We start from the raw sequence: 111,140 nt of genomic DNA, 5'->3' as shown, positions 1-111,140 counted from the left end.
TCGCCGGGCTATTCGTCCTGTTTCTCCTGCCAGCGTTCCCGGACGACGCGCTCTGTGCGCTCGCCGGGCTCTCACCGCTTCGACTGCGGACGCTCGTCGTCCTCGTCGCCGTCGGTCGTCTGCCCACGTTCGCCCTCGCGGCGGCCGCCGGACAGAGCGCGGGCGCGGCGAACTACGAGGCGGTCGCGCTCCTCGTCGCCGTCGGCGTCGTCGCTTCGGCGGTCGTCTACCGCTACCGCGACGAGTTGGCGGCGAGAATCGGGTGAGAACGGAGTCGGGTGAGAACGGTGTCAGGTAAAAACGAGTCGGCGACGGTTATCGGAGCAGTCGGTGAATGCCGTAGATTCCGACCGCGCACGCGACCGGCGGGACGAGTCCGTAGATTGCGGGGAGGTCGTAGAGGAGTTGGACGACGGGGACGAGCGCCGAGACGGTCACGGGACCCACAGTAAACGGCTCCGCCGGCGTCTGAAGCTCCGCCGGCACCGACGCGACGAGCCCGACGTACACCGACGCCATGAACACGAATCCAGCGAGCGCGAGGCTCAGGTCGTACCGCGGCTCCGAGCCGGTTCGGCGGTGTCGCCGGGCGACGAACAGCACCGGGGCGACGAGCGGCGCGACGACGAACAGCCCCACGAGGACGTAGAACGACCGCGAGAGGGTGAGCGAGCCGCCGGGGACGCCGGCGGTCGCGCCGATGAGGACCACGAGTCCGAAGGCGACGAACAACGAGACGATACCCGTCGCGAGGGCACCGACGAGCACGTAGCACTTGAACAGCCACGACTCGCTGTGCCGGAAGGCGTACGGGAACGCGCCGACGACGCCGCCGTAGTCGTCTGCCATCGGTCGCCCTTGGGAGCGGCCGCGATTAAAGCGACCGGTGTCGTTTTGACGCCGGGCGACGCGGCATCCTGTATGCAGGTAGATCTCGGGAACGTCCTCGACACGGCGTCGGCCCACGGCGTCTCGCGCGAGGCGCTCGAACGACTCGACGGCCGCGTCGCGGCCGCCCACGACCGCATCGAACGAGGCCGAGCAGCCGGCGAGCACGGCTACGAATCGCTGAACCTCCCGAACAGCACCGACCCCGCGGCGATTCGCGACGCCGTGAGCCGGTTCGACGACCCCTCGGCGGTCGTCACCGTCGGCATCGGCGGCAGCGCCCTCGGCGCGGCCACCCTCACCGACGCCCTCGAAAGCGACGTTGACGCCTACTACCTCGACAACGTCGACCCCGAGGCCGTCGAGCGCCTCCTCGACTCGCTGGACCTCTCGTCGACCGTCGTCAACGTCGTCTCGCGGTCCGGCACGACCGCCGAGACGCTGGCGAACTTCCTCGTCGTGCAGGAAGCCATGGCCGACGCGGGCGTCGACTGGGCCGACCGGACGTTCGTCACGACCGGCGAGGAGGGCAACCTCCGCGACCTCGCCGACCAGCACGACCTCCCGTCGCTCCCCGTCCCGGACGGCGTCCCCGGCCGTTTTTCGGTGCTCTCGACGGTCGGCCTCGCCGCCGCCGCCCTCTGCGGCCACGACATCGAGGCGGTGCTAGAGGGCGCGGCCGCACAGGAAGCGCGCCTGTCGGACTCGCTTTTCGACTCGCCCGCGTACGCCTACGGCGCGGTCTCCTACGCCCTCGCCGAGCGCGGCATGCACCAGAACGCGATGATGCCTTACGCCGAGTCGCTCGAAACGTTCTCCGAGTGGTTCGCCCAGCTGTGGGCCGAGTCGCTCGGGAAGGACGGCCTCGGCCAGACGCCCCTGCGGGCGCTCGGCGCGACCGACCAGCACTCCCAGCTTCAACTGTACCGCGCCGGCCCGCGCGACAAGCTCGTGACGCTCGTCCGCGCGACCGAGCGCGAGGACGTTGCCATCCCCGAGACCGACCTCGACGGCCTCGCGTACCTCGGCGGCTCGTCGCTCGGCGAACTGCTCGACGCCGAGTTCGAGGCGACCGAGGCGAGCCTCGTCGCCGCCGACCGCCCGAACGTCCGCATCGAACTCGACCGCGTGGACGAGCACGGACTGGGCGAACTGCTCTACGCGATGGAGGCCGCCTGCGTTCTCTACGGCGAACTCGCCAGCGTGGACGCGTTCGTCCAGCCGGCGGTCGAGTGGGGCAAACGCGCCGCTCGCGGCCTGCTCGGCGGCGGCGACTTCGAGGAGGCCGACGCGGTCGAAGAGAAGTCGCGGCTGGTCGTCGAGTAGTCGGAGCGAGAGGCTCACGGCGACCACGGCTGAGAACCAGCTTTTGCGACGACCACAGAACAACCAACCAGCGACGGCCACCGAACAGTCCACGGGGCGGGACTGAAAGGGGCCGCCGCGAGGGCGAACCCCGGGGCGGTGAGGACCGCAGGCCGGAGGCTGAGGACCGCGGCGGCCCGCGGGAGCCGTCGCGGCGGGGGCTTTCGAGAGGTTCCCGCAGTCCGGTTCTCCTCTCGAGACGGCGCAAACGACGCAGACTCACGTGACTTCACAGCATCACGAGAATCGACCCGAATCGGTTATCCGACCCCGTTCCGAAGGGGAGGGCAATGGCACACGACACCGCCCGCGCGTCTGCGAGCCCCGCAGACCACCTCCAAGCGTACGGTGGCATCATCATCGTCGTCGCCCTCTCGCTCATCGTCGGCGCGACGTTCGGCTCGCTCGCCGGCGGCCTCGCTCGCGGCGTGTTCCCGGGTGACTCCGCACTCATCGGCGCGATACAGAGCGCCGGACAGTTCGTCGGCTTCGGCGTCGTCGGCGCGGGCTACCTCGCCGCCCGCGACGACTGGGACCTGATTCGATTCGAGCGACCGACCGCGCGCGACGCCCTGTGGATTGCGGGCGGGTTCGTCGCCGTGATGGGCGTCTACCTCGGCGCGTCGGCGCTGATGTCCGCGCTCGGCATCCAGAGCGGCGACAGCGTCATCGCCCAGCAGGGCCGCGAGAACCCGGTGTACTTCCTGTATCTCACCGTCGTCACTATCGTCCTCGTCGGCCCGGCGGAGGAGCTCATCTTCCGGGGCATCGCCTTCGGCGAACTCCGCCGACTCTGGGGTCCCGCGCCCGCGGTCGTCCTGTCGAGTCTGGTGTTCGCGTCGATTCACGTCTGGTCGTTCTCCGGCGAGGGAGCCTTCGTCTCGCTGGGGATGGTGTTCCTCCTCGGGAGCGTCCTCGCGCTCGTCTACGAGAAAAGCGGGAACCTGCTCGTCGCCGCGCTGGTCCACGGGCTGTACAACGCGGTCCAGTTCCTCGTGAGCTACGCCCAGGCGACCGGCATGGTCTGAAAAAGAACGACGAAAAGTCGAGTCGAGCGGTCGACCGGCTTATGCCGGGTTCTTCCGCGACAGCTCCATCCCGCAGATGGGACAGCGCTCTTTGTTCTCGTCGAACTCGCGGCCGCAGCCCTGACATTGGAACTTCCAGCTCCGCTGTTCTGCGATGCCGTCTTGGGCGATGACTTCGACGCCGACGTTGAGCCGCTCGGCGACGTTCTGCATCGCGTAGTCGTCGGTGACGAGCGTCGCGTCGAGTTCGAACGCGGCGGCGATGAGGCGCGTGTCGGTCTCCGAGAGCACGTCGCGGTCGCCGGTCTCGCCCGCGGCGCGGAGCACCTTGTCCACGGTTCCCTGTCCGGGGATGTGGACGTGCATGCCCGCGCCTTCGAGCGCGTCGAACCGGAAGGCGTGCTCGCCGGTGAGTTCTTCCTTGACGAGGGGAATCGAGGCCGTCTCGTCGTCGGTGTGGTACTCGTTGATGAACGCAGAAGCGTCGAGAATCCGCATTGAGAATCTATCCTGAAACTACCGTTGGACGACGATGTAATCCTTGACCGCCTGCACGCGATTCACCGGGATTCGGAACCGACCGCGGTCGTCCTGGTCGAACGCCACGCGGCTCGGGGCGACCTGCTCGTTCGGCTGGACGAGGAGGTCGTGAAGCTCGCCCGATTTCAGATCCATCGTGATGTTGTACAGCATCCCGAGTTCCGTCCCGTCGGACCCCATGACGGCCTTTCCGGAGAGGTTCTCGGCGAGTATGTCGGCCATACACACCCCTTCCTCGCCGGTTCACATAAACGACACGGGCACGTCTGACGGGCGGCCGACGAGCGAGTCCGGACCCGAACATGAGCCGCGAGAACAGTCGACACGGCGAATCGCGGGGTCGTGCGCCCGTGACGATGGACTTAACTTGAGTCACCGACTCGATTCCGGTAAGAGCTTTCTCCGGGGCGATTCTCCATGTCCGACACTGATTCGACGTCACAATCCGATACGCTTCGCACACCCATCGTGGCCGTCCTCGGCCACGTGGACCACGGGAAGACGAGTCTTCTCGACAAGATTCGCGGCTCCGCCGTCAGCGAGGGTGAGGCAGGTGCCATCACTCAGCACATCGGCGCGACCGCGGTCCCCTTAGACACCGTCTCGCAGATGGCCGGCAGCCTGGTCAAACCCGAGGACTTCGACCTCCCGGGGCTGTTGTTCATCGACACGCCGGGCCACCACTCCTTCAGCACCCTCCGCTCTCGCGGCGGGGCGCTCGCCGACATCGCCATCCTCGTGGTCGACGTGAACGACAGTTTCCAGCCGCAGACCGAGGAGGCCATCGACATCCTCAAACGAACGGGGACGCCGTTCATCGTAGCCGCGAACAAGATAGACACGACGCCGGGCTGGAACCCCCAAGAGGGGGCCCCCATCCAGAAGACCTACGAGGAACAGTCACAGCGCGCCCGCTCGAAACTCGACGAGAAGCTGTACGAGATTATCGGCGAACTCTCCGACCGGGGCTTTTCCTCTGACTTCTACTGGCGCGTCCAGAACTTCCAGTCCAACATCGGCGTCGTCCCCGTCTCGGCGCTCACCGGCGAGGGCATTCCGGACCTGCTGGGCGTCCTGATGGGTCTCTCCCAGCGCTACATGAAAGACGAGATGGCCATCGACGTGGCCGGCCCCGGCTCCGGGACGGTCCTCGAAGTCAAGGAGGAACGCGGCTTCGGCGCGACCCTCGACGTGGTTCTCTACGACGGGACGATTCGCGCGGGCGACACCATCGTCGTCGGCGGCGCGAACGACCCTATCGTCACCGAGGTCCGCGCGCTCCTCCAGCCCCGCCCGAACGCCGAGATTCGCACCGAAAAGCGGTTCGACAAGGTCGACGAGGTCGGTGCCGCGGCCGGTGTGAAAATCGCCGCCCCCGACCTCGAAGACGCGATGGCCGGCGCGCCGGTCCGCGTCGTCGGCGACCGCGACCTCGACGAGGTCATCCGCGAGGTCGAAGCCGAACTCGCCGACATCGAGGTCACCACCGAGGAGGAGGGCGTCGTCGTCAAGGCCGACACGCTCGGGAGCCTCGAAGCGATGGCGAACGCCCTCCAAGAGGCCGAGGTCCCCATCCTTCGCGCCGAGGTCGGCGACATCGCCCCGCGCGACGTGGCCGTCGCTTCGACCGCCCGCGAGCCCGAACACAAGGTCATCCTCGGCTTCAACGTGGACGTGCTCTCGAACGCCGAGGCCGAACTCGACAAGAACGACGTGAAGCTGTTCGAAGACGACGTCATCTATCAGCTCGTCGAGGAGTACGAGGAGTACGTCGACGAGATGAAACGCGCCCAGCAGGAGACGATTCTCGACAAAATCGTCCGCCCGTGTCGCTTCCGTATCCTCCAGGACCACGTCTTCCGGCAGAACAACCCCGCCGTCGTCGGCGTCGAAATCATGTCCGGGACCATCAAGAACAACATGAACGTCGTGAAGTGGGAAGACGGCGAGCCCAACCGCGTCGGCCAGCTATCGGGCATCCAAGAGAACGGCGAGGACGTGTCGAGCGCCCGCGCCGGGTCGCGCGTCAGCGTCGCCATCGACGGTCCGACGGTCGGCCGGCAGATAGACGAGGGCGACGAACTCTGGATCGAACTCCCCGAGAAGCACGCGAAGATTCTCGAACAGGAACTCCGCGACGACATCCCCACCGACGAACTGGAGGCGCTGTCCGGCTACCTCGAAAAGCACCGCCGCCGCGACCCCTTCTGGGGGAAGTAGGCGACCCGCGGGACCGTGCCGTCAAGCGAAATAACTACTATTCACACGTTCGTACTCGTCGCCGAGTGGTATCATGCGCACACGAACACCCCATAGCGACAGCATCGTCTCGGAAGCGACGCGGTACGACGCCATCCTCGCGACACTGCCGCTCCCACTTCTCGTCGGGACGGCGGTCGGCACGCTCTCGCCGCTCCCGTTCTCACTCCTCGTCGGCGCGAGCGGCCTCGTCTCGGCGGCCGTGCTCGCCTACGGGTTGTTCGTTGCGACGCCGCGGTCGGTGACCGGTCCGGCCGGCGGGTCGGGTACGACCGCCGAGACCGTCGTCACACTGGACAGCGTTACGTCTCGCGTCCGTGACGACGACGGTCGAAACCGCCGTCGCGGGAGCGTCTGAGCGGGGTCACTCGCACGCTCGTCTCGCGCTCAGGGTCGGTTCCACGCCCAGAACCAGTACGCCACGCCGAACAGCATCAGTCCCGCGCCGAGGGCCGACGTCGCCGGTTCCGGGAAGACAAACAGCAGGAAGCCGACGATGATGAGCGTCGTCGGGCCAATCTCGTCCGCGTAGCCGAAAAGCGAAACCATACTTCCCTTTCGACCGCCTCCGTGAAGTGTATTGTTCTCGTTGTGAACTGACGAGAGAACTCGGAGACGAGACTGCACGCGAAGCGGAGCGAGAGAACGAGTGCGGCGAGTGCCAGTCGGCAGTGACGAAAAATTGGCCCTGTTGAACCCCTCAGCCGCTGATAGTTTGTTGAAAGCGTGCTGAATACAGAGCGCAAGTCTTGCAAGGTTGAATTGTAATTCAGATTATCGAATAAGCAACCGCGTGTGAAATTTCTCAACCCAATGTGTGAACAGAATGTTTTTGAAGACTTTGTTAGTGTTCTGAAATGATGCAAGGTGTCCCTCGGCGAAAAGTCCTCCAGCTGGGTGGTGCAGCTCTCACTACGAGTCTTGCCGGGTGCACTTCTTTCTTCGAACAATCAAGTACCAGCCTCAGTCAGGTGGAAATTTTCAATCAACGACCGGAACAACATACAGCTCACTTACTTATTGAGCGTAATGACGAGATCGTGTACTGGTCTTCATTTGAATTGAAACAAGCGGCAAATCAGCAGACAGATATCACGAAGGTTGACAGCAGAGTCATCAAGGACGAGTGGCCAGACGGTTCTGCAAAGTTCGCAATTCACGTAAGACTTGACGCTCAAACATCGTGGAATTCTCTCACACTTGATGAACAAGACGAAGGGTGTCATGAGGTTTTGGCAGTTGTTGATCGTACTGACGAACCTCATGTTTCGTTTTTCTCCTCGAATGATTGTTGAAGCAATTGTAAGTAATCTCGCGGGAACGCTTCTGGACTAAATTCATCGAAGATGAGATCATTCAATCCGATGAGCCAGTTCTGACAGATTGACAGTAGAATGTTGAGGGCGTGATGAACTCACCCGCTGTCTGTGTCACGCCACACGTATCAAGCTCTGAGGGTTTCAACAGAGCCAAAAAATTGGGCCGCGGTCGGTGCCGACGAGCGTCAGCGGAGCGCTCGCGTCAGTGGCCACTCGGGCCCCGACGGCGACGGGGGTCGTTCGGGGTTACCGCGCGGCGGGCGTGAGGTCGTCGCCGACGGCGCTCATCACCTGGAACGCCGCGGTCGCGGCGAGTCCGCGGGCGACCTCGTTTCGGTCCTCGTCGGTGAGTCCGGCATCGAGTTCGTCGGCGTCCGGCGAGAAGCCGGCGCTGACGGGGTGGCCGACGGGCGGGTGGACGGCCACGGTCGCCAGCGGTCCGTTCGACCCCGTCGAGAGCTCCGAGCCGACGGCGAACCCCTCGGGGAGGTACGACTCGGTGCGCGAGACGATGCCGGCGACGGCCCGCCGGAGTGCGTCCATCTGCTCGACGGTCAGTTCTCGGTTGGCCGACGGCTGGCCGGCCCCAGCCACGCCGGGAGCGCCCGCATATGGGTTGTTCCCGTTCATCAGTCGTCTGCGATACGGGAAGGACGTGTAAAAAGCCGTCGTCGGCGGTGATGTGGCGAGCGAATCGAAACCGGGAGATAACGCGGTTGCGACGCGGACGAGACCGTCGCGACGCGGACGAGACCGTCTCGGCTCGGTCGCGGCGCGGTCACGACGCCGTCCGCGGGAGCGATACGGTGACGACGGTTCCGTGGGCCTTCGGCTTCGAGATGTCGAGCGACCCGCCGGAGGCGTCGACGATGGCGCGGACGAGCCAGAGGCCGACGCCGCTGGTGTGCGAAAGCGGCGTCTCCGAGCCGGAAAGGAGGGCGTCGCGCTCGGCATCGGGGATACCGGGGCCGTTGTCGGTGACGGTAACCCCGGCGACTTCGCCGAGTTTCCAGACGCCGACGTGCACCTCCGGTTCGTCGCAGTCGGCGTGGACGACGGCGTTGTCGAGTAACTCCGCGAGACTGCGCGGGAGCGCCGGGTGCGCCCGCACGACGAGCGTCTCCGGCGAGGCGACCGATACCTGCACCTCCGGGTACTCCATTTCGAGATCCTCGACGGCGTCCGCGACCGCACAGGAGAGGTCGACGTCGACCTCGTTCCCCTCAGCGAGTTCGACGGTGCGGAGGAGCGCGACCTCGTCGCTCACTTCGACCAGCCGGTTCGCGCGCTCCTGAATCGCCTGGACCGGGTCGATGTTCGAACCCGCGTCGCCTTTCGACTCGACGAGTTCGGCGTAGCCGAGGATGGCGGTGCAGGCGTTTCTGATGTCGTGTCTGAGGATTCGATGGAGGACGCTCGTGTGTGCGAGCGTCGACTCCAGTTGCTCGGAGGTCCGGTTTAGTTTGGACTGACTCCGGTTGACGAGGGCGTACACCAACAGCGCCGAGAGGCCGACGAACAGCCATCCCTTCGCCGTCTGGATGAGTTCGTGGTTCGGGAGTCCCTCTACGAGACTGTCGCTCGTCGCGACCCAGAGGAAGCCGAAGGCGGCGTAGATAAGCGCCACTCGCCCGGGAGACAGGTCGAACGGCGCGTCACCACTCATGCTGGAGGGATTCTCACAAAAGCTGATGAGTCCGTCGGTCACCGCACGGGCGGTTTAGAAGACAGATTCGCTCTGCCCGTAGGCCGCGACCGTGACGGCGGTGGTGTAGCCGTCGCCCTCGTGGGTCCCGGTCGTGAGCGCGACGTCCTCGTCGTCGAACGACCACTCGCGGAGGTTCCGGCCCGATTCGAGCCCGTCGATGACGGCCGCGCGAACGCTCGCTTCGTCGGTGCCGGACGCCTCGTAGAACAGGCCGGGTCCGGAGCCGGTCGCCCAGCCGAGGCCGGCGACGACCGTCTCGCCGGGCGTCGAGGTGGTCTCGCGGGCCTGCACCACGGTCAGTCGGTTGCCCGCCGGGCCGAGGTCGGGGGCCACGTCGACCGCCTCGACGGTCGCGTCGGCGGGGACGACCGAGGAGACGGCGACGAGGTTGTAGTTGTGGACGTTGGCGGCGGCGAGGGCGGCGTCGTACGACGCCATCTCGGTGGGGGCGGTGCCGACCCCGCGGACGACGCGAATCGTGTTCATGTCCGAACTCTCGCGGCGGCGGAAAAGGGGGTTACGAATAGTGGCGCTCGAAAGCCGGGGTGAGGCGGAGGCGTCGACGACCGCCGCGACGCCGGTTCCCGACCGGTTCAGTACTGGTAGTCCGTGAAGCCCGAGATGGGGCCGGTGCCGGACTCCTCGACGTTCGAGAGCTTCTCGTGCGCGGCGTCGAAGTCCGCTCCCGTCACCTCCGTCCGGCCGTCGCGGATGGCGAACATCCCGGCCTCGGTCGTGAGCGACGCGATGTCCGCGCCGGAGTAGTCGTCGAGTTCCTCGGCGAGCGCGTCGAGGTCCACGTCGTCGGCGACGTTCATGTCGCGGGTGTGGATGTCGAGGATACGGCGGCGGCCCTCGACGGCGGGCTTGGGAACCTCGATGAGGCGGTCGAACCGGCCCGGCCGGAGAATGGCCTCGTCGAGCATGTCGAAGCGGTTCGTCGCCGCGATGATGCGGATGTCACCGCGGTCGTCGAAGCCGTCCATCTCCGAGAGGAGCTGCATCATCGTGCGCTGAACCTCGGCGTCGCCGGAGGTCTTCGAGTCCGTGCGCTTCGAGGCGACGGCGTCGATTTCGTCGATGAAGATGACCACCGGTTCGCGCTCGGCGGCGAGCTTGAACAGGTCGCGGACGAGCCGCGCGCCCTCGCCGATGAACTTCTGGACGAGTTCGGAGCCGGCCATCTTGATGAACGAGGCGTTGGTCTCGTTGGCGACGGCCTTGGCGAGCATCGTCTTGCCGGTCCCCGGCGGGCCGTACAGGAGCACGCCCGCGGGCGGGTCGATGCCGACTTCCTCGAACATCTCGGGGTTCTCGAGGGGCTGTTCGACCGCCTCGCGGACCTCGCGGACCTGCTCGTCGATGCCGCCGATGTCGTCGTAGGTGACCGTCGGCGACTCGACGACCTCCATCGCCTGCGCCCGCGCGTCCGTCTCGTCGTCGAGGATAGTCTGGACGGCGAACGAATCGTTGATGGCGACGCGGTCGCCGGGTTCGATGTCGTCGATGTTCAGGCTCGGTGCGAATTCGGTCAGGACCTCCTGGTTGTTCCCGTGCTGCTTGATGATGACGCCGTCGTCGGTCAGTTCTTCGACCGTGGCGATGTAGTACGAGGCCGTCTTCAGGGCCTCGTTTCGCGCCTTCATCTGGTCGACCTCGTCGACCAGTTCGGCGTGACGGTCGTCGGCGTTCTGGAGCCGCTGGTCGAGTTCGCGGTTGACGTCGACCATGCGTTCGAAGTGCTGGCGGAGTGCAGAGAGGCGCTCTGCATCCGACATCTCGGGGTCCAGATCGAGATGAGGACGTTCCGGGAGAGATGGACTCCGTGACATCAGTGATTGGCCACACTTAGGCATGCGCGTAAATGTGCCTTTGGGTCAGAGAACACGAGTGCGCCGCTCGAAGCGGTTTTAGGTGACAGCGCCACCGTGGCCGCTCGCCTGCCGGGCGAATCGAAGGCCCGCGGGCGGTGTCTACGACTCGCGCGAAGCGAACACAGGTCCAGCAGGAACACGGGCGCACTCAAGAAGATGTGGAAGGAGGAAGTTGCGGAGGTTCGGTGTGTACAGGTCGCCCCTCGTTTCGGCCCGACATGCCCTCCGCGAAGACAGATACGACGCCCATCGACTTGAAAGGAATTCGTCATCGCCGAGAACGTCCCGTAAATCGAGATGTCGGTATTCATTCGGTACTATCCGCCGAGCGATGCCTCCGGAGAGCCATCGACCGGAACCATCAGCGGGTCCGCTCGCCCTGATAGCTACCGTCGTAGGTCCCGTCGTGGTTCGCGTCCGCGAGGACGATTTGAGCCACGCGCGCGCCGCGTTCGAGTTCGACCGGGTGGTGGACCTGCAAGAGCCCCTCTCCTTTCCCCTCGTAGCCGGCGTCCCAGACGGCCGTGTTCAGCATACAGGAGTTCCGCATGAGCGACGACCGCGGGTAGATGAAGCCGACGTGGTCCTCCGGGATGTGGACCGTCTCGGCGTACTGGAGGACGTAGCCGCCGGGGTCGAGTCGGTACGTCTCGGCGTCCGGGTCGGCGAACTCGAGGGGCCGACGCTCGCCGATGGTCTTCCCTTCGCGGCCGAGGCGGCCCGGTTCGACCTGTTCGAGGACCGCTTCGAGCGTCAGGTCGACGCCGTTCGGTTGGACCTGTTCGGCCGTGACCGGCGAGATGTGCTGTGCGACGAACGAGCCAGCGCGGTGCATATCCGAACCCCGTTCAGGGGGCGCAAAACTGTGCCGAACCTCGGGCGGCCGGCGGCCCGGGGATGGTGTCGGTACCGGGGTCGTGACGCGGTCTAAACCACCCCGTTTTCGAGCTGATAGAGGGACCGAATCACCCTCCATTTGGGGCGGTGACGGCCCCCGCGGTGACAAGTCACATGGGAGAACCAACAAGGAGTTTAATGGCCCTTAGACGCTAGAAACCCCGAGACGGCGCTATCGTTCACGTTCGAAGATAGGGAAGTACGCGGGATTTATATCCGAGGACCATCGACGTTCGGGTGTTATGGGACAGACGCTCACGGAAAAGATTCTCTCGGACCACCTCGTCGAGGGTGACCTCACCCCCGGAGAGGAGATCGGAATCGAAATCGACCAAGTCCTGATGCAGGACACGACTGGGACGATGGTTTGGCTCCAGTTCGAGGCGCTCGACCTCGACGAGGCCCAGACCGAACTCGCCGCCCAGTACTGCGACCACCAGACCTACCAGTTCGACTTCAAGAACACGGACGACCACCGCTTCCTCCGTTCCGCGGCCGGGACATATGGTGCCCACTTCTCCCGCCCCGGTAACGGTATCTGCCACAACGTCCACAAGGAGAACTTCGCCGCGCCCGGCAAGACGCTCCTCGGCTCGGACTCCCACACGCCGACGCCCGGCGGCCTCGGCCAGCTCGCCATCGGTGCCGGTGGCCTCGACATCGCTGTCGCCATGGGTGGCGGCGCGTACTACGTCGAGATGCCGGAAGTCGTGAACGTCCGCCTCGAAGGCGAACTCCCCGAGTGGTCCTCCGCGAAGGACGTCATCCTCGAGATGCTCCGCCGCGAGACCGTCAAGGGCGGCGTCGGCAAGGTGTTCGAGTACACCGGCCCCGGTGCTGAATCGCTCACCGTGCCCGAGCGAACCACCATCACCAACATGGGGACCGAACTCGGTGCCACCTCGTCGCTCTTCGAGACCGACGAGAAGACCAAGGACTACCTCGAGCGCCAGGGTCGCGGCGACGAGTACATCGAGCTGACGGCCGACGACGACGCCGAATACGCCGACGAAATCGTCATCGACCTCGGCGACCTCGAACCGCTCATCGCCTGCCCGTCGATGCCCGACAACGTGGTTCCGGTCCGCGAAGTCGCCGGCGAGAAGGTCGAGCAGGTCCTCGTCGGTTCCTGTACCAACGGCGGCTACGAGGACGTCCTCCCGGCCGCGAAGATGGTCAAGGACCAGGAAGTCGCAAAGCACCTCGAGATGATCGTCGCGCCCGGTTCGAAGCAGGCCGGCGAGATGCTCGCCCGCGAGGGCTGGACGGCAGAGATGATGGCGGCCGGCGTCAACGTCTCCGAGGCGACCTGTGGTCCGTGTATCGGTATCGGCCACGTCCCCGCCTCCGACTCCGTCTCGCTGCGCACCTTCAACCGCAACTTCGAGGGGCGCTCGGGCATCGAAGAGGACAACGTCTACCTCTGCTCGCCGCAGGTCGCCGCCGCCGCGGCGCTCAAGGGCGAAATCGTCGACCCGCGCGACCTCGCCGACGAACTCGGTCTCGACGCCCCCGGCGTCGAGCTCCCCGACAAGTACAACGGCTCGAAGACGGACCTCATCTACGCCGAAGACGCCATCGACGACGAGCTCATCAAGGGCCCGAACATCGGCGAAGTCCCGCTGCAGGACCCCCTCGGCTCCCACATCTCGGGTGAGACCCTCCTGAAGATGGAGGACAACATCACGACCGACCACATCATCCCGGCGACGTCCGACATCCTCAAGTTCCGCTCGAACATCGAGCGCCTCTCGGACTTCACGCTCTCGCGCGTCGACGAGACGTTCGCCCAGCGCGCCAAGGATGCCGGCACCGGCGTCCTCGTCGCGGGCGAGAACTACGGTCAGGGTTCCTCCCGCGAACACGCCGCGATGTGTCCGATGTACCTCGGCATCGAGGCCGTCCTCGCGCAGTCGTTCGCCCGCATCCACAAGGCGAACCTGTTCAACTTCGGTATCGTCCCCCTCGCCATCGACGAGGAGACCTACGCGAAGATCGAACAGGGCGACGACGTCGAGATCGTCGACGACGTTGCCGAAGCCGTCGAATCCGGCCAGGAAGAGTTCACCATCCGCGTGAACGACGACTGGGAAGCGACGGCGAACCTGCACGCCTCCGAGCGCGAGCGTCGTATCCTCACCGCCGGCGGCAAGCTCCCCCTCACGAAGCAGCAGGCCGAGGGCGGCGCTGCCCCCGCGGACGACTGAACGCGACCAACACACCTTCTCACTTTTTCGCCCGGCGAGCGGCGGCCACCGCGCGGCCGGAAGTAGTGCACTGCCCGCTCCCGTGCGCGTCTGTCTCGGCGTCGGTTCCGCGTCCGTCCGCACCCGTGCCGTCGGGCTTTTGCGTGCCAACCACGTAGCGCCGGGCGTGACGGCGTTCGACGACGCGCTCGCCGGCGACTTGGTCGTCAGGCGGGTCGACCGGGCGGACCTCCTCGACGTGCTCCGCATCGAGCGGACGTGTTTCTCCGAGCCGTGGCCGTACTCCGCGTTCGAGATGTTCGTCGACGAGCCGGCGTTCCTCGTCGCCGCCCGCGGGGACGAGGTGCTCGGCTACGTCGTCGCCGACGTGATGCCGAACCACGGCAACGACATCGGCCACGTGAAGGACCTCGCGGTCCGCCCGGAGGCCCGCGGGAACGGCCTCGGCCGGCAGCTGCTCGTTCAGTCGCTGACGGCGATGGCCATCGCTGGCGCGACGGTCGTGAAGCTCGAAGTCCGCGTCTCGAACGAGCCGGCCATCGGCCTCTACCGGAGCCTCGGCTTCGAGCCCGCCCGCCGGGTGCCGGGCTACTACGGCGACGGCGAGGACGCGTACATCATGGTCCTCGACGTGGCGGAGTGGCAGCGCGCCTGACAGGACCGCTCGCGGCCGAAGGAGCGCTTATCACGACGAGCCGCGTACACGGGTTGTGTTACCGTCCCCCACCGTGCTCTGTCTGAGTGACGACGGCGAGTTCGCGGCGTCCCTCGACTCGTCGCTGTCGTCGCTCGACGGAGCGACGACCGTCCGGCACGTCCGCACCCCCGCCGCGGCGCGCGCGGAACTCGTTTCCGCCCCGGCGGCCATCTCCTGTATCGTCCTGGCCGCCCCCACGGCGGCCGGCGACGAGGGGGCGTTCGTCCGCGACATCTACACCCAGGGCATCGACGTTCCGGTCGTCGTCGCGGCCGCCGACCAGGAGACCGCGACCCGCGCGGTCGAAGCCGGCGCGACGGACTACGTCGTCCGCGACGACGACCCCGAGACGATGTCGTGGCTCGCCTTCCGCGTCGAGCGGGCGCTCGGCGAGTGCACCCTCGCGCGGAGCCACCGGGACCGAATCGAACAGCAGCGCGTCGTCTCCGAAATCGGAACGCGGGCGCTGACCGCCGTCGACCTCGACTCGACGCTCGACCACGCCGCGAGTCGCGTCCGCGACGTGCTCGACGCCAGTTCGGTCACGATTTTCGAGGGCCTCGACGACGGCGCGTTCCGCGTCGCCGCCGCCGCGGGCTGGTCGGCGAATCGGGGCCACGGACTCGCCGCGGCCGGGGGGACGCAGGCGGTCGAGACATACCGGTCCGGGCGTTCGACGCTCGTCGACGACTTCGACGACGACGAGCGCTTCGAGCACGCGACCGGCGCGGGCCCGTCGGGACCGAAAAGCGGAATGAGCGCGGCTATCGGCGGCGACGACACCCGGTGGGGAGTCATCGCCGTCCACGGCGTCGCCCGCGGGCAGTTCTCCGACGACGACGTGCTCTTCTTGGAGAACATCGCCGCCGTCGTCGGCGCGGCGACCGAACGGAACGAGCTGAAAAGCGCCCTCTCGGAGGTCTTAGAGCGGATGGACGAGGCGGTGATGGGGTTCGACGCGGACTGGCGCGTCACCTACGTCAACTCGACGGCCGAACACGGCCTCGGGATGTCAGCCGCGGCGGTGTTGGGGACACGCATCTGGGACTCGGTGCCCGAGTCGGCCGTCTTCCGCGAGGAGTTCGAGCGAGCGATGGAGCGACAGGAGCCGGCGACCTTCGAGCAGTACTACGACCGCCTCGAAACGTGGTACGCGGTTCGGGCGTACCCCTCAGAGACGGGGCTGTCCGTCTACTTCACAGACATCACGGAACAGTTGGAACACGAGGTCGAAGCCGAGCAGTACGGGCGGATGCTAGCGGCCGTCGCCGACGCGGTGTACGCGCTGGACGACGAGGGGCGGTTCGCGGCGGTCAACCCCGCGTTCGAGCGCCTCACCGGACTCGAGCGCGACCGCGTCATCGGGTCGTCCACGGCGTTGCTCACCGAGAACGCGAGCGCGACCGACGGCAGCGACGAGGCGTTCGCGTCGACCTCGCAGGGAATCGTGGAGTTGGACCTGCGGACGCCCGACGAGGGGGTCGTCAGAGTCGAAGACCACCGGACGCCGCTGGTCGTCGGCGGCGAGGAAGTCGGCTCGGTCGGCGTCCTCCGCGACGTGACGAAGCGACACCGCTACGAGCGCCTGCTCGCGACGCTCCACGACCGGACCCGAGAGATGATGGGCGCGACCGACCGACAGGCGGTCCTCCGGGCCGCCGTCGATGCCTGCGACGAGGTGCTTGGCGACGCCCGGACGGAGCTGTTCGTCTTCGACGAGGCGGACACGAGCCTCGTCCGCGTCGGCGCGGCCGGAACCGGCCTCGGCGACAAGCCGGTCGGGGGCGGCCTCGACCGCGGCGGGGTCTGGGACGCGTTCGTCTCCGGCGAGGTCCGCGTGATCGAAATCGCGCCCGACGGGGGCGTCGTCGACGGCGTCGAGCGCGTCATCGCCGCGCCGCTCGGTCGTCACGGCGTCCTCGTCACCGGCCACCCCGGCACCGTCGCGCCAGACGAGGTCGACGTGGAGCTCGTGAACCTGCTTTCTGCGACCGTCGAGGAACTGCTCGACCGAATCGACGCCGAGGCGGAGCTACGCGAGCGCGACCGGCGGCTCGAGGCCCAGAACGAGGCGCTCACCCGACTCGACCGAATCAACGCGACCATCCGGAACATCAACCAGTCGCTCATCCGCGCGCCGACCCGCGGCGAGGCGCTTTCGGCCGTGGCCAAGCACCTCGTCGACGCCGACGACTACGCCATCGTCTGGCACGCAGAGGCCAGGGACGTGGACGAGACGTACCGGCCGACGAGCGACGCGGTCCACGGCGCTGACACCGCCTACGCCGACCGACTCGGAGAGGTTGCGTCCGCGGAACCGCTGTTTCCCCTGCTCGAAGCTGCCGTGGAGACCCGGGAGATACAGGTGATAGCGGACGTGCTCGACGACCCCGCGTGGGCCGACCACCGCGGCGACGCCCTCAGCTACGGGTTCCGCGCTATCGCGGTCATCCCCGCGGTCGCCGACGACCGGGTGGAGGCGCTGTTCGTCGTCCACGCCACCGACCCGGACGCCTTCGCCGACGACGACGGCCTGCTCACCGACCTGGGCGAGACGGTCGGCTACGCCCTCGCGGCCACCGGGCGCGCCGACGCCATGCTGACCGAGCGCCGGACGGACGTGCAGGTACAACTCGGCGGCGACCGGTTGTCGCTGTCGCGGCTCGCCCGGCGCGTCGGTCGCGCGGTGAGCCTCGGCGGCGTCATCCCGAACTCCGACGGCTCCGTCATCGCGTTCGTCGCCAGCGACGCGGAACCCGAAGAGGTCGTCGCCGCCGGGCGGGACATCGCGACGCGCGTGCGCCACGTCTCGACCGACGACTCGGGGTCCCTGTTCGAACTCCGCCTCCCGCGGGAGTCGCTGTTCGAGACGCTGTACGCCTCGGAGGCGACCCTGCGCGCGCTCGACGCGACGCCGACCCAGACCACGCTCACCGCCGAGGTGCCGGAGCGAATCCGGGTCCGCTCGTTCGTCGACGCGCTCGACTCGAACTACCCGGGGACGAGTCTGCTGTCGCGGCGGACCACGGACGACGGCACCGAGTCGCCGCAGACGTTCGCTGCCGAGATGCGCGAGGCGTGGACGAGCCGACAGTACGAGTCGATTCGGGCGGCCCACCTCGCCGGATTCTACGAGTGGCCGCGCCGCAGCACCGCCGAGACGCTCGCCGAGACGTTCGACATCAGCGCGCCGACCTACCAGTACCACCTGCGCGCGGCCGAGCGAAAACTGGTCGAGCGCGTCTTCGAATGATACCATACCACATGGGACCCAGCGATACCAGCTGATTTTCAGTTACGGTTCTAGGTACCTAGAGGTGGCGCGCGCGCCACCACTAGTTGGATAGCAGCGACCGATATATCCACGAGCGTCGTCGGCACGGGTGTCGGCGAGGCGCCGACGCGAACCGAACCATGGACGAAACTCGCGTGTTACCGGGCAACGATGTGGGATGGAATACGGGGGCGACCGACGAGGTCGTCGCCCGACACGACTGGGGCGGACGAGACACCCTCGCGGTGACCGTCGTCACCGCGGCCGCCCAGTTGAAAGACGTGGACGCCGTCAACCTCCCGCCGCTGTCCGAGACTATCGACCCCGACGCGCTCTGCCAACTGTTCGCTCCGCTGGCGCGGACACCGGCGACGGACGGCGGCACCCGCGGGTCGGTCGTCCCATCGCGCGGTCGAATCGGGTTCCGGTACGCTGCCTGCGACGTGACCGTCTGGGCCGACGGAACGGTCATCGTCAAGTCCGCCTGACGCATCGACACACGAACGAATCGGTATCACCACCCACCACCACACGACGCGGCACCGAACGAGGTGCCGCGAGAGCCACCTGTCGCCTGCGACCCACCCACCACCGCGCGGGCGACGCGGCCACATTTCCTTTGACGACCGACGACGCCGACGCGGCGCGATGCGATGCAACGCGACAGAGCACGACGCGACAGAGCACGACGCGAGAGTGCGACGGGTTTTGGTACACAGAGCCGCTACCGGAGGGCATGGGATACGCCTGTCCGGTCTGCGACGCGCCGCAGCGCGACGAGACGCACCTCGCGAACCACCTCGCGTTGCAGGCCATCGTCCACGGCGACGACCACGAGACGTGGCTGGACGAACACGCTCCCGAGTGGGCCGACCTGAACGCCGACTCGCTCGGCCCGCTCGTCTCCGACCTGGCCGAGGAACGGGAGTTCGACGAGGTGTTCGAGGACACGGTCGACCGCACGGGAGGCCGAGGTCACGGTCACGACCACAATCATGGCCACGACATCCCCGACCGACAGCCGCAGCAGTTCGGCGGCTCCGGCGGGTCGCAGTCGCTGTCTGGCGACGCGGCGCGCATCTTCGAGGAGGCGCAGTCGCTCACCCGCGAGATGTACGAGGAGGGAGAAGACGGCGAGGAAACCGGCGACGACGAGCACGCGGGGCGTGACGACGCCGGCGACGCCGACAGTGCCGACGACGACGCGGACAGGAAAGAGTCGTAAGTCCGGGCCCCGAATCGACTGGCGATGGAAACCCACGGGACGATTGCTCCGGCGTCGCTCGACGAGGCCGAGGCCGCCTTCGACCGCGTCGGACCGACCGCACAGGTGGTCGTCCGCGAGACGGCCAAGGCGATGGACTTCGACCGCGAGGAGTACCGAGCGCGCGTGACCGGCGACGTAATCGAGACCGTCCGCAACGCGCTGTTCGCCGAGTCGCTTTCGGTCTCCGTCGGCACGCGCGACGAGTTCGACGACTGGCGCGCGGCCCACGAGCGCTACGAGGTCGTCGAACTCGGCAACCCCGACGTGGACCGCGTCGCGTGGCACGCGGTTCCGTTCGCCGAGACGGTGCTGGCGACGACGTTCCAAAACGAGCGAGACGCCGCCGTCAGTACGCTCCGACGCAACGCCTTCGGCCGCGTCTACCGCGACGCGCTCCTCGGGGAGGAAGCCGAGAGCGACGAGGCGGCCGCGGCCGACGACGACGACGCCGAGACCGACGACGACGCGACCGGAGCAGACCGATGACCGACGACGGCCGCCGTCACGAGCGCCTGCCCGACCCCGAGTGGCGCGTGCTGGAATCCGAAACCGAGTACGAGACCGGCTGGTTCACCGGCGGCTACGACCTCGTCGAACAGCCCAACGGGACCACGAAGCGCTACTACTGGGCCGAACTGGCGACCGCGGTGGTCGTCGTCGCCGTCGCGGACGACCACGTCGTCTTCGTCGAGCAGTACCGGCCGAACATCCGCCAGACCCAGTTCGAACTCCCCGCGGGCGTCGTCGAGAAGGGCGAGTCGTTCACCGACGCCGGACTGCGCGAACTCCGCGAGGAGACCGGCTTCGCCGCCGACTCCGCGTCGGTCATCGGCGACGTGTGGTGTTCGACCGGCGTCCTCCGCCACCGCCGCGGCTTCGTCTTCGCCGAGGGGCTCACGCCGGTCGAACGCGACCTCGACGACAACGAGTTCCTCTCGGTCCGCGCCGTGCCGGTCGAGGAGGCCATCGGGCGAGCGACCGAACCGCCGACGAACGACGCGACCGTCGAGGGCGTCCTCCTCGCCCGCGACGAGGGCCTGCTGTAGATGGTCGACGAAATCTCCCCCGCGGCGGTCGAAGAACTCCTCGACGGAGAGGACCCGCCGCTCGTCGTCGACGTGAGCACCGAGGCCGAGTTCGCGCTCGGGCACGTGCCGGGGAGCATCAACGTCCCGCTTTCCGACCTCGTCTCGCACCTCGACCGCATCGCGGGCGCAGAGCGCATCGTCACCGTCTGTCCGCGGGGCGAGGCGAGCGTGCAGGCCGTCCGCCTGCTTTCGGCCTACGAGGGGACCGAAAACGCCCGTATCGAGAGCATGGCCGGCGGACTCGACGCGTGGGCCGGCCCGCTCGAAGAGGGCATCGACGAGGGCGGGCGCGGCGATGGACGCCGCTGAGCGGCGGCGTCGCTGACGCGTGACGCGGCCGCGGACACGAGCGGTCGGGCGACTGGCGGACTAACGGCTCGTGTGCGCTGATTTGCTTCGAAAAATCTCGACGGCGGGCTAATTCAGAGGTCGGTCACGCGACGTTGAACCCCTTTTCGCGGAGGAAGTCCTCCACGCGGCCGCGGTGGTTGCCTTGGAGTTCGATGGAATCGTCTTCCACGGTTCCACCGCAAGCGAATTTCGACTTCAGGTCCGACGACAAACTGTCCATGTCGACGTCCTTCGGGTCGAATCCCTCGATGACTGTAACCTCTTTTCCGTAGCGGCGCTCGTCGATGCGGATGACTATCTCCTGAGACTCTTTCGCCACGTCCTCGCAGACGCAGAGCTCTTCAGGGAGCCCGCACGTCGAGCAGACTTCCGACATTACAGTGTGGACCTACAGGATGGGGATATTAAACAGTATCGGGAGGCGGGGTCGCCGTCCCCGGCTTCAAGCGCCCGAGTCGTCCGTGGACGACGTTTCCGATTCGTCGTCCGTCGTCGCGTCGTCGGTCGTGGTCGTGCCGTCGTCGTCGGACTGCTCGTCGTCGGTGGTCACCGCGGGGGCGCTCCCGTCGGCGTCCTTCGCCCGCTTGTCGTTTCCGGGCGGCGTCTCCGGGGCGTTGCCGTGGTCACCATCGCCGGACGAGCCCTCGGACGCGTCGTCGGTCACGCCGGTCGCGTCGGTCGCGTTTCCGGCGTCTTCACGAACGTCATCGGCGCGGCCGCTCGCCTCAGAACGCGAGTTTCCCGGGGCATCGCTCCGTCCCGCTTCGTCCGGCCGCCCGTTGCGGTCGGTCTCCGACTCGTTTTCGGCGCGGTCGCGGCCGATTCCCTTTCCGGGGTTCCCCGCGATTTCGCGGGCGATTTCGGCGACTTCGGGGCCGGTGAGTTCGCTCGCGTTCGTGCGGAGCCTATCGAGCTCGGCCGTCTCGACGCCGCGCGCCGAGAGCTCCTCGGCGGGGACCGTCGAGGCGGCGTCAGCCGTCTGGTTCAGCATGCTCCGGGTGCGCTCGATGTCGGCGACCGTCTGGGTCAACCGCGCGCGGTACTGGCCCTCCGAGAGGGTGCCGTTTTCGCGCTGGGCTTCGAGGCGGTCCCTGCGCTGTTCGAGTTCGGTGAGGCGCTCGCGCACCGTCACGACCTGCGTGGCGACGACCGCGGCCTTCGAGGCGTTCGAGTTCGCGTTCGCGAAGCGCGCTTCGAAGGTACGTCGTTCGAGCTCCCCGTCGGTCTCGGAGCCCTGCACGCCGATGACGGCGGACAGGCGCTGACCGGGGAGCGTCACCGACGACGCGGCGCTATCGTTGGCCGCCGTGTCGTTGGTCGCGCTGTCGTTCGCGGTCGTCTGTGCGACGGGAGCGGCGGCCGAGCCATCGGTGGCCGTCAGTCCCATCGGTCCGGCCGGGGCGGCAAGAGCGAGCGGTGCGCCAACCGTCGCCAGCAACACGGCGGCGGCGACGGCGAGCGCAGCGGTTCGTCGACTCATCACTCTCGTTTTGGAACCCCGTTCCGATATAAACGTGCGGTCGTGCCCGCGAATCAACCCCAGTCAACGGCAGTTCGAGCGTCGCATTCGGGTCGCCGCTGTCTTCCGATTAGGGACCGACCACCGACCTAAACGGTCGTAAGATATTTATTCACCGTTCGCGTCGCCGCCGTCCTCGTCCGCGTCGTCTTCTGGCAGACGGAGGACGTTCTCGCGGCCGAGGCGGAAGCCCTCGATGGTTCCCTCGTCGCGCATTCCGCGGACGACCTTGCTCGTCTTCGCGTCGGTCCAGTCGAGCGCGCCGGCGACCTCCTGTTGCTTGATGCGGCCGCCGCGGGAGGGACTCGATGAGCCGGAGGACGCGCTCTTCGTTGCTGAGGAGTTCCGGCGGCGGACTCGGCTCGCCGTCCTCGTCGCCCGCGTTGGAGTCGTCGTCGGGTTCGTCTGCACCGGCTCCGGCGCTCGCCGCGGCGGTCGCTGCGTCGTCGGCCGCCGCCGAGTCGGCTTCGCCCGCGCTCGCGGCGGCCGAGTCGGTGGACGCGCCGGCGTCCGTACTGCCAGCCGCGCCGGCCACGTTTGCGCCGCCGTTGCCGCCGTCGCCGCCGCCAAGCGCGCCGCGCGAGCGGAGATAGAGCGCGCCGGCACCGACGAGGACGACGAGGACGAGCGCGATGAGCGCGGTCGTCGTCGGGAACGGGTCGTCGTCCGCGACGGGCGTCTCGGAGTCTGTCGGGGTCGCCGTCGCCGTCACCGTCGTTCCGGAGCCGCCAGCGCCGCGTTCGAGGACGACGTTCGGCTCGCCCGAGACGAACTCGGTCTGGGAGCCGCGCCAGATGACCGTGTTTTCTCGCGTCTCGTCGCCCGCTGGTTCGACGGTCGCCGCGCCGTACTCGTCGGGCCACGAGAGGATGAGCCGGGAGCTACTGTCGAGGAAGAAGCCCTCGATGGCGTCGCCGACGACGAGGCGGTCGCCGTCGACCGCCGCGAAGTTGGACCACTCGAAGGAGTAGGAGACGACGCCGAAGCTATCGGGGAGCGACCGCGTCTCCGCCGAGACCGAGACGTTCGTGGCAGCCATCTCCCGGCCGGTGGCGTTCTCGGCGGCCCCGACGGTCGAGGCGATGCGCTCCGCGAACGCCGAGGTGTAGTCGTCCGGGTTGGCCCGCACGTCGTCTCGGAGCGACTGGAAGGCCTCGGTCGTGTTCTCGTCGTCGAGCCGGGTCCAGTACTGAATCTCCCAGCGGGCGTCGCCGCTCTCGGAGACCTCGACGACGATTCGCGTGCTGTCCGGTTCGACGCCCTGTTGGACGAGCGGTTCGACGCCCGGACCGCTCGCCGGCGCCTCCTGTGCGGCCGCGGTCGGGGCGACCACGGCGAGCACGCAGAGGGCGGCACACAGGACTGCGAAGACAGCGTCTCGTGTCGCCATTGAGCGTTCGTGCGAGCGCACGCAGAAAAAGTGACGCGGTTCTTCGCGCCGCTCAGTCCGCCCAGCGTCTGACGAGCGGCAGACGAGCGCGGACGACGGCGTTCGCCGCGGCCACGGCCTCGTCTGCGTCGGCGCGGGTGACGCCGTCGCCGTACTTGGCGCGCTCGTAGCGTCGGCCGACCTGTCGGGTCCGCTCGTCCACGCCGACCCGGGAGAGCGAATCGAGGTACGCCCTGACCGTCTCGCCGGGGCGGCGCGGGCGGTAGTCGCGTTCGAGAGCGAGTTCGAGGCGGTCGTACGCCCGGAACACGTCGTCTGCCGGCGAGTCGGTGCGCCGCTGATACGCCGCGGTGGCGAACCGGAGCTGCGCCGGGAGCCGGGTCCGCCTGACGCCGGCCACGACGCCGAGGAGGCCGACGAGACCGACGAATATCGTCTCCCGCGACGGCATCTCGGGGACGAGTCCGCCGTCCTCGTCCTCCTCGGTCGTGCCGTCGCCTGTGGGCGTGATGCCGAGACGCTCGTCGATGTTGGGGCCCGGTGCGTTGCTGTCGATGGGCGTCCCGTTCGGCTCGGACCCGTTTTCGGTCGGCGTCTCGGTGTCGTTCGCGGTCGTCGTGGGCTGTTCGGTCTCGTTGGACTCGGCGTTCGTCTCGTTGGTGTCGACGCCCAGTCGACCCTCGTTTCGGGCGTCGCTGAGGGTGGTCGACTCCGCGTCCTGCCGGGGGCCGGCGGGCGTCGGGTCGAAGCGGACCCAGCCGGTGTCCTCGAAGTAGACTTCGACCCACGCGTGGGAGTCGAGGCCGCGGACGACGTAGCGGTCGCCGTCGACGCGCTCGCCGGTCGTGTAGCCGGTGACGAAGCGCGCGGGGACGCCCTCCGAGCGGAGCAGCACCACCATCGTCGAGGCGTAGTAGGTGCAGTAGCCGGCGTCCATCTCGAAGAGGAACGACTCGGCGATGTCGCCGTCGGGACGGGACACCCGGAGCGAGTACTCCTTGTTGGCTTCGAGCCACTCCTCGACGGCGACGGCCTTGTCGTACGGGGTCTCCGCGTCGCCCGTTATCTCGGCGGCGCGGTCGCGGACGCGGTCGGACGTGCTGTCGGGGAGTGCGAGATACCGCTCGCGAATCTCGTCGGGGTAGTCGGTGCCCGTCCGCCGGAGCGACGCCGCGGTGTACTGCGGGACGGCGCTCGTGACGTTGTAGGTCTCGCCGATTTCGACGGCTCGGTCGGGTCGGAGGTTCCCCTGCTGGGTGACGAGCGTCTCGTTTTCGATGTCGCCGGAGACGGCGACGGGCCGCCACGCCGCGGGCATGGAGTCGAGCGGCGTCGCCGGCGTGACGGTCTGGCGGACCAAGCGCGACGGCCCCTCGGGGCCGGCCAATCGACCGCCCTCGTAGTCGCGGGTGTCGCCCGTTCTGACCCAACCGTCGCCGGTGTACCGGTCGAACGTCGCCGTCTGCCAGTAGTCCGGCGAGGTGCTCTGGACCTCGAAGCGGACCTGCGGCGAGAGGCTGATGCTCCCGACGATGGAGATGCGGTCGTCAGCGCTCACGAGGCTGGCCTCGACGGTCGGCTGTTCGGCCACGCCCTCGTCGGGGATGACCGGCGACCCGCCCGCGCCGGGGAGGACCGTGACGGTGGCCGAGAGGACGACCATCGCGGCGAGGACGACCGTCAGCACGTCGAGTTGGCCGCCTGCGCTCCCGAAGCGGTCGATGCCGTCGAAGCCGACTGCGGCCATGCCCGCGCCGACGCCGAGGAGCGTGAGCGTCCCCGTCGCGTCGGTGGTGAGGACGAACAGGCCGAGGCCGCTCCCGGCGACCGCGACGGCCGGCGCGATTCGTCCGCGGATCGCGAGGTACCACGCGAGGAACACCGGGCCGGGCGTCACCGCGAGCGCCCACACGTCGGCCGACAGGAGTCGGAGCGCCGAGAGGCCGCTGAGGAGCGCGAACGTGTCGGCCAGCAGTCGCTCCGGCGAGAGTAACGCGACTTGGCTCTCGGGGAGCGCGAGGAAGTACGCCGCGAAGCCGCCGGCGGCGATGAGGGCCGCGAGGCCGAGGGCGTAGCGGGGGCGGAGCGTCCAGCCCACGACGGTCGCGAGGGCGAGCGTCCCCGCGGCGAGGAGGACGAACTGGTCGCGGCGACCCACGACGTTCGTGATGTCGTAGACGACCGCGAGGAACGCGCCGACGAGGACCAGCGAGGCCGCCGTCGCGAGGAGGTCGGCGGGGACGCCGAAGACGGTGTTCGTCGGCGAATTTGACGGCGACGATGCGTTCGCGGTCGTCACGCCGACACCCCCGAGTCGGCACCGCGGGTTCCGACGCGACTCGTCGGAGTCGACGACTCCACCGCGTCGCGCTCGGCGCGCAGGCGGTCGAACGTGGTCTCGCGGCCGCCGAGCGCGACGTGGGTCTTCCCGGCGTCGCCGCTGACGACGACCTCGGCGGTCTCGTCGGGGACCGACCCCGACCGGAGCCGCGAGAGGTGGACGAGGACGCGCCGGCGGTCGCCGGGCGTCGCCTCCACGGTCCCCGCGGGCGAGGTGAGGTGAACCGGAACGCCGGCGTCGAGAAGCGCACAGCAGAGCGTCGCGGCCGCCTCCGCCGCGTCGTCCTCGTGGCCGTCGGTCGCGCCGGTGGAGACGCGAACCGCGTCGGCCGTGACCCGGTCGGAGTAGGCTTTCACCATGAGGTCGCCGGACTTGGCGCTCGACTTCCAGTGGATGTCGCGGAGCGGGTCGCCGGGGACGTACTCGCGCAGGCGGTCGAACTCGGCGCGTTCGTCGGTGCGCCCCGCGTCGGCGAGCGCCGAGAGATCTCGCCGGGCCGCCGCCCCGAGCGACCGGACCCGCGGGAAGACGAGCACTTCGGCCGTCCCGCCGGCGGTGAACGACTTCGAGAACAGCCCGAGGATGTCGCGGGCGACGACGGTCGCCGGGCCGAGCGTCGCCGGGCCGCGACCGCGGTAGGTCACCTCGTAGTCGACGCGGCCGTCGCCGACGACCGAGTCGACCGCGGTGTCGCCGTCGAGACCGGACGAGAGCGCGTCGGTCGTGGTCGCCGGAAACGGCCTGTCGGCGTCGAGGTCGAGCGAGACGGTGTGGGTCTCGCCGGGGAAGCCGTCGTCGGGCGCGACGCGCTCGACGCGGGGCGGCGAGACGCGCCAGACCTGCACCGCGCCGACGACGAGGCCGACGGCGACCGGAACGACGACCGCGTTGAGCGCCCGCGGGCCGTAGGCGACGGCGTTGGCGACGCCGACGACCACGACCGCGACGGCGACCCAGCCGCGGAGGGTGAGCTTCATGGGTCTCACTCGACCGCGACGGTATCGAGCGCCCGCTCGACCACGTCGCGGCCGGAGCGCTCGTCGGTCGTCCGGACGCGGTGGGCCCAGACGCTCCGCACCTCGCGCTGGACGTCGTCGGGGACGACGTAGTCACGGGCGTCGAGGGCGGCGCGGGCCTGCGCGGCGCGCACGAGGGCGATGGAACCGCGGGGACTCACGCCGAGGTCGGCGCGCGCTCTGGTGTCGGCCGCGAGCCGAGAGACGTAGCGCCGGACCGGCTCGCTCACCGTCACGTCGAGGATGCGCTCGCGGGCATCGCGCACGTCACCGGCCGACGCGACCGGTTCGAGCGACTCGATGGGGTGGTGTCCCGAGACGCGGCCGAGCAGTTCCGTCTCCTCGGCCTCGTTGGGGTAGCCGAGGTGAATCTTCTTCATGAACCGGTCGAGTTCGGCCAGCGGGAGGTCGTACGTTCGGTCGGGTTCCACGTCGTTCTGGGTGGCGATGACGGTGAAGGGGTCGGGGACGCGGCGGGTGACGCCGTCGACCGTGACCTGTCGCTCCTCCATAACTTCGAGGAGGGCGGCCTGCGTCTTCGGTGGCGCGCGGTTTATCTCGTCGCCGAGGACGACGTTCCCGAAGACCGGCCCCTCGCGGAACTCGAACTCGCTCGTCTGTTGGTTGAACACGTTCACACCCGTCACGTCGGACGGGAGGAGGTCGGGCGTAAACTGGATGCGCTCGAACTCCCCCTCTATCGAGGTGGCGATGGCGCGGGCGAGCATCGTCTTGCCGACGCCCGGCACGTCCTCCAAGAGGAGGTGACCGCGGGCGAACAGCGCCACGATGATGTCTTCGATGGCGTCGTGGTGGCCGACGATGACGCGTTCGACGTTCTCGGAGATTCGTGTCGCGAGGTCCGACACCGCCTCGACCGAGAGCGCGGGGTCGAAGTCGGCGTCTGCATGTGCATCAGTCATTGATATCCCGGATTACCCGCCGACCGTGCCGAGAGGGACGACGGGTCTCTGTGTGCTATTATTGCTTCAGTCTACCTAACCTTGCTGGGTGTGTGCACGACCCAGTCCGGGCGGTGGTTCGGGCAAACGGCCGCCGACCGCGTCGTTCCCGGCCGTTTTTATTGCTCGGCCGCCCGCCTTGTGAGTATGAACGCGGACGCCCAGCGGGAGGCGGTGTACGGCGCGCCGCCGGAGATGCTGGAAGTGCGGGACGACCTGACGCCGATGCTCTCGCAGTACGCCGACCTCTGTGAGGAACACGACGACGCGGTCGTGCTGTTTCAGGTCGGCGACTTCTACGAGGCGTTCTGCGGCGCGGCGGAGGCCGTCGCCCGCACCTGCGAGGTGACGCTGACCCAGCGCGAGGACTCCACCGGGACGTGGCCGATGGCGGGCATCCCCATCGACAACGCCGCGGGCTACCTCGAACGCCTGCTCGACGCCGGCTACCGGGTCGCGCTCGCGGAGCAGGTCGAGGACGCCGAGGAGGCGTCCGGCCTCGTGGACCGCGCGGTCACCCAACTCATCACGCCCGGCACCGTCGTCGACGAGGAACTGCTCGACGCCGGGCGGGCGACCTACCTCGGCGCGGTCGCTCGGGGCGGCGGCGACGCCGACGCCGACACCTACGGCCTCGCCGTCGTGGACGTCTCGACCGGCGAGTGTCTCGTCACCGGGGCGGACCGCGCGCTGGCGCTCGAAGAACTGGAGCGACTCGCGCCCGCCGAACTCGTCGTCGGCCCCGACTGCGACCTCCCGGACCTCTCGTTCGACCCGATGGAGACGCCGTTCGAACCGGGGGCGTTCGACGTCGACGCGGCCCGCGAAACGCTGTCGGCCTACGCGCCCCGGCCGGACGCCGTGGTCGAGTCGAACGCCGAACTCCGAGCGGTCGGCGCGGCGCTCGCCTACGCCGAGTACGCCCAGGGCGACTCGAAACTGGAGTACGTCACCCGCGTCACGCGGTTCGACCCTCGCGAATTCCTCCAACTCGACGCGACGGCCATCCGGAGCCTCGAACTGTTCGAGTCGCGGAGCGCCCGCGCCGGAAGCACGCTGTTTTCGGTCCTCGACGAGACGGCCTGCGCGCTCGGCCGTCGCCGACTGGAGGCGTGGCTCCGCCGCCCGCTCGTCGACCGCGACGAAATCGAGGCCCGACTGGACGCCGTGGACGCCCTCTGCGACGACGCGCTCGCCCGCACCGACCTGCGAGAACATCTCTCGTCGGTGTACGACCTCGAACGACTGGTCGCCCGCGTCTCCCGCGAGCGCGCCGACGCCCGCGACCTGCGCTCCCTGAAGACGACGCTCGACCGGGTTCCGGAGGTCCGCGAGGCGCTCGCCGGAACCGATTCCGACCTCCTCGCGGACCTCCGCGACTCGCTGGACGAACTCGAAGACGTGCGCGACCTCGTCGGCGACGCGGTCGTCTCCGACCCGCCGCAGGAGATTACGGAAGGCGGCGTCATCGCGGACGGCTTCGACGCCGAGTTGGACGACATCCGCGGCACCGCCGAGGCGGGCCGCGAGTGGGTGTCGAACCTCGAAGCCCGCGAGCAGGAGCGCACCGGCATCGACTCGCTCGAAGTCGGCTACAATCAGGTCCACGGCTACTACATCGAGGTGACGAACCCGAACCTCGACCGCGTCCCCGACGACTACCGGCGCCGCCAGACGCTGAAGAACTCGGAACGGTTCTACACGCCCGAACTGAAGGAGCGCGAAGACGAGATTCTCCGCGCCTCGGACCGCGCCGACGCCCTCGAATACGACCTGTTCTGCGAGGTTCGCGCCGACGTGGCGACCGAATCCGCCCGGATTCAGGCCGTCGCGGACGCCCTCGCCGACCTCGACGTGCTCCGAACCCTCGCGGACGTGGCGGTCGCGAACGACTACGCCCGCCCCGAGTTCCGCGCGGGCGGCGTCGGCGATGGTGGCATCCACATCGACGCCGGCAGACATCCCGTCGTCGAGCGCGCACAGGACGAGTTCGTCCCGAACCCCGCCGACCTCCCGCGGGGGAGCGTCGCACTCGTCACCGGCCCCAACATGTCCGGGAAATCCACGTACATGCGGCAGGTCGCGCTCGTCTGCGTCCTCGCGCAGGTCGGGAGCTTCGTCCCCGCAGAGTCGGCCCGACTGCCGGTCCTCGACCGCGTGTTCACCCGCATCGGCGCGTCCGACGACATCGCAGGCGGGCAGTCCACGTTCATGCGCGAGATGAGCGAACTGACCGAAATCCTCCACAACGCCACCGGCGACTCGCTGGTCCTCCTCGACGAGGTCGGCCGCGGCACCTCCACCGCCGACGGCCTCGCCATCGCCCGCGCGGCCACCGAGTTCCTGCACGACGAGGTCGGCGCGACGACGCTCTTTGCGACCCACTACCACGACCTCACCGACGCGGCCGACGACCGCGAGGGCGTGTTCAACCTCCATTTCACCGCCGCGCGGCGCGACGGCGAGGTCACGTTCCTCCACAGCGTCGCCGACGGTCCCTCCTCGTCGTCCTACGGGGTCGAAGTGGCGCAGTTGGCCGGCGTGCCGGCGAGCGTGGTCGAGCGGGCGCGAGACCTCGTTGACGAAACCGAGACCGACGCCGAGAGCACAGCGGTAGACGGCGTCGCCGCCGCGAACGGCGAGTCCGAGGCGGCGGCCGAAGACGGCACGCTCGCGGCCTACGTCGATGGGTTGGAGAACGGCCACCGAGAGACCGAGAATCCGAACCGAGCAACTGCGACGACCGCGACGGCCGAGCCGACCCCCGAACTCGAAGCCGTCGCCGAGGCGCTCCGCGAGGCCGACCTCGCGGACACCACGCCGCTGGCGGCGCTGAACCTCCTCTCCGACCTCAAAGGGAAGCTCGAATGATTCGCCGACTCGACCCGGGGACGCGCTCGAAAATCGCCGCCGGCGAGGTCGTCGCCCGCCCCGCGAGCGTCGCGGTCGAACTGGTGGAAAACGCCCTCGACGCCGGCGCGGAGACCGTCGAAATCGAGGTCGACGGCGACGGGACCGACCGAATCCGCGTCGCCGACGACGGCCGCGGAATGGCCGAGTCCGACGCCGCGCTCGCGGTCGAACGACACACGACGAGCAAACTCTCGGCGGCCGACGACCTCGAAACCGTCGAGACGCTCGGCTTCCGGGGCGAGGCGCTCCCGAGCATCGCCGCGGCCGCCGCCCGCCTCGAACTGACGACGAACGACGGCGGTCCGCGCGGGACGCGAGTCGTCGTCGACGGTGCCGAGAACGCGACCGACGGCGAACACGGCAAGACCGTCTCACCCGCAGGTCGGGCGCGCGGGACGACCGTCGAAGTGACCGGCCTCTTTTCTGACCGGCCGGCGCGGAAGAAGTCGCTCGCGTCGCCGAAAGCCGAGTTCGCCCGCGTCTCGGCGGTCGTCACGCGCTACGCGCTCACGCGGCCGAACGTGCGGTTCGTCCTGCGGCACGACGGCCGCGAGACGCTCGCGACGCCCGGCACCGACCGCTTCGCCGACGCGCTCTTGGCGGTGTACGGCCGCGACGCCGCGGGCCACGCCTCGACGTTCGAGTCGTCGCGGGACGTCTCGGCGGCCGGCGAGACGACCACGGTCGAAGTCGACGGCGCGCTCTGTCACCCGGAGGTGACGCGCTCCCGACGCGACCACGTCCACGTCTCGGTCAACGGCCGCGCCCTCGCCGAACCGCGACTCCGCCGGGCGGTCGCCGACGGCTACGGGACGCTCCTGCCCGACGGGCGCGAACCGGTCGGCGTCGTCCGACTCCGTCTACCGCCCGGATGGGTCGACCACAACGTCCACCCCGCGAAGGACGAGGTGGGGTTCAGAGACGCCGACGCGGTCGCCGAGGCGGTCGAAGCGAGCGTCCGCGACGCGCTCTCGACGGCCGACCTCCGGCGGAGCGGCGAGGTGGCGATGGACCTCGATAGCTCGCTCGCGCCCGTCGAGGCCGCGTCGGTGTTCGACGACCGCCGCGTCATCGGGCGCTTCCGCGGCCTGTACCTGCTCTGTGAGGCCGGCGACGAACTCCTCGTCGTCGACCAGCACGCGGCCCACGAGCGCATCAACTACGAGCGACTCCGCGAGGCGGTCGAGTCGGCGGGTATCGACGCCGTCCCCGTCGACCCGCCGGCGACCGTCTCGCTGTCGCCGACCGACGCGGCGCTCCTCGACGCGAACCGCGACCTCGTGGAGAAACTGGGCTTCCGCGTCGCCGAGTTCGGCGGTGGGAGCGGGAGCGGCACCTACCGCGTCGAGGCCGTGCCCGCGCCGCTCGGCCGGCCGTTCGCACCCGACGCGCTCGCGGACGTGGTCGCCGACATTGCCACCGGCGACGACGCCGACCCGCGGGACGAACTCCTCAAAGACCTCGCGTGCCATCCGTCGATAAAAGCTGGCGACGACCTCACAGACGACGAGGCCGCGCGACTGGTCGAGCGACTCGGGTCGTGCGAGACGCCCTACACCTGTCCGCACGGCCGACCCACGGTGCTCGCCATCGACGAGGAGACGTTCGTCCGCGGGTTCGGCCGGCGAAGCGGTCGGCTCGGATAGCGCTCGGCGGGCACAACGTTGCCGAGCCACCCGGACGCTGTCGTGCGAAGTGGCGCAGTAGCCGGTGCAGAGAAGGTTACGGCATAGTTACCGGCTCGTTGCGCCCGGCCGCTACCAGTCCTTGCAGTCCAGACAGACGTACTCGTCGCCGTCGAGCCACCGCTTTCGCACCGACTCGCCGCACTGCGGGCACGCCGTGGCTTCGGGCGTCCACCGGTAGGTGGCGAGGGTGCTCACGTCGCGGCCGTCGGGGGCGTCGGCGACGTCGGAACCGTCAGCGTCGTCGTCGACCGTCGGTTCGTCGGCCGCTTCGTCGTCGCCGCCGGCGAAGTCGTCGAGCGAGCGGTTCGGCATGACTCAGCGTCCGTGGGCGCGGTCCTTATCGGTGCCGACCGAGCCACGCCGCAGACGGCCGCCACGAACCGCGGGGTGGCGAGAGGCTCGCCGGACCGAGCGAGCGCCGTGCGAAACCCACACAATCAATACCCCCGAATCCCGAGAGTCGCGCATGGCAACACTCACGGACTTCGTCATCGCGCTCCTCACGAGCGTCCTCGAACTGGTGGTGACCTTCGCCGACGTGGCGCTGAGCGACCCGCTTTCGACGGTGAGTTTCCTCTTCGGCAACGTCTTCATCCTCTTCGCTGTCGGCATGTTCGCCTACCTCGCCCTCGGCGCAATCGGCGCGGAACTCGGCATTATCGGCGTCGGCTCGTCGACCGGTAGGCCGCCGCAGCGAGAGTAATCGCTTCTTCGAGGTCGGGGCCGACCGGCGACCCGACCACGACGCCCTCGGCGTGTTCGAGCACCGCGTCCATCCGGTCGGCCACGTCGTCCGGCGTGCCGGCCATCGAGAAGGCGTCTATCATCGCCGGCGTGACGAGGCCGAACGCCTCGGAGAACGCGCCGGCGGAAATCTTTTCGCCGATGTCACCCGCGAGGTCGGCGTCGATGCCGTGTCTGTCGAGGACCGGCGGGGCCGCCCCCGCAGTGATAAAGGCGACCGGCGGGCGCGCGGCCTCGCGGGCCGCCGCCTCGTCCTCCGAGACGGAGACGCTGGCGTAGGCGGCGAGGGAGAACTCGCCGCGCGAGTCGGGGCGGTCCTCGACGCCGATATCGACCTGTTCTCTGGCCCACGCGAGGTCGTCGGGGTGCGAGCCGTTGAACAGCAGGCCGTCGGCGTGCTTGCCGGCCATGCGACACATGTGCGGGCCCTCGCCGCCGACGTACACCGGCACCTCGCCGGGCACCTCGAAGTTGAGGCCGGCGTCGGTCGCCTCGAACGTGCCGTCGTGGGTGACGCGCTCGCCGTCCCAGAGCCGCTGTGCGACCTTGAACGCCTCCAGCACGGAGCGGAGGCCGCGCTCGTCTTCGAGGCCGAGGTTGCGGAGCGTCGAGGGGTCGCCGGGGCCGATGCCGAGGAGGCCGCGGCCGCCGGATGCCTCGGCGACGGTCGCCACCTTGCCGGCGAGCGTTACGGGGTGTAGCTCGTAGGGGTTGGCGACGCCGGGGCCGAGGCGGATGTCGTCGGTCTCGGCCGCGAGCCGCGCGAGGACCGCGAAGGGGTCGCGGTTGTTGTAGTGACACGAGACGAACAGGGAGTCGTAGCCCTCGCGTTCCGCCTGCGTGCCCAGTTCGACGAGGTCGTCGACGGGATGTTCCGGGGTGAGTTCGAGTCCGAGCATGGTGTGAGCGTGAGATGTTAGGGGGTCGAGTCGTCAGGGGTCGTAGCGCCACTCGCGGAGCGCCTGTCGCACGAAGTCGCCGTCGATGTCGCGGAAGTGGGCGTCGCTCTCGCCGTGGTCGCCCCACTCGAAGCCGCGGACGACGACGACGGGCGTGCCGCCGTCGCCCTCGCCCTGCACGAGGTTCGCGGCCGCGGCGAGTTCGTCCACGACGCTCTCGACGGTAACGCCGAGTTCGCGGCCGTCGCGGTCGGCCTCGCCGCGCCAGTCGCGCGAGGCGCTCAGCCCCGCCCAGCCGATGGCGACGCCGCGCTGACCGTGTCGGAACGGCCGGCCGCAGGTGTCCGTGACGATTACCCGATCGGCGTCGACGCCGGCGCGGATGCGCTCGGCCGACTCGGTCGGTCGCTTCGGGAGCAACAGCAGGTCGTGGTCGGGGACGTTCGAGCGGTCAATACCGGCGTTGACGCCGACGTGGCCGAACCGCGTCTCGGTCAGGAGAAACGGCTCCGACATGACGAGGTCGACGCTCTCTTCGAGGACCGCCTGCGCGAACCGCGGGTCCTTCTCGTCGCCGGTCAGTTCGGCGAGGCGGGCGGCGAGTTCTCTCGCCCGCGGGCCGGCCGGGAAGTCGTCGAGGTCGGCGAACCGCCCTTCGGCCTTCGAGACGACCGTGGAGGCGACACAGACCACGTCGTCGGGCCGGAGGTCGACGCGCTCCGAGACGAGGGCGGCGAGGTCGTCGCCCTCGCGGACCTCGGGCACGTCGGGGACGGGAAACAGCTCCATACCGAGTCGGAAGGCGAGGGCGGTGAAAAACGACGGGATGCTGGCGAACCGGGCCGGTATCGCAGGCGGTCGACCGGAAAGCGGTTCGGGGACGCGACGACACGCCGACTGCGCCGGGTTCAGTCGTCGCGGACGACCTCGACCGACAGCGAGCCGTCGACGACCGAGCCGACCATCATCGTGGCGTCGTCGCCGGGGTTGGCCGCCGTCGCCGTGCCGGGGTTGAGGACGCGGATGCCGTCGACCACTTCGTCGACTACCTCGTGGATGTGGCCCGCGACGCCGACCGCGCCGTCGCCCGCGGCGTCCCTGACCACGTCGGCGACGCGGGACTCGTAGCCCGTTCTCGTGCCCGTGCCGTGGGTGACGACGAACGTGAGTCCGTCGACCTCCGCGACCTCGACGAACGGGAGGTCGATGGCCGGCGGGTCGATGTTCCCGCGGACGCCGACGAACCGCGCCGAGAGGTCGCGGAGGCGGCCGAGGGTGTCCGGCGAGTCGAAGTCGCCCGCGTGAATCACGAGGTCGGCCGTGCGGACCCGGTCTTCGACCCAGCCCGGAAGTCCGTCGGCTCGCCCCGGAACGTGCGTGTCGCTCAGGATAGCGAGTCGCATACCGACACCACGCGACCTGCCAGAATAGTCGTTTTGTCAGTCGCGAACGTAAGTCTGGATATGCCACACGTCGTCACCGTCTTCCTCCGAAACGGCGGCCGCGTCCTCCTCGCCCGCCGGAGCGAGGCGGTCGGAACGTACCAGGGCCGCTGGGCCGGCGTCTCGGGCTACGTCGAGGGTGACCCCGACGACGCCGAGCGCGACGCCCGACGCGAACTCGACGAGGAACTCGGCGTCCGCGAGGCCGACGCCGACCTCGTCCGCGCGGGAGCGCCCGTCTCCGTCGCCGACGAGGGCCGCGAGTGGACCGTCCACCCGTTCCTGTTCGACGCGCGGAGCCGCAACGCCGACCCGAGCGAGGAACTCGCCGCGGTCGAGTGGGTCCACCCGACCGCGATTCGGGACCGCGAGACGGTCCCCGGACTGTGGACGGCCTACCGCCGGGTCGCACCCGCGGTCGAGACTGTCGCCGACGACGAGACCCACGGGTCGGCGTGGATTTCGCTCCGGGCGCTCGAAGTCCTGCGCGACGCCGCCGCCGAGGCTGACTCGCGGGACGCGGTCGCGTCGGTCGCCCGGCGACTTCGCGACGCCCGCCCGAGCATGGCCGCCGTCGAGAACCGCGTCAACCGCGTCATGGCCGACTCGGAGACTGACCCCGAATCGGTCCGCCGACGGGCCGAGGGGGCCATCGACACCGCGGCAAAGGCGGACGACTCGGCGGCCGCCCGCGCCGCCGAACTCGTCCGAGAGCGCGGGTTCGACCGAATCGCCACGCTCTCGCGGTCGGGGACGGTCCTCGCGGCGCTCGAAGCCGCCGAGGCGAGTGTCCTCGTCTCCGAGTCCCGACCGGGCGGCGAGGGCGTCGGCGTCGCGGAGCGACTCGCCCGTCGCGGGCTCAGCGTGACGCTGACGACCGACGCGGCGCTCCCCGGACTCGTCGCGGGCGGGGGAGTAGACGCCGTCCTCCTCGGGGCCGACTCGGTGCTCGCGTCCGGCGGCGTCGTCAACAAGGCCGGAAGCCTCCCCGTGGCGCTCGCGGCCGCCCGCGCCGACGTCCCCGTCTTGGCCGTCTGCGCCCGCGACAAGGTTCGCGGCGACGACCGCTTCGTCGGCGAGAGCGCGGGCGCGCTGTACGACGGAAAGGCCGCGATAGGAACCGAGAATCCGCTTTTCGAGGTCGTCCCCGCGGACCTGGTCTCGGGCGTCGTCACCGAATCCGGCGTGCTGGACGCGGACGGAATCGGTGCGGTGGCGGCCGAACACGCCGCGCTGGCGGCGTGGGACGACTGAGGTGGAGGCGCTAACCCATCTGGAGACCACCGGCACCGTTGTCACCGTCCCATCGCAACCCAGTGGGCCGAAAAGGGTGGATTCTTGACCGTCCGCCCCGGACTCCGACTCGGTGGCGATGACGAAGGTTACCCCCACTCAGCCCCTTGTGATGATAGATTTCATCCGAGCCACCAACTACTGACGACCCGGCGCTCGGTCGCTCCGAACTAATTCGCCCCGGAGCGTCGCGTACGCGCTTCTCGCGGCGGGCCACCCGCTGGGGCCGAACGGGCTCTCGTCGGACACCGGAAACCGGAGACCGACGCCGAAGGCGCAACTTCCTTCGTGGGCCGCGGTGACCCCTCAGTCATGCACATCGAACGCATCGCGGTCGACGAGTCGGTCGGTCGCGTGATGCCGCCGGGCCTGTTCGTGGAGGCGCTTTCGAACTCCGACGCTCCGGTCGAACTCGTCGACGAGGGCGAGGCGTTCGGCCCGGGCGACGCGGTCGTCTCGTTCGGCCACAGAGACGCGTTCGTCGAGGCCGACTGGGTCCACTGCGTCCGCGCCGGCTACGACGAGTTCCCCGTGGACGCCTACGAGGCGGCCGGGACGGCGCTCACGAACAGCACCGGCGTCCACGGGACGACGGTCGGCGAGACGGTCGTCGCCTACATGCTGACGCTCGCCCGCCGCCTCCACGCCTACCGCGACGCCCAGCGCGACCGCGAGTGGGACCTGCCCCGCTACAAAGAGCCGTTCACCCTCGACGGCGAGCGCGTCTGCGTCGTCGGTCTGGGAACTCTCGGGCGCGGCGTCGCCGACCGCGCGGCCGTCCTCGGCATGGAGGTCGTCGGCGTCCGGCGCTCCGGCGACCCGGTCGAGAACGTCTCGACCGTGTTCACGCCCGACCGATTCCACGAGGCTATCGCCGACGCGCGGTTCGTGGTGCTGGCGATGCCGTTGACGGAGGAGACGGCGGGCATGGTCGACGCGCCGGCGTTCGAGGCGATGCGCGAGGACGCCTACCTCGTGAACGTCGCGCGCGGGCCCGTCGTCGACGAGGACGACCTCGTGGCGGCGCTCGACGCCGGCGACGTCGCGGGTGCGGCGCTCGACGTGTTCGCCGAGGAGCCGCTGCCCGCGGAGTCGCCGCTGTGGAACTTCGACGAGGTGCTCGTCACGCCGCACGTGAGCGCCGCGACGGGGAAGTACCACGAGGACATCGCGGCGCTCGTGCGGGAGAACGTCGAGAAGATGGCCGCCGGCGACCCGCTCACGAACCGCGTGGTGTGAGTTCGCCGGGGTCGAGCCGAGGGGTTCGAAGCGAGGGCGAGCCGCTCAGAGGAACTTGAACAGGTCGTCGCGGCCCTGCTCGTGGAGGTGCGACCGCAGGGCGTCTTCGAGGTGCGAGATGTCGCCGCGCTTGGCCGTGATGGGCGCGATGACGTTCCGCCACTGCTTCCACGGCGGGAAGAGGCCGAGGCGGTCGCAGAGGTCGTTCAGGCGCTCGTCGCGGTCGTCGACCTTGTCCATCTTGTTGACCGCGACCACGGTCGGGATGTCGAGTTCGTCGAGGAAGAAGAACATCTCCACGTCGTGCGGGATGGAGTCTTCGGTGGTGTGGCGGTCGATGATGTCGATGACGCTCTTCCCGTCGACGACGAGGACCGCCGCGAGGATGTCGTCGGCGTTCTCCTCGATGTACTGGACGACGTCGGTCTTGATTGCCTCGCGGGTGTCGCGGTCGACGCCGGACATGAAGCCGAACCCGGGGAGGTCGGTGAACATGAATTTCTCCGCGTTCCAGTCGAAGTGGTTGGGTTTGCGGGTGACGCCGGGCTTCTTACCCGTCGTGAACTTGCTGTGACCCGTCAGCTCTCGCATCAGGGTCGACTTCCCCACGTTCGACCGCCCGACGAGGACGATTTCGTCGCGGTTCGGTCGGTCTTCGAACATACCGGCGGTTCGCCGCCGCGACGGATAAGGAGGACGGTACGGACGCCGCGCTCCGGGGCGTCGACGCCGAAAAAATCACGTCTCCGGGCGAGTCGCCCCCACGACGACTCGCCGACGACGCGTGAATGAGGCGGCCGCGTCAGTCACAACCGCCCGCCGATAACTCGCCCGCGTTCTCGTCGAGAAATCGCAACAGCGGCTCGATTTCGTCGAATCGAGGGCCGCGCGCGACGGAACCGAGATGACGGTTCCACTCGACGAAGCCGGCGTCGGCGAGTTTCGGGAGATGAACGTGGAACAGCTCCACCTCCAGTCGGTCGCGGTTGCGGCCGCCACCAACGGCCGCGTCCCGCGTTGCCGCTTCGAGACGCGCGTGCCGCCGTCGGCGAAGACCCATCAGCAACCGTCGCCGATGGACGTTTCCGAGGGCGTCGAACGCCTCGTCGAGGCGGGGGGACGCCGCGGCTACCATCGGCACAACCCCCGTTGGATCCGAACAGGCGTCGCGCGACGGGCGCGAGACGCCGAGGCAAAGCGTCTCCCGCGAGTCGCCGGAAGACCCCGCTCCGGGCACCCGGTGGACACCACCCGATACCGGTACCGTCGAGAGCGCGGCCCGTCAATCACACGTCCGTACGCCTCTGCGCCACCACGGCGCGGTTTGACGGCGTACGGTTGTCGATGTCTGTGTGCGTTCACAACTACGTCCCCGAGAGAGCATAGCTAGCAAGTCAGCATTCTCTTTCTGCTTTCACAGTCCGGTCATTGAAGTAGCCAATCGGAAACCTCTGTTACATGTTATGAACCGAATCTGGTCACGAATGAGGTATTTCGCCCGGAATACGAGCTGAATAGCGTAAATACCGGCTCCCTGAACAACCCAGCACTCGATTTCTGACAGTATTTCGACAAGAGAGTTCAATACGGCGGCGGCGAAATGGCAGCCAGTAATGGCCGTAATCGTCGAGTTGACGATCGATTCGGAGAGCTTCGACCTCGGGAGGGTCACCGCCGTGTCGAACGGTGTCCACATCGAGCTAGAGCGCGTCGTCCCGACCGGCGGTGAGGTCATGCCGTTCTTCTGGGCGCGCGGCACCGACTTCGAGGCGTTCGAACGCGCCGTCCGAGACAACAGTATCGTCGACGAGCTGACCGCGGTCGCCCGTGTCGAAAACCGCGTGTTGTACAGAGTCAGCTGGGGTGGGACCACGTCGAGTCTGACCCGGATTCTCACCGACAGCGAGGCGACGATTCTCGAAGCCCACGGCAACGACCCGTGGACGTTCCGCCTCCGGTTCAACGACCACACCGGGCTGACCGAGTTCCACAACCGCTGTCAGGAGGAGAACCTCGAATTCCACGTCGAGCGCATCTACACCCTCGCGGAGGGCGAACCGGGCGTCTACAACTTCGACATAACCGACGAACAACAGGAGGCGCTCGTCACCGCTGTCTCGGAGGGCTACTTCGAGGTCCCCCGTCAGACCACGCTCAGCGAGGTCGCCGAGCGACTCGGAATCAGCCCGCAGGCCGCCTCCGAGCGCGTCCGCCGCGGGGCCGACACCGTCCTGCGGAAGGTGCTGTTGTCGCAGTCGGCGGCGGACCTCTCGTAGGCGACTGCTCGCGCCGAGACGCCGTTCGCCCGCGACACGAACGGGGGAGCTATTGGTCCGCCGCGAGTACGCGACGGCGACGCGATGGACAAAGCGACGCTCCGAACGACGGTGTGGGACGACCTCGAATCGTCGGGCGCGGCCCGGTTTCCCTTCCCGCCGCACGGCCGCATCCCGAACTTCGCCGACGCGAGCGCGGCCGCCGAGCGACTCGCGGCGACGCCCGAGTGGGCCGACGCCGACGCCGTGAAGGCCAACCCGGACGCCCCGCAACTCCCCGTCAGGCGACGGGCGCTCCGCGAGGGCAAGACCGTCTACATGGCCGTCCCGCGACTCCGCGACGAGGAGTGCTTCTACGAACTCGACCCCGCGCGCATCGACGACGAACACCTCGACAGCGCGCCGACCGTCTCCCACGTCGAGACCTACGCCGACACGGTCGGCCCCGACGCCCTGCCGCCCGTCGACCTCGTCGTCTCGGGGTCGGTCGCCGTCTCCGAGGCGGGCGCTCGCATCGGGAAGGGCGAGGGGTTCAGCGACCTCGAATACGCGGTGTTGCGGGGTCTCGGGGCCGTCACCGACGAGACGTCCGTGGCGACGACGGTCCACGAGCGACAGGTCCGCGACGACCTGCCGGAGCCGGACGCCCACGACGTGCCCATGGACCTCGTCGTCACTCCCGAACGGTTGGTCCGAACCGAGACCTCGCATCCGAGGCCCACGGGCATCGACTGGGACGCGCTCCCCGACGAGCGCCTCGACGAGATGCCCGTCCTCCGGCGGTTGCGCGACGAATCAGCCGAGTAACCGAGCCCCTGCTTATTTCACCGCCCGGGCCGACGTGAGGCCGTGCGACTCGTACAGGTGTTGGTGCCGACCGGCAAGCGCGAGGCCGTCCTGCGGACGCTCGACGAGGAGGGCGTGGACTACGCCGTCTCCGAGGAGACGTCCGGGCGCGGCTTCGTCGCCGTCGTCACCTTCCCGGTCCCCAAGGAGGCCGTCGAGCCGGTGTTGGCGCGACTCCGCGAGGCGGGCGTCGAGCGCGACGCCTACACCGTCGTCGTCGCCGCCGAGACGGTCGCGTCGAAGCGGTTCGACCAACTGCGCGAGCAGTACGAGGAAGACGACGAGAACGGCGACCGCATCGCCCGCGAGGAACTGGCCTCGAAGGCCGCGGACCTCGCGCCGTCGGTTTCGACCTACGTGCTCATGACGGTCATCTCGGCGCTCGTCGCCACCGCGGGCCTGCTTCTCGACTCGCCGGCCGTGGTCGTCGGCTCGATGGTCATCGCCCCGCTCGTCGGCCCCGCGATGTCCGCGAGCGTCGGCACCGTCGTCGACGATGACGAGATGTTCGGCCGCGGGGTTCGCCTGCAGGCGCTCGGCGGCGTCCTCGCGGTCGGCGCGGCCGCCGTCTTCGCCTTCCTGCTCAAACAGACCGGGGCGGTCCCGCTGTCGTCCGCGGAGGTCCTGTCGATTCCCGAGGTGGACGAGCGCCTCGCGCCCGACGTGCTGTCGCTCGTCATCGCGCTCGGCGCGGGAGCCGCCGGCGCGATTTCGCTCTCCTCCGGCGTCTCGACCGCGCTCGTCGGCGTCATGATAGCCGCCGCGTTGGTCCCGCCGACCGCCGTCGTCGGCATCGGCATCGCGTGGGGCGCGCCCGAGGCCGTCGTCGGCTCGGCCATCCTCGTCCTCGTCAACATCCTCTCCGTCAACTTCGTCGCCATCGGCGTCCTCTGGCAGCAGGGCTACCGGCCGGAGCGCTGGATTCGCCGCGACGAGGCCCGGCGAGCCGCCCTGTTCCGCATCGCCGTCATCGGGGTCGGACTGCTCGTCCTCTCGTCGTTCCTCGGCGCGGTCACCTACACGACCTACCGGAACGCCGACTTCCAAGGCGACGCGCGCGACGCCATCGAGGACGCACTCTCGGGAACCGACGCCCGACTACTGTCGATGGAACTGCAGTACGACAGCGGGCCGCTACAGGAGCCCGACGGCGTCGTCGTGACCGTCGGCTACGACCCGGCCTCCGACCCGCCGATGGTCGAACGCGAACTCACGAGGCGGGTGAACGCCGTCGCCCCCGAGCCGCTGTCGCCGTGGGCCACCGGCGAAATCGACGTCGAAGTGCGCTACGTCGCCGTCGTGGAGTAGGGCGACCGGCGTCCCGTCCCCCGTTTCGAAGGCTACAGTCGCTCTTTGTCTCTAGCGCGGCTTGAATAGCTGAACCGACGTACGGTGGGTATGCAACGACGCACGATTGCTCCGATATTCCTCGTCGGCCTCGTCCTCCTCGCTGGCTGCCTCTCGGCACCCCTGCAGGCGACGACCGACGGCGGCGTAGACGCGACGAACGCGACGACTATCTCCACGACCGGCACCGGCGAAGTGACCGCCGACGCCGACCTCGCCGTGGTCTCCATCGCCGTGACGACCACCGCCGACTCGGCCGACGAAGCCCGCGGCACCGTCGCCGACGACGTGGCCGCCGTCCGCGCCGCCCTCACCGACGCCGGTGTCGCCGAGGACGCCATCCAGACGACCGGCTTCAACATCTACCCCGAGTACGACTACAGCGGCCAGGAGCGCGACCTCCTCGGCTACCGCGCCACCCACACCCTCCGCGTCGAGGTCGCCCCCGACCGCGCCGGCGAGGTCATCGACCTCGCGGTCGGTGCCGGTGCCAGCGAAATCCGCGGCGTCGCCTTCACGCTGACCGACGAGAAGCGCGCCGAACTCCGCGAAGAAGCCCTGACCCGCGCCGTCGACTCCGCGAAGGCCGACGCCGACGCGGTCGCCAGCGCCGCCGACCTGACCGTCACGGGCGTCCACACCGCCACCGTCGGCGGCAGCGCCTCGCCCGGGCCGTACCCGGTCGCCTACGCCGAGGACGCCGCCCGCGCCTCGTCCGGCTCGACCGAGCTCTCGCCCGGCCCCGTGACCGTCTCGGCGACCGTCCAGATGGTCTACGAAGCCGAGTAAGCGACCGCGCCCCGCGGACCGAGACCGAACTCCCGGTTTCGACTAACCTGCACCCCCATTTCTCCGACAGCTACCCCGTAGCCACAGCTCTCGTCGAGGCGTTGCGGCAAGACAGAACGACAGCACCGGAAAAGTCCCGAGTCGCTTACTCGTTGCGCGACGGCGGGATGTCGGGTTCGAACCCGATGGCCTCGACCGCGGCGTCGAGGACGGCCTCGACGTTCTCGCCCGTCTCGACGCTCATGTAGAGGTCCGCGTCCATGTCGGTCGAGCGGTCGCTCTTGTTACAGACGGTGAGGACGGGGATGTCGCGCTCCTCGAAGCGCGCCTTCACGGCGTCGCGGAGTTCGAGCTGCGACTCGATGGGGTAGCCGCACGCCCCGCTGGCGTCGGCGACGAAGATGACGGCGTCCGCGAGGTGTTCGAGGGCGCTCACGGCCTGTCGCTCGATGTCGTTTCGCTCGTCTTCGGGCCGGTCGAGCAGCCCCGGCGTGTCGATAATCTGGTAGCGGATTCGGTCGCGGTCGAAGTGCCCGATTTGGACGCCCTTCGTGGTGAAGGGGTAGCGGGCGATTTCGTTCGACGCGCGGGTCACGTCGTTGACGAACGAGGACTTTCCGACGTTCGGGTAGCCGGCGACGACGATTGCCGGTTCGTCCGGGCGGATGTCGGGGAGGTCCTTCAGGGCGTCGCGCGCCTCGCCGATGCGGAGCAGGTCGTCTTCGACCTCTTCGACGACGCTCGCCATGCGGGCGAACGCCTGTTTTCGGTGCTTGCGCGCGAGGTCGGCGTCGGTCTTGCGGAGTTTCGGCTGGTACTCGCGGGCGATGTTGTCGACCTGCCGGGAGGCCCACATCACTTCCGAGAGGCTCTTTCGGACCTCGTCCACGTCGACGATGGCGTCGGCGAGCTCGTAGTAGAAGGGGTCGACCGTCCCGAAGTCGGGCCACTCGACGACGACGTTTTCGAGGTTGTCGGAAAGGATGTTCGACGCCGTCTGGAGCATCGACTGCTGAGCCTCCAACTTGTTCTGCTTCGCTCGCCCCGTGCGCGCGGCCCGCGAGAAGGCCTTGTCGATGAGTTCGTCCGACCGGGGCGTGGTCGGGAGAGACTCGAAAATCATTGCAGTCCGCTACATGGCCGAGCCGTAAAAGCGCGTCCGTTTGGGGCTCGGCGCTTCGAGCGGTGGATTCGCCGTGCAGGTCTCACGCACGGTTCGACCGGAAGCGAGGGGGTCGCGGGCGACCGACGCGCGGACGCGGACGTGAGCGAGCGGCCGAACACCCCCCGCGACCGCCACGAAGTTCTTGCCCGCCCGAGGTCTACGTCGACCCATGACTGACTGGAAAGCTGTCGCCGTCGGTTTCGTCGTCATCGTCGTCGTCGGCATCGGCGGGCTCGCGCTCCCGCTCATCGGCCAAATCGGGGCGGGCCTGCTCGGGGGGTTCGCGGCGGGCTACCTCGCGGGCGGCACGCTCGGCAACGGCGCGTGGAACGGCCTCGTCGCGGGCTCCATCTCGGGTATCGTCGTGACGCTCCTCGCGGCCCTGCTCGGGAGCCTCCTCGGACTCGCCGGCGGGCCGCTGGGCGGACTCCTCGGCGGCGTCGGCGTCCTCGTCGCGGGCGTCGTGCTGACACTCATCTTCGCAATCGACAGCGCCATCGCCGGGGCCGTCGGCGCGTGGGTGAAAGGATAGTCAGACGAACGCGGCCGCGACTCGGACTCTCCCCGAACGCGATAGTCCCAAAAAACGGGGTTTAGCATGGTGCTAAGTCCGTTATCTCACGTAAACGGTCGCGGGTCTCTAAGGGAGCGGGACCACACCCGACGGCCATGGGTAAGGAGCCAACGCACACCCGTCGAAGAACCCTCCAATCGATTTGCTGCGTCGCCGTCGCCGGTCTCACCGGTCTCGCTGGATGTAGCTCGTCCGGGGACTCTGACTCGACGACGCAAACGACCGACGCGCAGACGCAGACCGCGACCGAGACGCAGACCACGACGACCGCGAACGAGACGACCGCGAACGAGACGACCGAACAGGCGGAAGAAACAACCGAAAGCGGGCTCGAAGCCGCCGATTTCGTCGAGAACCCCGAGGAGATACACCCGACGCTGGTCGAAGCGACGTCGGTCCCCTCGGACGAGGTGCTGCTCGGCTTTCGACTCGAAGACTCGTCGCTCCCGTTTACGACCGAGGTGTACCGCGCGCCGGACGACGCCGAGGTGCAGGCGACGAAGACGTACGACACCCAAGACCTCTCGCAGGTCGACTTGCTCCCCGAGTCGCCGCAGACGCTCGATACCGTCGGTACCGACCGCGAGGACATCCACTACGGGACGACGACCGTCGGAGAACCGCTGAAAGTCACGCTCGTCGCGCGCCACGACGGCGAGACCATCGACTGGAGCGCGTGGTCTCGAACCGGCTATCCGTACGACGGCCACGACGAGGAGGACCCCGCGCTCGAAGTCGACTGTTACTGCGGCGGGATGAACTACACCGCGCCGAGCGGCGGGACGTGGGCGCGAGTGATTCAGGTGACGCCGACCGAGCGCGTCGACACCGGGACGACCGTCGCGCTCAACTGGACGTCGAGTCGACTCTGAAGGCGTACTCGACGCGGTTCGCCGCTCCGCGGTCGAGTGTTACTCGCCGCGTTCGAGGTACTCCCGCTGAATCTCCACGACTTCGGTCGAGTCCGCACACTCCGAGTACCGGCGTAGCGGCTCCTCGTTGAGTTCGAGGAACGTGTGGCCCCAGTTGAACTTCGAGAGGATGTCTTCGGCCCGCTTCTTCTCGCCGAAGATGACGAGGGCGGCCGCTATCGCCTCGACCGTCGTCAGCTGCATCGGGCGGCCGAAGTTCACGGGGTTGGCGGCGACGAGATAGGGGAGCGCGCGGTGCTCGCCGGGGAGCGAGAACATGGCCTCGCCGGCCGATTCCCACGAGCAGTCGAGCGCGACGAGCGCGCCGGTGTCCGCGTCGGCGGGCGACAGCGCCCTGTCGGCGTGGGGATTGAGCACGACGCCGTAGGGAGTCTCTCGGTCGGAGCCGTGGAGGGCGGCCATGTCGAAGCGTTCGAGCTTCTTCGCCGTGCACTTCTTCGGGTCGTCGTCGCCCTCGTATCGAACGTGCAGGTCCACAGCCGCGGTACGCGACTAGCCGAGAAAAGCGTCCCGAACGCGGCGGCGCGCGCGAGGAGTCCGACGGCAGGGCCGGCGTCGGATACTTCCGGTCGGCCGACGAAGAGAGGGCGTGCATCCCGACGCGACGTATCTGGCCCGGCAGTACTACACGGCGCTCGACCACCACGGATACGACATGCTTCGGAACATCCTCCAACCGGGGTTCGTCCAGCACCGCGGCGACATGACGCTCTCGGGGCGTGAGGAGTTCGTCTCGTTCATGCGGGACGACAGGCCGCAAAAGGACACGCGACACGTCATCGAGCGCTACATCCAGTCGAAGTCCGACGACGAAATCGTCGTCCGCGGCCACCTCGAAGACCGCGACGGCGACGAACTGTTCGTCTTTCTCGACCGGTTCCGTGCCCACGACGGGAAGCTCTCGGAGCTGAAGACGTTCGTCAAGTCGTCGACGGCGAACTGACGGCGTGCGTCGCGGGAGGAAGAGAGAACAGAAAGGGGCGGAGAGGAGAGGAGAGGAGAGGAGAGGACAGAAGGCCGTGAGGCGCGCGTCAGTCGCTCAGTCTTTCTTCCCGGCACCGACGGCGGCCTCGCCGACGGGCTCGTGGCCCTCGATGACTTCGCGGCCGCCCATGTAGGGCCGGAGCGGTTCGGGCACGTCGACCGTGCCGTCCTCGTTTTGGTAGTATTCGAGCAGCGCGACCATGACGCGGCCGACGGCCGTGCCCGACGCGTTGAGCGTGTGGAGGTACTCCGCCGACTCGTGGCGCTCGGGGCGGTAGCGGAGGCCGGCGCGGCGCGCCTGGAAGTCCTCGAAGTTCGAGGCCGACGAGACCTCGAGCCAGCGGCCGCCCTGTTCTGGGGCGTCGTCCGACTCCGTGCCGGGGGCCCACACTTCGAGGTCGTAGGTCTTCGCCGACGCGAAGGTGAGGTCGCCGGTGCAAAGCGAGAGGACGCGGTACGGCAGGCCGAGGCGGTCGAGCACTTCGGCGGCCTCGTCGACGAGGGCTTCGAGCCGGTCGTACGACTCCTCGGGCTCGACGAAGTTGACGAGTTCGACCTTGTTGAACTGGTGGACGCGGACGATACCGCGGGTCTCGGTGCCGTGTTCGCCCGCCTCGCGGCGGAAGTTCGGCGTGTACGCCTGGTGCTTCAGCGGGAGGTCGTCCTTCAGGAGAATCTCGTCGCGGTACATGTTCGTGACCGGGACCTCCGCGGTGGGACAGAGCCACAGGTCGTCGTCCTCGTAGTTCTCGGTCTCCGAGCCGCCGATGCGGTAGGCGTCCTCGGCGAACTTCGGAAGCTGACCGGTGCCCTCCATCGAGGTGGTCTTGACCGGAATCGGCGGGAAGAGGTCGACGTACTCCTGTTCGCGGTGCACGTCGAGCATGAACTGGACGAGCGCGTGTTCGAGCATCGCGCCCTCGCCTTTCAGGAAGTAGAAGCCCGAGCCGGTGGTCTTGGCCGCGCGACCCTCGTCGATGATGTCGAGTTCCTCGCCGAGGTCGTAGTGGGGCGTCACCTCGTCGGGAAGCTCGCGGAGGTCGTCGAAGCCGACGCGGCGGACCTCCTCGTTGTCGGCCTCGTCGGCCCCGACGGGAACCGACTCGTGGGGGAGGTTCGGCAGTTCCATGAGCGCGTCGTCGAGTTCCGCTTCGAGTTCGTCGGCGCGGGCTTCGAGCTCCTGTAGCTCCGTCTTGAGTTCGCCCGAGCGGTCGATGGCCTCCTGCGCTTCCTCGTCTTTCCCTTCTTGCTTCAGCTGGCCGATTTTCTGGCTGACCTCGTTGCGCTCGTGGCGGAGGTCGTCGCCCTCGGCCTTCAGCGAGCGCCACTCGTCGTACACGTCGAGGACGCGGTCGATGTCCACGCCCTCCATGTTGCGGGCGGCGAGCGCGTCGCGAACTCGCTCCGGTTCGTCGCGGAGCAGTTGCCTGTCAATCATTGGGCTGTGGTTTCCGGGCGGGCGGGAAAATCGTATCGCATCGCCGAGGGACGGGGACGAGAACGCGGCGGGCGAACGCAACAGATCAGCGTCGGAGGAACGCCACGAATCCGCGGGGAGAGCGGCCGCGTCGGTCGGAAGCCGACAGACTGACTACCAGAGGAACGCCGGCCAGACGAACTGGAAGAGGAACCAGATGAGGATGGTCAGCACGCCGGTCATCACGACGTTGAGGACGGTCCCGGCCCGCATCATGTGGGACTGCTTGATGTGGCCGCTCCCGAAGACGATGGCGTTCGGGGGCGTCGCCACAGGGAGCGCGAACGCGAAGGAGGCCGCGATGGCCCCGCTGACCGCAAGGAACACCGCCGCGGAAACCTCGGAGAGGCCGAGCGTCGCCGCGAAGACGCTCCCGATGCCGATGAGCACGGGGACGATGATGGTCGCTGTCGCGGTGTTCGAGGTCATCTCCGTGAGGAAGATGACCAGAAGCACGATAGCGCCGACGACGAGGACGATAGGCGCGCCGGTCAACGAGCCGAAGACGGCCTCGGCAAGCCACCGTGTCGCGCCCGTGGAGGCGAACGCGTCAGCCAGCGAGATACCGCCGCCGAAGAGGAGAATCGTCCCCCAGTCGATGTCGGCCAGTTCGTCCCACTCCATCGTGTCCGCGAGGACGAGTGCCGGGATGGAGACCATCCCGACCATCACGTAGTACAGAAGGCCCTGATGGCCCTCGACGCCGAGGAGCGTCATGCCCTCGCCGGTGCCGAACAGGGTGTTGAACACCGGGTCCGAGAGGACGTTCTCGAACGCGAGGTCGAGGCCGCCGAGCACCCACAGCCCGGCGGTAGCGGCGAAGATGTACGCGACGCGGCGGCCGCGGGTCGAGAGCGCGCCCTCGTCAGCGAGGTACTGGCGCGCCTGTTCGCGGGCACCCTCCACGTCGTCGATCTCGGGCGGGAAGAAGCGGAACGTGAGGAGGTACCAGACGATTGGGAGGGTGATGGCGACGATTGGGAGGCCGACGAGAAGCCACTCCGCGAAGCCGATGTCGTAGCCGAGAAGCGCGTTGAGTTGGGTGGCGACGACCGCGTTCGGCGGCGTGCCGATGAGGGTGCCGACCCCGCCGACGCTCGCGGCGTAGGCGGTGCCGAGGAGCGTCGCTATCTGCATGTTCGAGAAGGAGCCCTCAGCAGCGTCGGCCTCATAGACCTCCTCGCGACCGAGCACCTGCGCGAGGACGCCGAGCGCGATGGGCGTCATCATCGCCGTCGTCGCGGTGTTCGAGACCCACATCGACAGGAACGCCGTAGCGAGCATGATGGCGAGGATGAGCCGCCGCGGCGACGACCCCATGACGGCCATGAGCCACAGCGCGATGCGGCGGTCGATGTTGTACTTCTGGAGCGCGTTCGCCAGCATGAAGCCGGCGATGAAGAGGAAGATGAGGTGGTCGGCGAAGCCGGCGAGCGCCGGGTCGATGTCGCCGTAGACGCCGTAGGCCGTGAGCAACACCGGTATCGACAGTGCCGTCACCGCGAGGGGAAGCGCGCCGGACACCCAGAGGATGCCGGCGAACACCATGGTCGCTAATGCGTACTGACCCCGCGTCGAAAGCCCCTCAAGCGACGGCCCGAAGGCCAGCACGAGGGACGCGACGAGGGCGAGCGTGAAGACGGCGAATCGTCCGCGAGCAGTCTTTGTAACACCGCGTATCATTGATACAAGCTATCTCTAACGATAGTCTTACTTAATTATTTTCAATACGGTAGTGAATGGCGGTATATCGGCGTCGACAGCCGTCGTTCCGTCGAAATCGGTAGACAGAAGCGAGCCTCAGCGTCGCGTCCCGACGCGATTTAAAAGTGTTCGACGAGCGTTCGGACCTGTTCGTCGTCGAGTTCCGCGGTGTACAGCGTGAGCAGGGCGCGGCGGCGCGACCGTGAGAGACCACGGCTCCCAGATTCGAGCATGGAGATGTGCGCCTGCATGAGGTCGTCGACGGCGCGCTCGACGGCCCGCTGGTTGTAGTCGGCGGCCACTCTGAGCAGTCGCCACGCCATCGGCGAGATGTCAGTGATGTCGACGTCCGGGAGCGGTTCGCCACCCTGTTCGGACATGGAGACGGCTTTGCGGTCGCCCGTAATCAACGTAGGGGTCGGGCGACCGAACGCTTTTCTTCCCCGGAGACGGCCGTCAACTATGGCTATTGGCGACGTCGAACCCGTCCCGGACAGCACGGACCTCTACTACGTCGACAGCGGCATGTACGAGGTGGAGAAGTACGGCTCGGTCTACCTCGTCGACGCCGAGAAACCGGCGCTCGTCGACACCGGCATCGCCGCCGACAGAGAACACGTCTTCGGGATGCTCGACGAGGTCGGCGTCGACGACCTCGCGTACATCCTGCCGACGCACGTCCACCTCGACCACGCGGGCGGCGCGGGCTACCTCGCCGAGCGCTATCCCGACGCGACCGTCATGACCCACGAAATCGGCGCGCCGCACCTCGTGGACCCGTCGCGGCTCATCGAGGGCACGAAAGCGGCCGTCGAAGACCAGTGGCAGTTCTACGACGAACCGCACCCAATCGACGAGGACCGCGTCGAGGGGCTCACCGACGGCGACGAGATCGACCTCGGCGACCGGACGCTCACGGTCCATCACGCGCCCGGCCACGCGCCGCATCAGGTGATGTTCCACGACGACGGCGACGATGTGCTGTTCGTCGGCGACGCACTGGGCATCTGGGAGCCGAAGTCGCGGACGCTCCGACAGACCTCGCCGCCCTCGCAGTTCCACCTCCAGAAGGCGCTCGACGACGTGCGCACTATCGAGGACATCGACCCGGAGACGGTCTGTTTCGGCCACTTCGGCCCGAAGCCCTACGACAGCGACCTCGCCGGCGAGTACAAGCGCGTCCTCGTGGAGTGGGTCGAGGCCATCCGACAGAAGCGCGCGGAACTCGGCGACGACGAGGCCGTCATCGACCACTTCGTCGAGCACACCCAGATGGCCGAGGTGTGGGGCGAGCGGAAAGCCCACGACGAAGAGCGCCTGAACACCCGCGGCGTGCTCGGTTACCTCGACTACATCGGCGACGACGAGTGACACGAGCGGGTCGGGTGGTCCGGGCGATTCAGGCGATTCAGGCGATTCAGGTGGCTCGGACGGATTGGACGGACCTACCGGCGCGAGCGGCGCGCTGATACCGACATCAGACATCTAAAAGCGGCGCGAACGGGTTCGTAATCGGTGTTTTCCCGCGGTATCGCGGGGTTTCAACAGACCGAACGTACATAGTTTTAAATGTTGAATCATTACTAACAGAGCATGGACTGGCGGGACGCGGAGGCGGCGTTCGACGACCCTGTCATCGAGCGGACGACCCTCCCACGGATGTTCGAATCGAGCGCGTCGCGGAACGCCACGCGAGTCGCACAGCGGTACAAAGGCGACGTCTACCGCCGGTCGCTGGTCGCCGAGGGCGTCGTTCCGGCGGCCCCCGACGGCGACTACGCCGACCTGACCTACGAGGAGATGCGGGGCATCGTCCGTCGCCTCGCGGCCGGGTTCCGCGACCTCGGCATCGAGACCGGCGACCGGGTCGGTATCCTCTCGCACACGCGAATGGAGTGGGCCCAGACCGACTTCGCCGTCCTCGGCGCGGGCGGCGTCGTCACCACGGTGTACACCTCGTCGTCCGAGCGACAGGTGCAGTACTTGCTTTCCGACCCCGGCGCGAACGCCGTCGTGGTCGAGAACGAAGAGCTGTTAGAGCGCGTGCTCGCCGTCGAGGACGAACTCGACCTGCGCTTCATCGTCGTCGTGGACGAGTACGAGGGCCACGACGACCGCGACGACGTGCTGACGCTCGGCGAACTCTACCGCCGCGGCGAGGAAGTGTACGACGAGGCGGCCTACGAGTCGTGGCTGGACGAGCGCGAGCCCGAGGACCTCGCCAGCCTCATCTACACCTCGGGGACGACGGGCCAGCCGAAGGGCGTCCAACTCACCCACTGGAACTTCCGGTCGAACGTCAACGAGAGCTATCGACGCTTCGGCCCGCGCCCGGACAAAGGCGACACGCCGGTCATCGGCCCCGACTCGGTGGCGCTGTCGTTCCTGCCGCTCGCGCACGTCTTCGAGCGCATGGCCGGCCACTTCATGATGTTCGCGGCGGGCGCGGCCGTCGCCTACGCCGAAAGCCCCGACACGCTCCGCGAGGACTTCCAGCTCGTCCGGCCGACGACCGGGACGAGCGTCCCCCGCGTGTACGAGAAGCTCTACGACGCGATTCGGGCGCAGGCCAGCGAGTCGCCCGCGAAAAAGCGCATCTTCGAGTGGGCCGTCGGCGTCGGGCAGGCGTACCACACGACCGACGCGCCGGGCTACCTGCTCACCGCGAAACACCGCCTCGCCGACCGGCTCGTGTTCGGACAGGTGCGCGAGGCGCTCGGCGACAACCTCGACTTCTTCATCAGCGGCGGCGGGAGCCTCTCGGCGGAGCTGTGCGCGCTCTACCACGCGATGGGCCTGCCGATTTACGAGGGCTACGGCCTCACCGAAACGTCGCCGGTCATCTCGGTCAACCCCCCCGAGGAGCCGAAAATCGGAACCATCGGCTACCCGCTTCGGAACGTCGAGACGAAACTCGACACGACCGTCGTCGGCGACCAACTCGGCGACGCCGGCGGCGAGGTCGGCGAACTGCTCGTCCGCGGGCCGAACGTCACCGCGGGCTACTGGAACAACCCCGAAGAGACCGAGGCGGCGTTCGTCGAGGACGACGAGGGCGAGCGCTGGTTCCGCACCGGCGACGTGGTCGAACTCCGACCCGACGGCTACATCGCCTTCCGCGAGCGCGCCAAGCAGATTCTCGTCCTCTCGACGGGGAAGAACGTCGCGCCCGGCCCCATCGAGGACGCGTTCGCCTCCTCGCCGGTGGTCGAACAGTGCATGGTCCTCGGCGACGGCCGCAAGTTCGTCTCGGCGCTCATCGTCCCGAGCTTCGACGGTCTGCGGAAGTGGGCCGACGAGGAGGGCATCGACCTCCCCGACGAGCCGAAAGCCATCTGCCGCGACGACCGGGTGTACGAGCGTATCGAGGCTGAGGTGGAGGCGGCCAACGAGAACTTCGAGTCCTACGAGCGAATCAAGCAGTTCCGCGTCGTGCCCGAGGAGTTCACCGAGGGCAACGACCTGATGACGCCGACGATGAAAAAGAAGCGCCGGAACATCCTCGATCGCTACGCCGACGAGGTGTCCCTCATCTACGACGAGGACCGCCGGAGCGAAGAGCGGCGGGGTGGCGGGCGGGCCGCGACCCAGTGAAATCGGACAGCTGAACCGTCCCCAGTCGCCTTTTCGCCGAACGTATCCCCAACTCCGCGGAGATACCGCCCGAGATGTGTGGACTTATCTTCCGTCGTCACATGGACCGAATCAATGGAGGCGATATAAGTGGCCGCAGCAGGAGGGGCCAACCTCATCCCGCTCGTCGCCGCGATAATCGGCATCGGCGTGGTCTCGCAGGTGCTTTCGGACCGGTTTCAGGTCCCCAGCGTCGTGTTCCTCATCGCGTCGGGTATCCTGCTCGGTCCGGAGGTCCTCGGCGTCATCTCTCCCGACTCGTTCGGGAACGCACTACAGGCCATCGTCGGTCTCTCGGTCGCTATCATCGTGTTCGAAGGCGCGTTCCACCTTCGAATCGACAAGCTACGGGAAGCGCCCGCCGCGACGTTCCGACTCGTCACCGTCGGGGCGATAATCTCGTTCGTCGCGACGGGCGTCGTCGTCCGCTACGCGCTCGGCGCGCCGTGGGCGGTGTCGTTCCTCGTCGGCGCGCTCCTCGTCGCGACCGGGCCGACGGTCATCGCGCCGATTCTCGAAGTCGTCCCGGTCCGCGACCGGGTCGGCGCGGCGCTCGACACGGAAGGCATCGTCAACGACGTGACGGCGGCCATCGTCGCCGTCGTCATCTTCGAGGCAATCCTCGAAGGCGTCAGTAGTCCCGACGCTCTCGTGACGCTGTTCGCCGAGCGACTCGGCGTCGGCGTCGTCGTGGGCGCAATCGTCGCCGGGTCGCTGTACTACGCGCTTCGGTACGTCGACCTCTCGCCGGGTAACGCGCCGCAGAACGCGCGTCTGCTCGTCCTCGCCGGCGCGCTCGTGTCCTACGCGGCCGCCGACTACGTCGCCACGGAGGCCGGCATCGCGGCGGTGGCGACCGCCGGCATCCTCCTCGGCAACGCGGACGTGCCGTACGAAGAGGAGATTTCGGCGTTCAAAGGCGACATCACGCTGCTCGTGCTGTCGTTCGTCTTCATCGCCCTCGCGGCGCTGTTGGACTTCCAGAACCTCCTGAACCTCGGCGTCGGCGGCCTCGCCGTCGTCGCCGCCGTCGCGCTCGTGATTCGACCGCTGTTGGTCTTCATCTCGGCGCGCGGCGACCGGTTCACGAGAGAAGAGAAGCTCTTCATGAGCTTCGTCGGCCCGCGCGGCATCATCCCCGCGTCCGTGGCCTCGCTGTTCGCCATCGCCCTCCAGGAGGAGGCGACGCGGCTCGCGGCCGAAGGAATGGCCCAGCAGGCCGCCGCGCTGAACCAGAGCGCCTCGGTTCTCGTCGGCACGGTCTTTCTCGTCATCTTGACGACCGTCGTCTTCGAGGCCGGCCTCGCTCGTCAGATCGCAGAATACCTCGACGTCATCCCAATGCGTGTACTCATCATCGGAGGCGGGAAAGTGGGCCGTGCGCTCGCCGAACGCCTCGCAGACCGCGGAGAGAACGTGGTCCTCATCGAAGAGGACCAAGAAGTAGTCCAGACGGCCCGGAACATGGGCTTTACCGTCCATCACGGCGACGGAGCCGACACGAGCGTCTTACGCTCCGCGGGGGCCGCGAACGCAAAGTTCGTGGTCGCCGCCACCGGCGACGACGACGTGAACCTGCTCGTCGCGCAGTTGGCGAACTCGAAGTTCGAACCCGAGAGCGTCCTCGCGCGGGCGAACAACCCCGACAACGTCGAGGCGTTCGAAGAACTCGGCGTCCGGACCATCTCGTCGACCATCGCCACGGCGCAGGCGCTCGACAACTACATCGAGCGCCCGTCGATGTCGAACTGGATGGGCGAGATCGGCCGCTCCGGCGACGTTCAGGAGGTCGAAGTCACCGCCGAGAAGCTCATCGGCCGGACCATCCGCGAGGTCGGACCCGAACTGCCCGACGGCTGTCTCGTCACGCTCGTCTCGCGGAACGGCGACACGACGGTCCCCAACGCGGAGTTCACGCTCCAGGAGGGCGACCGCATCACCATCATCGGCGAGCGCGAGGCCGTCCGGGACGCAGAAGAGTTAGTCAACCCCGAGTAGCGGCTCTCGACGCCCGCGACCCGTTCGATTTTCACGCCGTCTCCGACCGGTCAGCGCCGCGCCCAGCGGACGAACACCGCCCAGTAGCCGACGGTGAGCGCGACGAGGACGTACCAGACGGGCGCGCCGAGGTCGGGCCTCGGAACGAACCCCGCGGAGGCGGCCCCCGCGGCCGCCAGCGCCGCGAATGCCCCCGACAGTACGGTCGTCGTGAGATTCATCACCGCGTTATTCTCGACTTCCGGAGTATGAACGTGACGAAAGGCGCATGTACGTTCGTGAGCGTTAGCGGGGCCGAGACCTGCGAGAGACGAACGACGCGTCGTGCGTCGGTTTCCCTCGATTCACCCCTCAAAAACAGTCCAAAAAACGCGGTGCCGACTACCGACTGAACTCGATTGCCGCACCTTGGCCGAAGCCGACACAGAGCGACGCGAGGCCGCGGTCCACGTCGCGCTTCTGCATCTCGTGAATGAGCGTCACCGGCAGGCGCGCGCCGGAGGCTCCGAGTGGGTGACCGAGGGCGATTGCGCCGCCGTTGACGTTGAGTTTGTCCGCGTCGATACCGAGTTCGCGGCGGGAGTACTCACACTGGCTGGCGAACGCCTCGTTGATCTCGACGAGGCCGTAGTCGTCGATGTCGGTGCCGGCGCGGTCGAGGAGGCCGCGGGTGGCCGGGACCGGGCCGATGCCCATGACCGTCGGGTCGACGCCCGCGACGTTGTTCGTGCCGACCGAGGCGAGCACGTCGAGGCCGTGTTCGTCGGCGAACTCGCGGCTGGTGACGAGGACCGCGGCCGCGCCGTCGGTTATCTGCGAGGAGTTGCCGGCGGTGACGGAGCCGTCGCCCGAGAAGGCGGGGTCGAGGCCGCCGAGAATCTCCATCGAGGTGTCGCGGCGAATGCCCTCGTCCTCGGTGACGACGCCGTCGGCCGTCTCGACCGGGACGATTTCGTCGTCGAAGCGGCCCGAGTCGGTGGCCTCGGCGGCGCGCTGGTGGCTCCGGAACGCGAACTCGTCTTGGGCCTCGCGGGAGACCTCGTGCTCGTTTGCGACCTTCTCGGCGGTCATCCCCATCTGCAACTGGAAGATGTTGTACTGCTCGCTCAGCTCGGGGTGGAGGTGCTGGTAGGAGTCACCGTCCATCGGCACGCGGGACATGCTCTCGACCCCGCCGGCGACGATACACTCGCGGTTGCCGGCGGCGATGGCGTCGGACGCGGAGATGATGGCCTGCATGGAGGAGGCGCACCAGCGGTTGATGCTCGTCGCGGGCGTCCCCTCGCCGAGCTCCGACAGGAGCGCGATGACGCGGGCGACGTTGTTGTCCTGTTCGGTGCGCTGTTGGGCGACGCCCCACATCAGGTCCTCCACGTCGTCGGGGTCGACGTCGTGTTCGTCGAGGATGTGGTCGATGAGCGTGACCGAGAGGTCCTCGCTTCGAACGTCTTCGAACACGCCGCCCGCCTTGCCGAACGGCGTGCGGTACGCGGCCGCGATGACTGGCTCTGGCATGGCACACCATCGGGGTTCGAACACCATAAATAGTTTAGAACTCACTATTTGTCGTAACGAGTTGTTTATCGGGTCGAAAAACGCCGAGAAAACGGTGAAAGTGGAGACGACGGCACCGAGTCTCGGAGCGTCAGGAACGAGTGGCGGAGTCGCTGTCCGGCCGACCGGGGATTCCGCCGGTACCCGCGTCGGCGACTGTTGGCTCCGCCGGGAAGAGCTCCGGCGCGACGTCCGCCGAGGCGTGCTCGAAGCCCGCGTCGTCGGCGCTGGGGGCGTCCGCCGGGTCGTCGGATGCGATGCGTTCGGTCATACTCAGTCGCTCGTGACCGGCTGTTCGGCCTTCGCTTCCTCTTCGGCGAACGGGTACCACGACTGCTTGGCGTCGTGCATGTACGGCGCTTCGAAGTCCGTCTCCTCGGGGACGCAGTACTCGGTGACTGCCTCGGTCCCCTCGGCTTCGACCCACTCGCGGAACGTCTGTCCGGGCTCGCGGCGCTCCGCGAACGCCTCCACGAGCGACGCGATGGCCCCCGGCACCTCGTCGGCCGGGATGCGCTGTCGAACCCACTCGACGAACGACGGCTCCTCGCCGATGCCGCCGCCGACGCCGATGTCCATGGCCTCGACCATCTCGCCGTCCTTCTGGGCGCGCATGCCGAACAGGCCGATATCGGCCGTGTTCGCCTGCCCGCAGTCGGCGGTACAGCCGGAGTAGTGAACCTTCAGTTGGCTCACGTCGTCGGGCACGTCCACGTTGTCGCGGAGCCACCGGAGCATCCGGGCGGTCCGGGCTTTCGTCTCCGTGAGCGCGAGCGAGCAGAACTCCGTGCCGGTGCAGGCGACCGTGCCGCGCTGGAACGGGTTCGGGACGGGCGTGTGCTTGCCGAGGAGTGGCTCGGCGAGCAGGTCGTCGAGCTTCTCCTCCGGCACGTCCATCAGAAGCGGGTTCTGCCGGCGGGTGAGCCGGACCTCGCCGGAGCCGTACTCGTCGGCGATGTCGGCCAGTTCGATGGCGTCGGACGCGGTGAGCCGGCCGACTGCGACGCTGAGGCCGACGTAGTAGTCGCCGTTGGCCTGCTCGTGGACGCCGACGTGGTCGTGTTTCCCCGCGGACTCCGAGCGGCCCGCGTTGTAGGTGTACTCGCCGCGGATGTTCTCGCCCGCAGACCGGAGTTCGAAGTCGACGTACTCCTCCTGAAGCAGGTCGCGAATCTTCTCCGTGCCCCACTCGTCCACGAAGAAGCGACTGCGGGCGCGGGCTCGAACGTCGCGGTTACCGTGTTCGTGGTAGAGTTCGACGAAGCCGCGGACGACCTCGTAGGCGTGTTCTTCGTCGGCGACGAAGATGTCGAGGTCGCGGGCGACGCGCGGCTTTCGGGAGCCGAGGCCGCCGCCGACGCGGACGTTGAAGCCGGTGACGGTTTCGCCGTCGAGTTCCTTCTTCGCGGGTTCGAGCCCCACGTCGTTTATCGAGTCCTGCGCGCAGCCCTCCCGGCAGCCGGTGACGCTGATGTTGAACTTCCGCGGCATGTTCGATAGGGCGTCGTTCCCGCGGAGGTCCTCTTGGAAGCGGTCGAGAAGCGGCTGGGACTCGACGAGTTCGTGTTTGTCGCGGCCGGCGACCGGACAGCCGGTGATGTTCCGCATCGTGTCGCCGCCGGCGGACCGCGAGGAGACGCCCGCCGCTTCGAGCTTCTCCCAGACCTCGGGGATGTCCTCGAGTTCGAGCCAGTGGAGCTGAATCGACTGGCGCGTCGTCAGGTCCAACCAGGCGTCGCCGAACTCGGGGTTCTCGACCGGCCCGGATGCGTAGTCGCGCGCGACCTCCCCGATGGCCCGGAGCTGCCCCGGTTCGAGGACGCCGTTGGCGTTCGTCAGCCGCATCATGAAGTACGAGTCCTGACCCGTCCGCTGCTGGAAGACGCCCCAGAACTTGAAGCGCGTGAACCACTTGTCGCGCTCGTCTTCGGGGATGGCGTCGACGCCTTGCTCGGCGAACTCCTCGATCTTCTCGCGGACCGCGTCGCCGTAGAGCTCCGACTTCCACGCTTCCTTTTTACTCGCCATTTCCGACCACCAGTGGGCAATTATCCACTATTCCTGTGCGTTTGTTTGCGAACTTGGTCATGTTTCGTGATAACACGACTCGACAGAGGTTGATAAGAGTATTCGTTGAGAATATTTAGAAATAGACCCTCATAGACAGATTCGTCCAGTCTATAACCGAATATTCCGAATATAAGGTCATAATCTGCGCAGATAATCGGTTGATTATTGGATAATCTAAACAGACCGTAATGGACGATAATGTGGTATGTGACTCGAACGCGGTTCACCGACGAGCGGTGAGCGCGCGCAAGTCGTCGAAGGAGTTCACGTTGTGAAACGCGTGCGTTCCGGCGTGAGCCTCCACTTCGCGGTCGTCGAGGACGGTGACGTCGAGCGCGGACATCACGGCCTGTAGGCGGTCGTCACCGGCTCGGATGGTGTCGGTGCAGGCGACCACGCCGGCGCGGCAGTGGATGACCGCGGGGAGCGGTTGGGTCGTCTCCGAGACCCGCGGGACGACGCCCGCGCCGCCCTGGAGGCGGCCGAAGAGATGCGAGATGAACCCGCTCGGGACGAGCGGCATGTCGCACGGGAGGACCGCCGCGTACTCGGCGCTCGTCGCACGCAGCGCGGTTCGCAGGCCGAAGACCGGCCCCCGGTCGGGATGGGCGTCCTCCGCGAACCGGACGTCGAAGTCCAAGAGCGCGCCGGCGAGCGCGTCCCGCTGTTCGGCGCGGCAGTTGACGACGAGCTCGTCGACAACGGGGTCGAGCGAGGCGGCGACCCGATGAATCATGGGCTGGCCGCCGACGGTGGCTGTCGCCTTGTCGATGCCGCCGAATCGAGTCGACCGACCGCCGGCGAGAATGATGCCCGCACGGCCGGTGTCGAGGTGTGGGTGCGACTCGTCGGCCATTCTCAGGCGGCGGCGCGTTCGAGTTCGCGGGGCCGTCCGCCGGCGGCGACGAGCGCCATCAGTCGCTCACCTCGGCCGCGAGGAGGTCGGTGGACGCGGTCGTCTCGGGGTGTTCGAGGCGGACGGCGCACTGCTTGAAGTTCGGTTCGTTCGACTGCGGGTCGACCGCAGGGCTGGTGAGTCGGTTAGTCATCGGGTGGTGGATAGAGAGCCAGACGAGTCCCGGCGGGACGGCGTCGTCGGGGTCGAGCGTCGCCGGGACCGACGCCCGACGGGAGACGACGGTGGTTCGGCGGTCGCCCTCGGGGTCGGCGACCGCGTCGCGGTGCGCGTCGATTGTGTCGGGGTGCGCGCGGGCGACCGGCTCGTCCGGCGTGTCGCTGCGCGTGCGGACCCCGGTGTTGTACCCGTCGGCCTCGCGGCCGGTCGTAAGCGTCAGCGGGTACGACTCGTCGGCGGGTTCGGGGAGCGACGACCCCGAGAGCGCGCTGAACTGCGCTTTGCCTGACGGCGTCGGGAACGACCACGTCGGGTCGTCCGCCTCCCCGTCGGCGTCGTCGTAGTAGCGGTAGCCGCCCTCGCTCGTCGGGTCCGGCGCGGGCCAGCGAACGGCGCGCTCGCCGTCGAGTCGCGTGTACGAGAGCCCCGAGCAGTCGGCGTCGGTACCCGCGGTGAGGGCGGCGAACTCGTCGAACACGTCGCTCGGCGAGACCGACGGTCTCGGGAGCAGTCCGGGCGAGACGCGGGCGGCCACGTCGGCGATGATGTCGAGGTCCTGCCTGACGCCCGGCGGCGTCTCGGTGGCCGGGCGGACCCGCGAGACCGTCCGCTCCATGTTCATCGTGGTCCCCTCGGACTCGCCCCACGTCGCCGCGGGGAGCACCACGTCGGCGAGTTCGACGGTCTCGGACCGGAAGGCGTCCTGCACGACGAGGAAGGAGTCTTCGAGGACCTCGCGGGCGGCCGTCGCGTCCGGGAACCCGGCGAGCGGGTTGGTGGCGACGGTCCAGACGACCGACGGCGACGACTCGAACATGCCGACCGGACCGGGTCCGTTGTCGTCCGGGAGGCGGGAGACGGGCACGCCCCACGCCTCGGCGACGGTCCGGCGGTGGTCCGGGTGTTCGAACGGTCGGTGGCCGGGCCACGTCCCCTTCGAGGAGACGACGCGAGTGCCCATCGAGTTCGCCTGTCCGGTGAGAGAAAAGGGGCCGGAGCCGGGGCCGAGGTTCCCGGAGGCGAGACAGAGGTTCACGAGCGCGCCGGCGGTCGCGGTGCCGCGGACGCTCTGGTTGACGCCCATGCCCCAGTAGACGAGCGTGGGGGCGTCGAGGAGCGACGCCAGTTTCTCGACTTCGTCGAGCGAGACGCCGGCCTCGGACGCCGCCTCTTCGACCGGGGAGAGTTCGTCGACGACGCGGTCGAATCCCTCCGTGTACCCCTCGACGAACGCGTCGTCCACGCGGTCGGTCTCGACGAGGTGGCCGAGGACCGCCTGCGCCAGCGCGAGGTCGCCGCCGGGGTCGATGGCGACGTGGTCGTCGGCGACCGCCGCGGTCTTCGTCTCGACGGGGTCGACCACGACGAGGTCGCCGTCGTCGGCCGACTGCCGAATCCACCGGAACATCACCGGGTGGGCGACCGCCGGGTTCGCCCCCCAGACGAGGTGCGTCTCGGCCTCGGGGATGTCGTCGTAGGTCGGCGGCGGCGCGTCGCTCCCGAAGGCGCGGTAGTAGGCCTTGACCGCGCTCGCCATGCAGAGCGTCGTGTTCGCGTCGTAGTTTCGGGTGCCGATACCGCCGCGGGCGAGCTTCCCGAGGGCGTAGGCGGCCTCGTTCGTCTGTTGGCCGCTGCCGAGGACGGCGACCTCGTCGGGGTCGTCGGCCATCGCGTCGGTGATGGCGTCGCCGACGCGCGCGAGCGCGTCAGACCACGAGGTCTGCCGGAGCTCCCCGTTCTCCCTGACGAGCGGTCGCGTGAGCCACGACCCGTCGGGGTCGGCCGATTCGCGGATGCCGCGACCGCAGGCCAGCCCGTTGTTCACTGGGTGTGAAGGGTCCCCCCGAACCGCGTCCAGCCCGTACGAGGTGTCGGAGCCGAGGTGGACGTGTCCACAGCCCACGGCACAGCGCATGCAGGTCGTCGGGACTTGTTTCGCCACGCGGTTCACCACCGGCTGTTCGTCGAGAATGTACCGCATTTGGGCGGGCATCTCGGTCCATTCGTGAATATCATTTCACTATCTTGGCTCACAGTGGCGGAAGATAACCATAAAACCCTAATCGTTTAAGAAAGGTTATTTTACCCGGTTATTCTGAAGAAAGAGACAATATACAAGCATGTAAAAGGAATATAATCGCGTAATCAATCCATTTTCGGATATGTTTTTGAATTGTTTTTCTGAAATTAACGTTGTACGGTGGAGTCGCGCCGAGTTCCTTGTCATCGGGGAAGTTCGGTCGCGCGCACCAGCGGCGGCGCTCCGACGCTCTTATGCGTCTCCCCGGGCAATTTCTGGGGGATGAGTGAACGGGCGCTCGAGGTTGTCGAGTTTCTGCTGACGGCCCACCTCTACACCGACGACCGAACGCTTGACGAAAACGACCTTCCCCCGCGGTATCGACGCGTCTTTTGGGCGGACGCCGAGGACGACGGCGACGAGGACGACTCGTCGATGGGCGGCATCGAGCGACCGCTCGTCGTGACCGAGTCCATCGCGCGGAAGGCGACCGGCGTGGAACACCCCTGGGACGCGATTTCCGACCTCATGTTCACCCAGCGCGAGGACTTCTCCGGCCGCCTCTCTCTGACGCAGCCCGAGATGGCGCTGGAGTGGTTCGTCAAACGAGCCGACTACGACCGGCTCGTGACGAATCCGACGGTCGCGAAGTCGGTCGAGGACCGGGACGACGTGGACGTGACCCACGCGGACGCCAGAGAACAGACCCGGCCGATTCACGCCGACCGCGTGTGGATAGACAGCCTGCTGGACGAGTACTTCGACGACGAGGACGACGCCGAGATGCTCGACCTCGTGCAGGTCCGCGCGCCCGAGGAAATCGAGATGACCCTCGAGGACCTCGTGCTCACGACGGACCAGGAAGGCGAGATTCACAAGCTGATGAAGGCCATCGAGCACCGCGAGTACCTCGCGGAAATCGGCCTCCGCGAAATCGGGAAAATCCTCTTCGTCGGCCCGCCGGGGACCGGCAAGACCACCGTCTCGCGGGCGCTCGCCCACGAGCTCGGCCTCCCGTTCGTCGAGGTGAAGCTCTCGATGATTACGAGCCAGTACCTCGGCGAGACGGCCAAGAACGTCGAAAAGACCTTCGAGGTCGCAAAGCGGCTGTCGCCGTGTATCCTCTTTATCGACGAGTTCGACTCGGTGGCGAAGACCCGCCGGTCGGACGAGCACGCGGCGCTCAAGCGCGCGGTCAACACGCTGCTCAAGAGCATCGACGACATCTCGCTGATTCGCGACGAGGTCATCCTCATCGGCGCGACCAACCACCCCGACCAGCTCGACTCGGCGGCGTGGCGGCGCTTCGACGAAATCGTCAACTTCCCCAAGCCGGACCGCGGGATGCGCGCCGACATCCTCCGGGTCATCACGAACCGGATGGACATCGACGAGTTCGACCCCTCGGCCATCGCCGACGTGACGGAGGGCCTCACCGGCTCCGACCTCCGACTCGTCCTCCGCGAGGCCGTCCTCGAAGCCCTCACCGAAGAGCGGATGGAACTCACACAGGACGACCTGCTCGAGGCCGTCGCCGACTTCGAAGAGCGCGACAACCTGAAGAACCTCGACATGATGTCCGACTCGTCGGAACTCGTCGCGGGGTCGGGGTCCGACGACGGTCACGACCACAGCCACGACCACGACCACGACGGCCACGCGGACGAACACGAAGGCGAGACGCAGAAAGACGCCGGCGCGGCGCAGTAACGCCGTCTTTCTGACAAAGCATTTACTAGTGGGCCGCAAACGGCGAGCCGATGCCCTCCAGCAGACGCCGATTCGTTCGGGCGATTGCGGCGGGCGGGGTTCTCACGGCGCTCTCCGGGTGTACATCGGACCTCGACCCGTCCACCGCGACGCCCCTTCCCGAACCTGAGCCGAATCCTGCGCCCGCCGCTGGGGACCCGATTACAATCTCGCGCGACTACCGAGCGTCCTCGAAGTACGACTACTATCCGGATGCTGCGGAGGTTCGACGACGCACCGGCTATCGCAAGCACGTGAACGAGTCGGGAACGACGAAAGAGCCGGTATACGAGCGGGAACCGGCATCATCGTGGGTGACGCGAGTCGGCGGGACCGTCGCGGGAGCCGAGGCGATGGCGACGGCGCGAGAGCGACTCGGCGTCGAGTCGTTAGCTGACATCAGCCGGGGGATTGGATACGACGACGGGGAGGCGAGGCGAGTGATGCTCGGCTACGAGGTGTGGCCGAATCGGAGCGGTGAAACGCGAACGCCGTCCGTCGAATTCGAGGCGCTCGTCTCGGCGGTTCCGCGCACGGTTACTGCGAGCTTCCAGTTCGAAGCGGCGGCGCTCTCGGGGACGTTCCACCCCCTGGTCGAATTTCGGCAGATATACCGGTCCTGACTCGCCGCGGTCGGCCACGTTTATACCTCGCCGCCCCCGTGGTTGAGTCAATGCGCGTGACCCTCCTCGGGACCGGCGACACGACCGGCACGCCCACCGTCGGCTGCGACTGCGAGACCTGCCTCGCGGCCCGCGAGCGAGGCATCGAGCGGACGCGCTTTTCGGTCCACGTCCAAAACGAGCGGACCGGCGAGTCGCTCCTCGTCGACTTCAGCCCGGACTTCCGCCACCAGTTTCTCACGCAGGACGTGCCGCTGCCGGACGAGGCCTTAGTCACCCACATCCACTTCGACCACCTCGACGGCCTCGGGAACGTCTACCGCCTCCTCGACGACCTCGCGGTCCACGCCGCCGACGAGGTCGACCCGGTCACGGGCGAGAGCGTCGCCGACGCGATTCGCTCGAAGTTCTCCTACCTCGACCGAATCTCGGTCGAAGACCAGACGCCGTTCGAGTCGTTCCGCGCTTGCGGCCTCGACGTGACGTTCGTGCCGGTCGTCCACCCGCCGCTGGTCTGCTACGGCGTTGCCATCGAAGACCCCGAGACGGGTGCGAAGCTCTCGCTATCCGGCGATTCTACCTACGCCATCCCCGAGGAGTCCCGCGACGTGCTCCGGAACCCCGACCTGCTTCTCGCCGAGGCCATCGTCCCCGCGTCGGTCTGCGAGTACCACCCCATCGGCGGCGACGACTACGACGAAAACGGGGTCGCGCGGACCTTCGGCACGAAGCACATGACCCGCGAGGGAGCCATCGCGCTCGGCGAGGAACTGAATGCCGACGAGACTCGCTTGGTCCATGTGGCGCACTACTACCCCGCCGACGAGGCGTTCGAAGAGCCGCTGGCGGTCGACGGCGAGGTGTACGACCTGTGAAGCTCCGAACTATCGTCGGAGACAAGGCGTTCAGATATCTCATACTGGCCGGCGTCGTCGCGACCGCAACGAACTTCCTCCTGACGTACGTCGACACGGGCCGCCTCGATTTCTTCGGGGCGGCCGTGCAGTTCGCCCTCATCATCGTCATCGGCGTCGCGCTCGTCACCTACTGGAACTACATGGAGCGGCGGGCCAACGCCGAGTGAGGGCCGGGAGCGAACCGACCGTCCGGCGGTCCGGTGCGGTGCGGTTTTGCGACCGGAGCGCGTCGAGACGGTTGTGACCGATATCCTCGCGGCGCTCCGATACAGCACGCCGCTGGCAGTCGTCGCCGACGTCGTCTGGTTCCTCGTGGCCTCGTGGTCCGGCGAGCCGAACTGGGTCGAAGGTGCGGTGTTCGTCGTCGGTTTCGGCGTCGTCGCCACGCTCGGCTGGCACTACTCCGACGAGCGGAACGAGTAGCGACCCGGCGAGAGACCGGCCGAGTCAGAAGTACCGGTCGAGTCCCGACTGTCTGCGAACCGCGCCGGCCGGGTCGGCGACCCAGCCCGTCCGCGACTCGCGGAGGCCGTCGCGGTCAAGTTCGGGCGGGTCGGCCGCCTCGAACGCCGAGCAGTCGGCACCGCACTCGGAGCCGGGGTCGACCACGCGGTCGAAGTGGGCGCAGACCGGGCGGCCGTCGGCGTCGACGCGGGCGTGGGCGCAGGCGGGGAGGTCGTAGGCGCGCCACCCCTTCCCGTAGGCGCGCTCGGCAAGTCGAAGGCGGGCGGTTCGCTTTTCCGCGGGCGAGACGAGCGCCACGTCGGTGTGTAGCGAGTGGTACTCGACGGGTTCGACGCCGGTCGAACCGGGCGAGAGCGGCTGAGGCTCGCGGACCACCTCCCGGTCGCCGGTGTCGGGGTCGAAGCGCCAGACGCCGACTTCCTCGGGGATGCGGTTGAGGTGCGCGCCGGTGACGTAGCTCTCAGTCGCGAGAATCACCTCGTCGAAGACCGCGAGACTCACGTCGAGGCGGAGCTGTCGGAGCAGGTCGCCGGGACTACCGAGGTCGGGTTTGTTCTCGATGCCGACGAGCCGGGAGAACCAGTCGTCGGGATAGCGGGCGGCGCGGCGGACGTACTCCCTGCTCCGGCGGCGCTCGGACTCGAAGAAGCCGACCTCGACGGCGCGGTCGGTGGCGCGGCGGGCGCGGCCGGGGTGGCAGTCGAAGCCGTCGCGCCAGAAGACGGCGCTTCCGGCCCCCACGTCGCTCTCGATGGCCGCCGCGGGAATCGCGCGGTCGGTGATGCGGGCGCGTTCGTCGAATTCCGGGCCCGGAACGACGGCGCACACGTCGATGATGCGGCTCCCGGGCGAGGCGACCGACGCGCCGAGTTGGCGCGCGGGCAGCCAGTCTGTCGTCTGTTCGAGCTGGGCGCAGAGCGCCAGTTCGAAGGCGAACTCCGAGGGCGACGACACCGGAGCGGGCACGTGGTACGGTCGGGGATGGAGCGGCAAAAAGCTCGCTCTCAGAGCGGTCGACCCGTCGTATCTATGTTCTCGCATTTGATTTTCGGGGAGATACCTATTTGAAACAGAGCGAGGCAGTACTGACCGATGAAGGGGGAAGACAACGCAACCCACAGTATCAGACGGAGAACGTACCTCGGTATCGCGGCCAGCGCGGGGCTCGCCGGTCTCGCCGGCTGTAGTTCCGGAACGACCGCGAGCGCCGCGCGGGCACCGCCGAAGGTTCCGAAGGGGGCGCTCGAAGCCGGCGGCTGGGAGTACATCGGGGGACACTCTCTCGACCCGGCGTTCGAGCGGTCGGTCGGCCCGGCGAGCGTCTCCGCGGCGTTCGAGACGGTCGTGTACGAAGACATGGACCTCTCCGAGACGCTGAAAGAGAAGACGCTCGGGCAGGCCGAGGGGCAGTTCTCGCTGTTCTTCGCGACGCGCGTGACGCTCGACCCGAGCCTGTCGAACCTCCCGGAGACGGTCCGCGGAACGGTCGTCGACTTGGTCGAGAAGCACGCGCGGAAACACTACGAGACGCAGTTATCGGACGTTGGCGTCACGGACATCGAACAGACCGACACGCGGTCGACGACGGTCGATACCGGCGATTCGGCGCGCGTTACCGACTACGGGGCGACGATTTCCTTCGATACGATTACGTTCCCGTTCACGGACGAAAAGGAGTTCACAATCGAAGGACAGGAGTTCGACGTCAGCGGGATGCTGGCCGTCTGGGAGCACGACGGGGCGATTCTCGTCGCGGGTGGCGCACACCCCGGCGAGAACATCGAACTCAGCGTGACCAAGGAGCCGACCGAGGCCATCGAGGTCTCGGTCGACATCGACCTCGGACTCACGCCGGACGCCTACCGAGACGAGCTTCGCTCGCTCGTCAAGGGCGTCGAATAACCGACGGATTCCGGAGCCGATAGCCGTTCGAGGGGTTACTCGAATCGGTCTACGAACCGTCGTGCTGGGGGGCACGACGAACCATTTTCCGAAGCAGCGCCGGGAGCGGGAGACGCCGCTGAATCGCCGCGCGCGGTGTGTGACCGCCCGACGTAGCCACAGCAGCCCCGGTCCGAGAACAGCACCTTTATCAGTCGTTCGGAGCCAAGTTCACGCAAGATTACTCTCAGGAGGTCAATGGTGACGAAAAACCCACAACAACCGGAGGTGAACATCGGACTCGTCGGTCACGTCGACCACGGAAAGACGACGCTCGTTCAAGCGTTGTCCGGCTCGTGGACGGACCAGCACTCGGAGGAGATGAAGCGCGGAATCTCCATCCGACTCGGGTACGCCGACGCGACGTTCCGTCAGATTCCCGGCGTTGACGCGCCGGAGTGTTACACGGTCGAAGAGGAGACAGAAGACGGCGAAGAGACCGAAGTGCGCCGCACCGTCTCGTTCGTCGACGCGCCCGGCCACGAAACGCTCATGGCGACCATGCTCTCTGGTGCCGCCATCATGGACGGCGCCATCCTGCTCGTGAGCGCGACCGAGGACGTGCCGCAGGCCCAGACAGCAGAGCACCTGATGGCGCTCGATATCATCGGTATCGAGAACATCGTCATCGCGCAGAACAAGGTCGACCTCGTCGACCGCGAGCGCGCCCTCGACAACTACGAACAGATCAAGGAGTTCGTGAAGGGAACGGTGGCCGAAGACGCGCCCATCGTCCCCATCAGCGCCCAGCAGGAGGTCAACCTCGACCTCCTCATCGAGGCCATCGAGGAGGAGATTCCGACGCCCGACCGCGACGAGACCGAAGACAGCCGGATGTTCGTCGCGCGCAGCTTCGACATCAACCGCCCGGGGACGACCTGGGATGGACTCATGGGCGGTGTCATCGGCGGCAGCGTCGTCGCCGGCAAGCTCGAGGAGGGCGACGAACTCGAACTTCGCCCCGGCCGCGAGGTCGACGAGGAGGGCCAGACCGAATGGCGCTCCATCACGACCGAGGTCCGCTCGCTACAGGCGGGCGGCAACATGGTCGACGAAGTCCAGCCCGGCGGTCTCTGCGGCGTCGGGACCGGTCTCGACCCGAGCTTCACGAAGGGCGACGCGCTCGCGGGACAGGTCGCCGGCGAGCCCGGCACGCTCCCGCCGACGCGCGAGCAGTTCACCATGGACGTCGAACTGCTCGACCGCGTCGTCGGCGGCGAGGAAGACGAGGGTATCGACGAGATATCCACCGGCGAGCCCCTGATGCTCACCGTCGGCACCGCGACGACCGTCGGCGCGGTGACGAGCGCGCGAAGCGGCGAGGCGGAAGTCTCGCTCAAGCGCCCCGTCTGTGCCGCCGAAGGCGCGAAGATAGCCATCAACCGCCGCGTGGGCGCCCGCTGGCGGCTCATCGGTATCGGGACGCTCAAGTGACGTGACCGCCACCGTAGTCGTCATGGACACGAACGCGCTCATGATGCCGGTCGAGCTCGACGTTCGCGTGTTCGACGAACTCGACCGGCTGCTCGCGGCCGACGCGGACCTCGTGGTCCCCACAGCCGTCCTCGACGAGCTGGAGAAGCTCTCGACGGGCAGCGGGACCGAAGGCGTCGCGGCGAGCGTGGGCGCGGACCTGGCGACCCGGTGCCGGGCGGTCGAAACCGAGGAATCGTACGCCGACGACGCGGTCGTCGAACTCGCCGAATCGGGCGAGGTCGACTACGTCGTCACGAACGACAAGCCCCTCCGTGACCGGGTGCTCGACTGCGGGATTCCCGTCGTCGGCATCCGGGGGCACGCCACGCTGGCAATCACGGAACCTTAACGAAACTATGTACAAACGGGTACGACTCAAAGATACAGTCGAAGTCCCACCCCGACACCTGGGCGACGTGACGCCCGAGCGGGTCAAGCGACTGTTGCAGGACAAGTTGGAAGGACGGATGGACGAGGACGTGGGGAGCGTCGTGAGCGTCGTGAACGTCAACGACATCGGCGAGGGCACCGTGCTGCCCAGCCGCCCCGGCGTCTACTACGAGGCCGACTTCGACGCCATCACCTACGACCCCGACATGCAGGAGGTCGTCGACGGCATCGTGGTCGAAGTCGTCGAGTTCGGTGCCTTCGTCGGCATCGGGCCGGTCGACGGGCTGCTCCACGTCTCGCAGATATCCGACGAATACCTCGCCTACGACGGCGAGAACCAACAGCTCGCGTCGACCGAGTCCAACCAGACGCTCGCCGTCGACGACGAGGTTCGCGCACGCATCGTCACCAAGAGCATCGACGAGCGCAACCCGCGCGACTCGAAGATCGGCCTCACGGCCAAACAGCCGGGGCTCGGCAAGCACGGCTGGCTCGAATCGAAGCGCCAGCAGAGCGAGGCTTCGGCGGAGGGTAACTGATGGCGAAGCCCCGTCTCGCCTGCCGCGAGTGCCACTTCGTCAACGACCCGGACAAACAGACGTGCGAGAACTGCGGGTCGAGCAGTCTCACCGAGGACTGGGCGGGTTACGTCGTCATCACCCACCCCGAAGACAGCGAAATCGCCACCGAGATGAACGTCACCGAGCCCGGCGGCTACGCGCTGAAGGTCCGCTGAGGATGCTCACCCTGCCGACGGCGCTTCGAGCGGCGTTCAAAGAGCCGTTCGGCCCGGTGTACACCGAGGCCGACGACCTCCTCGCAGACGCATCCAGCGAGGACGCGGGCGCGCCGCTCGTCGCCGTCGGCGACGTCGTCACCTTCCACCTCCGCCGCGCCGGTCGCCCGCCGGACGTGGCAGTCGTCGACGGCAAGACGAAGCGCGAGGCCGTCGGCGAGGAGATTCGCCGCGCGGTCGAGACCGGCCGTCTCGTCGAGGTCGAAAACGAACCGGGAACCGTCTCCGTCGACCTCGTGGCCGCGCTCGTGGCCGCGCTCGACGCCGACGAGCCGACGACGCTCCTCGTCGAGGGCGAAGAGGACCTCGCCACACTCCCGGCGGTGCTCGCCGCGCCCGTCGGCTCGACCGTCGTCTACGGCCAGCCCGACGAGGGAATGGTCCGCGTGACCGTCACCGACGCGGCCAAGACCGAGATGCGGGACCTCCTCGCGCAGTTCGACGGCGACTTCGACGCCGTGGTCGCGCCCATCGACGCCTGAGACGCGGGCGCGCTCGTCCCTTCGAAATCCTTTTACTTGCTTCGGGGGGAATTACTGGTAACTGAACCATGGATATCGAAATCATCTCCGAGGAGGAGAACCCCATGTTGCACCGGACGGACGTTCGATTCGAGATCGTCCACGAGGAAGCGACGCCCTCGCGTCTGTCGGTTCGCGACTCGCTCGCGGCCAAGCTGAACAAGGACTCCGACGAGGTCGTCGTCCACGAACTCGACACGAAGTTCGGCATGCGCAAGACCGCGGGCTACGCGAAGGTCTACGAGAGCCCCGAATTCGCGCGCGACGTCGAGCAGGAGCACATGCTCGAGCGCAACAAGATCACCGACGCCGAAGTCGAAGCCGAAGAGGCGTAGTCCCGGCTTCGAACCGCCGTTTCTTCACACTCGATGCGCATTCTCGGAATCGAAGGTACAGCGTGGGCCGCGAGCGCCGCGGTTTTCGAGACCGACGACCCCGACGCGCTCCGCTCCGGAACCGGGCGGACGCCGGACCCCGCGGCCGACCACGTCTTCATCGAATCTGACCCGTACCAGCCCGACAGCGGCGGCATCCACCCGCGAGAGGCCGCAGAGCACATGGGAACCGCCATCCCCGAGGTCGTCGAGACCGCGCTCGCGCACGCCGCGGAGCGACACGACGGCGACGGCCCCGTCGTCGACGGCGTCGCGTTCTCCCGCGGACCCGGGCTCGGCCCGTGTCTCCGCATCGTCGGCACTGCGGCGCGCTCGGTCGCACAGACGCTCGACGTACCGCTACTCGGCGTCAACCACATGGTCGCGCACCTCGAAATCGGCCGCTACCAGTCCGGCTTCGACTCGCCGGTCTGTCTGAACGCCTCGGGCGCGAACGCCCACCTGCTGGGCTACCACAACGGCCGCTACCGCGTCCTCGGCGAGACGATGGACACCGGCGTCGGCAACGCCATCGACAAGTTCACCCGTCACGTCGGCTGGACCCACCCCGGCGGCCCGAAAGTCGAAGAGGCCGCGAAGGGCGGCGACTACGTCGAACTGCCGTACGTCGTCAAGGGGATGGACTTCTCGTTTTCCGGCATCATGAGCGCCGCGAAGGACGAGGCGGACGCGGGCACGCCCGTGCCCGACATCTGCGCCGGCCTGCAGGAGACCATCTTCGCCATGCTCACCGAGGTGGCCGAGCGCGCCCTGTCGCTGACGGGGACAGACGAACTCGTCCTCGGCGGCGGCGTGGGCCAGAACGCCCGCCTGCGCGAGATGCTCGCCGAGATGTGCGACCAGCGCGGCGCGAAGTTCCACGCGCCCGAACCGCGGTTCCTCCGCGACAACGCCGGCATGATAGCCGTGCTCGGCGCGCGGATGCTCGCCGCGGGCGACACGCTCACGGTCGAGAAATCGACCGTGGACCCGAACTTCCGTCCCGACCAGGTCGAAGTGACGTGGCGTGGCGCGGACGAGTCGGTCGCGCGCGCCTACACCGACGACGGCGCGATTCGCGGGGCCGAAGCGACCGTCGACATCGGCGCGGACGAGGTCGTCAAGCGGCGCGTCCCGAAGACGTACCGCCACCCGGAACTGGACGACAAACTCCGCCGCGAGCGGACGAAAGCCGAGTCGCGGCTGACGAGCGACGCCCGGCGCGCCGGCGTCCGGACGCCCGTCGTCCGCGACGTGGACCCCGTCGACGGCGTCATCGCGTTCCAGCGAGTCGGCGACGCGGACCTCGCGGAGCGACTCGACCCCGAGGCCGTCCGCATCGTCGGCGAGTATCTCGCGCGCCTCCACGAGGCGGGTATCGTCCACGGCGACCCGACGACGCGGAACATCCGAGTCGGGACCGGACCGGGCGGCGAACGGCGCGTGTACCTCATCGACTTCGGTCTCGGCTTCCACACGGGCCACGTCGAGGACCACGCGATGGACCTCCACGTGTTCGCCCAGAGCGTCGAGGGGACCGCCGACGACGCCGAGCCCCTCATCGACGCGCTCGAAGCGGGCTACGAAGCCGTCGGCTCCGAGGAGGTCATCGCCCGGTTGCGAGAGGTCGAATCCCGCGGTCGGTACCGGTAGGTCGCCGCGACCGAACTCGTCGGAAGGCCAAAACGATTTATCCCGAGCCGGCGTATTCGTCTCACATGGCAGACAAACCGCAGCGCGGAACGCTTTTCGGCATCCCGTACAACTTCGAGCGCCCGAGCGCCGGCCGACTGCTCTCGTCGTACTGGCAGCCCGGTAAGGGCATGCTGGTCGAGAAGCCCTTCGGCATCGGCTACACCCTGAATCTCGCGAGCTGGCGGTCGTGGGTCGTCCTCCTCGTCGCCGGGGGCCTCCTCTGGAACGAGCGACAGAAGGCGGAAGAGTCCGAAGAAGAGGCCGAGGCCGACGACGGCCCCGTCGAAGTCATCGTCGACTGAGGCGAAGCGACCGACACCGACGACTTTTCCACGTCCGCCCGCGGAGGGGCGGGCATGCTCCGATACGTCACCACGAACGCGGGGAAGGTCCGCGAGGCGCTCTCGTACCTCGACGACGACGTGACCCAACTCGACTTCGACTACACCGAGGTACAGGCGTCCGAGCTCGGTCCCATCGCGGCGCACGGCGCGCGTGAGGCCTACCGCTACGCCGACGAACCGGTGCTCGTGGACGACGCCGGTCTCTTTATCGACGGTTTCGAGGGCTTTCCCGGCCCGTACTCCTCGTACGTCGAGGACACCCTCGGCGTCGAGGCAGTCCACCGGCTGGCCGCGGCCGAACTCGACGAGCCCCGGCGGGCCTCGTTCCGCTGCGTCCTCGCGTACTGCGACGGCAAGGCCTTCGAGGCGAGTCCGGACCCGATAGACCGCGACGACCGGACCGTGGCGGCCGCCCGCGGCGCGGAACAAGACGCGGAGGAGACGGAGACGCTCCCGGTGAAGTTGTTTACGGGGAGCGTCAACGGCCGCATCGTCCCGCCGCGCGGCGAGGGGGGCTTCGGCTACGACCCCATCTTCGAGCACGACGGTGCGACGTTCGCGGAGCTGAGCGCCGAGGAGAAAAACGGCATCTCCCACCGCGGGCGGGCGTTAGCGAAGTTCGCGACGTGGTACGCCGAGCGGTAGCGAAGCAAACGCCGTCGGGCGCGAAGCGTCCGACGGAAGTTCGTCGAACGTCAGTAAGGCGTCCGCCATCGGACGAACCGAGTGAGCGGGAGCCGCCACGACCACCCCACCGACCGCTACGTTTACCTCGCCGGCGCAACCCCGAACCGCATGGACCCGAGCGACTTCTTCGAGGGCGAGACCGTCATCGTCTCGGCGGCGACCTACGCGGTCGTCAAGGCCGAGCGGGGCGACCCAGACGCCTTCGCGACGATTCGAGACGAGAACGAGACGACCGTCGTCGTCGAGGAAGAGCGCGTCGACGAGGCGTCCGCCGTCGAAGTCGAGCGGGGCTGGAAGCGACTCTCCTTCGAGATGGTCCTGCCGTTCGAACTCGTCGGCTTTCTGGCGCAGGTGGCGGGCGCGCTCGCCGAAGAGGACATCTCGATATTCGCGCTGTCGGCGTACTCGACCGACCACGTGCTCGTCCGAGAGGACGACGTAACGGCGGCCGCGGCGAAACTCGAATCGCTCGGCTGTACCGTCGAGCGCGCCGGGACCACCGACGACGGGAACTACTGTCGAAACTAGTTCGCAAGCAAACAGGTTGATACGTTCGGCGGTGACACATTAGCCACGATGTTCCCCGACTACGACGAGCCCGTCGGGCTCGCCATCGGCCCCTCCAACGGTATCGACAGCACACGCCCCGCGAGAGCCGCTCCCGCCACTCCCCACAATCGCGGGGGTTCACACTCAGGGTCGGCGAGCGCCTACGGAGACGCATGAACCGAGCAAACGTCGTCGCCGCCGGCGCGGCGAGCGGCTACGGCATCGCCGTCTTCGCCGCCATCGCGGTGTTCTTCGGCGACGCCTCCCGGAGCCTCGGCGTCGCCCTCGCCTTCGGTCTCGTGACCGTTCTCGCCATCTTCGCGGTGACTCGAATCGTCAACGGCGACTGAGCCGTCGGGCGGGCGGCCGGCGTCTACGCCCGCGGGTCGCGGTCCGGACCGGGGTACGACCCGCCTTCGACCTCGACGTAGAGACTCTCCGGCGCGAACAGCGTCGCGAACGCCTTCGGGTGTCGGACGCTGACGGGGAAGCGACCGCCGAGCGCCGCGCCCGCCTGCGCCGAACTGAGGCGGTCGTCGAACGTGAGGAGGTGCATCGCGCCGCCGCGGTAGGCCGACGCCAGCGCGGGGTTGTCACCGTCCGGGTGGGAGACGAGTTCGACCCACGACTCGACCTTCTCGCGCCAGTCAGCCGCGAGGTCGGCGTCCGCGAGCGACGAGACGACCGCCTCGGCGTCGTCGAGAAGCGGGTCGCTGGCGACGAGCGTCGTCCACGAGTGCCGGCGGAGGTGGTCGAGCGCCGCTCTGGCGGGGCCGTCGGCGAGGAGGTCGGCCGCGAGCACGTCGGCGTCGGCGACGACCCGCGCGGGCGAGAGTTCCGTCTCAGGCATCGTCACCTCGGCGGGCGCGAAGCGCCTCGGTGATGTCGGCCTCGGTCGTCTCGTAGGCGGCGGCGCGAGCGAAAAGCGACTCCCAACTCATGTCCGTCACCACGGGACGGGTCGAAAAGAATCCGACGCAACCGGTTTCGGACTCGAATCGTTACGATTCATGGATATTGAAATGATTTGTGATTACGTTGCGTGGGAAACAGTTAATCCGCGTTCGGCAAACCACAATGCATGGCGATAGAGCGACGGCGTTTCTTACAGGCGGCCGGTGTCGGCGCGATTCTCGGACTGAGTGGATGCACGGGCGACACGAGCCCTCCGCAGGCGAACGGCGGGGGTGCGGAAGGAACCGAAGAGAGCCAAAGCGGGAGCGGCGCGACCCAGGAACTGACGCTGGCGACGACGACGAGCACGTACGACACGGGCCTGCTCGACGCGCTGAACCCGGTGTTCGAAGAGAAGTTCAACGCCCGCGTGAAGACCATCTCGCAGGGAACCGGCGCGGCCATCGAGACGGCGCGGAACGGCGACGCCGACGTGATTCTCGTCCACGCCCGCGGCGCGGAAGACGAGTTCCTCCAGGACGGCTACGGCGTCAACCGCCGCGACGTGATGTTCAACGACTTCGTCGTCGTCGGGCCGGCGGACGACCCCGCGGGCAGCTCGGGGATGGAGAGCGCGGCCGACGCGTTCGCGACTATTGCGGACGCCGAGGCGACGTTCGTCTCCCGCGGCGACGACTCCGGGACGAACAAGAAGGAACTGCTCATCTGGGAGGCCGCCGGCGTCGAGCCGTCGGGGACGTGGTACCGCGAAATCGGCAAAGGCATGGGCGACACGCTCGTGCAGGCCGACCAGTCGGGCGCGTACACGCTCTCCGACCGCGGAACGTTCCTCGCGACGCAGGACAACATCGACCTCGAAATCCAGGTCCAGGGCCCGCTCAAGGGCGGCCCGACCATCCTGAAGAACCCCTACGGCGTCATCCCGGTCAACCCCGCGAAGTACCCCGACGTGAACTACTCGCTGGCGATGGCGTACGCCGGCTTCCTCACGAGCCCCGAGGGCCAAGAGATAATCAGCAACTACACGGCTAACGGGTCGCAGTTGTTCTTCCCCAACGCGCTCTCGGAGGGGCCGCAGTTCGGCCAGTACGTCCCCGAGAACTACGACGGCGGGGAGAACGCCTCGTCGTCGGCGTCGGTCTCCGACGCGCAGTTCGAGTCGTGGGTGACACAGCACGTCCCCGAGGACTTTTAGTCCGGTCGGACCCCACCACCGCCCGTGTTCGCCCTCGGCGACCTGAACCTCACCTACCTCGTCAGCATCACGGCCGTCTCGCTGTACGTGAGCACCGCGGCGGTCGCGCTGAGCGCCGCGCTCGGCCTCCCAATCTCGCTGGCGGTCGGGTTCCGCGACTTCTACGGGAAGTCGGTCGTCACCTCCGTCATCTCGACGGGGATGGGCTTTCCGAGCGTCGTCGTCGGCCTCGTCGTCCTCTTGGCGCTGTCCCGCTCGGGACCGCTCGGGACGTTCGACCTGCTGTTTACGCCCGAGGCGATGATTCTCTCGCAGACCATCCTCGCGCTCCCCGTCCTCGTGAGCGTCTCGCTGTCGGCGGTCCAGTCGGTTCCACAGGACCTCAGAGACGCCGCCTTCGCCGCCGGCGGCACCTCGACGGACGTCGCCCTGTTGGTCGTCCGCGAGGCGCGCTACGGCATCGTCACGGCGCTTCTGGCCGCCTACGGCCGCGCCATCAGCGAGGTTGGCTCCGTCCTCATCGTCGGCGGCAACATCGTCTTCTCGGACAGCACGTCGTTCACCCGGACGCTCACGACGGCCATCACCGTCGAGGCGCGGAAGGGGAACATCGAGACGGGCATCGCGCTCGGAGCCATCCTGCTCGCGCTCGTCCTCGGCGTGAACGCCCTCGGCGCGCGCTTCCGCGACCGGACCCCCGGACGGAACGGGAGGGGGCGATGACGGCCGAGAGACCCGGCACCGACGGGTCCGGTGTCGGCGGGGCCGACGAACCAGCCGCGTCCGACCCGGCGTCGAACGGGGCGGGGCGCGGCGGGACCCGACTCGCGGCTCACGACCTCGGCCACGGCTTCGGCAACGGCGCGGTGCTGGAAGATATCTCGCTGGCCGTCGAACCGGGCGAGATTCTCGCCGTCGTCGGCCCCTCGGGGACGGGCAAGACGACGCTCTTCCGACTGCTCGCCATGTTCGAGCGTCCCGACGAGGGGACGGTCGAAGTCGGCGGCGACGACGTATGGGACCTCCCCGAAGCGCGCCGACTGGCGGTCAGACGGCGAATCGGGATGGCGTTCCAGACGCGGAGTCTCTTCTCGACGACGGTCGAAGAGAACGTCTCTTACGGCCTCCGAGTCCGCCGGTCGTGGTCGGCTCGCATCCGCGACGCGGTCGAAGGGCTGTTCGGCCGTGACGAGCCGTCGGACACGGTCGAAAAGGCGCTTCGGACCGTCGGGATGTTCGACAAGGTCGACCGTGACGCCGGGTCGCTGTCGGCGGGCGAGGCCCAGCGCGTCGCCATCGCGCGGGCGCTCGCACCCGACCCGGACGTGTTACTGCTGGACGAACCGACCTCGAACCTCGACCCGCGGAACACCGCCGCCATCGAGTCTGCGATGCGGGCGGCACGGGACCGCGGCATCGCCGTCGCACTCGCGACTCACGACATGCAACAGGCCCGGCGGGTGTCAGACCGGACGGCCGTCATCCTCGGCGGGACGTGTATCGAATCGGGACCAACCGACGAGGTGTTCGGGTCGCCGGACGACGACCGGGTCCGCCAGTTCGTCGAGGGGAAACTCGTCTACTGAGTGCGGGGCGATTGGCGGGGCGCAACGACCGCGGTATAACAGCAGATATTGCACGTAGATAGCGTGTGACCCCTGTCTGACGCAGATTTAAGGTTCCCCGTACGTACCCGAGTATGGGGCGCGCACTCGGCCTCAGTTCCCATCCTCCCACCGGCGCGCCCGGCACGAAAACCACCACCACCATCGTCGTTCTGGTTCCCCCGGTACGACATGCGGCGCCGCCACCACGGCGCTGTTTTCCGAAACAAATTACACCGCAGAGAAGCCTTTCGACCCGCGAACGTCGGCGCGGCGTCAGCCGAGTAGTTTCGACCGAACCCGTTCCAACGCGTTTCGCTCCGTGAGCAGCGCGAGTTGGTCGCCGGGTTCGACGACGGTCCCCGGAAGCGGAATCGTCATCGGCTCGCGCTCCCGGCCGTGGGCGTAGACGCGACCGTCCGCGCCAAGGTCGATGTTGGCGACGTGGTCGCCGACGATGGGTGCGCCGTCGGGGACGGTTACCGTCGTCAGTCGGAGCTGGTCGGTGAGGTCGCCGATGGCGTTGAAGTCGCCGCCGAGGAGCGCCGTCTTCGCGCCGGCCGCGCCGAGGCGTTCGGGGTAGATAATCTCGTCCACGTCGTCGGCGTAGCGCTCGTAAATCTCCTGGCGGTAGTCCTCGCTGATGCGCATGACCGTCCGGCAGTCGTACTCTTTTCCGAGCATGCAGGCCGCGAAGTTGATGTTCGGGTCGCCGGTCAGCCCGCCGACGGCGTCTGCGCCCTCGACGCCCGCTTCCCGCAGGACGCTTTCGGTCCCGCCGTCGCCGAGAACCGCCTCGAAGCCCTCGTCGCGGGCGCGGTCGACTTTCTTGTCGTTGTTGTCGACGACCGTCACGTCGTGGCCCTCCTCCCGGAGCACGCGGGCGGTCCGCGAGCCCACGCGGCCGTAGCCAACGATAACGAATTTCATGGTAGTAGTATGCACACCGGATGGCTAAAAGATGGCCCCCGTCAGGGTCGAGTCCGTTCGAGTCGCTCCGTGACCGAATCGATGGTGTCCGCGAGTGACGGCGTCCCGAAGAGGGCGACGAGCACCGCGCCGACCGTATCGAAGACGAGGTCGACGATAGTGTCGTCGAGACCGTACTGAACGAGGACGGCCTCCGAGCCGACGGCGTCGGCGGCGAGTCGCGCACCGAACTCAAGTACCTCCCAGAACACGCCGGCCGCGAGCGTGAAAAGCAGGATGTAGACGAACATGAAGCGGTCGGGGAGGTAGACGGTCTCGGTGTACTCGTCGACGGCCCGCGCGGTGACGTAGCCGACCGCCGCGACCACGGTCGCCGAGAGCGTGTGGGTGACGTGGTCCCACCAGTCGATGTAGTGGTACGGGCCGAGCATGCCGATGGCGTGGAGCAACACCGCCAACGCCAGCCAGAGGCCGAGAAGCGGGTGGAGTCGAATCTGCCAGTCGCGGCGGAGCACCGCGGGGAGGAACGTCGCCGCCAGCGCGAGCACGGCGTTGACGGTGACGCTCAGGTTCCGCGTGTAGAGACCGACGAGGAAGATACACACGATGATGGCCTGAATCGCCCGCCCCGCGAGTCGCTCGATTCGACTGGGGACCATCGCGGTGTGCTACGACCTGAGCAGCCTAAATTCGACCGTGAGTCTAGCTAGCACGACCACCGACATCGTTTTTCCTCCAGATTGCATACGCCCCATCGATGATGGCCACCACTCACGCCCTCGCGGGTGTCGTCCTCGGCACCGCCGTGTGGGCGCTGGTCCCCGAGGCCGGGATGCTCCCGGTGCTCGCGGCCGCACTCGGCGGCCTGTTCCCCGACTTCGATCTGTACGCGGGCCACCGGAAGACCCTCCACTTCCCCGTGTACTTCAGCGCGCTCGCCGTGCCCGCGGTAGCGGTCGCCGCGCTGAACCCGACGACCACGACGCTCGCCGTCGCGCTGTTCCTCGCGGCGGCCGCGCTCCACTCCGCGTCCGACGTGCTCGGCGGCGGCCTCGAACTCAAGCCGTGGCTCGGCACCTCCGAGCGCGCCGTCTACGACCACTGGAACGGCCGGTGGCTCGCTCCGAAGCGCCTGATTCGCTACGACGGCGCGCCCGAGGACCTCGCGCTGACGCTCGCCTTTGCCGTCCCGCCGGTCCTCGCCTTCGACGGCCTCGCGGAGACGCTCGTCATCGCCGCGGTCGCCGTCTCCGGCGTCTACGTCCTGCTCCGGAAACCGATGGTCGCCATCGCGGAGACCGCCGTCGCGGCGATACCCGACCACGTCGTCGACTACGTGCCGGAGCGGTTCGTCCGCGACCTCCGGTAAGCGACTCCCGTTTTCGAGGCGTCTCGACCGCCGATTCTCCGTTTTTTCAGCGTCGCTTGCGTCTCGACCCGACAGCCCGCGAGAGGGCCGACCGGGACAAGACACTTATCTGACGGCCGCGCGGTCGAACTCACCCGAGTTCCAGAATGACAGACCAACGATGCGCCGTCAGAGATGCGTACGACCGCCTTGCCGACGACTACCTCGACCAGCGGAGCGACGACGCACCCGCGGTGCTCGACGAACTTGCCGACGCCCTCGACCCGGACGCGCGGGTGCTCGACGCCGGCTGCGGGCAGGGAACGCCCGTGACGGACGCCCTCGCGGCCGACTTCGACGTGGTCGGCGTCGACTTCTCCCGCGAGCAACTGCGCCGCGCCCGCCGAGACGTGCCGGCGGCGCGGTTCGCACAGGGAGACATGACCGCACTTCCGGTCCGGTCGGACTCCTTCGACGCCGTCTGCGCGTTCTACTCCGTCATCCACGTTCCGGTGGCCGAACACGAGCGGGTGTTCGCGGAGTTCGCCCGCGTCCTCCGGCCCGGCGGCACCCTGCTTTCGACCGTCGGCGGCGAGGCGTGGACCGGGTCGAACCCCGACTGGCTCGACAGCGGCGTCGAGATGCGCTGGAGCTTCCCCGACATCGACGAGACCTACGAGACGCTCGATTCGACCGGGTTCGCGGTCGAAGCGGAGTTCGTCGTGGACGACGAGCTGGGGAGCCAGTACCCGTTCGTGTTAGCGCGGTACGACGGCTGAGGTGGCTATGTTCTCGGCGAACGCGCGGCTCAGTCGGTCGGTTTCGCGGTCGGCGACGGGGCCGCATCGGCACGGGACTCCCGCCGATGGAGCAGGTACGCACAGCACACCGCGACGACGCCCGCGGCGGTGGCGATGCCGAACGCGACGCGGTAGCCGGTCGGCGTGTAGACCCGCGCGCCGGCCACCGTCTCGCCCGTCCAGTAGGCGTCGAGGGCGAGACCCATCACCGCCGGAAACAGCGCCGCGCCGAAGTATCCCATGCTGTTTATCGCGCCCGTGACCGTCGCGCTCGCGGTGGCGTCGTGGCGCTCCTTGGCGACCGTGAAGGCGATGACGGCCCCGCCCATGACGAACAGCGCCGAGAACAGCAGGACGCCGACCACGAGGAGCGGCGGCGTCACGAGGAGGAACACGAGTCCGTACGCGAGGGTGAAGACGACACAGGAGGCGACGATGAGTTCGGTGCGGTAGCCGATGCGGTCCGAGAGCGTCCCGAGGACGGGCGACCCGAGGAGGAAGCCGACGTTACCGACGAAGACGAAAAGCGACGCCGTCCGGACCGACACGTCGTAGAGGTCGGCGATGTAGGGCACGCCCCACAGGCCGGTGACGGTGAAGTTCGTGCCCAAGACCAGAAACAGCATCGTCCCCATCAGCCACGTCTCGCCCTCGCGGAGGACGCGCCTCGTGTTCTCGACGACCGTCCCGAGTTCGACCGACGACGCGGGCGGGCGGACGCCGTCGAGGGGTTCGAATCCGGCGTCTCGCGGCCGGTCGCGGACCGCGAGGTACGTCACGACGGCGAGGCCGACGCCGCCGACGCCGACCCCGAGGAGGACCGAACGCCAGCCGACCGAGTCGATTGCGACCGCGAGCGGCGTCGTCGCCAGCACGCCGCCCATGCCCGCCGCGGCGACGGTCCACCCGGTCATCGTGGCGAACTCGTTCGGCCGGTACCAGTTGGCGAGGAATCGAAGCGTCGCCGTGTAGAGGACGCTCCCGCCGAGGCCGAGGAGCGCCCGCGAGGCGAACGCCACCCCGTAGGTCGGCGCGAGCGCGAAGCCGAAGACGCCGAGCGCCATCACGGCGAGTCCACCGGCGGCGACTCGACGCGACCCCGCGCGGTCCACGAGGATGCCCGCCGGGAGCTGCAGGCCGGCGTAGATGTAGAAAAAGGAGGCGTGGAGCATGCCGAGCTCCGCGCCGGTCGTGTCGAACGTCCGCGCGAGGTCGTCGGCGAGGACCGCCGAGGTGACGCGATGAAAGCTGACGAGGAGAAAGCCCGTCGTCAGGAGCGCCCAGAGCGCCCACCGGACGCGGGTCGGTCCGAACCGCGAAAGCCGTCTCATGACTCAGTGCGACATCGCGTGCGTGTAAATGTCTATCGTGAACATTCGTGTGGGGTGCTGCGGGTAAGCGGTGGCCCGTTCCCGTTCCCGTTCCCGTTCCCAGCCCGACCGTGAGTTCCTCCGCTATCCCCCAAGCGTATATCGGCGGCACGTTACGTACGTGCCATGCTCGCGCCTCTCATCCTCGCGTTGATTTCGCTCGGCGTCGCCGTCGGACTGCTCGGCACGCTCGCCGAGGCCGACGACCCCGACGAGTACGACTACGTCGTCGCGAAGGACGGCACCGGCGACTACGAGACGATTCAGGCCGCCATCGACGGTGCGAAGTCGTTCCCGCCGGAGCGAATCCGAATTCTCGTCCGAGACGGCGTGTACGACGAGAAGGTCGAAGTCCACGCGTGGAACCCCGACATCACCCTCGTCGGCGAGAGCGCCGAGGGGACGGTCATCACCTACGACGACCACTTCGAGAAAATCGACCGCGGGCGCAACAGCACCTTCTTCACCTACACGCTGAAGGTCCGCGGCAACGACTTCCGTGCCCGCGACCTGACCGTCGAGAACAGCGCCGGCCCGGTCGGACAGGCCGTTTCGCTCCACGTGGATGCCGACCGGGCGGTCTTCGAGAACTGTCGCTTCCTCGGCCACCAAGACACCATCTACGCCGCCGGCGAGGGGGCGTGCCAGTACTTCTCGGACTGCTACGTCGAGGGGACGACCGACTTCATTTTCGGCGGTGCGACCGCCGTCTTCGAGGACTGCCGCGTCCACTCGAAAGCCGACTCGTACGTGACGGCGGCCTCGACGCCGGCGGACGAGCCCTTCGGCTTCGTCTTTCTCGACTGCGAACTGACCGCCGACCCCGACGTTTCCGAGGTGTATCTCGGCCGGCCGTGGCGGAATCACGCCCGGACCGCGTTTATTCGCGCGCGGATGGACTCGCACGTCATCCCCGCCGGCTGGCACAACTGGTCGCGCCCGGAAGCCGAGGAGACGGTCGAATACGCGGAGTACGACAGTCGAGACCCGGGTGCAGAGGGCGAGCGGGTCTCGTGGGCGACGGCGTTGACCGAAGACGAGGCTGCGCAGTATTCGAAGGCGAATGTGTTGGGTTCCGCGAGTGGTGGGGAGTGGTGGGACTGGGAGGAATGAGCATGCGAGTGAGACGTGTCAGTCTCAACTGGAATCCAACAACTGCTCGGCGACGAGACGCCTCTCTCAACAGTTGGATTTCGAGAAGAGCCTAGGCCGGGATTTGAACCCGGGGTCTCGTCCTTACCAAGGACGCGCTTTACCGCTAAGCTACCCAGGCAGGCATTCCTTGGTTGTCCGGGTTACTCTTTAGGGGTTTCGATTCGAACCGACCCGGAACCGTGGTAGCGTATGTCGATTAGCGGTCCGCCGCGGAGGTAACCGCGTCGTCGCCACCGCCGCCTCGGTAGAGGGCCGCGATGCGCTCGACGGTCCCCTCGGAGACGGTCTCGTCGGCCGGGGGGAAGTCGCCGTCGTGGGTATCGGCCAGCCCGGCGGCGTACTCCACGAGGGCGGTCGGCGGGGCCGAGCCGACGGCCGTGGTGCCGGCGACGACAGCGAGCGTGCAGATGTTCACTTCGAGTTCGCCGTCGAGCTCCGGGCGTGCCGCTTCGTCTGCCGAGCGGCGGCGAGTCTGGTCGCGGCCGAAGGCGCGAACCGTCTCGACGGCGTGGTCGGCGGCCTCGGTTCGGGCGAGGAGGTAGAAGCCGCGCGAGACGAGCACGTCCGCCGCGAGGATGTCGAGGTCGGCGTCGGTGTCCTCCTCGGGGCTCTCGAGATGCGTCCACGGCTCGTCGTGGGCGAGCGACCGGGTGAGCCGGAGGCCCTCGTAGATGAGTTGCACTCCGGCCGCGCGGGAGGCCATCCCGTTCAGGTCGACCTTCGGTTCGACGGCCCGCGCGCTCACGAACGTGAGCACTGCCGGCGTCAGGGAGGCGGCGTCGAGGCGTTCGTCCAGCGCCGCACGGAGGGCCTCGGGCTCGATATCGGAGAGGGCCTCGCGCGCGGCCTCGCGGGCTCGCACGGCGTCGTCCATCGGCCGAGACTTACGGTTGGGAGGGCAAAGACCTTTGGAAAACCACGGCACAACGGGCGTATGATACGGACGACGGACGACGGCGACCTCCGGGTCGTGACCATCGACCGCCCGGCGCGGCGGAACGCGCTCAGACCGACCGACCTCGACGCCCTCGAAACCGCGGTCGTCGAGGCCGACGCGCCGGTGGTCCTCCTCCGGGGGAGCGGCCCGGCGTTCTGCGCCGGCGCGGACCTCGACAGCGTCGCCGACCTCGACGACCCCGAGGCGTTCGCAAAACGGGGCCAACGAGTCGCCGACGCCATCGAAGCCGCCGAATCGGTCGTCGTCGCCGGCATCGACGGCGCGGCCCGCGGCGGCGGCGTCGAACTCGCGCTCGCCTGCGACGTGCGGGTGGCCACCCCGCGGGCGACCCTCGGCGAACCGGGCGTCCGACTCGGGCTGTTCGGCGCGTGGGGCGGGACCGTCCGCCTCCCGCGGGTCGTCGGCGAGGGTCACGCCCTCGAATTCTCGCTTTCGGGTCGCGTCGTCGACGCCGACGAGGCGCTCCGAATGGGCCTCGTCTCCCGAATCGTCGACGACCCGCGCGCGGTCGCGGCCTCGATGGCCGACAACGACCATCGGTCGCTCCGAATCATCAAGGAACGACTGCGCGACCGCGACGGGCGGGAGGCGCGACTCGAACGCGAAGCCGCCGGCTTCGCCGAGCTTCACCGGGCGAACGTCGACGACATCGCGGCGTCGCGCGAAAAGTGAGTGCTGCGAACGGAGCGATTCGACGGCTGGTTACACGTCGAGCGCCGACGGCGCGGGCGGCATCGACCGCTTGTGGGCGCTCCCCGCGACGAGGTCGACCACGCGGTCGACCTGTGCTTCGGTCACGCCGAGGTGGCGGACCGTCGCGGACTTCGAGAGCGGGCCGTCCACGTGGAGCGCGAGAATCGCGTCGAGCGCGTCGTAGGTGAGCCCCAGTTCGCCCTCGTCGGTCTGGCCGGACCACATCTCGGCCGAGGGCGTCTGTAACACGAGTTCCTCCGGCACGCCGACGTGGGCGGCCAGCTGGCGGACCTGCTGTTTGTAGAGGTTCCCGATGGGGTTGCAGTCGACCGCCTGGTCGCCGTACTTCGTGAAGTAGCCGGTCATCGCCTCGGCGCGGTTGCCCGTCCCGAGCACGATGCGGTTCTCGTGGTTGGCGACGAAGTAGTTGAGCACCGCCCGCGTGCGGACGTAGACGTTCCCGGCGGCCATGCGGTCGTCGGCCGCCTCGGGGAACGTGTCGAAGAACGTCTCGGCGATGGGCTGAATCTCGACCACGTCGTACTCGATTCCCAGCATCTCGGCGACCCCCTCGGCGTCGCTCATCATGTCCTCGGCGTTCGCCACGCTCGGCATGACGAGCCCGTGGAGATTCTCCTTTCCGAGCGCCTCGACGGCGAGGAAGGCGGTGAGCGTCGAGTCGATGCCCCCGGACAGGCCGAGGACGGCCCCGTCGGCTCCGGCGGCCTCGACGGTGTCTTCGATGAAGGTCGTGATGTGTTCGCGGTGCGCTTCGAGTTCCGCTTCGGAGAACAGGAGGTCGAACGGGGCGTCCTCCGAGAGAACGTCGACGGATGTCATGAGCGCCGGTTGGGACCGGGGGCCCAAATAGTCACGTGTCACGCGAAAACAATGGACGGCCGTCCAGTTTTCGCGGGGCTGTGATGGGGTGAAGCGCTACGTTCAAGTGCCCCCGCAATCTACGGATTTTTGCTTCGGAAAGCGGTTCAAAGCGAAGCGCGCCGATGTGTTGTCGAACGGAGTGAGACAACGCGCGGGGCGAAGAATGTGAGCGCCGATGGGTGACTGAACGAAGTGAAGTCAGCCACGGGGCGAATGCAATGAGCGCCGATGGTCGACCGAGCGGAGCGAAGTCGAGTCAGGGGCGCAAGCGAAGCGCGCCGATGGTCCAGTGGTAGGACACGAGCTTCCCAAGCTCGGAGCCCGGGTTCAATTCCCGGTCGGCGCATCTTCTGAACGGAACCAGACGAGGAGCCGAACGGCTCCGAGTCCCGTGGCGTGAAGAGATACGCCCCGAGGGAATTGAAGCAGCGAGCAACGCGGAGCGTTGCGAGTGAGGTTCAATTCCCGGTCGGCGCATTTCTGTCGAACGTAGTGAGACGAAATTCGCAGGGAATCTGAACCCTGCCAGTCGCAGCCGACGAGCAACGCGAGGAGGAACGTCTGGCTCAGGTTCAATTCCCGGTCGGCGCATTTCCGGTGAGACAGAGTCTCACCGACGTACCGTTCGTTTCACTCACGGTACTCCCTGCGGTCGTTTGCCGACCGACCTTCGCAAACCTTCGGTTTGCTCAGTCCCGGTCGGCGAACAGCCGGTTTTACTGACAGTTGTTCGAACGGAACGACATGGAAATCGAAGCGGCCCTCCTGTCGATTCGGCGCTGGCTGATGGTGCTCGCGCTGTTACTCACGTTCCAGATGTACACCGACGCAGTCGGCTGGACCGGTCAGCCGGCCCCGCTCGCGCTGCTCGGTGCGGGCGTCTACATCGCCGTCGCGTTGCTGCTCACTTTCTTCGAACAGTAACCCGCCTCACCGGCTCAGAAAAACAGGTTCTGCACGTCGTCGAGCTCCGGCGATTCGGAGCGAAACACTGGCTCACGGGCGGTCTGCCGAAGCATCGCGTGGCGTTCGAGGGCCGAGTCGAATTCGAGAATCGCCCGCTCGATGTCGCGGGCCAGCGCGTCGATTTCGCCGTGGAGTTCGTCGTCGTCGGCCATGATACGCGTAGTTAGTCGAGGGCTGGTAAAACGGGCTCGGCCGCGAGTTGTCACCGGAGCCGTCGGGTGCAGTTCCAGCAGAGGTCGAAGGTGGTGTCGGCCTCGTTTTCGACCCCGCAGTTCGGGCAGATGCGCTCGCCCGTCGGCGTCGTCTGCACGCCGGCCTGCGAGCCGTCGTCGAACGACGCCGCGATTTCGGGGTGGGCGTAGCGGTCCGTCCGGGCGGAGTCCCGACCGGCCCCCTCGCCCATCGTCGGCTCACCGCCGTTGACGAGGTACCGATAGACCAGGAGCTGGAGCAGGGTCAACCCGAGGGCGTAGACGACGATCCAACCCCAGATGTCCATCACACATTGACTTACGTTAGCATGCTATATCGGTTCTTCGGTCGAACGGGTCTGCTGACGCTCTCGACGGTGGTCGCGGGCGATGCCGGCGCGGCGGTCTCGCACTGAAAAAGGAGTTACTCGCGTCGGTGAGAATCCACCGGTCCGTCGAGGTCGCGGTCGAACTCGTCGAAGGCGTCGAGGTCGTCGGGGAGCTCGTAGGGAATCTCGCGCTCGTCGGCGCGGCGCTCGCCGCCGACGTCGAGCGGTTCGGCCGCGTCCTCGAAGCCGGGCTTTACTTTCACGCTCTTGGCGGGCGAGCCGACCGCGATGTGGTGGGCGGGCACGTCACCCTGCACGACCGACCGGGCCCCGACGATGGCGTTCTCGCCGACCGAAACGCCGGCGTTCACCATCGCGTCGTAGGTGATGCGCGCGTCGTCGCCGACGGTCGTGTGGTAGTTTCTGACCTCGGTCTGGTCGACGGTGTCGTGGGAGTGGCTGTAGATGTGGACGCTGTCGGAGATGGAGACGCGGTCGCCGATGGTGAGTTTCCCGCGGTCGTCGAGGTGCACGTCGTCGTGGATGACCGTGTTGTCGCCGACGGAGATGTTGTGGCCGTACGAAAAGGTGACGCCCTTGAAGATGCGGAGGCTGTCTCCGGCCTCCTCGAAGAGGTGGTTGGCGAGCATCTGTCGGAATCGGAGGGCGAAGGCGACGTTGTCGGCCATCGGCGTCGCGTCGAACTGCCGCCAGAGCCACTGGAGGTGCTTCGAGCGCTTGAACTTCTCGTCGTCCTTCTCGGCGTAGTACTCGGCTTCGAGCGTCGCGTTGCAAGGGTCGTACCCCTGCAGTCGGACCCGCGTCGCGGGCGAGACAGGCTTGCCGTTCTGCCAGCGCTCCCACGCCTCGCGGTCGCCGAACAGGTCGACGAGGGTGTCCCGAACGACCGTGCAGGTGTCTTCGTCCGAGGCGAGGCGGCCGTCGACCTCGTCGATGAACGCCTGGAGGCCTTCCTCGGCGTCCGCCGGAAGCGAAACGTGGACCTTCGTCATTGCACCGTCGTAAGCCGTCGAGATTCAAAGGGATTCGGTTGTGCGAACCCCGCGTCAGGCCTCCTCCGGGCAATATTAGCTGGTTTCGGTCGTCTGGTGCGTGTCTGATGAGACAGGTTCGGCCCGTCGCTAGTGGCGAACGGAACCCGAAACGGACCGAGTGGGGCGTCTCTCCGATGGGTGATACGAATGGTGAAACCTATCACAGTTGCCCGAGTTTACACGATAATGAGTGAAAAATTCAGAGAAGGGATTCCGGCGTGGACGCGGGAACACGCCGAAAGCCTCCGCCGCGACGACTCGAACGTCGCGCCGATCATCTACCCCCCGGACGAGCGACTGGACGACGACCTGCACATCTGGGACACGTGGTTCCTCCGGAACCGCGACGGCTCCGTCGCCGAAATCGACGGCTACCGCGTCGTCTTCTCGCTGACGTCGTCGTCGGACCTCCTCCCCGGCAAGCGCCACGACGTGGCGACGATTCGCTACTTCTACTCCCGGGACGGCGAGGAGTGGACCACCGGCGGCGTCGTCTTCGACGGCGGCGCGCTCGGCCAGCGTCAGTGGGCCGGGTCGGCGATGTACGACCCGGACGGCGACGGCGGCGACGTCTATCTCTACTACACCGCGGCCGGAGAGGACGGCGCCGAGGAACTGACCTACACCCAGCGCATCGCAGTCGCCACCGGGGGGACCGTCCGCACCGACGACGCCGGATTCAGCATCGAGGGGTCGTGGGACCACCGAATCATCCTCACGCCGGACGGCGACTGGTACGAGCGCGAGGACCAGTCGCGCGGGATGATATACACCTTCCGCGACCCGTGGTTCTTCGAGGACCCCGCGTCGGGCGAGACGTACCTCCTCTTCGAGGCGAACACGCCCGTCCCCGAGGGTGCCGGCGAGTGCGACGACCCCGTCTGGGAGGAGTTCAACGGGAGCGTCGGCATCGCCCACTCGCCGACGGGCGACCCGACCGACTTCGAACTCCGGCCGCCGCTTCTCGACGCCGTCTGCGTCAATCAGGAACTGGAGCGCCCGCACCTCGTCGTCCGCGACGGGACGTACCACCTGTTCGTCTCCAGCCACGTCCACACGTTCGCGCCCGGCCTGACGGGCTACGATGCCCTCTACGGGTTCGTCGCCGACGACCTCGCGGGCGACTACGAACCCCTGAACGGCCACGGGATGGTTCTCACGAACCCGAAAGGCGCGCCCTTCCAGGCGTACTCGTGGCTCGTCTACGACCACGGCGACGACCTCCTCGTCTCGTCGTTCTTCAACTACTTCGACTACGACCGACCGAGCCTCGACGACGTGGGACTCCTCCCGCCCGAAGAACAGCAGCGCCGGTTCGGCGGCACGCTCGCGCCGACCGTCCGGGTCGCTCTCGACGGCGACGAGACGGATGTCCTCGGGACGCTCGGCCACGGGCACCTGCCGCTCCCCCGCGAAACGCTCCCGACGCCGTGGTGGGTGCGAGACGGGGACGCCACTCGCGGCGGCGACTACTGAACGAACGCGGCGGTCACTCTCGTTTTCGCGCCTCGAACGTCGCGTCGAGTTCCCACGCGTCGAGCGAGCGGACGTCGACCCGACCGCCGCCCTCGCCGCGTCGGACCGTGACCGAGACGCCGTCGGCGTCCGCGCGCGTCGGGTAGACCCGAGTCGTCAGACAGCGCTGCTCGTCGGCGAACACCTCGACGACCGAACAGTCGACGAACACGCGGAGCGACACCGACTCGCCTTCGACGGGCATCGAGCGGGGCTCTCGGTCCGCGTCGTGGGCTCGGGTGCTCCGCCCGCGGTCGACCGTGACGCGGTCGCCGTCGTACCGGAGGACGGTCCGCTCGCCCAGCGCCGGCGACTCGAACAGCCCGAGTTCGAACGCCCCGTCGCCGTCGACCGCGACGTCGACGGCGAGTTCGTAGGCGTTGCCCGAGAGGTCGAGCGACGCGTGCTCGTCGGCGTCGAGTGCGTGCCTGTCGAGTTCGACGTGACGGCCGCGGAGGGTGGCGAGTTCTCCGGCGGGTCGCTGTCGGAACTCGCCGTCGGCGTTCACCGAAAGCTCGCGCGGGAGCGAGAGCAACCCGGACCAGCCGGCGTGCCACTGCGCGTCGACGCCGCGGGTCTCTTTGACCCACCCCCACGCGAGCGTCCGGCCGTCGTCGACGACGGTCGACTGCGGGGCGTAGAAGTCGCCGTAGTCGAGCAGGCCCTCGCGTTCGACCGCGAACTCCGGGGCGTCGAGGTCGGCGGTGCCGACGAAGTAGCGCACGTCCTCGTAGTTCGAGACGTGCAGCAGTTGGTGGTCGCCGAAGTCGAGGAGTTCCGGACACTCCCAGACGGTTCCGTGACCCTCGCTACCGGAGTGGAGCGGGCCGACGTACTCCCACTCGCGCAAGTCGGGCGAGCGGTAGAGGAGCGCGACGCCGCCGACCGCCGCGATTGCGGAGCCGATGAGCTGGTACCAGTCGTCGCCGACCCTCCAGACGGCGTGGTCGCGGAACTCCGCGGCCCAGTCGTCGGTCCCGAGGATGTCGAGGTCGTCCGGGGGCGTCTCGATGACGGGATTGTCGGGCGCTTTGTCCCACGACCGGAGCAGCGGGTCGCTCGTCGTCGCCAGACAGGGAAGCTGGTGGTGGTCGCGGCCGCCCGTGTAGATAATCGTCGGCACGCCCTCGTCGTCGACGACGGCGCACCCGGACCAACAGCCGTCGCGGTCCGGACCGTCCGGGTCCGGCGCGAGCGCGACCGGTCGGTCCGTCCAGTGCAGGAGGTCCTCGCTGGTCGCGTGGCCCCAGTGAATCGACCCGTGGAACGGTCCGCCGGGGTTGTACTGGTAGAACAGGTGGTAGGTCCCGTCGTGCTGGATGACGCCGTTCGGGTCGTTCAGCCAGTTTGCGGGGCCGGCGAGGTGGTACCGGGGTCGGAGATGGTCGTCGCCGAGTCGCTCGCGCATCGCGGCGAACCCCTCGGCGTCGGCGGGGCGGTCGGTGAACGCCGGTCTGCGGTGGGCGGGGCCGCCGAGGACCGCGAGCGCGTTGCGGAGGAGGTGTTCGTTCGCGCCCATCGTCTCGAAGTCGTTGCCGTGGTGGGTGAGAAAGGCGACTTCGGCACCGATACCGTAGACCGCGCCCGCGCAGCGGTCCCACGCGACGACGGACTTGAGCGCGACGAGGAAGTCGTCGCCGTGGAGCGTGCTGGCGAGGACCTGCCCGTTCTCGGGGAGGACGTGTTCGTACCGGGCGAAGGGGCGCGGCGCTTCGGGTGGTTGGAGGTGGACGCCCAGCGTATCGAACCCGTCGAACAGCGGGTGGTCCGCGTGGATGGACTTCGTCAGCAGTCCGGTCGGGTGCGGCGAGTTCTCGGTCCCGACCGCGTCGGGCGCGACGGGGTCGATTCCCAGCGCGTCGACCGCCGAGAGGGCGTTGAGCGTCAGGAGGAGTCCGCCGCCGTCGGCGAGGTACGCGTCCAGTGCGGGCACACACTCGGCCGCGAGGGCACGCACGTCGGCGTCGACGTGGCGGTCAGAATGCCACCACAGCACGTCGAACTCGGAAAGGTCGGTCTCCCCGGTTGCGACGGCGTCGAGGGAGATTGTTTCGACGCTCGCTATCGACTCGGCCCACTCGAACGCCACTCGCTGTTCCTCCGTGAGTTCGGTCGCGAAGAGAAATCCGACTCGAACCGGGATCACGTCCATTGCTGGCGTGGTTCGGCATCACCGTGCATGAATCTGCGGATTCACTCGGTGGCGAGCAAATTCACACAGCGCCCGGAGGCCGAGCGCGGGACGCGAGCGCCGCCCACGCCGGGGATTCCCACGAGACGGAAACAAAACACACCCAATAAGTCGCCCCAATCCGTAGGGCCGGCCATGCACTACCGCGAACTCGGCACCTCCGGAATCGAAGTCAGCGAGGTCGGCTTCGGTGCGTGGGTCGTCGGGACCGACTGGTGGGGCGACCGCTCGGACGAAGACTCCATCGAGATGCTCCATCACGCCATCGACCGGGGCATCGACTTCTTCGACACGGGCGACGTGTACGGCCACGGCCACTCCGAGGAGGTCGTCGGCGAAGCGCTCGCCGACTACCGCGACGAGGTCACCGTCGCCACCAAAATCGGCTACGACTTCTACAACAACCCGCAGGCCGGTCACGGCGAACTCCCCAAGGAGATAACCGGCGAGTGGGTCCGCGAGGCGACCGAAAAGAGCCTCGAACGCCTCGACATGGAGTACGTGGACCTCCTGCAACTCCACAACGCGAACGTCGACGAAGTCACGCCCGACGTGCTCGAAGCCCTCGACGAACTCAAAGAGGAGGGCCTCATCAAGGCCACCGGCTGGGCGCTCGGCCCCTCCATCGGCTGGCTGGCCGAAGGCGACATGGCCATCGAAGAGGAGTTCGACGCGCTCCAAATCGTCTGGAACGCCTTCGAACAGGACGTGGGCAACCACTTCCTCGACACCATCCGCGAGACCGGTTCCTCGACGAGCCTCATCGCCCGCGTGCCGCACTCCTCGGGCCTCCTGAACGAGCAGGTCCGCCCGGAGACCGAACTCGGCTCCGGCGACCACCGCGGCTTCCGCCCCGACGAGTGGTACGAGACGGGCTGGGAGAAGCTCGAACAACTCCGCTTCCTCGAACGCGACGGCGAGCGGACCATGGCGCAGGCGTCCATCGCCTACCTCCTCGGCTACGACGAGACCGCGGCCGTCACGCCGACGTTCCGCACGAAAGACGACATCGACGAGTGGGCGAAGGCCTCCGACGTGCCGAAGCTCACCGACGAGGAGCTAACCCGCGTCGAGGAACTGTACGCGGACAACTTCGGCATCGACCGCTTCGACGGCATGGACGCGCTCCGCTCGTCGGTCGACGGGGACGACATCCGCGCGGCCGGCCTCGACAAGCGCGTCGCGAAAGGCGCGCGCAACGAAGCCTGATGGGTCGCCTGAAAACCCTCCTCGGCGTCACCGCGGTCGCCCACGTCGCGCTCGCGTGGCTGGTCAGCCTCGACGCCAAGAAGCGCGGCGACGACGCCGGTCGCTGGATAGCGCTGACGCTCCTCACCGGCGTCGTCGGCGCTGTGGACTACGTCCGAAACGGGCGCTAACGGCGCGTCCGCGGTCGACCTCGGTGACGTTCCGTTCTGTCGCGACTCACTTCTGACGCTCACGAGGGCTCCCTTTCGATATATATCGCACTTAGCAGCCTACTACACCGCCGCCGCCGAACTCGACCGGTACGGTCGCCGCGGCGCGCTCGCGCCGGGCCGACCCGCTCGAACATGTCGAATTCAGCATCCCATCCCACCGAGAGGCAGTCGGAGCGCGCGTACAGAACCCACCCGTTGGGCGTCCGCATCGTCGAGTACGACGACCCGGACGGAGACGGTCGCCGGTACGGCTTCCGCGCCCCCGACCACGCGGGCCGCGAGTTCGACGACCCTGACACCGCCGCGCTCTACGCCGACGTGTACTTCGACGTGAACGGGTTCGTCGAGGACGGAACGGGCGACCGCGGCGTGCCGCCCGAAGTCATCCAAGCGGGCCGCGATACGCTCGCGGCGTACTTTCTGACGCAACCCTACGCCGACGCCGACTGGGTGGCGTCGTTCTACGGCAAAAAACGGGCGCGAATCGAGCGCTACGCCGCGGCCGTCCGACGACGGGCCGAGGAGATTCGGGAGGGGGCCGAGGCGCTCGAACGCGAGGGGAACTCCGTCGCGGACGACGCGTCGGTCGGGTGTCAAGTCAGGACCGATATATAATCAACAGACCGCTCTCTTCCGGACAGTATTGCAACCCTGTTGTCATATAAACCTACACGGGGGCCGGTTTCGCTTCTTCGGTCGCATGGTCGACTTCACTCGACGAACTCTCATGGCATCGTCCGTCGCCGCCGCGCTGGGAGCGAGCGTGGCAGGCGTCGGTCAGGCGGCGGAACCCGACGACCCGAACACGCCGCGGGCACCGCTCGTGCGGGGGGAGCTCAAGCGCTTTTCGACGACGGCGTTCGGGGCCGAGGTGACGGGGCCGTTCGTCTTCGACGACGGGTCGCTCCTCTACAGCCTCCAGCACCCCGACCGCGAGAACCCCGCGCCCTACGACAAGGCGGCCATCGGCTACTTCTCCGGCTTCCAGTTCTCGTTCGACGGCGAGAGCGACTTCGACGAGCTATCGACGCCCGAGACGAACGAAGAGCGGCGCGCGGTCCGGTCCGCCGCCGGCGACTACGAGATGCTGGCCCGCGAAGGCGACGCCATCAACGGCGGGTCGGAGCTCCTCGGCGTCCCACAGACCCCCGACGGGACGAACATCACAAGCGGCCAGTTCAGCGGGTCGAAGTACGCCGACGCCGGCTACACCCCCGACTGCAACCAGTTCGTCGCCACGAACGACGAGGGAACCGAGGGCTATCTGTTTACCAACTGGGAGGCGAGTCCGGGCAACGTCTCGCGGATTCCACTCAGTCAGGACGACGACGACGGCTCGTGGGAGGCCGACCTCGAAAACGCGCTGAACCTCGCGAACACCGAGGCGCTCCGCGAACTCGGCGGGACGCGAATCAACTGCTACGGCGACCTGAGCCCGTGGAACACGATGCTGTCGGCCGAGGAGAACTACGCCCACCCGCGCGTCTCGCTGACCGCGACCGTGAGCGACATCGTCGAGAAGGGCACCGGCGAGGGACTCCGCGGCGCACACGAGTTCTGGAACCGACCGAACCCGACCGAGATTCAGTCCGCGGTCGACGACTACTACGACGACGATTCGTGGTTCGTCCAGAGCTACTGGGCGGTCGCCGGCGTCGAACTCCTCGCGTACTACCTCGGCGCAGAGCCGGTCGACCAATCCGCCGACGGCAACGACCTGACGCCCATCGGCGACGTGTACCCGAACCCGTACCGCTACGGCTACATCGTCGACTTCCGCGAACCGGCCGCCGAGACCCCCGAACCCGTCAAGTACTACGTCATGGGCCGGGCCGCGTGGGAGTGTCCGGACGTGCAGTCCGACGAGCGGACGGTCTACCTCGCCTCCGACGGCGACAGCAAGGGCGTCTACAAGTTCGTCGCCGACGAGCCGATTCCGAGCTACGACGACCCGATGGGCCTCGCCGGGACGCTCTACGCCCCGCTCGTGACGAACGACGACGAGGCCGAGGCCGCGCCCCCGGCCGACGTAGACCTCGAATTCGAGTGGCTGAAGCTCGGTCACGCCACCAACAACGAGGTCGCGGCGTGGATTGCGGAGTACGACGACGTCACACAGGCCGACTACCTCGGAACTCACACCGACTGGTCCGAAGGCGACGAGGTGACCGCCGACCTCCTCGAAGCGGCCGACAGGGAGGTCGTCGAGAACGGCAACCGCGACTACGTCACCGACGAGGAAATCGTGGAGTGGGGCAAGCAGTACGAGTGGTACGGTCCCGACGGCGTGGACGACGACCTCCGGCACGTCCCGTTCCTCGAAACCCGGGCGGCCGCGAAGGAAATCGGCGCGACCATCGAGTTCAACAAGGCCGAGGGCATCGACAGCGTCGACGGCGCGGAACCCGGCGACGACGTCTACTTCGGCATCTCCGAACTCAACGACGACATGTCGAACGCCACCGGCGAACTCCAGCTCCAGCGGGTCGACGGCGGCGTCGTCTACCGCGCGGAACTGGAGTCCGACTACAACGTCTCGACGCTCGAACCCGTCATCGTCGGCCCCGACGCGAGCGACCCCGCCGCCGTCGCCGACGACGCGCTCATCAACGTCGACAACCTCGCCGTGATGGACGACGGCCGCGTACTCTGTTGCGAGGACGCCGACCAGTTCGGCCGCTCGTACAAGAACGACTGCCTGTACGTCTACACGCCCGAGGACGACGACCGCGGCCACGGGAACGACCCCGACGGCGACGACGCCGATAACCCGGGGAACGGTACCGGTGGTCCCGGCCGCGGGAGCGGCGGAAACGACAACGACGACAATCCGGGACGCAGTGACGGCAACGGCAACGGAAACTAACCCGCCCCGCTCACGCAGTTTTTTGTATTTCGAGAGACACCTTCGACCGATGGTCCTCGAACGATTCGGTTCGGCACTCTCCCGCGAGGCCCGCGTCGTCGCCCGAAGTCCACCGCTCTTGGGCGTGGTCACCGGCGTGTGGATACTGCTCATCGCGCTGATGGCGGGGCTCGAAGCGCATCTCGCGGTCGTCTGGTTCCTCGCCGTCGCCCCGTCGACGGCGGTGCTGGCCTACGGCGGGCGGCGCGTCCTGCGTCGCTTCCGTGACGACTCCGGCGGCGAAGACGAATGGACTCAGACGGCCGACGGAGCCGCCTACGACCCCGTTGACGACGAATCTGCTATCGAGCGCCTGCGAGAGCGCTACGCGGCTGGCGACCTCTCCGACGAGGAGTTCGAGCGCCGCCTCGACAAACTGGTCGAGACCGAGAGCTACGTCGCCGGGTCGCAGTCGCCCTCCGGAAACGCGAGAGAGCGGGCCTTCGAGCGGAACTGACGAGCCGGTGGTTGGCCGGACTCCGGGACGGCCGCGGCGACCGGTGACCGAGTCGGAGTCGGAGCGCGCCTCGCCGGCGACCCCGTGTGCCGGGACCAAAAGAGACACAACACTCGACCGAGTCCTGGACGACCATGCGTAGTTCACTCGTCGACCTGCTTCCGGAGCTCCTCGAACTTCTCGTCTTCAGTCTCGGGAGTGCGGGGCTTTCGCTCGCCGGCGCGTACATCGAGCGCTTCGCGCTCGTCACCTTCGAACAGGGCAACGTCGAAATCGCCGCGTGGGCGGTCGTGATGGGCGCGGTGGCGCTGTACTTCGCGTACAACGTCGGTACCGACAAGGTCCGCCCGAAGTTCCGGGACGTTCGCGCCGCGCTCGCGTGAAAAAAGCCGCGTCTGGTTTTCGGCCGCGTTAGGCGAGGAAGACGTGTCGCGGGCGGTCCGCGAGCACGTACACGCCACCTTTTCCTGCGCTCGCTCCGCTCGCTGGCAAAACCTGGACGAAAAGGTTCGTCACCCCCGATGGGGGTTCCTCACCCCGCTCCCGATGGTCGCGGAGTTACGCTAAGAACACGTGTCGCGGGCGGTCCGCGAGCACGTCGCGGCCCCACTGGACCGTGTCGCGGAACGCGTCGGAGCGGAAGAACTCCATGGCGTCGTCCTGCGAGCGCCACTGGCTGGCGATGAACATGTCGTCTTCGTCCTCGACGTTGACCATCAGGTCCGTGTCGAAGTGGCCGTCCATCTCTTCGAGGAGGCCACCGACGGTGCCGAACTTCTCGACGAAGTCGCCGCGGTGTTCGGACTTGACGGTGTAGAACATCCCCATCGTGCCGAAGCCGGACTCCTCGCCAGCGCGCTCGACGATGCCGGGAAGCTCCGAGAGGAAGCCCGCGGCGGTCTCGGCGGCCGACGCCGTCTCCCAGATGGAGACGACGGCGACCCGACCGCGCTCGTTTGCCTCGTAGACGGCCGTCTTGACGTGCGTCGGGTAGTGGTCGAAGTTGCCGCGGAGGCCCTCGACCTCGTCGAACAGCTCGTCGGCGTCGGCCTCAGAGTAGAGGACCGTCGCGTACACGTCCTCGCCGTGGGGCTTGCCGGCGTAGATGTTCAGGTCTTCGAGCTGACCGCGAATGTCCTCGTCGTCGGCTTCGTCGCCGCCGTCGTCGCTGTGGTGGTGGCCGTCGTCGCCTTCGCCGTGATGGTGGCCGTCGCCGCCGTGGTGGTGGCCACCCTCGTCGTGCGCGTGCGCGTCGTGGTGGGACTCGTCTTCGAACTCGCTGGTCGGGACGCCGTCGCCCGCGAGGAACGCGCCGAGGTCCGACGGTGGGAAGCGCCGGCCGACGTAGAACTGGCCGAACTCACCGTACTTCGAGGAAACCTCGTCGAAGCGCATCTCGTAGACGATGTCCTTGATGTCGGTCGGGTCGTCGCCGAAGAGCGTGACGCCCCACTCGTAGTCGTCGAAGCCGACCGAGGAGGCGATGACCTGTTTGATTTTCCCGGCGTACTTCCGGCCGGTGTCGCCGTGGGTGGACATCAGGTCGCGGCGCTCGTCGAACGAGAGGTCGTACCAGTTGTGCTCCTCGCCGCGGCGCTTCGACATCGGGTAGAAGGACATGTAGGTGTCCTCCGGGATGTCGGGCTTGAGCTTGCCCTCGATGTAGCGGAGCAGCCCGGTGTCGATGTCCTCCTCGTTACCCTCGAAGTAGTCGTCCGAGACGTAGCCGGACACCTCGGTGACGGAGACGTAGGAGGTCGGCTGCTCGGTGAAGGCCGCGAGCGCGGTCCGCTCGAACTGCCGTTCGGCGCGGGAGATGTCGTCGAGCGTCGGCCGGAAGTGGACGACCACGAAGTCCGCCTTGTGGCCGAGCACGGAGAAGACGGCGGACGCGCCCGCCTCGGCGTCCTCGACCGCCTCGTGGGCGTCGAGGTACGCGACGCCCTCCTCGATTGCGCGGCGGCGCTCGCGGTCGGGCGCGTCACGCCACGCGTCCCAGTCGACGGTTCGGAAGTCGTGCAGCGCGAACCAGCCCTCGTCGGTCTGTGGGGCCTCTACCATACGGGGGCCTAGGGAGTCATCCGGTATTGAAGTTGCGAGTCGTTTTCGCGGTTCGGGAACCGTCGAAGGGAGGCGAGTCGACCCCGACCCGGGGTGGCCGAGGCGCTCAGCCGAGGAGCGTCGGCCCGAATATCATGAGCACGAGCGACGCGAGCATCGTGAGCCCGATTGAGGTCGTGATGGTCCGGACGACGGTGTGGGGGTCGTCGACCGGGAGTCGCGAGACCACGGCCTCGGTCGAGGTCCGGAGGATGCGACCGCCGTCGAGCGGGTAGCCGGGGATACAGTTGAAAAGCCCCAGCTGGAGGTTTATCCACGCCGTCCAGAACAGGACGTTGGCGAAGATGAAGACGCCGCCGCCGAGGAAGCCGAGCGGGCCGCCGACCTGGTAGAAGTTGATGACCTCGCCGGTGAAGCCGGGGAAGTTCGGAATCCCGAGGACGACCGACGCGAGGGGCAACAGGAGCGACACGTAGACGAGCTGGAGGGGCGACCCGGCGAAGGCGCTGCCGAGGCCGCCGCCGTCGCCGCCGTCACCGCCGAGAAGCGAGAGGTACGTCCCCGCGGGGTACTCCTGCGTGCCGAAGTCCGTCAGGAGCAGGCCGCTCGTCCCCTGGAAGATGTTGACGCCGAGGAACCCGTTTCCGTCCTGCGGGTTCTCGCCGAGCGTCACCTGCACCGTCTCGAAGCCGCCGTCGCGGTAGACTTCGACGGCGACGGTCTGGTCGGGGTCGGTCCGGTCGAGCGCCTCCTGCAACTCCGTCGAGGAGGTGATTCGCTCGCCGTTGAACGACGAGACGATGAGGGGTTGCGTCGTCCCCGTGGCGTTGTACAGCGGACCGTCTTCTGCGACGTTCGTGATGTAGGCACCGACCGGGATGGTGCGCTCGCCGGCGGAGGTGTCGAGCCGGGCGAACCGCGAGTCGCCGACGGCCGACTCGAAGCCGGCGCGCGTCGAGACGGCGGTCCCGTTGACTGCGGTCACGCGAATCGGGTCGCTCCCGGACTCGACGGTGAGGTTCGCGGGGTTGCCTTCGACGGAGCCGGCGACGACGAGTTCGCGCGTGACCGAGACGGTCCGTTCGCCGTCGAGCTCGACCGACACCGTTCCCGCGTCGGTCGCGAGGAGCGCGGCGTCGAGTTCCTGCGTCGTGTTGACCGGCGTGCCCTCGATGGCGGTCACGCGGTCGCCGCCCGAGATGCCCGCCACGTCGGCCGGTGAGCCGGCGTACGCGCCGGAGACGGCGACTCCCGGCGCGACGGTGATAGAGCCGATGACCGGGCCGAAAAGCAGGGCGAACGCGACGAGCGTGACGGCGAAGTTGTTCGTCACGCCGGCGGCGAACATCCGCGACTTGCCGCCGCGGTCGGCGCGGCGCTGGCTCTCCTCGGAGGGTTCGACGAACGCCCCGATGGGGAGTATCGTCAGGAGGACGATGCCCATCGACTCCACGTCGATACCCTCGACGCGGCTGAGGATACCGTGGCCGCCCTCGTGGACGACGAGGCCGACGAGGAGGCCGAAGAGAATCTCGGGCGCGACCGAAAGCGGGAGGAAGTCGTTGACGCCGGGGATGACGAGGAAGTTCTGCGGCTGGTTCACCTGTGTCGGCGCGGGCGGGTTCTGGAGGATGACGACCGCCTGGTAGACGAGGAGGACGAACGTCCCCGCCATGATGACGAGGGCGATGCCGAGGCCGACGTTGCTCCACGCCCGCCAGAACCGCTTGGGGGCGGCGAGCCTGTCGAGGAGTTCGCGGCCGCGACGGGTGTGGACCGTCGTGAGCGGACCTTGGACGCGGACGTACTCGGGGAGAATCCCGCGAGCACGCAACAGCGCCGCAAGGAGAGAGTAGGCGATGAAACCGGCGAGAACCCAAAGCAGCGTGTTCATCGCCCGAAGGGAAGCGGCGCGGGCCAAAAGGCGTTCGGGTTACGGTACCACCGTTCGGGTCACGGTACCGCTGTTCGACGACCGCGGGCGGGCGTCGGCGGCCGCGAGCGCCGCCGCCAGCCGGCCGTCACGAATGGGATTACTCGTCTTCGTCGCCGTCGTCGCCGGGCGACTCGATTTCGACTTCGACCGCGCCGTCGTCGTCCGCATCGGCCGCTTCGTCGCCGTCGGCCTCGTCAGTTTCGTCGTCGGACGCCGCGTCTTCCGTCTCGTCTTCGGGGTCGTGTTCGACGGTGACCGTGGCGTCTTCGTCGTCGGCCGCGTCGTCGTCGGTCACCGCCTCGCTCTCGGCGTCGTCGGCGGCGAGCGCGATGTCGGTAAAGGAGTCGCCGGACGACGAGCGAAGCCGGGAGACGGCGTAGGCGACGCCCACGAGGAGCAAGGCGACGAGGAACAGCCGGCCGTACGAGCGGCCGCCCGAGGACTCGTCGTCGACGGCTTCCTGTTCGGAGTCGGCGTCGAACTCCTCCAGTTCGACGTCGAATTCGTCTTGCGATTCCTCCACGGACCGGATGAAGTCGATGAGAGACATGTGAAGTGTGGTGCGGCGAGGCCGCGGTAGGCGTCGTTCGCGGGGGAACGAGCCCGTCCGTCCGTACGCGCGTCGGGGACATAAGTCGTCCCCCAGAAGGGTTTTAGCCACCCCGGCGACCATCGAGAGTCGTGTTCGACAGTTCCCGCTACGAGGTCCGACAGAAGGTGTCCATCAGCAACAAGTACGTCGTCTACGAGGGCGACGACCCCATCCTCTCGGCGAAGCAAAAGAAGTTCAAGCTGAAAGAGGACTTCCGGCTGAACGACCACGACACCGGTGAGGAGCGCTTCCGCGTCAAGGCCGACAGCGTCCTCGACGTGTCGGCCGCCTACGACATCGTCGACAGTCGGACCGGCGAGCGCGTCGGTGCGGTCAAACGCGGCGCGTTCTCGTTCGCCAAACACACCTACCAACTGCTCGGCCCCGACGGCTCCGTCGTGGGACGAATCGTCGAGGACAACGTCCCGATGGCGGTCGCGAGACGGCTCCTCACGACGCTCATTCCCTTCTCGTACCGCATCGAGGACGCGGCCGGCGAACCGGTCGGCGCGGTGAGCGAGCAGTTCTCTCTCCGGGACAAGTACACTATCGACGTGGACCGCGAGCGTATCGACCCGCGACTCGCCGTCGTCGGTGCGGTCGTGATAGACGCCATCGAGGAAAACTGAAACCGGACGAGTCATCGCCCGCGCGCCGCCGGTAACTCAAAGAGCTATTTGACATTCGGGTAACTATTTTTCGCGGATTCGAGTAGTGTCGGATGGCATGTTCGAACGAATCCGACTCCGTTGGTTCGTCGTCGCCGCCGTCGTCTGCGCCGCGCTCGTCGGCGGGACGACCGCGGCCGCAGCACAGAACGCCTCGTCGGTGTCGCTCGCGACGACCGGCGGGAACGTGACCGTCACGCAGGCCGAAGACGCGACGATTCGGGGGACGAGCGACCTCGAAGCGGGGACGACGCTCTCGGTCCGCGTCCAGTCCGCCGGCGACACGAGCCCGCGGTTCCTCAAGACGAGCGAGGCCACCGTCGGCGAGGACGGGAACTTCTCGGCGACCCTCGACTTCTCGGAGATTCCGCCGGGCTCGACGTTCTCCGTCTCGGTCCGTAACGAGTCGAACGCGCTCGCGGAAGCCGAGGGCGTCGTCGTCGAGGACGCAGCGTCGACGACCGCCACCGATGAGACGACCGACACCGGAATCCCCGGCTTCGGCGCGGGGCTCGGCGCACTCGCGGTCGCGGGGCTCGGCGCGGTGGCGTTGCTCGCGGGTCGTCGAGCGTGAGAATAGAACCGCAAACAGCGAACCGCGGTTCGGGCGAGGTCAGTCCTCGCGGCGGAGCCGCGTGACGACGAAGTCGCGCTCTAGCTCGCCGAGGAACTCGCCGAGCCGCGGCCCCTGTTCGGCGTCGAAGAACAGGCGGTAGCCGGCGGCGAAGAAGTCGCCCATCTCGATGTCGTGGCGGCGCGCCGTCTCGTAGATTTCGCCCTGAATCGCCTCGCCGTCGTGGCCCTCGGCGACGAAGTCCGCGAGGTCGTCGAGAGCTGCCTCGACCGCGGGCTCGAAGTCGAACTCTGGGAGCTCGACCTGCAGGCGGTAGTTGTACTGGTTGTCCATCTTCTCGGCCCAGCGGCGGGCGCGTTCGACCCGAGCGAGCGCCTCTTCGACCACCTCGTCGGGCGTGTCCTCGTCGAAGAAGCCCTCGTTGCGGGCCATCTTGACGCGCAGGTCCTCGTCGTCGGTCATGCCGAGGACGGCCGCGAACGTGTACGGGAGCCGAACCCGGTCCTCGCGGACCTCGTCGACGACGAACGGGTAGGCGCGCTCGGCGAAGCGAGTCAGACTCTCGTCGTCGACCTCGCCGAAGTAGGCGCGCTCGAAGCGGTCGAAGTCGTCGACGAGTTGGTCGAGCCGCGTGAGGTCGAGGTCGCGGGCCTTCCGCGGGTTGAGCGCGAAGAAGTACCGGAGCACCTCGGGTTCGAGCAGGTCGAGCATCTCCGCGACGGTGACGATGTTGCCGGCGGACGACGACAGCGCCTCGCCGTTGAGCGTGAACCACTCGTACACCATCGGCACCGGCGGTTCGATGCCGAGGACGTTCTCGGCGATGTCCTTGCCGGAGGGCCACGAGCCCTCGGCGTGGTCCTTTCCGAACGGCTCGAAGTCGACGCCGAGGACCTGCCACTGGCCGGGCCACTCGAAGCGCCACGGGAGCTTCCCCTCGCGGAACGTCGCGGTCCCCTCGTGGCCGCAGCCGTCGATGGTGTTGTCGCCGACGGTCATGTCGGTACAGACGTAGTCGACAGTACCGGCGTCGAGGTCGATGTCCGTGACCGTCTCGGTGATTTTGCCGCACTCGGCGCAGACGGGGTTGAAGGGGACGTAGTCCTCGTCGACCTTTGACTGGTACTCGCCCAGCACCTCGCGGGCGGTGTCGGCGTGTTCGAGGACGTGTTCGACCACGGGGTCGAAGTCGCCGTTTTCGTACAGTTCGGTGTTGGAAATCATCTCCACCGGGACGCCGAGGCGGTCGGCGTCGGCCTTCAGGAGCGCCGCGAAGTGCGCCGCGTACGACTCGGCCTCGCCGAACGGGTCCGGAATCGACGTGTACGGCTTGCCGAGGTTGCGGCCGAGCGCGCCGGCGTCGACCTCGCCGAGACCGACGATGTTGCCGTCGGCGTCAGCGAGCTTCCGCGGGAGCTTTCGGAGCGGGTCCTTGTCGTCGCTGGTGAACACCTGCCGGACCTCGTGGCCGCGCTCGCGGAGCACCTCGGCGACGAAGTAGCCGCGCATAATCTCGTTGAAGTTGCCGAGGTGGGCCACGCCGGACGGCGAGACGCCGCCCTTGATTACGACCGGCTCGTCGGGGTCGCGGGCCTCGATTTCGTCGGCGACCTCGTCGGCCCAGAAGCCGTGGTGGTTGGCGGCCGCGTCGCCGTCGCCGTCGGTCGCGTCCGCGGCGGAGGCGTCGCCGCGGAAGGGGTCGTCGGTCGTCATCTCAGGGAGCCCAGTAGGTCGGTTCGTCGCCGCCCTCGGGGATGATGTCGGTGCCCGTGTGCTCGCCGCGGAGGACCGCCGGCGTGATGCGGTCGGGGTCCGTGCCGTCGAGGACGATGGTGCGCATCTTCGCGCGCTCGATGAGCTTCGCGGCGAGGAGGTCGACCGGGGCGGACGAGCCGGCGTTCATCTCGATGTCGCCGATGACGTCGACGAGTTCCGCGGCGGTCATCTCCTCGAACTTCGTCGCGTCGGGGTCGGTGTTCGGGTCGGCGCTGAAGACGCCGTCGACGCTGGTCGCGTAGACGAGCAGGTCGGCGTCGACGTACTCGGCGAGCGCGGCCGCGACGGCGTCGGTGGTCTGGCCGGGCATGACGCCGCCCATCACCGAGATATCGCCGCGCCGGATGGCGTCGCCGGCGTCCTCGTAGTCGTGGGCGACTTTGGGGTCGACCTGCGAGCCGAGCGCCGCGATGAGCAGGCGGGCGTTGATTCTGGTCACGTCGATGCCGATCTGGTCGAGTTGAACCTCGTTCGCGCCGAGGTCGCGGGCGGCACCGATGTAGTCGCGGGCGACGCCGCCGCCGCCGACGACCGCACCGATTTCGCACCCGTCTCGCGCGAGCGTTTCGACGACGGAGGCGTGACCCTCCACGCGTCGGGCGTCGAGGTCCGGCGCGAGCACGCTTCCGCCGATGGAGATGACGACTCTCATTGCACACGGATATCCGTGAGCGCATCTTAAGGGTTATCAAGTGCGAGACGCCCGTGTCGGGGGGTTTAAACCACTCTCGCGGCGACTACCGGTATGCGACTCGTCACCGTGGAGACGGTCACGCTCATCGTCGTCGGCTGGGTGCTCGCCCTCGGGGCGATTCTCGCCCGCCACCGGCGCGGCGAGTTCGACCGGCGGACCGTCTTCAACTGGGCGTTGGTGGCCTGTTTTTCGGTCGGCTGGGCGCTCTGGCAGTTCGACACGCTGCCCGCGACGGCAGACACGCCCGTCGGCGCGGCGGCCCCGTGGCTGGCGACGCTCCTCAGTCTGGCCGGCGTGGCCCTCGCCGTCCACCTCTATCGGACCCGCCCGCGCCCAGAGATGGACGAGACGGAGCCGCCGGCCGAGTCTGACGAGACCGGCACGGAGCAATCTTAAACCGCCGCGGGCCGTCCTTCGGGTATGCACGTCCTCGGAATCGTCGGCGCGGGCGCGACGACGCTCTGCGACCGACTCGCCGCGCAGTTGGACGGCCGCGTCGCCACCGTCGAATCGCTCCCCGAGAGCGCGACCGAACCGAAGTCGACAGACGGTGCCGCCGCCGCGTACGGGCTCTCGCCGGACGGCAACTGGGTCGGAACCGGCGACGACCGCGACCTCGACGGCCTCCTCGACGACCTCTCGGCGGAGTACGACTACGCGCTCCTCTCGGGATTCCCCGACGCGCGCGTCCCGACCGTCGCGCTCGCGGGTGCCGACGCGGTGAACGTCGTTGCGGAGGTCGAAACTGACTTGGCCGACGTCGAAGCGCTCGCCGCCGAAGTCGACTCGCACGAACCGCACGTCACGCTCGAAACGCTGGTCGAGCGCGCGAAGGCGGACCCGCTCGAAGTGTACGCCGGAGCGATTGCGACGTTCACCGGGCGGGTGCGCGCGAAGGAGTCCGAGGGCGACGACCCGACGCTCAGCCTCGAATTCGAGAAGTACGACGGCGTCGCGGAGTCGAAGATGGCCGCGATTTCGGAGGAATTGGAGGCTCGCGACGGCGTCCTCCGCGTCCTCATGCACCACCGGGTGGGCGTCGTCGGCGACGGCGAGGACATCGTGTTCGTCGTCGTCCTCGCCGGCCACCGGCGAGAGGCGTTCAGAACGGTCGAAGACGGCATCGACCGGCTGAAAGACGAGGTGCCGATATTCAAGAAGGAGACGACCACCGACGAAGAGTTCTGGGTCCACGACCGCTGAGGTGGGGCGGATTATTCAGAATACGCGGATAGTCGCGAAGGCGCGAAAATCGACCGATATTGAGGAAGTTGTTGCCGCAAAATGCGGCGTCTGGCGGCGCAAAACGGGGCGTATTTGCCCCCATATATTCAAAATAATTTTAATAGAAAGAATCTCTCAAAATCAGTTATAAAAAATCTAAGCTGGTTTCGAAGATTCCTAAAATGTACCATTTGGGTCGATTCAGACTGAAAGCGGCCGAACTAATTCCAACGGTCCTTCCTTTATAACAGGTGATAGGCCATTAGGTGGAAGTGAGGTGTACCAGATGAGCGCAACAGTATCCCCCTCCACCGACAGTGGCTCCAAGGAAGACCGCCTCAAGCAGTACCTGCTCGACCGTGCGAAAGACGGCGAGATGTACTTCAAGAGCAAATTCATCGCCGACGACGTCGGCCTGTCTCCCAAGGAAATCGGCGCACTGATGGTCAAGCTCCGCGACTCCGCGACGGACCTGACCATCGAGAAGTGGTCGTACACGAGCGCGACCACGTGGCGCGTCGAGACCGCCTGAAACCCGCATTGCCCGCCCCGGCCCCGACCGACGCCAGCGCCAACACCGCGCACCGCCCGGACGGTCCCCGGACGAACTGAACGCGACCCCGAAGCGACCCACAGCCCCACAGCCCACACCGAGTGCGCTCGGAACCCAAGCCGAGACGTGACTCGACTGCCCGACTGCCCCGCTCGGTTCGTGACGCCGACGAACCGATGTCCCTCCCACGGCGCAGCGTAACCGAACCCCCGCGTAAGCCCGCTGGAACGGCCTCCACCACACTCCCCCGGTGACGGCCCACCCGCTCCGCGGCGACGACCGCACGTTTTCGCCGACGCTCCGGATTCTCAAGTTAGTCGCAGACGACCCGAACGAGAGCCGTCTCGGTCGCCGCCGTCGGCTCAGAGACGGGTCCGTCACGGGGTTTATGAACGTCCCGCGCCTACCTGCCGTCGATGGAACAGTCCGAATCGGCGGACGGACCGCCGGTGGAAGCACTTCGCGCCGTCTTCGACGTTCACGAAGTGCGGTCAGACGGTCGCCGACGAATCTACTACGGCGAGTCGCTCGTCCCCGAGCGGATGCTCGTCCGCGAAATCTGGCCGTCGTTCCGGCAGGCCGGCTACGACGTGCAAGCGCAGGTCTCGGAACTCGGGCAGACTGACGTGGTCATCGTCGAGCCGGCCTCGCAGGGCGTCGAGGGCATCCCGTGGAAGAACATCACACTGTTCGCGCTGACGGTCCTCTCGACGCTTTTCGTCGGCGCGTACGCGTGGTACTACATCCCCCTGTCCGACATCACCGCGAACCCGCTGGTGTTGCTTCAGGCGTGGCCCTTCACCGCCGCCGTCCTCGGCGTCCTCTCGGTCCACGAGCTCGGCCACTACGCGGTCGGCCGATACCACGGCGTCAACGTCTCGCTGCCCTACCTCATCCCGTTTATCTTCCCGTTCGGCACGCTCGGTGCCATCATCCGCATGCGCGGCCAGATGCCCGACCGAAAGACGCTGTTCGACATCGGCGTCGCCGGCCCGCTCGCCGGGCTCGCGGCGACCGTCGTCGTCACCGTCATCGGCCTCTCGCTCGAACCGATGACCGTCCCGAGCCGGGTTCTCGCGGGGTCGGGCGACGTCATCGTGTTCAACAACCCGCCGCTCCTCGACGCCATTGCGGCCGTGCTGGGTCAGCCGACGGAGTACGCCGACCCCCGGACCGTCGTGCACCCGGTCGTCATCGGCGGCTGGGTCGGGATGTTCTTCACCGTCCTCAACCTGCTCCCCGTCGGCCAACTCGACGGGGGCCACATGGTCCGGGCGATGCTCGGCGAGCGCCAGGAGTCGCTCGCGGCGGCCGTGCCGCTCGTCCTGTTCGGCATCGCCGGCTACCTCCACTACGTTCGCGGCCTCGGCCTCAACCAGTCCGTCGGCCTGTGGTTCTTCTGGGGGCTGATGTCGACGTTCATCGCCTACAACGGCTCGGCGAAGCCGATAGACGAGACGCCGCTCGGACCGGCTCGGATGGCCGTCGGCCTGTTCACGTTCGCCCTCGGCGCGGCGTGTTTCCTTCTCGTGCCGGTTCAGGTCATTCCGGGCTGAGGCGCGACGGCGGAGAAAACGGCGACGCTATTCGTCGCCGTGGGTGTAACCGCGGTCCGGTACGGGCTCGCCGTCGGCGACGACGGCGGCGTCGGCGGATTCCTCGACGACGCTTCCGACGACCGTGAGCGGCACGGCCGCCACGTCGCGGGCGGCGTCAAGCGCCGACTCGGGGAGCGTGAACACGAGTTCGAAGTCCTCGCCGAAGAACGCCGCGAGGTCGCGTCTGTCGTCGGCGTCGGCCGCGACCTCCTCGACCGCGTCGTGGACGGGGAGCGCGTCGAAGTCGAGTTCGAAGCCGCAGTCGCTGGCCTCCGCGAGCTGGTGGACCGAGCGGGCGAGGCCGTCGCTCGAATCCATCATCGCCGTGGCCGACCCGCGGAGGGCGACGCCGGCGGCGACGCGGGGCGTGAACCGAAAGAGGTCGTTGGCGCGGTCGGTCTCGCCCGCCTCGAACAGGCGGACGGCGGCGGCAGACCGGCCGAGTTCGCCCGTGACGCAGAGCAGGTCCCCCGGCTCCGCGCCCGAGCGCCGGACCGGGTCGTCGGTGCGGCCGATGGCCGTCGTCGCCGTCGTGAACTCCCGGTGGGTGTCGAGGTCGCCGCCGACGTACTCCGCGCCGACCGCCTCGCACACGTCTCGCGCGCCCCGAACGAAGTCGCCGAGTTCCGTCTCGTCGAGTTCGACGGCGGCGTAGGCGGCGACGGCACAGGTGGCGCTCGCGCCCATCGCGGCCACGTCAGAGAGGGACGCGCCGACGGCGCGCCAGCCGGCGGTGTAGCGGGTCGTCCCCGCGGGGAAGTCCGTCGTCTCGTGGAGCATGTCGGTCGTGACGACGAGGTCGTCGACGACGGCGGCGTCGTCGCCGGCGTCCGGCAGGTCCGCGGCGAGCAGTCTGAGGGCGGCACGCTCGTCCATATGGGGACGTGTCGGGCGGAGCGGAAATGTCCATCTATCCGAAAGTGAGCGGCGGTGTCGCCGACCGGGGGAACGCGACCGAATCCGCGACGGCGGCGACGAGGGACCTGTTACTCGGCCGTCGAATCCGGTGACTTAATGCCCGTCGTAGACGCATCCCCAGCAAATGGCCCGCGAGAACCTCCGCGCGACGGTGCTCGGTTTCGCAGCGGCGGTCGTCGTCTTCGCCGTCCTGTTCTACTTCGCGGGCGTGGACGAACTCGTCGACCGGGTGACGATGGCCGAGCCGACCTACCTGGTCGCCATCCTCGCCATCACGCTCGTCTGGCTCGTCGCGTGGGGCGCGTCGCTGAAGACCGTCCTCGGCGTGCTCGGCGTGAACGTCTCGACAGTCCGCTCGTTTCTCATCTTCACGGGCGCGACGTTCTCGAACAACATCACCCCGTTCGGACAGGCGGGCGGCGAGCCCGTGACGGCGCTTCTCATCTCCCGGAGCACCGACACCGAGTACGAGACCGGGCTGGCGGCC

The 111,140-nt window shown here is 68.0% G+C and carries 116 protein-coding genes, 2 tRNA genes and 1 pseudogene (2 of these 119 only partly in view); 69 read left to right on the top strand and 50 right to left on the bottom strand.

Annotated elements, in window-relative coordinates; all coding sequences use genetic code 11:
* A protein-coding gene (locus BN984_RS01115; RefSeq protein WP_049967443.1) for a TVP38/TMEM64 family protein crosses the window boundary here: on the top strand, positions 1–266 show its 3' portion. The gene continues 439 nt to the left of window position 1, outside the view; the window shows 266 of its 705 coding nt (coding positions 440–705); its start codon lies beyond the left edge, outside the window; it ends in the stop codon at positions 264–266.
* Between the two features lie 49 nt (positions 267–315).
* Here BN984_RS01115 and BN984_RS01110 read toward each other — a convergent pair whose 3' ends face one another.
* On the bottom strand, positions 316–849 hold the full coding sequence (locus tag BN984_RS01110) for a hypothetical protein (RefSeq protein WP_008096384.1): 534 nt from the start codon (positions 847–849) through the stop codon (positions 316–318).
* 72 nt (positions 850–921) lie between these two features.
* Between BN984_RS01110 and BN984_RS01105 the strand changes: the two genes are divergently transcribed.
* On the top strand, positions 922–2,214 hold the full coding sequence (locus BN984_RS01105; RefSeq protein ID WP_008096385.1) for a hypothetical protein: 1,293 nt from the start codon (positions 922–924) through the stop codon (positions 2,212–2,214).
* A gap of 329 nt (positions 2,215–2,543) precedes the next feature.
* A complete protein-coding gene (locus tag BN984_RS01100; RefSeq protein ID WP_008096386.1) occupies positions 2,544–3,281 on the top strand; it encodes a CPBP family intramembrane glutamic endopeptidase in 738 nt (245 codons plus the stop codon).
* A 39-nt stretch (positions 3,282–3,320) separates the two neighbouring features.
* On the opposite strand, the gene BN984_RS01095 is transcribed toward BN984_RS01100, so the two are convergent.
* Together BN984_RS01095 and BN984_RS01090 are read right to left on the bottom strand one after the other, a co-directional pair.
* A complete protein-coding gene (locus tag BN984_RS01095; RefSeq protein ID WP_008096387.1) occupies positions 3,321–3,779 on the bottom strand; it encodes an NOB1 family endonuclease in 459 nt (152 codons plus the stop codon).
* An 18-nt stretch (positions 3,780–3,797) separates the two neighbouring features.
* Positions 3,798–4,043: a PRC-barrel domain-containing protein gene (locus BN984_RS01090; protein WP_008096388.1), complete on the bottom strand. Its 246-nt coding sequence runs from the start codon at positions 4,041–4,043 to the stop codon at positions 3,798–3,800.
* A 195-nt stretch (positions 4,044–4,238) separates the two neighbouring features.
* Here BN984_RS01090 and infB point away from each other — a divergent pair, with 195 nt between their 5' ends.
* Both infB and BN984_RS01080 read left to right on the top strand, forming a co-directional pair.
* A complete protein-coding gene (infB, locus tag BN984_RS01085; RefSeq protein ID WP_049967442.1) occupies positions 4,239–6,041 on the top strand; it encodes a translation initiation factor IF-2 in 1,803 nt (600 codons plus the stop codon).
* Between the two features lie 73 nt (positions 6,042–6,114).
* A complete protein-coding gene (locus tag BN984_RS01080) occupies positions 6,115–6,438 on the top strand; it encodes a hypothetical protein (protein WP_049967441.1) in 324 nt (107 codons plus the stop codon).
* Between the two features lie 29 nt (positions 6,439–6,467).
* Here the strand turns inward: BN984_RS01080 and BN984_RS19580 are convergent, their stop codons facing one another.
* Positions 6,468–6,629 (bottom strand): hypothetical protein, encoded by a 162-nt coding sequence (locus tag BN984_RS19580; protein ID WP_181950671.1) that lies wholly within the window; start codon positions 6,627–6,629, stop codon positions 6,468–6,470.
* A 311-nt stretch (positions 6,630–6,940) separates the two neighbouring features.
* Between BN984_RS19580 and BN984_RS19295 the strand changes: the two genes are divergently transcribed.
* On the top strand, positions 6,941–7,375 hold the full coding sequence (locus BN984_RS19295; RefSeq protein ID WP_152420039.1) for a hypothetical protein: 435 nt from the start codon (positions 6,941–6,943) through the stop codon (positions 7,373–7,375).
* A 270-nt stretch (positions 7,376–7,645) separates the two neighbouring features.
* Here the strand turns inward: BN984_RS19295 and BN984_RS01075 are convergent, their stop codons facing one another.
* The 5 genes from BN984_RS01075 to BN984_RS01055 all read right to left on the bottom strand — a co-directional run bounded on the left by BN984_RS01075 (position 7,646) and on the right by BN984_RS01055 (position 11,816).
* Positions 7,646–8,029: a DUF5811 family protein gene (locus BN984_RS01075; protein WP_004976300.1), complete on the bottom strand. Its 384-nt coding sequence runs from the start codon at positions 8,027–8,029 to the stop codon at positions 7,646–7,648.
* 148 nt (positions 8,030–8,177) lie between these two features.
* Positions 8,178–9,026, bottom strand: a complete 849-nt coding sequence (locus BN984_RS01070) for a sensor histidine kinase (RefSeq protein ID WP_008096392.1) — start codon at positions 9,024–9,026, stop codon at positions 8,178–8,180.
* A 93-nt stretch (positions 9,027–9,119) separates the two neighbouring features.
* Positions 9,120–9,593 (bottom strand): pyruvoyl-dependent arginine decarboxylase, encoded by a 474-nt coding sequence (locus BN984_RS01065; protein WP_049967440.1) that lies wholly within the window; start codon positions 9,591–9,593, stop codon positions 9,120–9,122.
* 107 nt (positions 9,594–9,700) lie between these two features.
* Positions 9,701–10,939 carry a proteasome-activating nucleotidase Pan2 gene (gene pan2, locus BN984_RS01060; protein WP_008096396.1) on the bottom strand — a complete coding sequence of 413 codons (1,239 nt, stop codon included), beginning with the start codon at positions 10,937–10,939 and terminating at the stop codon, positions 9,701–9,703.
* 403 nt (positions 10,940–11,342) lie between these two features.
* Positions 11,343–11,816, bottom strand: a complete 474-nt coding sequence (locus BN984_RS01055) for a deoxyuridine 5'-triphosphate nucleotidohydrolase (protein ID WP_004976305.1) — start codon at positions 11,814–11,816, stop codon at positions 11,343–11,345.
* Between the two features lie 304 nt (positions 11,817–12,120).
* Here BN984_RS01055 and BN984_RS01050 point away from each other — a divergent pair, with 304 nt between their 5' ends.
* The 8 genes from BN984_RS01050 to BN984_RS01015 all read left to right on the top strand — a co-directional run bounded on the left by BN984_RS01050 (position 12,121) and on the right by BN984_RS01015 (position 20,720).
* Positions 12,121–14,085 (top strand): aconitate hydratase, encoded by a 1,965-nt coding sequence (locus BN984_RS01050; protein ID WP_008096398.1) that lies wholly within the window; start codon positions 12,121–12,123, stop codon positions 14,083–14,085.
* Positions 14,086–14,251: 166 nt separating this feature from the next.
* Entirely contained in the window at positions 14,252–14,740 is a 489-nt protein-coding gene (rimI, locus tag BN984_RS01045; protein WP_049967439.1) for a ribosomal protein S18-alanine N-acetyltransferase, read from the top strand.
* An 82-nt stretch (positions 14,741–14,822) separates the two neighbouring features.
* Positions 14,823–18,035, top strand: a complete 3,213-nt coding sequence (locus tag BN984_RS01040) for a bacterio-opsin activator domain-containing protein (RefSeq protein ID WP_049913692.1) — start codon at positions 14,823–14,825, stop codon at positions 18,033–18,035.
* Positions 18,036–18,196: 161 nt separating this feature from the next.
* A complete protein-coding gene (locus BN984_RS01035; RefSeq protein ID WP_008096404.1) occupies positions 18,197–18,544 on the top strand; it encodes a HalOD1 output domain-containing protein in 348 nt (115 codons plus the stop codon).
* Between the two features lie 248 nt (positions 18,545–18,792).
* On the top strand, positions 18,793–19,281 hold the full coding sequence (locus BN984_RS01030; protein ID WP_008096406.1) for a DUF5810 domain-containing protein: 489 nt from the start codon (positions 18,793–18,795) through the stop codon (positions 19,279–19,281).
* A 24-nt stretch (positions 19,282–19,305) separates the two neighbouring features.
* Positions 19,306–19,809, top strand: coding sequence for a DUF5809 family protein (locus BN984_RS01025; protein ID WP_008096408.1), 504 nt, complete (start codon positions 19,306–19,308; stop codon positions 19,807–19,809).
* A complete protein-coding gene (locus tag BN984_RS01020) occupies positions 19,806–20,369 on the top strand; it encodes an NUDIX hydrolase (RefSeq protein WP_008096409.1) in 564 nt (187 codons plus the stop codon). Before BN984_RS01025 ends, BN984_RS01020 begins: the two co-directional genes overlap by 4 nt.
* Complete coding sequence (locus BN984_RS01015; protein WP_049967438.1) at positions 20,370–20,720, top strand: rhodanese-like domain-containing protein; 351 nt, start codon at positions 20,370–20,372, stop codon at positions 20,718–20,720. It begins immediately after the preceding gene.
* Between the two features lie 124 nt (positions 20,721–20,844).
* Here the strand turns inward: BN984_RS01015 and yciH are convergent, their stop codons facing one another.
* The 6 genes and pseudogenes from yciH to BN984_RS00985 all read right to left on the bottom strand — a co-directional run bounded on the left by yciH (position 20,845) and on the right by BN984_RS00985 (position 27,951).
* Positions 20,845–21,138, bottom strand: a complete 294-nt coding sequence (gene yciH, locus BN984_RS01010) for a stress response translation initiation inhibitor YciH (RefSeq protein WP_004976316.1) — start codon at positions 21,136–21,138, stop codon at positions 20,845–20,847.
* Positions 21,139–21,204: 66 nt separating this feature from the next.
* A complete protein-coding gene (locus tag BN984_RS01005) occupies positions 21,205–22,242 on the bottom strand; it encodes a DUF7096 domain-containing protein (RefSeq protein ID WP_049967437.1) in 1,038 nt (345 codons plus the stop codon).
* A 147-nt stretch (positions 22,243–22,389) separates the two neighbouring features.
* Positions 22,390–23,671, bottom strand: a pseudogene (locus tag BN984_RS01000) (helix-turn-helix transcriptional regulator).
* Between the two features lie 52 nt (positions 23,672–23,723).
* Positions 23,724–25,970, bottom strand: coding sequence for a transglutaminase TgpA family protein (locus BN984_RS00995; protein ID WP_049967436.1), 2,247 nt, complete (start codon positions 25,968–25,970; stop codon positions 23,724–23,726).
* On the bottom strand, positions 25,967–26,989 hold the full coding sequence (locus BN984_RS00990) for a DUF58 domain-containing protein (RefSeq protein WP_049967435.1): 1,023 nt from the start codon (positions 26,987–26,989) through the stop codon (positions 25,967–25,969). Before BN984_RS00990 ends, BN984_RS00995 begins: the two co-directional genes overlap by 4 nt.
* A 5-nt stretch (positions 26,990–26,994) precedes the next feature.
* On the bottom strand, positions 26,995–27,951 hold the full coding sequence (locus BN984_RS00985) for an AAA family ATPase (RefSeq protein ID WP_049967434.1): 957 nt from the start codon (positions 27,949–27,951) through the stop codon (positions 26,995–26,997).
* Between the two features lie 186 nt (positions 27,952–28,137).
* On the opposite strand from BN984_RS00985, the gene mutS reads away from it, so the two are divergent.
* Positions 28,138–30,861 carry a DNA mismatch repair protein MutS gene (mutS, locus tag BN984_RS00980; protein WP_049967433.1) on the top strand — a complete coding sequence of 908 codons (2,724 nt, stop codon included), beginning with the start codon at positions 28,138–28,140 and terminating at the stop codon, positions 30,859–30,861.
* Complete coding sequence (gene mutL / locus BN984_RS00975; protein ID WP_049967432.1) at positions 30,858–32,549, top strand: DNA mismatch repair endonuclease MutL; 1,692 nt, start codon at positions 30,858–30,860, stop codon at positions 32,547–32,549. The genes mutS and mutL overlap by 4 nt, the downstream gene beginning before the upstream one ends.
* A gap of 111 nt (positions 32,550–32,660) precedes the next feature.
* Here the strand turns inward: mutL and BN984_RS00970 are convergent, their stop codons facing one another.
* Positions 32,661–32,903 carry a DUF7573 domain-containing protein gene (locus tag BN984_RS00970; RefSeq protein WP_049967431.1) on the bottom strand — a complete coding sequence of 81 codons (243 nt, stop codon included), beginning with the start codon at positions 32,901–32,903 and terminating at the stop codon, positions 32,661–32,663.
* Between the two features lie 154 nt (positions 32,904–33,057).
* Between BN984_RS00970 and BN984_RS00965 the strand changes: the two genes are divergently transcribed.
* Positions 33,058–33,294: a hypothetical protein gene (locus BN984_RS00965; protein ID WP_008096430.1), complete on the top strand. Its 237-nt coding sequence runs from the start codon at positions 33,058–33,060 to the stop codon at positions 33,292–33,294.
* On the opposite strand, the gene BN984_RS00960 is transcribed toward BN984_RS00965, so the two are convergent.
* From BN984_RS00960 to BN984_RS00950, 3 genes are all read right to left on the bottom strand, one after another.
* Positions 33,248–34,234 carry a 5,10-methylenetetrahydromethanopterin reductase gene (locus BN984_RS00960; RefSeq protein ID WP_008096432.1) on the bottom strand — a complete coding sequence of 329 codons (987 nt, stop codon included), beginning with the start codon at positions 34,232–34,234 and terminating at the stop codon, positions 33,248–33,250. The genes BN984_RS00965 and BN984_RS00960 overlap by 47 nt on opposite strands.
* Before the next feature lie 33 nt (positions 34,235–34,267).
* Entirely contained in the window at positions 34,268–35,023 is a 756-nt protein-coding gene (locus BN984_RS00955) for a coenzyme F420-0:L-glutamate ligase (protein WP_049967430.1), read from the bottom strand.
* Between the two features lie 119 nt (positions 35,024–35,142).
* Positions 35,143–35,637 (bottom strand): metallophosphoesterase family protein, encoded by a 495-nt coding sequence (locus tag BN984_RS00950; RefSeq protein ID WP_049967429.1) that lies wholly within the window; start codon positions 35,635–35,637, stop codon positions 35,143–35,145.
* A gap of 60 nt (positions 35,638–35,697) precedes the next feature.
* Between BN984_RS00950 and BN984_RS00945 the strand changes: the two genes are divergently transcribed.
* Together BN984_RS00945 and ddh are read left to right on the top strand one after the other, a co-directional pair.
* Positions 35,698–36,930 carry an NUDIX domain-containing protein gene (locus BN984_RS00945; protein WP_049967428.1) on the top strand — a complete coding sequence of 411 codons (1,233 nt, stop codon included), beginning with the start codon at positions 35,698–35,700 and terminating at the stop codon, positions 36,928–36,930.
* A 351-nt stretch (positions 36,931–37,281) separates the two neighbouring features.
* Positions 37,282–38,208, top strand: coding sequence for a D-2-hydroxyacid dehydrogenase (ddh, locus tag BN984_RS00940; protein ID WP_049913693.1), 927 nt, complete (start codon positions 37,282–37,284; stop codon positions 38,206–38,208).
* Positions 38,209–38,253: 45 nt separating this feature from the next.
* On the opposite strand, the gene engB is transcribed toward ddh, so the two are convergent.
* Together engB and BN984_RS00930 are read right to left on the bottom strand one after the other, a co-directional pair.
* Entirely contained in the window at positions 38,254–38,871 is a 618-nt protein-coding gene (gene engB, locus BN984_RS00935) for a GTP-binding protein EngB (protein WP_004976333.1), read from the bottom strand.
* 139 nt (positions 38,872–39,010) lie between these two features.
* Positions 39,011–39,343: a DUF7344 domain-containing protein gene (locus BN984_RS00930; protein ID WP_008096448.1), complete on the bottom strand. Its 333-nt coding sequence runs from the start codon at positions 39,341–39,343 to the stop codon at positions 39,011–39,013.
* Between the two features lie 478 nt (positions 39,344–39,821).
* On the opposite strand from BN984_RS00930, the gene BN984_RS00925 reads away from it, so the two are divergent.
* The 4 genes from BN984_RS00925 to BN984_RS00910 all read left to right on the top strand — a co-directional run bounded on the left by BN984_RS00925 (position 39,822) and on the right by BN984_RS00910 (position 43,466).
* The gene (locus BN984_RS00925) at positions 39,822–40,484 is read left to right on the top strand and encodes a helix-turn-helix domain-containing protein (RefSeq protein WP_049967427.1); all 663 of its coding nucleotides are present in this window, start codon (positions 39,822–39,824) and stop codon (positions 40,482–40,484) included.
* 84 nt (positions 40,485–40,568) lie between these two features.
* Complete coding sequence (locus BN984_RS00920; protein WP_049967426.1) at positions 40,569–41,291, top strand: 5-formyltetrahydrofolate cyclo-ligase; 723 nt, start codon at positions 40,569–40,571, stop codon at positions 41,289–41,291.
* A 42-nt stretch (positions 41,292–41,333) separates the two neighbouring features.
* Entirely contained in the window at positions 41,334–42,638 is a 1,305-nt protein-coding gene (locus BN984_RS00915; protein WP_004976337.1) for a TIGR00341 family protein, read from the top strand.
* 90 nt (positions 42,639–42,728) lie between these two features.
* A complete protein-coding gene (locus tag BN984_RS00910; RefSeq protein WP_008096453.1) occupies positions 42,729–43,466 on the top strand; it encodes an SIMPL domain-containing protein in 738 nt (245 codons plus the stop codon).
* Between the two features lie 145 nt (positions 43,467–43,611).
* On the opposite strand, the gene BN984_RS00905 is transcribed toward BN984_RS00910, so the two are convergent.
* Positions 43,612–44,589, bottom strand: coding sequence for an NOG1 family protein (locus BN984_RS00905; protein ID WP_049967425.1), 978 nt, complete (start codon positions 44,587–44,589; stop codon positions 43,612–43,614).
* A 211-nt stretch (positions 44,590–44,800) separates the two neighbouring features.
* Between BN984_RS00905 and BN984_RS00900 the strand changes: the two genes are divergently transcribed.
* Entirely contained in the window at positions 44,801–45,163 is a 363-nt protein-coding gene (locus tag BN984_RS00900; RefSeq protein WP_008096456.1) for a DUF5518 domain-containing protein, read from the top strand.
* A gap of 137 nt (positions 45,164–45,300) precedes the next feature.
* Positions 45,301–46,077, top strand: coding sequence for a hypothetical protein (locus BN984_RS00895; RefSeq protein WP_049967424.1), 777 nt, complete (start codon positions 45,301–45,303; stop codon positions 46,075–46,077).
* Positions 46,078–46,116: 39 nt separating this feature from the next.
* Here the strand turns inward: BN984_RS00895 and BN984_RS00890 are convergent, their stop codons facing one another.
* The gene (locus BN984_RS00890; protein ID WP_008096460.1) at positions 46,117–46,614 is read right to left on the bottom strand and encodes a DUF367 family protein; all 498 of its coding nucleotides are present in this window, start codon (positions 46,612–46,614) and stop codon (positions 46,117–46,119) included.
* 112 nt (positions 46,615–46,726) lie between these two features.
* On the opposite strand from BN984_RS00890, the gene BN984_RS00885 reads away from it, so the two are divergent.
* Positions 46,727–47,080, top strand: a complete 354-nt coding sequence (locus tag BN984_RS00885; RefSeq protein WP_008096462.1) for a nuclear transport factor 2 family protein — start codon at positions 46,727–46,729, stop codon at positions 47,078–47,080.
* Positions 47,081–47,176: 96 nt separating this feature from the next.
* On the opposite strand, the gene serS is transcribed toward BN984_RS00885, so the two are convergent.
* The 3 genes from serS to BN984_RS00870 form a co-directional block, all read right to left on the bottom strand.
* Positions 47,177–48,559, bottom strand: a complete 1,383-nt coding sequence (serS, locus tag BN984_RS00880; protein ID WP_008096464.1) for a serine--tRNA ligase — start codon at positions 48,557–48,559, stop codon at positions 47,177–47,179.
* 153 nt (positions 48,560–48,712) lie between these two features.
* Positions 48,713–50,281 carry an SLC13 family permease gene (locus BN984_RS00875; protein WP_008096466.1) on the bottom strand — a complete coding sequence of 523 codons (1,569 nt, stop codon included), beginning with the start codon at positions 50,279–50,281 and terminating at the stop codon, positions 48,713–48,715.
* A 140-nt stretch (positions 50,282–50,421) separates the two neighbouring features.
* Positions 50,422–50,682 (bottom strand): hypothetical protein, encoded by a 261-nt coding sequence (locus BN984_RS00870; RefSeq protein ID WP_049913673.1) that lies wholly within the window; start codon positions 50,680–50,682, stop codon positions 50,422–50,424.
* An 82-nt stretch (positions 50,683–50,764) separates the two neighbouring features.
* Between BN984_RS00870 and BN984_RS00865 the strand changes: the two genes are divergently transcribed.
* The 3 genes from BN984_RS00865 (at position 50,765) to BN984_RS00855 (ending at position 55,933) form a co-directional block, all read left to right on the top strand.
* Positions 50,765–51,673: an MBL fold metallo-hydrolase gene (locus BN984_RS00865; RefSeq protein ID WP_004976346.1), complete on the top strand. Its 909-nt coding sequence runs from the start codon at positions 50,765–50,767 to the stop codon at positions 51,671–51,673.
* 222 nt (positions 51,674–51,895) lie between these two features.
* A complete protein-coding gene (locus tag BN984_RS00860; protein ID WP_049967423.1) occupies positions 51,896–53,896 on the top strand; it encodes an AMP-dependent synthetase/ligase in 2,001 nt (666 codons plus the stop codon).
* A gap of 129 nt (positions 53,897–54,025) precedes the next feature.
* Entirely contained in the window at positions 54,026–55,933 is a 1,908-nt protein-coding gene (locus BN984_RS00855; RefSeq protein ID WP_049967422.1) for a cation:proton antiporter domain-containing protein, read from the top strand.
* A 50-nt stretch (positions 55,934–55,983) separates the two neighbouring features.
* Here the strand turns inward: BN984_RS00855 and BN984_RS19575 are convergent, their stop codons facing one another.
* The 6 genes from BN984_RS19575 to nasA form a co-directional block, all read right to left on the bottom strand.
* Positions 55,984–56,154: a hypothetical protein gene (locus BN984_RS19575; protein ID WP_004976349.1), complete on the bottom strand. Its 171-nt coding sequence runs from the start codon at positions 56,152–56,154 to the stop codon at positions 55,984–55,986.
* Positions 56,155–56,314: 160 nt separating this feature from the next.
* On the bottom strand, positions 56,315–57,448 hold the full coding sequence (locus tag BN984_RS00850) for a thiolase family protein (RefSeq protein ID WP_008096471.1): 1,134 nt from the start codon (positions 57,446–57,448) through the stop codon (positions 56,315–56,317).
* A gap of 130 nt (positions 57,449–57,578) precedes the next feature.
* Complete coding sequence (locus BN984_RS00845; RefSeq protein WP_008096472.1) at positions 57,579–57,758, bottom strand: hypothetical protein; 180 nt, start codon at positions 57,756–57,758, stop codon at positions 57,579–57,581.
* Between the two features lie 2 nt (positions 57,759–57,760).
* Entirely contained in the window at positions 57,761–59,515 is a 1,755-nt protein-coding gene (locus BN984_RS00840; RefSeq protein ID WP_049967421.1) for a nitrite/sulfite reductase, read from the bottom strand.
* 265 nt (positions 59,516–59,780) lie between these two features.
* Positions 59,781–60,413: a molybdenum cofactor guanylyltransferase gene (locus tag BN984_RS00835; RefSeq protein WP_008096476.1), complete on the bottom strand. Its 633-nt coding sequence runs from the start codon at positions 60,411–60,413 to the stop codon at positions 59,781–59,783.
* Between the two features lie 58 nt (positions 60,414–60,471).
* Complete coding sequence (nasA, locus tag BN984_RS00830; RefSeq protein ID WP_181950670.1) at positions 60,472–62,613, bottom strand: assimilatory nitrate reductase NasA; 2,142 nt, start codon at positions 62,611–62,613, stop codon at positions 60,472–60,474.
* Positions 62,614–62,934: 321 nt separating this feature from the next.
* Here nasA and BN984_RS00825 point away from each other — a divergent pair, with 321 nt between their 5' ends.
* The 5 genes from BN984_RS00825 to BN984_RS00805 all read left to right on the top strand — a co-directional run bounded on the left by BN984_RS00825 (position 62,935) and on the right by BN984_RS00805 (position 66,364).
* Positions 62,935–64,362 (top strand): ATP-binding protein, encoded by a 1,428-nt coding sequence (locus BN984_RS00825; RefSeq protein WP_008096479.1) that lies wholly within the window; start codon positions 62,935–62,937, stop codon positions 64,360–64,362.
* 50 nt (positions 64,363–64,412) lie between these two features.
* Positions 64,413–65,024, top strand: coding sequence for a hypothetical protein (locus BN984_RS19890; protein WP_233514252.1), 612 nt, complete (start codon positions 64,413–64,415; stop codon positions 65,022–65,024).
* Positions 65,025–65,074: 50 nt separating this feature from the next.
* Positions 65,075–65,899 carry an MBL fold metallo-hydrolase gene (locus tag BN984_RS00815; RefSeq protein ID WP_049967418.1) on the top strand — a complete coding sequence of 275 codons (825 nt, stop codon included), beginning with the start codon at positions 65,075–65,077 and terminating at the stop codon, positions 65,897–65,899.
* On the top strand, positions 65,896–66,108 hold the full coding sequence (locus tag BN984_RS00810) for a hypothetical protein (protein WP_049967417.1): 213 nt from the start codon (positions 65,896–65,898) through the stop codon (positions 66,106–66,108). Before BN984_RS00815 ends, BN984_RS00810 begins: the two co-directional genes overlap by 4 nt.
* Positions 66,109–66,181: 73 nt before the next feature.
* Positions 66,182–66,364 (top strand): hypothetical protein, encoded by a 183-nt coding sequence (locus tag BN984_RS00805; RefSeq protein ID WP_244877435.1) that lies wholly within the window; start codon positions 66,182–66,184, stop codon positions 66,362–66,364.
* A 24-nt stretch (positions 66,365–66,388) separates the two neighbouring features.
* Here the strand turns inward: BN984_RS00805 and BN984_RS00800 are convergent, their stop codons facing one another.
* A complete protein-coding gene (locus BN984_RS00800) occupies positions 66,389–67,372 on the bottom strand; it encodes a DUF5787 family protein (RefSeq protein WP_181950669.1) in 984 nt (327 codons plus the stop codon).
* A 126-nt stretch (positions 67,373–67,498) separates the two neighbouring features.
* Between BN984_RS00800 and BN984_RS00795 the strand changes: the two genes are divergently transcribed.
* The 12 genes from BN984_RS00795 to BN984_RS19570 all read left to right on the top strand — a co-directional run bounded on the left by BN984_RS00795 (position 67,499) and on the right by BN984_RS19570 (position 75,529).
* Positions 67,499–68,308: a DUF6517 family protein gene (locus BN984_RS00795; RefSeq protein ID WP_008096487.1), complete on the top strand. Its 810-nt coding sequence runs from the start codon at positions 67,499–67,501 to the stop codon at positions 68,306–68,308.
* 237 nt (positions 68,309–68,545) lie between these two features.
* Positions 68,546–69,781, top strand: a complete 1,236-nt coding sequence (locus BN984_RS00790) for a translation initiation factor IF-2 subunit gamma (protein WP_049913674.1) — start codon at positions 68,546–68,548, stop codon at positions 69,779–69,781.
* Between the two features lie 22 nt (positions 69,782–69,803).
* Positions 69,804–70,172, top strand: coding sequence for a hypothetical protein (locus tag BN984_RS00785; protein ID WP_008096489.1), 369 nt, complete (start codon positions 69,804–69,806; stop codon positions 70,170–70,172).
* A 7-nt stretch (positions 70,173–70,179) separates the two neighbouring features.
* Positions 70,180–70,752 carry a DNA-directed RNA polymerase gene (locus BN984_RS00780; protein ID WP_008096490.1) on the top strand — a complete coding sequence of 191 codons (573 nt, stop codon included), beginning with the start codon at positions 70,180–70,182 and terminating at the stop codon, positions 70,750–70,752.
* Positions 70,752–70,949: a transcription elongation factor subunit Spt4 gene (gene spt4 / locus BN984_RS00775; protein WP_004041779.1), complete on the top strand. Its 198-nt coding sequence runs from the start codon at positions 70,752–70,754 to the stop codon at positions 70,947–70,949. The genes BN984_RS00780 and spt4 overlap by 1 nt, the downstream gene beginning before the upstream one ends.
* Before the next feature lie 2 nt (positions 70,950–70,951).
* Complete coding sequence (locus BN984_RS00770) at positions 70,952–71,491, top strand: GTP-dependent dephospho-CoA kinase family protein (RefSeq protein ID WP_008096497.1); 540 nt, start codon at positions 70,952–70,954, stop codon at positions 71,489–71,491.
* A gap of 68 nt (positions 71,492–71,559) precedes the next feature.
* Entirely contained in the window at positions 71,560–71,865 is a 306-nt protein-coding gene (locus BN984_RS00765; RefSeq protein WP_004976369.1) for a 30S ribosomal protein S24e, read from the top strand.
* A 33-nt stretch (positions 71,866–71,898) separates the two neighbouring features.
* Complete coding sequence (locus tag BN984_RS00760) at positions 71,899–73,557, top strand: bifunctional N(6)-L-threonylcarbamoyladenine synthase/serine/threonine protein kinase (protein WP_049967415.1); 1,659 nt, start codon at positions 71,899–71,901, stop codon at positions 73,555–73,557.
* A 65-nt stretch (positions 73,558–73,622) separates the two neighbouring features.
* Positions 73,623–73,901 (top strand): DUF5808 domain-containing protein, encoded by a 279-nt coding sequence (locus tag BN984_RS00755; RefSeq protein ID WP_004976371.1) that lies wholly within the window; start codon positions 73,623–73,625, stop codon positions 73,899–73,901.
* Between the two features lie 54 nt (positions 73,902–73,955).
* Entirely contained in the window at positions 73,956–74,588 is a 633-nt protein-coding gene (locus tag BN984_RS00750) for a non-canonical purine NTP pyrophosphatase (RefSeq protein WP_008096502.1), read from the top strand.
* A gap of 150 nt (positions 74,589–74,738) precedes the next feature.
* Positions 74,739–75,158, top strand: coding sequence for an ACT domain-containing protein (locus BN984_RS00745; protein WP_049967414.1), 420 nt, complete (start codon positions 74,739–74,741; stop codon positions 75,156–75,158).
* 194 nt (positions 75,159–75,352) lie between these two features.
* Complete coding sequence (locus BN984_RS19570; protein WP_008096505.1) at positions 75,353–75,529, top strand: hypothetical protein; 177 nt, start codon at positions 75,353–75,355, stop codon at positions 75,527–75,529.
* A gap of 23 nt (positions 75,530–75,552) precedes the next feature.
* On the opposite strand, the gene BN984_RS00740 is transcribed toward BN984_RS19570, so the two are convergent.
* Entirely contained in the window at positions 75,553–76,029 is a 477-nt protein-coding gene (locus tag BN984_RS00740; RefSeq protein ID WP_008096507.1) for a PIN domain-containing protein, read from the bottom strand.
* A gap of 231 nt (positions 76,030–76,260) precedes the next feature.
* On the opposite strand from BN984_RS00740, the gene BN984_RS00735 reads away from it, so the two are divergent.
* The 3 genes from BN984_RS00735 to BN984_RS00725 are packed head-to-tail and all read left to right on the top strand — an operon-like array spanning position 76,261 to position 78,875.
* The gene (locus tag BN984_RS00735) at positions 76,261–77,289 is read left to right on the top strand and encodes a substrate-binding domain-containing protein (RefSeq protein WP_049967413.1); all 1,029 of its coding nucleotides are present in this window, start codon (positions 76,261–76,263) and stop codon (positions 77,287–77,289) included.
* Between the two features lie 24 nt (positions 77,290–77,313).
* Positions 77,314–78,012, top strand: coding sequence for an ABC transporter permease (locus BN984_RS00730; RefSeq protein ID WP_004976378.1), 699 nt, complete (start codon positions 77,314–77,316; stop codon positions 78,010–78,012).
* Positions 78,009–78,875 (top strand): ABC transporter ATP-binding protein, encoded by an 867-nt coding sequence (locus BN984_RS00725; RefSeq protein WP_049967412.1) that lies wholly within the window; start codon positions 78,009–78,011, stop codon positions 78,873–78,875. The genes BN984_RS00730 and BN984_RS00725 overlap by 4 nt, the downstream gene beginning before the upstream one ends.
* Before the next feature lie 294 nt (positions 78,876–79,169).
* On the opposite strand, the gene BN984_RS00720 is transcribed toward BN984_RS00725, so the two are convergent.
* Together BN984_RS00720 and BN984_RS00715 are read right to left on the bottom strand one after the other, a co-directional pair.
* Complete coding sequence (locus BN984_RS00720) at positions 79,170–79,823, bottom strand: potassium channel family protein (protein WP_008096513.1); 654 nt, start codon at positions 79,821–79,823, stop codon at positions 79,170–79,172.
* A 41-nt stretch (positions 79,824–79,864) separates the two neighbouring features.
* On the bottom strand, positions 79,865–80,482 hold the full coding sequence (locus BN984_RS00715) for a hypothetical protein (protein ID WP_049967411.1): 618 nt from the start codon (positions 80,480–80,482) through the stop codon (positions 79,865–79,867).
* Between the two features lie 98 nt (positions 80,483–80,580).
* On the opposite strand from BN984_RS00715, the gene BN984_RS00710 reads away from it, so the two are divergent.
* Together BN984_RS00710 and BN984_RS00705 are read left to right on the top strand one after the other, a co-directional pair.
* Positions 80,581–81,192, top strand: a complete 612-nt coding sequence (locus BN984_RS00710; RefSeq protein WP_172795736.1) for a metal-dependent hydrolase — start codon at positions 80,581–80,583, stop codon at positions 81,190–81,192.
* Between the two features lie 146 nt (positions 81,193–81,338).
* A complete protein-coding gene (locus BN984_RS00705) occupies positions 81,339–81,950 on the top strand; it encodes a class I SAM-dependent methyltransferase (RefSeq protein WP_008096515.1) in 612 nt (203 codons plus the stop codon).
* A 29-nt stretch (positions 81,951–81,979) separates the two neighbouring features.
* Here the strand turns inward: BN984_RS00705 and BN984_RS00700 are convergent, their stop codons facing one another.
* The gene (locus BN984_RS00700; protein ID WP_008096516.1) at positions 81,980–83,302 is read right to left on the bottom strand and encodes an MFS transporter; all 1,323 of its coding nucleotides are present in this window, start codon (positions 83,300–83,302) and stop codon (positions 81,980–81,982) included.
* Between the two features lie 165 nt (positions 83,303–83,467).
* Here BN984_RS00700 and BN984_RS00695 point away from each other — a divergent pair, with 165 nt between their 5' ends.
* Positions 83,468–84,454, top strand: coding sequence for a pectinesterase family protein (locus BN984_RS00695; RefSeq protein WP_049967410.1), 987 nt, complete (start codon positions 83,468–83,470; stop codon positions 84,452–84,454).
* An 88-nt stretch (positions 84,455–84,542) separates the two neighbouring features.
* Here BN984_RS00695 and BN984_RS00690 read toward each other — a convergent pair.
* Positions 84,543–84,614 (bottom strand) — tRNA-Thr (locus BN984_RS00690).
* A 78-nt stretch (positions 84,615–84,692) separates the two neighbouring features.
* Entirely contained in the window at positions 84,693–85,370 is a 678-nt protein-coding gene (locus tag BN984_RS00685; protein ID WP_049967409.1) for a DUF7114 family protein, read from the bottom strand.
* 60 nt (positions 85,371–85,430) lie between these two features.
* Between BN984_RS00685 and BN984_RS00680 the strand changes: the two genes are divergently transcribed.
* On the top strand, positions 85,431–86,126 hold the full coding sequence (locus BN984_RS00680) for an enoyl-CoA hydratase/isomerase family protein (RefSeq protein WP_008096518.1): 696 nt from the start codon (positions 85,431–85,433) through the stop codon (positions 86,124–86,126).
* Between the two features lie 30 nt (positions 86,127–86,156).
* Here BN984_RS00680 and BN984_RS00675 read toward each other — a convergent pair whose 3' ends face one another.
* Positions 86,157–86,987 (bottom strand): NAD+ synthase, encoded by an 831-nt coding sequence (locus BN984_RS00675; RefSeq protein ID WP_008096520.1) that lies wholly within the window; start codon positions 86,985–86,987, stop codon positions 86,157–86,159.
* Positions 86,988–87,304: 317 nt separating this feature from the next.
* Between BN984_RS00675 and BN984_RS00670 the strand changes: the two genes are divergently transcribed.
* Together BN984_RS00670 and BN984_RS00665 are read left to right on the top strand one after the other, a co-directional pair.
* Positions 87,305–87,375, top strand: a tRNA-Gly gene (locus BN984_RS00670).
* 398 nt (positions 87,376–87,773) lie between these two features.
* Positions 87,774–87,953 (top strand): hypothetical protein, encoded by a 180-nt coding sequence (locus BN984_RS00665; protein ID WP_049913676.1) that lies wholly within the window; start codon positions 87,774–87,776, stop codon positions 87,951–87,953.
* A gap of 14 nt (positions 87,954–87,967) precedes the next feature.
* On the opposite strand, the gene BN984_RS00660 is transcribed toward BN984_RS00665, so the two are convergent.
* The 3 genes from BN984_RS00660 to BN984_RS00650 form a co-directional block, all read right to left on the bottom strand.
* A complete protein-coding gene (locus BN984_RS00660; protein WP_004976393.1) occupies positions 87,968–88,147 on the bottom strand; it encodes a hypothetical protein in 180 nt (59 codons plus the stop codon).
* Positions 88,148–88,197: 50 nt separating this feature from the next.
* Positions 88,198–88,494: a DUF7577 domain-containing protein gene (locus tag BN984_RS00655; protein ID WP_008096524.1), complete on the bottom strand. Its 297-nt coding sequence runs from the start codon at positions 88,492–88,494 to the stop codon at positions 88,198–88,200.
* Positions 88,495–88,610: 116 nt separating this feature from the next.
* Complete coding sequence (locus BN984_RS00650) at positions 88,611–89,528, bottom strand: acyltransferase (RefSeq protein ID WP_008096526.1); 918 nt, start codon at positions 89,526–89,528, stop codon at positions 88,611–88,613.
* Positions 89,529–89,756: 228 nt separating this feature from the next.
* Between BN984_RS00650 and BN984_RS00645 the strand changes: the two genes are divergently transcribed.
* The gene (locus BN984_RS00645) at positions 89,757–91,046 is read left to right on the top strand and encodes a glycoside hydrolase family 68 protein (RefSeq protein WP_049967408.1); all 1,290 of its coding nucleotides are present in this window, start codon (positions 89,757–89,759) and stop codon (positions 91,044–91,046) included.
* A 13-nt stretch (positions 91,047–91,059) separates the two neighbouring features.
* Here BN984_RS00645 and BN984_RS00640 read toward each other — a convergent pair whose 3' ends face one another.
* Positions 91,060–93,237, bottom strand: a complete 2,178-nt coding sequence (locus BN984_RS00640; RefSeq protein WP_049967407.1) for a GH32 C-terminal domain-containing protein — start codon at positions 93,235–93,237, stop codon at positions 91,060–91,062.
* 174 nt (positions 93,238–93,411) lie between these two features.
* Here BN984_RS00640 and BN984_RS00635 point away from each other — a divergent pair, with 174 nt between their 5' ends.
* The 6 genes from BN984_RS00635 to BN984_RS00615 all read left to right on the top strand — a co-directional run bounded on the left by BN984_RS00635 (position 93,412) and on the right by BN984_RS00615 (position 98,442).
* On the top strand, positions 93,412–94,485 hold the full coding sequence (locus BN984_RS00635) for an aldo/keto reductase (protein ID WP_008096529.1): 1,074 nt from the start codon (positions 93,412–93,414) through the stop codon (positions 94,483–94,485).
* A complete protein-coding gene (locus tag BN984_RS19565) occupies positions 94,485–94,655 on the top strand; it encodes a hypothetical protein (protein WP_004976399.1) in 171 nt (56 codons plus the stop codon). The genes BN984_RS00635 and BN984_RS19565 overlap by 1 nt, the downstream gene beginning before the upstream one ends.
* Before the next feature lie 174 nt (positions 94,656–94,829).
* Positions 94,830–95,312 carry a hypothetical protein gene (locus tag BN984_RS00630; RefSeq protein ID WP_049967406.1) on the top strand — a complete coding sequence of 161 codons (483 nt, stop codon included), beginning with the start codon at positions 94,830–94,832 and terminating at the stop codon, positions 95,310–95,312.
* Positions 95,313–95,397: 85 nt separating this feature from the next.
* Positions 95,398–97,563 (top strand): alkaline phosphatase PhoX, encoded by a 2,166-nt coding sequence (locus tag BN984_RS00625; RefSeq protein ID WP_081909146.1) that lies wholly within the window; start codon positions 95,398–95,400, stop codon positions 97,561–97,563.
* 49 nt (positions 97,564–97,612) lie between these two features.
* Positions 97,613–98,059, top strand: coding sequence for an SHOCT domain-containing protein (locus BN984_RS00620; RefSeq protein WP_049967405.1), 447 nt, complete (start codon positions 97,613–97,615; stop codon positions 98,057–98,059).
* A gap of 134 nt (positions 98,060–98,193) precedes the next feature.
* On the top strand, positions 98,194–98,442 hold the full coding sequence (locus BN984_RS00615; protein ID WP_008096533.1) for a hypothetical protein: 249 nt from the start codon (positions 98,194–98,196) through the stop codon (positions 98,440–98,442).
* Positions 98,443–98,617: 175 nt separating this feature from the next.
* On the opposite strand, the gene BN984_RS00610 is transcribed toward BN984_RS00615, so the two are convergent.
* The 3 genes from BN984_RS00610 to BN984_RS00600 form a co-directional block, all read right to left on the bottom strand.
* Positions 98,618–100,120: a heme-binding protein gene (locus BN984_RS00610; protein ID WP_049967404.1), complete on the bottom strand. Its 1,503-nt coding sequence runs from the start codon at positions 100,118–100,120 to the stop codon at positions 98,618–98,620.
* Positions 100,121–100,226: 106 nt separating this feature from the next.
* A complete protein-coding gene (locus tag BN984_RS00605; RefSeq protein WP_008096536.1) occupies positions 100,227–102,014 on the bottom strand; it encodes a site-2 protease family protein in 1,788 nt (595 codons plus the stop codon).
* 139 nt (positions 102,015–102,153) lie between these two features.
* Positions 102,154–102,606 carry a hypothetical protein gene (locus BN984_RS00600; protein ID WP_049967403.1) on the bottom strand — a complete coding sequence of 151 codons (453 nt, stop codon included), beginning with the start codon at positions 102,604–102,606 and terminating at the stop codon, positions 102,154–102,156.
* Positions 102,607–102,737: 131 nt separating this feature from the next.
* Between BN984_RS00600 and BN984_RS00595 the strand changes: the two genes are divergently transcribed.
* Complete coding sequence (locus BN984_RS00595; protein WP_008096540.1) at positions 102,738–103,277, top strand: LURP-one-related/scramblase family protein; 540 nt, start codon at positions 102,738–102,740, stop codon at positions 103,275–103,277.
* Positions 103,278–103,374: 97 nt separating this feature from the next.
* Positions 103,375–103,890, top strand: coding sequence for a BGTF surface domain-containing protein (locus BN984_RS00590; protein WP_008096542.1), 516 nt, complete (start codon positions 103,375–103,377; stop codon positions 103,888–103,890).
* 39 nt (positions 103,891–103,929) lie between these two features.
* Here the strand turns inward: BN984_RS00590 and lysS are convergent, their stop codons facing one another.
* Together lysS and pyrH are read right to left on the bottom strand one after the other, a co-directional pair.
* Complete coding sequence (lysS, locus tag BN984_RS00585) at positions 103,930–105,603, bottom strand: lysine--tRNA ligase (protein WP_008096544.1); 1,674 nt, start codon at positions 105,601–105,603, stop codon at positions 103,930–103,932.
* Position 105,604: 1 nt separating this feature from the next.
* Entirely contained in the window at positions 105,605–106,318 is a 714-nt protein-coding gene (gene pyrH / locus BN984_RS00580) for a UMP kinase (RefSeq protein ID WP_004976409.1), read from the bottom strand.
* A 93-nt stretch (positions 106,319–106,411) separates the two neighbouring features.
* Between pyrH and BN984_RS00575 the strand changes: the two genes are divergently transcribed.
* The 4 genes from BN984_RS00575 to BN984_RS00560 all read left to right on the top strand — a co-directional run bounded on the left by BN984_RS00575 (position 106,412) and on the right by BN984_RS00560 (position 109,693).
* The gene (locus BN984_RS00575) at positions 106,412–106,756 is read left to right on the top strand and encodes a hypothetical protein (RefSeq protein ID WP_008096547.1); all 345 of its coding nucleotides are present in this window, start codon (positions 106,412–106,414) and stop codon (positions 106,754–106,756) included.
* Positions 106,757–106,780: 24 nt separating this feature from the next.
* The gene (locus BN984_RS00570; protein ID WP_049967402.1) at positions 106,781–107,563 is read left to right on the top strand and encodes a molybdopterin synthase; all 783 of its coding nucleotides are present in this window, start codon (positions 106,781–106,783) and stop codon (positions 107,561–107,563) included.
* Between the two features lie 307 nt (positions 107,564–107,870).
* Positions 107,871–108,116 carry a DUF7123 family protein gene (locus BN984_RS00565; protein ID WP_008096551.1) on the top strand — a complete coding sequence of 82 codons (246 nt, stop codon included), beginning with the start codon at positions 107,871–107,873 and terminating at the stop codon, positions 108,114–108,116.
* Between the two features lie 437 nt (positions 108,117–108,553).
* Positions 108,554–109,693, top strand: a complete 1,140-nt coding sequence (locus tag BN984_RS00560) for a site-2 protease family protein (protein ID WP_008096553.1) — start codon at positions 108,554–108,556, stop codon at positions 109,691–109,693.
* 27 nt (positions 109,694–109,720) lie between these two features.
* On the opposite strand, the gene thiL is transcribed toward BN984_RS00560, so the two are convergent.
* Positions 109,721–110,611 carry a thiamine-phosphate kinase gene (gene thiL, locus BN984_RS00555; protein ID WP_049967401.1) on the bottom strand — a complete coding sequence of 297 codons (891 nt, stop codon included), beginning with the start codon at positions 110,609–110,611 and terminating at the stop codon, positions 109,721–109,723.
* A 166-nt stretch (positions 110,612–110,777) separates the two neighbouring features.
* Here thiL and BN984_RS00550 point away from each other — a divergent pair, with 166 nt between their 5' ends.
* Positions 110,778–111,140, top strand: partial view of a lysylphosphatidylglycerol synthase transmembrane domain-containing protein gene (locus BN984_RS00550; RefSeq protein WP_008096559.1) — the 5' portion only. It continues 666 nt past the right edge of the window; the window shows 363 of its 1,029 coding nt (coding positions 1–363); the start codon lies at positions 110,778–110,780; its stop codon lies beyond the right edge, outside the window.

Origin of the sequence: Haloferax prahovense, from assembly GCF_000723845.1 — an archaeon.
In the GTDB taxonomy this organism is placed as follows: Archaea; Halobacteriota; Halobacteria; order Halobacteriales; family Haloferacaceae; genus Haloferax; species Haloferax prahovense.
This window is presented reverse-complemented; position numbering and strand designations above follow the sequence as displayed.

Coding starts and splice junctions, on each gene's coding strand:
- BN984_RS01110 (WP_008096384.1), bottom strand. CDS start 849: ATGGCAGACGACTACGGCGGCGTCGTCGGCGCGTTCCCGTACGCCTTC.
- BN984_RS01105 (WP_008096385.1), top strand. CDS start 922: ATGCAGGTAGATCTCGGGAACGTCCTCGACACGGCGTCGGCCCACGGC.
- BN984_RS01100 (WP_008096386.1), top strand. CDS start 2,544: ATGGCACACGACACCGCCCGCGCGTCTGCGAGCCCCGCAGACCACCTC.
- BN984_RS01095 (WP_008096387.1), bottom strand. CDS start 3,779: ATGCGGATTCTCGACGCTTCTGCGTTCATCAACGAGTACCACACCGAC.
- BN984_RS01090 (WP_008096388.1), bottom strand. CDS start 4,043: ATGGCCGACATACTCGCCGAGAACCTCTCCGGAAAGGCCGTCATGGGG.
- infB (WP_049967442.1), top strand. CDS start 4,239: ATGTCCGACACTGATTCGACGTCACAATCCGATACGCTTCGCACACCC.
- BN984_RS01080 (WP_049967441.1), top strand. CDS start 6,115: ATGCGCACACGAACACCCCATAGCGACAGCATCGTCTCGGAAGCGACG.
- BN984_RS19580 (WP_181950671.1), bottom strand. CDS start 6,629: ATGGTTTCGCTTTTCGGCTACGCGGACGAGATTGGCCCGACGACGCTC.
- BN984_RS19295 (WP_152420039.1), top strand. CDS start 6,941: ATGCAAGGTGTCCCTCGGCGAAAAGTCCTCCAGCTGGGTGGTGCAGCT.
- BN984_RS01075 (WP_004976300.1), bottom strand. CDS start 8,029: ATGAACGGGAACAACCCATATGCGGGCGCTCCCGGCGTGGCTGGGGCC.
- BN984_RS01065 (WP_049967440.1), bottom strand. CDS start 9,593: ATGAACACGATTCGCGTCGTCCGCGGGGTCGGCACCGCCCCCACCGAG.
- pan2 (WP_008096396.1), bottom strand. CDS start 10,939: ATGTCACGGAGTCCATCTCTCCCGGAACGTCCTCATCTCGATCTGGAC.
- BN984_RS01055 (WP_004976305.1), bottom strand. CDS start 11,816: ATGCACCGCGCTGGCTCGTTCGTCGCACAGCACATCTCGCCGGTCACG.
- BN984_RS01050 (WP_008096398.1), top strand. CDS start 12,121: ATGGGACAGACGCTCACGGAAAAGATTCTCTCGGACCACCTCGTCGAG.
- BN984_RS01035 (WP_008096404.1), top strand. CDS start 18,197: ATGGACGAAACTCGCGTGTTACCGGGCAACGATGTGGGATGGAATACG.
- BN984_RS01030 (WP_008096406.1), top strand. CDS start 18,793: ATGGGATACGCCTGTCCGGTCTGCGACGCGCCGCAGCGCGACGAGACG.
- BN984_RS01025 (WP_008096408.1), top strand. CDS start 19,306: ATGGAAACCCACGGGACGATTGCTCCGGCGTCGCTCGACGAGGCCGAG.
- BN984_RS01020 (WP_008096409.1), top strand. CDS start 19,806: ATGACCGACGACGGCCGCCGTCACGAGCGCCTGCCCGACCCCGAGTGG.
- BN984_RS01015 (WP_049967438.1), top strand. CDS start 20,370: ATGGTCGACGAAATCTCCCCCGCGGCGGTCGAAGAACTCCTCGACGGA.
- yciH (WP_004976316.1), bottom strand. CDS start 21,138: ATGTCGGAAGTCTGCTCGACGTGCGGGCTCCCTGAAGAGCTCTGCGTC.
- BN984_RS01005 (WP_049967437.1), bottom strand. CDS start 22,242: ATGAGTCGACGAACCGCTGCGCTCGCCGTCGCCGCCGCCGTGTTGCTG.
- BN984_RS00990 (WP_049967435.1), bottom strand. CDS start 26,989: ATGAAGCTCACCCTCCGCGGCTGGGTCGCCGTCGCGGTCGTGGTCGTC.
- BN984_RS00985 (WP_049967434.1), bottom strand. CDS start 27,951: ATGACTGATGCACATGCAGACGCCGACTTCGACCCCGCGCTCTCGGTC.
- mutS (WP_049967433.1), top strand. CDS start 28,138: ATGAACGCGGACGCCCAGCGGGAGGCGGTGTACGGCGCGCCGCCGGAG.
- mutL (WP_049967432.1), top strand. CDS start 30,858: ATGATTCGCCGACTCGACCCGGGGACGCGCTCGAAAATCGCCGCCGGC.
- BN984_RS00970 (WP_049967431.1), bottom strand. CDS start 32,903: ATGCCGAACCGCTCGCTCGACGACTTCGCCGGCGGCGACGACGAAGCG.
- BN984_RS00965 (WP_008096430.1), top strand. CDS start 33,058: ATGGCAACACTCACGGACTTCGTCATCGCGCTCCTCACGAGCGTCCTC.
- BN984_RS00960 (WP_008096432.1), bottom strand. CDS start 34,234: ATGCTCGGACTCGAACTCACCCCGGAACATCCCGTCGACGACCTCGTC.
- BN984_RS00955 (WP_049967430.1), bottom strand. CDS start 35,023: ATGGAGCTGTTTCCCGTCCCCGACGTGCCCGAGGTCCGCGAGGGCGAC.
- BN984_RS00950 (WP_049967429.1), bottom strand. CDS start 35,637: ATGCGACTCGCTATCCTGAGCGACACGCACGTTCCGGGGCGAGCCGAC.
- BN984_RS00945 (WP_049967428.1), top strand. CDS start 35,698: ATGCCACACGTCGTCACCGTCTTCCTCCGAAACGGCGGCCGCGTCCTC.
- ddh (WP_049913693.1), top strand. CDS start 37,282: ATGCACATCGAACGCATCGCGGTCGACGAGTCGGTCGGTCGCGTGATG.
- engB (WP_004976333.1), bottom strand. CDS start 38,871: ATGTTCGAAGACCGACCGAACCGCGACGAAATCGTCCTCGTCGGGCGG.
- BN984_RS00930 (WP_008096448.1), bottom strand. CDS start 39,343: ATGGTAGCCGCGGCGTCCCCCCGCCTCGACGAGGCGTTCGACGCCCTC.
- BN984_RS00925 (WP_049967427.1), top strand. CDS start 39,822: ATGGCCGTAATCGTCGAGTTGACGATCGATTCGGAGAGCTTCGACCTC.
- BN984_RS00920 (WP_049967426.1), top strand. CDS start 40,569: ATGGACAAAGCGACGCTCCGAACGACGGTGTGGGACGACCTCGAATCG.
- BN984_RS00910 (WP_008096453.1), top strand. CDS start 42,729: ATGCAACGACGCACGATTGCTCCGATATTCCTCGTCGGCCTCGTCCTC.
- BN984_RS00905 (WP_049967425.1), bottom strand. CDS start 44,589: ATGATTTTCGAGTCTCTCCCGACCACGCCCCGGTCGGACGAACTCATC.
- BN984_RS00900 (WP_008096456.1), top strand. CDS start 44,801: ATGACTGACTGGAAAGCTGTCGCCGTCGGTTTCGTCGTCATCGTCGTC.
- BN984_RS00895 (WP_049967424.1), top strand. CDS start 45,301: ATGGGTAAGGAGCCAACGCACACCCGTCGAAGAACCCTCCAATCGATT.
- serS (WP_008096464.1), bottom strand. CDS start 48,559: ATGATTGACAGGCAACTGCTCCGCGACGAACCGGAGCGAGTTCGCGAC.
- BN984_RS00875 (WP_008096466.1), bottom strand. CDS start 50,281: ATGATACGCGGTGTTACAAAGACTGCTCGCGGACGATTCGCCGTCTTC.
- BN984_RS00870 (WP_049913673.1), bottom strand. CDS start 50,682: ATGTCCGAACAGGGTGGCGAACCGCTCCCGGACGTCGACATCACTGAC.
- BN984_RS00865 (WP_004976346.1), top strand. CDS start 50,765: ATGGCTATTGGCGACGTCGAACCCGTCCCGGACAGCACGGACCTCTAC.
- BN984_RS00860 (WP_049967423.1), top strand. CDS start 51,896: ATGGACTGGCGGGACGCGGAGGCGGCGTTCGACGACCCTGTCATCGAG.
- BN984_RS19575 (WP_004976349.1), bottom strand. CDS start 56,154: ATGAATCTCACGACGACCGTACTGTCGGGGGCATTCGCGGCGCTGGCG.
- BN984_RS00850 (WP_008096471.1), bottom strand. CDS start 57,448: ATGCCAGAGCCAGTCATCGCGGCCGCGTACCGCACGCCGTTCGGCAAG.
- BN984_RS00845 (WP_008096472.1), bottom strand. CDS start 57,758: ATGACCGAACGCATCGCATCCGACGACCCGGCGGACGCCCCCAGCGCC.
- BN984_RS00840 (WP_049967421.1), bottom strand. CDS start 59,515: ATGGCGAGTAAAAAGGAAGCGTGGAAGTCGGAGCTCTACGGCGACGCG.
- BN984_RS00835 (WP_008096476.1), bottom strand. CDS start 60,413: ATGGCCGACGAGTCGCACCCACACCTCGACACCGGCCGTGCGGGCATC.
- nasA (WP_181950670.1), bottom strand. CDS start 62,613: ATGCGGTACATTCTCGACGAACAGCCGGTGGTGAACCGCGTGGCGAAA.
- BN984_RS00825 (WP_008096479.1), top strand. CDS start 62,935: ATGAGTGAACGGGCGCTCGAGGTTGTCGAGTTTCTGCTGACGGCCCAC.
- BN984_RS19890 (WP_233514252.1), top strand. CDS start 64,413: ATGCCCTCCAGCAGACGCCGATTCGTTCGGGCGATTGCGGCGGGCGGG.
- BN984_RS00815 (WP_049967418.1), top strand. CDS start 65,075: ATGCGCGTGACCCTCCTCGGGACCGGCGACACGACCGGCACGCCCACC.
- BN984_RS00795 (WP_008096487.1), top strand. CDS start 67,499: ATGAAGGGGGAAGACAACGCAACCCACAGTATCAGACGGAGAACGTAC.
- BN984_RS00790 (WP_049913674.1), top strand. CDS start 68,546: ATGGTGACGAAAAACCCACAACAACCGGAGGTGAACATCGGACTCGTC.
- BN984_RS00785 (WP_008096489.1), top strand. CDS start 69,804: ATGGACACGAACGCGCTCATGATGCCGGTCGAGCTCGACGTTCGCGTG.
- BN984_RS00780 (WP_008096490.1), top strand. CDS start 70,180: ATGTACAAACGGGTACGACTCAAAGATACAGTCGAAGTCCCACCCCGA.
- spt4 (WP_004041779.1), top strand. CDS start 70,752: ATGGCGAAGCCCCGTCTCGCCTGCCGCGAGTGCCACTTCGTCAACGAC.
- BN984_RS00770 (WP_008096497.1), top strand. CDS start 70,952: ATGCTCACCCTGCCGACGGCGCTTCGAGCGGCGTTCAAAGAGCCGTTC.
- BN984_RS00765 (WP_004976369.1), top strand. CDS start 71,560: ATGGATATCGAAATCATCTCCGAGGAGGAGAACCCCATGTTGCACCGG.
- BN984_RS00760 (WP_049967415.1), top strand. CDS start 71,899: ATGCGCATTCTCGGAATCGAAGGTACAGCGTGGGCCGCGAGCGCCGCG.
- BN984_RS00755 (WP_004976371.1), top strand. CDS start 73,623: ATGGCAGACAAACCGCAGCGCGGAACGCTTTTCGGCATCCCGTACAAC.
- BN984_RS00750 (WP_008096502.1), top strand. CDS start 73,956: ATGCTCCGATACGTCACCACGAACGCGGGGAAGGTCCGCGAGGCGCTC.
- BN984_RS00745 (WP_049967414.1), top strand. CDS start 74,739: ATGGACCCGAGCGACTTCTTCGAGGGCGAGACCGTCATCGTCTCGGCG.
- BN984_RS19570 (WP_008096505.1), top strand. CDS start 75,353: ATGAACCGAGCAAACGTCGTCGCCGCCGGCGCGGCGAGCGGCTACGGC.
- BN984_RS00740 (WP_008096507.1), bottom strand. CDS start 76,029: ATGCCTGAGACGGAACTCTCGCCCGCGCGGGTCGTCGCCGACGCCGAC.
- BN984_RS00735 (WP_049967413.1), top strand. CDS start 76,261: ATGGCGATAGAGCGACGGCGTTTCTTACAGGCGGCCGGTGTCGGCGCG.
- BN984_RS00725 (WP_049967412.1), top strand. CDS start 78,009: ATGACGGCCGAGAGACCCGGCACCGACGGGTCCGGTGTCGGCGGGGCC.
- BN984_RS00720 (WP_008096513.1), bottom strand. CDS start 79,823: ATGAAATTCGTTATCGTTGGCTACGGCCGCGTGGGCTCGCGGACCGCC.
- BN984_RS00715 (WP_049967411.1), bottom strand. CDS start 80,482: ATGGTCCCCAGTCGAATCGAGCGACTCGCGGGGCGGGCGATTCAGGCC.
- BN984_RS00710 (WP_172795736.1), top strand. CDS start 80,581: ATGATGGCCACCACTCACGCCCTCGCGGGTGTCGTCCTCGGCACCGCC.
- BN984_RS00705 (WP_008096515.1), top strand. CDS start 81,339: ATGACAGACCAACGATGCGCCGTCAGAGATGCGTACGACCGCCTTGCC.
- BN984_RS00700 (WP_008096516.1), bottom strand. CDS start 83,302: ATGAGACGGCTTTCGCGGTTCGGACCGACCCGCGTCCGGTGGGCGCTC.
- BN984_RS00695 (WP_049967410.1), top strand. CDS start 83,468: ATGCTCGCGCCTCTCATCCTCGCGTTGATTTCGCTCGGCGTCGCCGTC.
- BN984_RS00685 (WP_049967409.1), bottom strand. CDS start 85,370: ATGGACGACGCCGTGCGAGCCCGCGAGGCCGCGCGCGAGGCCCTCTCC.
- BN984_RS00680 (WP_008096518.1), top strand. CDS start 85,431: ATGATACGGACGACGGACGACGGCGACCTCCGGGTCGTGACCATCGAC.
- BN984_RS00675 (WP_008096520.1), bottom strand. CDS start 86,987: ATGACATCCGTCGACGTTCTCTCGGAGGACGCCCCGTTCGACCTCCTG.
- BN984_RS00665 (WP_049913676.1), top strand. CDS start 87,774: ATGGAAATCGAAGCGGCCCTCCTGTCGATTCGGCGCTGGCTGATGGTG.
- BN984_RS00660 (WP_004976393.1), bottom strand. CDS start 88,147: ATGGCCGACGACGACGAACTCCACGGCGAAATCGACGCGCTGGCCCGC.
- BN984_RS00655 (WP_008096524.1), bottom strand. CDS start 88,494: ATGGACATCTGGGGTTGGATCGTCGTCTACGCCCTCGGGTTGACCCTG.
- BN984_RS00650 (WP_008096526.1), bottom strand. CDS start 89,528: ATGACGAAGGTCCACGTTTCGCTTCCGGCGGACGCCGAGGAAGGCCTC.
- BN984_RS00645 (WP_049967408.1), top strand. CDS start 89,757: ATGAGTGAAAAATTCAGAGAAGGGATTCCGGCGTGGACGCGGGAACAC.
- BN984_RS00640 (WP_049967407.1), bottom strand. CDS start 93,237: ATGGACGTGATCCCGGTTCGAGTCGGATTTCTCTTCGCGACCGAACTC.
- BN984_RS00635 (WP_008096529.1), top strand. CDS start 93,412: ATGCACTACCGCGAACTCGGCACCTCCGGAATCGAAGTCAGCGAGGTC.
- BN984_RS19565 (WP_004976399.1), top strand. CDS start 94,485: ATGGGTCGCCTGAAAACCCTCCTCGGCGTCACCGCGGTCGCCCACGTC.
- BN984_RS00630 (WP_049967406.1), top strand. CDS start 94,830: ATGTCGAATTCAGCATCCCATCCCACCGAGAGGCAGTCGGAGCGCGCG.
- BN984_RS00625 (WP_081909146.1), top strand. CDS start 95,398: ATGGTCGACTTCACTCGACGAACTCTCATGGCATCGTCCGTCGCCGCC.
- BN984_RS00620 (WP_049967405.1), top strand. CDS start 97,613: ATGGTCCTCGAACGATTCGGTTCGGCACTCTCCCGCGAGGCCCGCGTC.
- BN984_RS00615 (WP_008096533.1), top strand. CDS start 98,194: ATGCGTAGTTCACTCGTCGACCTGCTTCCGGAGCTCCTCGAACTTCTC.
- BN984_RS00610 (WP_049967404.1), bottom strand. CDS start 100,120: ATGGTAGAGGCCCCACAGACCGACGAGGGCTGGTTCGCGCTGCACGAC.
- BN984_RS00605 (WP_008096536.1), bottom strand. CDS start 102,014: ATGAACACGCTGCTTTGGGTTCTCGCCGGTTTCATCGCCTACTCTCTC.
- BN984_RS00600 (WP_049967403.1), bottom strand. CDS start 102,606: ATGTCTCTCATCGACTTCATCCGGTCCGTGGAGGAATCGCAAGACGAA.
- BN984_RS00590 (WP_008096542.1), top strand. CDS start 103,375: ATGTTCGAACGAATCCGACTCCGTTGGTTCGTCGTCGCCGCCGTCGTC.
- lysS (WP_008096544.1), bottom strand. CDS start 105,603: ATGACGACCGACGACCCCTTCCGCGGCGACGCCTCCGCCGCGGACGCG.
- pyrH (WP_004976409.1), bottom strand. CDS start 106,318: ATGAGAGTCGTCATCTCCATCGGCGGAAGCGTGCTCGCGCCGGACCTC.
- BN984_RS00575 (WP_008096547.1), top strand. CDS start 106,412: ATGCGACTCGTCACCGTGGAGACGGTCACGCTCATCGTCGTCGGCTGG.
- BN984_RS00570 (WP_049967402.1), top strand. CDS start 106,781: ATGCACGTCCTCGGAATCGTCGGCGCGGGCGCGACGACGCTCTGCGAC.
- BN984_RS00565 (WP_008096551.1), top strand. CDS start 107,871: ATGAGCGCAACAGTATCCCCCTCCACCGACAGTGGCTCCAAGGAAGAC.
- BN984_RS00560 (WP_008096553.1), top strand. CDS start 108,554: ATGGAACAGTCCGAATCGGCGGACGGACCGCCGGTGGAAGCACTTCGC.
- thiL (WP_049967401.1), bottom strand. CDS start 110,611: ATGGACGAGCGTGCCGCCCTCAGACTGCTCGCCGCGGACCTGCCGGAC.